The 115,343-nt window shown below is 38.5% G+C and carries 99 protein-coding genes and 1 tRNA gene (2 of these 100 running past the window's edge); 54 read left to right on the plus strand and 46 right to left on the minus strand.

From position 1 onward, the window contains the following. The 16 genes from ACP6L2_RS14840 to ACP6L2_RS14915 form a co-directional block, all read left to right on the plus strand. Positions 1-638, plus strand: the 3' portion of a protein-coding gene (locus ACP6L2_RS14840) for a Gfo/Idh/MocA family oxidoreductase (RefSeq protein WP_440510101.1). 385 nt of this gene lie to the left of the window's left edge; 638 of the gene's 1,023 nt are visible here — the last part of the coding sequence; the start codon falls outside the window, past its left edge; its stop codon occupies positions 636-638. 76 nt (positions 639-714) lie between these two features. After that, entirely contained in the window at positions 715-1,593 is an 879-nt protein-coding gene (locus tag ACP6L2_RS14845; RefSeq protein WP_440510102.1) for a Ppx/GppA phosphatase family protein, read from the plus strand. Between the two features lie 56 nt (positions 1,594-1,649). Next, positions 1,650-1,733, plus strand: a tRNA-Leu gene (locus tag ACP6L2_RS14850). A gap of 370 nt (positions 1,734-2,103) precedes the next feature. Beyond that, positions 2,104-2,301 (plus strand): DUF7660 family protein, encoded by a 198-nt coding sequence (locus ACP6L2_RS14855; protein WP_440510216.1) that lies wholly within the window; start codon positions 2,104-2,106, stop codon positions 2,299-2,301. A gap of 221 nt (positions 2,302-2,522) precedes the next feature. After that, positions 2,523-2,843 (plus strand): hypothetical protein, encoded by a 321-nt coding sequence (locus ACP6L2_RS14860; protein ID WP_440510103.1) that lies wholly within the window; start codon positions 2,523-2,525, stop codon positions 2,841-2,843. 457 nt (positions 2,844-3,300) lie between these two features. After that, positions 3,301-3,651: a hypothetical protein gene (locus ACP6L2_RS14865; protein WP_440510104.1), complete on the plus strand. Its 351-nt coding sequence runs from the start codon at positions 3,301-3,303 to the stop codon at positions 3,649-3,651. Positions 3,652-3,942: 291 nt separating this feature from the next. Continuing rightward, positions 3,943-4,449, plus strand: coding sequence for a hypothetical protein (locus ACP6L2_RS14870; RefSeq protein ID WP_440510105.1), 507 nt, complete (start codon positions 3,943-3,945; stop codon positions 4,447-4,449). A gap of 146 nt (positions 4,450-4,595) precedes the next feature. Continuing rightward, positions 4,596-5,144 carry a DUF3885 domain-containing protein gene (locus ACP6L2_RS14875; RefSeq protein WP_440510106.1) on the plus strand — a complete coding sequence of 183 codons (549 nt, stop codon included), beginning with the start codon at positions 4,596-4,598 and terminating at the stop codon, positions 5,142-5,144. Continuing rightward, entirely contained in the window at positions 5,137-5,352 is a 216-nt protein-coding gene (locus ACP6L2_RS14880) for a polymorphic toxin type 50 domain-containing protein (protein ID WP_440510217.1), read from the plus strand. The genes ACP6L2_RS14875 and ACP6L2_RS14880 overlap by 8 nt, the downstream gene beginning before the upstream one ends. An 11-nt stretch (positions 5,353-5,363) precedes the next feature. Continuing rightward, positions 5,364-5,666: a hypothetical protein gene (locus tag ACP6L2_RS14885; RefSeq protein ID WP_440510107.1), complete on the plus strand. Its 303-nt coding sequence runs from the start codon at positions 5,364-5,366 to the stop codon at positions 5,664-5,666. A gap of 260 nt (positions 5,667-5,926) precedes the next feature. Next, positions 5,927-6,070: a hypothetical protein gene (locus tag ACP6L2_RS14890; RefSeq protein WP_440510108.1), complete on the plus strand. Its 144-nt coding sequence runs from the start codon at positions 5,927-5,929 to the stop codon at positions 6,068-6,070. Between the two features lie 298 nt (positions 6,071-6,368). After that, the gene (locus tag ACP6L2_RS14895) at positions 6,369-6,776 is read left to right on the plus strand and encodes a hypothetical protein (RefSeq protein WP_440510109.1); all 408 of its coding nucleotides are present in this window, start codon (positions 6,369-6,371) and stop codon (positions 6,774-6,776) included. A gap of 239 nt (positions 6,777-7,015) precedes the next feature. Further along, positions 7,016-7,486 carry a hypothetical protein gene (locus tag ACP6L2_RS14900; protein WP_440510110.1) on the plus strand — a complete coding sequence of 157 codons (471 nt, stop codon included), beginning with the start codon at positions 7,016-7,018 and terminating at the stop codon, positions 7,484-7,486. Between the two features lies 1 nt (position 7,487). Then, on the plus strand, positions 7,488-7,709 hold the full coding sequence (locus ACP6L2_RS14905) for a DUF7336 domain-containing protein (protein WP_440510111.1): 222 nt from the start codon (positions 7,488-7,490) through the stop codon (positions 7,707-7,709). 215 nt (positions 7,710-7,924) lie between these two features. Beyond that, positions 7,925-8,437, plus strand: coding sequence for a hypothetical protein (locus ACP6L2_RS14910; RefSeq protein ID WP_440510112.1), 513 nt, complete (start codon positions 7,925-7,927; stop codon positions 8,435-8,437). A 103-nt stretch (positions 8,438-8,540) separates the two neighbouring features. Further along, on the plus strand, positions 8,541-9,527 hold the full coding sequence (locus ACP6L2_RS14915; protein ID WP_440510113.1) for an alpha/beta hydrolase: 987 nt from the start codon (positions 8,541-8,543) through the stop codon (positions 9,525-9,527). A 125-nt stretch (positions 9,528-9,652) separates the two neighbouring features. Here ACP6L2_RS14915 and ACP6L2_RS14920 read toward each other — a convergent pair whose 3' ends face one another. The 3 genes from ACP6L2_RS14920 to ACP6L2_RS14930 form a co-directional block, all read right to left on the minus strand. After that, positions 9,653-11,245, minus strand: a complete 1,593-nt coding sequence (locus ACP6L2_RS14920; protein WP_440510114.1) for a sulfatase family protein — start codon at positions 11,243-11,245, stop codon at positions 9,653-9,655. A gap of 160 nt (positions 11,246-11,405) precedes the next feature. Beyond that, entirely contained in the window at positions 11,406-12,200 is a 795-nt protein-coding gene (locus ACP6L2_RS14925; RefSeq protein ID WP_440510115.1) for a (Fe-S)-binding protein, read from the minus strand. A 12-nt stretch (positions 12,201-12,212) separates the two neighbouring features. Next, complete coding sequence (locus ACP6L2_RS14930) at positions 12,213-13,505, minus strand: 4Fe-4S dicluster domain-containing protein (protein ID WP_440510116.1); 1,293 nt, start codon at positions 13,503-13,505, stop codon at positions 12,213-12,215. Positions 13,506-13,804: 299 nt separating this feature from the next. On the opposite strand from ACP6L2_RS14930, the gene ACP6L2_RS14935 reads away from it, so the two are divergent. Next, positions 13,805-15,496 carry a GMC oxidoreductase gene (locus ACP6L2_RS14935; RefSeq protein ID WP_440510117.1) on the plus strand — a complete coding sequence of 564 codons (1,692 nt, stop codon included), beginning with the start codon at positions 13,805-13,807 and terminating at the stop codon, positions 15,494-15,496. Positions 15,497-15,564: 68 nt separating this feature from the next. On the opposite strand, the gene ACP6L2_RS14940 is transcribed toward ACP6L2_RS14935, so the two are convergent. From ACP6L2_RS14940 to ACP6L2_RS14965, 6 genes are all read right to left on the minus strand, one after another. Then, complete coding sequence (locus ACP6L2_RS14940; RefSeq protein ID WP_440510118.1) at positions 15,565-16,134, minus strand: OmpH family outer membrane protein; 570 nt, start codon at positions 16,132-16,134, stop codon at positions 15,565-15,567. 91 nt (positions 16,135-16,225) lie between these two features. Beyond that, the gene (locus ACP6L2_RS14945; protein WP_344673626.1) at positions 16,226-16,759 is read right to left on the minus strand and encodes an OmpH family outer membrane protein; all 534 of its coding nucleotides are present in this window, start codon (positions 16,757-16,759) and stop codon (positions 16,226-16,228) included. A 64-nt stretch (positions 16,760-16,823) separates the two neighbouring features. Then, positions 16,824-19,397 (minus strand): outer membrane protein assembly factor BamA, encoded by a 2,574-nt coding sequence (gene bamA / locus ACP6L2_RS14950; protein WP_440510119.1) that lies wholly within the window; start codon positions 19,395-19,397, stop codon positions 16,824-16,826. A 121-nt stretch (positions 19,398-19,518) separates the two neighbouring features. Continuing rightward, positions 19,519-20,256: an isoprenyl transferase gene (locus ACP6L2_RS14955; protein ID WP_344673628.1), complete on the minus strand. Its 738-nt coding sequence runs from the start codon at positions 20,254-20,256 to the stop codon at positions 19,519-19,521. A 212-nt stretch (positions 20,257-20,468) separates the two neighbouring features. Further along, positions 20,469-21,362: an NAD kinase gene (locus ACP6L2_RS14960; protein WP_440510120.1), complete on the minus strand. Its 894-nt coding sequence runs from the start codon at positions 21,360-21,362 to the stop codon at positions 20,469-20,471. Positions 21,363-21,407: 45 nt separating this feature from the next. After that, complete coding sequence (locus ACP6L2_RS14965) at positions 21,408-22,070, minus strand: CBS domain-containing protein (RefSeq protein ID WP_440510121.1); 663 nt, start codon at positions 22,068-22,070, stop codon at positions 21,408-21,410. Positions 22,071-22,484: 414 nt separating this feature from the next. Here ACP6L2_RS14965 and ACP6L2_RS14970 point away from each other — a divergent pair, with 414 nt between their 5' ends. From ACP6L2_RS14970 to ACP6L2_RS14995, 6 genes are all read left to right on the plus strand, one after another. Then, entirely contained in the window at positions 22,485-23,318 is an 834-nt protein-coding gene (locus ACP6L2_RS14970) for a 1-acyl-sn-glycerol-3-phosphate acyltransferase (RefSeq protein WP_344673631.1), read from the plus strand. Positions 23,319-23,321: 3 nt separating this feature from the next. Beyond that, entirely contained in the window at positions 23,322-24,287 is a 966-nt protein-coding gene (locus ACP6L2_RS14975) for a GNAT family N-acetyltransferase (RefSeq protein ID WP_440510122.1), read from the plus strand. Positions 24,288-25,605: 1,318 nt separating this feature from the next. Next, positions 25,606-26,748, plus strand: a complete 1,143-nt coding sequence (locus ACP6L2_RS14980) for an Sb-PDE family phosphodiesterase (RefSeq protein ID WP_440510123.1) — start codon at positions 25,606-25,608, stop codon at positions 26,746-26,748. Between the two features lie 20 nt (positions 26,749-26,768). Next, a complete protein-coding gene (locus ACP6L2_RS14985) occupies positions 26,769-30,002 on the plus strand; it encodes a SusC/RagA family TonB-linked outer membrane protein (protein ID WP_440510124.1) in 3,234 nt (1,077 codons plus the stop codon). Between the two features lie 11 nt (positions 30,003-30,013). After that, the gene (locus ACP6L2_RS14990; RefSeq protein ID WP_440510125.1) at positions 30,014-31,534 is read left to right on the plus strand and encodes a SusD/RagB family nutrient-binding outer membrane lipoprotein; all 1,521 of its coding nucleotides are present in this window, start codon (positions 30,014-30,016) and stop codon (positions 31,532-31,534) included. 17 nt (positions 31,535-31,551) lie between these two features. Continuing rightward, complete coding sequence (locus tag ACP6L2_RS14995; protein WP_440510126.1) at positions 31,552-33,075, plus strand: DUF5689 domain-containing protein; 1,524 nt, start codon at positions 31,552-31,554, stop codon at positions 33,073-33,075. Positions 33,076-33,800: 725 nt separating this feature from the next. On the opposite strand, the gene ACP6L2_RS15000 is transcribed toward ACP6L2_RS14995, so the two are convergent. From ACP6L2_RS15000 to ubiE, 4 genes are read right to left on the minus strand one after another with little or no spacing between them, the layout of a single operon-like run. Then, positions 33,801-34,253: a GNAT family N-acetyltransferase gene (locus ACP6L2_RS15000; RefSeq protein WP_440510127.1), complete on the minus strand. Its 453-nt coding sequence runs from the start codon at positions 34,251-34,253 to the stop codon at positions 33,801-33,803. A 10-nt stretch (positions 34,254-34,263) separates the two neighbouring features. Next, complete coding sequence (locus ACP6L2_RS15005; protein WP_440510128.1) at positions 34,264-34,719, minus strand: GatB/YqeY domain-containing protein; 456 nt, start codon at positions 34,717-34,719, stop codon at positions 34,264-34,266. A gap of 14 nt (positions 34,720-34,733) precedes the next feature. Continuing rightward, positions 34,734-35,495 (minus strand): SDR family NAD(P)-dependent oxidoreductase, encoded by a 762-nt coding sequence (locus tag ACP6L2_RS15010; protein WP_440510129.1) that lies wholly within the window; start codon positions 35,493-35,495, stop codon positions 34,734-34,736. A gap of 39 nt (positions 35,496-35,534) precedes the next feature. Beyond that, complete coding sequence (gene ubiE / locus ACP6L2_RS15015) at positions 35,535-36,272, minus strand: bifunctional demethylmenaquinone methyltransferase/2-methoxy-6-polyprenyl-1,4-benzoquinol methylase UbiE (RefSeq protein ID WP_440510130.1); 738 nt, start codon at positions 36,270-36,272, stop codon at positions 35,535-35,537. Positions 36,273-36,676: 404 nt separating this feature from the next. Between ubiE and dnaB the strand changes: the two genes are divergently transcribed. Continuing rightward, the gene (dnaB, locus tag ACP6L2_RS15020; protein ID WP_440510131.1) at positions 36,677-38,263 is read left to right on the plus strand and encodes a replicative DNA helicase; all 1,587 of its coding nucleotides are present in this window, start codon (positions 36,677-36,679) and stop codon (positions 38,261-38,263) included. Positions 38,264-38,661: 398 nt separating this feature from the next. Here dnaB and ACP6L2_RS15025 read toward each other — a convergent pair whose 3' ends face one another. The 3 genes from ACP6L2_RS15025 to ACP6L2_RS15035 form a co-directional block, all read right to left on the minus strand. Further along, positions 38,662-39,273 carry an OmpA family protein gene (locus ACP6L2_RS15025; RefSeq protein ID WP_440510132.1) on the minus strand — a complete coding sequence of 204 codons (612 nt, stop codon included), beginning with the start codon at positions 39,271-39,273 and terminating at the stop codon, positions 38,662-38,664. Between the two features lie 2 nt (positions 39,274-39,275). Then, positions 39,276-39,824 (minus strand): hypothetical protein, encoded by a 549-nt coding sequence (locus ACP6L2_RS15030; RefSeq protein WP_440510133.1) that lies wholly within the window; start codon positions 39,822-39,824, stop codon positions 39,276-39,278. A gap of 98 nt (positions 39,825-39,922) precedes the next feature. After that, positions 39,923-40,603 (minus strand): M15 family metallopeptidase, encoded by a 681-nt coding sequence (locus ACP6L2_RS15035; RefSeq protein ID WP_440510134.1) that lies wholly within the window; start codon positions 40,601-40,603, stop codon positions 39,923-39,925. A 223-nt stretch (positions 40,604-40,826) separates the two neighbouring features. Here ACP6L2_RS15035 and ACP6L2_RS15040 point away from each other — a divergent pair, with 223 nt between their 5' ends. The 6 genes from ACP6L2_RS15040 to ACP6L2_RS15065 all read left to right on the plus strand — a co-directional run bounded on the left by ACP6L2_RS15040 (position 40,827) and on the right by ACP6L2_RS15065 (position 46,904). Continuing rightward, on the plus strand, positions 40,827-43,103 hold the full coding sequence (locus tag ACP6L2_RS15040) for an ATP-dependent helicase (RefSeq protein WP_440510135.1): 2,277 nt from the start codon (positions 40,827-40,829) through the stop codon (positions 43,101-43,103). A gap of 49 nt (positions 43,104-43,152) precedes the next feature. Then, positions 43,153-43,887 (plus strand): DUF4290 domain-containing protein, encoded by a 735-nt coding sequence (locus ACP6L2_RS15045; protein WP_440510136.1) that lies wholly within the window; start codon positions 43,153-43,155, stop codon positions 43,885-43,887. Positions 43,888-44,072: 185 nt separating this feature from the next. Then, the gene (gene murA / locus ACP6L2_RS15050) at positions 44,073-45,398 is read left to right on the plus strand and encodes a UDP-N-acetylglucosamine 1-carboxyvinyltransferase (protein ID WP_440510137.1); all 1,326 of its coding nucleotides are present in this window, start codon (positions 44,073-44,075) and stop codon (positions 45,396-45,398) included. Positions 45,399-45,505: 107 nt separating this feature from the next. Next, positions 45,506-46,135, plus strand: a complete 630-nt coding sequence (locus tag ACP6L2_RS15055) for a YceI family protein (RefSeq protein WP_440510138.1) — start codon at positions 45,506-45,508, stop codon at positions 46,133-46,135. 109 nt (positions 46,136-46,244) lie between these two features. Further along, on the plus strand, positions 46,245-46,718 hold the full coding sequence (gene rlmH / locus ACP6L2_RS15060) for a 23S rRNA (pseudouridine(1915)-N(3))-methyltransferase RlmH (protein WP_440510139.1): 474 nt from the start codon (positions 46,245-46,247) through the stop codon (positions 46,716-46,718). Positions 46,719-46,772: 54 nt separating this feature from the next. Beyond that, entirely contained in the window at positions 46,773-46,904 is a 132-nt protein-coding gene (locus ACP6L2_RS15065; RefSeq protein WP_344673650.1) for a hypothetical protein, read from the plus strand. Between the two features lie 325 nt (positions 46,905-47,229). On the opposite strand, the gene ACP6L2_RS15070 is transcribed toward ACP6L2_RS15065, so the two are convergent. Both ACP6L2_RS15070 and ACP6L2_RS15075 read right to left on the minus strand, forming a co-directional pair. Then, positions 47,230-47,691: an NUDIX domain-containing protein gene (locus tag ACP6L2_RS15070; protein WP_440510140.1), complete on the minus strand. Its 462-nt coding sequence runs from the start codon at positions 47,689-47,691 to the stop codon at positions 47,230-47,232. 91 nt (positions 47,692-47,782) lie between these two features. Then, complete coding sequence (locus ACP6L2_RS15075) at positions 47,783-48,520, minus strand: hypothetical protein (RefSeq protein WP_440510141.1); 738 nt, start codon at positions 48,518-48,520, stop codon at positions 47,783-47,785. A gap of 139 nt (positions 48,521-48,659) precedes the next feature. Here ACP6L2_RS15075 and ACP6L2_RS15080 point away from each other — a divergent pair, with 139 nt between their 5' ends. Further along, on the plus strand, positions 48,660-51,077 hold the full coding sequence (locus ACP6L2_RS15080) for an alpha-ketoacid dehydrogenase subunit alpha/beta (RefSeq protein WP_440510142.1): 2,418 nt from the start codon (positions 48,660-48,662) through the stop codon (positions 51,075-51,077). A 39-nt stretch (positions 51,078-51,116) separates the two neighbouring features. On the opposite strand, the gene ACP6L2_RS15085 is transcribed toward ACP6L2_RS15080, so the two are convergent. The 5 genes from ACP6L2_RS15085 to ACP6L2_RS15105 form a co-directional block, all read right to left on the minus strand. Beyond that, positions 51,117-51,986 carry an ROK family protein gene (locus ACP6L2_RS15085; RefSeq protein WP_440510143.1) on the minus strand — a complete coding sequence of 290 codons (870 nt, stop codon included), beginning with the start codon at positions 51,984-51,986 and terminating at the stop codon, positions 51,117-51,119. Further along, a complete protein-coding gene (gene aroC, locus ACP6L2_RS15090) occupies positions 51,973-53,058 on the minus strand; it encodes a chorismate synthase (RefSeq protein ID WP_344673655.1) in 1,086 nt (361 codons plus the stop codon). Before aroC ends, ACP6L2_RS15085 begins: the two co-directional genes overlap by 14 nt. A 63-nt stretch (positions 53,059-53,121) precedes the next feature. Then, positions 53,122-54,372, minus strand: a complete 1,251-nt coding sequence (aroA, locus tag ACP6L2_RS15095; protein ID WP_440510144.1) for a 3-phosphoshikimate 1-carboxyvinyltransferase — start codon at positions 54,370-54,372, stop codon at positions 53,122-53,124. Position 54,373: 1 nt separating this feature from the next. Beyond that, a complete protein-coding gene (locus tag ACP6L2_RS15100) occupies positions 54,374-55,480 on the minus strand; it encodes a chorismate mutase (RefSeq protein WP_440510145.1) in 1,107 nt (368 codons plus the stop codon). Between the two features lie 36 nt (positions 55,481-55,516). After that, a complete protein-coding gene (locus tag ACP6L2_RS15105) occupies positions 55,517-56,347 on the minus strand; it encodes a prephenate dehydratase (protein ID WP_344673658.1) in 831 nt (276 codons plus the stop codon). A gap of 907 nt (positions 56,348-57,254) precedes the next feature. On the opposite strand from ACP6L2_RS15105, the gene ACP6L2_RS15110 reads away from it, so the two are divergent. From ACP6L2_RS15110 to ACP6L2_RS15120, 3 genes are read left to right on the plus strand one after another with little or no spacing between them, the layout of a single operon-like run. Next, positions 57,255-58,109 carry an EamA family transporter gene (locus ACP6L2_RS15110; protein ID WP_440510146.1) on the plus strand — a complete coding sequence of 285 codons (855 nt, stop codon included), beginning with the start codon at positions 57,255-57,257 and terminating at the stop codon, positions 58,107-58,109. Next, on the plus strand, positions 58,106-58,723 hold the full coding sequence (locus ACP6L2_RS15115) for an IMPACT family protein (protein ID WP_440510147.1): 618 nt from the start codon (positions 58,106-58,108) through the stop codon (positions 58,721-58,723). The genes ACP6L2_RS15110 and ACP6L2_RS15115 overlap by 4 nt, the downstream gene beginning before the upstream one ends. Further along, positions 58,720-59,574, plus strand: a complete 855-nt coding sequence (locus tag ACP6L2_RS15120) for a nucleoside phosphorylase (protein ID WP_440510148.1) — start codon at positions 58,720-58,722, stop codon at positions 59,572-59,574. Before ACP6L2_RS15115 ends, ACP6L2_RS15120 begins: the two co-directional genes overlap by 4 nt. Positions 59,575-59,657: 83 nt before the next feature. Here the strand turns inward: ACP6L2_RS15120 and rodA are convergent, their stop codons facing one another. The 13 genes from rodA to ACP6L2_RS15185 all read right to left on the minus strand — a co-directional run bounded on the left by rodA (position 59,658) and on the right by ACP6L2_RS15185 (position 74,187). Further along, complete coding sequence (gene rodA / locus ACP6L2_RS15125; protein WP_440510149.1) at positions 59,658-60,929, minus strand: rod shape-determining protein RodA; 1,272 nt, start codon at positions 60,927-60,929, stop codon at positions 59,658-59,660. Between the two features lies 1 nt (position 60,930). Further along, on the minus strand, positions 60,931-62,907 hold the full coding sequence (mrdA, locus tag ACP6L2_RS15130; RefSeq protein ID WP_440510150.1) for a penicillin-binding protein 2: 1,977 nt from the start codon (positions 62,905-62,907) through the stop codon (positions 60,931-60,933). A 21-nt stretch (positions 62,908-62,928) separates the two neighbouring features. After that, positions 62,929-63,456 carry a rod shape-determining protein MreD gene (gene mreD / locus ACP6L2_RS15135; RefSeq protein ID WP_440510151.1) on the minus strand — a complete coding sequence of 176 codons (528 nt, stop codon included), beginning with the start codon at positions 63,454-63,456 and terminating at the stop codon, positions 62,929-62,931. After that, positions 63,449-64,285: a rod shape-determining protein MreC gene (gene mreC / locus ACP6L2_RS15140; RefSeq protein ID WP_440510152.1), complete on the minus strand. Its 837-nt coding sequence runs from the start codon at positions 64,283-64,285 to the stop codon at positions 63,449-63,451. Before mreC ends, mreD begins: the two co-directional genes overlap by 8 nt. Before the next feature lie 81 nt (positions 64,286-64,366). Continuing rightward, the gene (locus ACP6L2_RS15145; RefSeq protein WP_344673666.1) at positions 64,367-65,389 is read right to left on the minus strand and encodes a rod shape-determining protein; all 1,023 of its coding nucleotides are present in this window, start codon (positions 65,387-65,389) and stop codon (positions 64,367-64,369) included. Positions 65,390-65,540: 151 nt separating this feature from the next. Then, positions 65,541-67,208, minus strand: coding sequence for a M1 family metallopeptidase (locus ACP6L2_RS15150; RefSeq protein ID WP_440510153.1), 1,668 nt, complete (start codon positions 67,206-67,208; stop codon positions 65,541-65,543). Between the two features lie 14 nt (positions 67,209-67,222). Continuing rightward, on the minus strand, positions 67,223-68,887 hold the full coding sequence (locus tag ACP6L2_RS15155) for a helix-hairpin-helix domain-containing protein (RefSeq protein WP_440510154.1): 1,665 nt from the start codon (positions 68,885-68,887) through the stop codon (positions 67,223-67,225). A 320-nt stretch (positions 68,888-69,207) separates the two neighbouring features. Next, entirely contained in the window at positions 69,208-69,531 is a 324-nt protein-coding gene (locus ACP6L2_RS15160) for an SdpI family protein (protein WP_440510155.1), read from the minus strand. Positions 69,532-69,674: 143 nt separating this feature from the next. Further along, positions 69,675-70,997 carry an NAD(P)/FAD-dependent oxidoreductase gene (locus ACP6L2_RS15165; protein WP_440510156.1) on the minus strand — a complete coding sequence of 441 codons (1,323 nt, stop codon included), beginning with the start codon at positions 70,995-70,997 and terminating at the stop codon, positions 69,675-69,677. A 189-nt stretch (positions 70,998-71,186) separates the two neighbouring features. Continuing rightward, on the minus strand, positions 71,187-71,516 hold the full coding sequence (locus tag ACP6L2_RS15170; RefSeq protein ID WP_344673671.1) for a 2Fe-2S iron-sulfur cluster-binding protein: 330 nt from the start codon (positions 71,514-71,516) through the stop codon (positions 71,187-71,189). 3 nt (positions 71,517-71,519) lie between these two features. Then, positions 71,520-72,524 carry an NAD(P)/FAD-dependent oxidoreductase gene (locus ACP6L2_RS15175; protein ID WP_344673672.1) on the minus strand — a complete coding sequence of 335 codons (1,005 nt, stop codon included), beginning with the start codon at positions 72,522-72,524 and terminating at the stop codon, positions 71,520-71,522. A gap of 2 nt (positions 72,525-72,526) precedes the next feature. Next, positions 72,527-72,964, minus strand: a complete 438-nt coding sequence (locus ACP6L2_RS15180) for a MarR family winged helix-turn-helix transcriptional regulator (RefSeq protein WP_344673673.1) — start codon at positions 72,962-72,964, stop codon at positions 72,527-72,529. Between the two features lie 230 nt (positions 72,965-73,194). Further along, positions 73,195-74,187 carry an acyl-ACP desaturase gene (locus ACP6L2_RS15185; protein ID WP_344673674.1) on the minus strand — a complete coding sequence of 331 codons (993 nt, stop codon included), beginning with the start codon at positions 74,185-74,187 and terminating at the stop codon, positions 73,195-73,197. 219 nt (positions 74,188-74,406) lie between these two features. Between ACP6L2_RS15185 and ACP6L2_RS15190 the strand changes: the two genes are divergently transcribed. Both ACP6L2_RS15190 and ACP6L2_RS15195 read left to right on the plus strand, forming a co-directional pair. Next, positions 74,407-75,630 carry a SufS family cysteine desulfurase gene (locus tag ACP6L2_RS15190; RefSeq protein ID WP_440510157.1) on the plus strand — a complete coding sequence of 408 codons (1,224 nt, stop codon included), beginning with the start codon at positions 74,407-74,409 and terminating at the stop codon, positions 75,628-75,630. 17 nt (positions 75,631-75,647) lie between these two features. Further along, entirely contained in the window at positions 75,648-76,070 is a 423-nt protein-coding gene (locus ACP6L2_RS15195) for a SufE family protein (protein WP_344673676.1), read from the plus strand. Between the two features lie 59 nt (positions 76,071-76,129). On the opposite strand, the gene murI is transcribed toward ACP6L2_RS15195, so the two are convergent. Next, a complete protein-coding gene (gene murI / locus ACP6L2_RS15200; RefSeq protein WP_440510158.1) occupies positions 76,130-76,954 on the minus strand; it encodes a glutamate racemase in 825 nt (274 codons plus the stop codon). A gap of 63 nt (positions 76,955-77,017) precedes the next feature. Further along, positions 77,018-78,436, minus strand: a complete 1,419-nt coding sequence (locus ACP6L2_RS15205; protein ID WP_440510159.1) for a glycoside hydrolase family 125 protein — start codon at positions 78,434-78,436, stop codon at positions 77,018-77,020. 193 nt (positions 78,437-78,629) lie between these two features. Here ACP6L2_RS15205 and ACP6L2_RS15210 point away from each other — a divergent pair, with 193 nt between their 5' ends. From ACP6L2_RS15210 to ACP6L2_RS15220, 3 genes are all read left to right on the plus strand, one after another. Next, positions 78,630-80,270: a gliding motility protein RemB gene (locus ACP6L2_RS15210; protein ID WP_440510160.1), complete on the plus strand. Its 1,641-nt coding sequence runs from the start codon at positions 78,630-78,632 to the stop codon at positions 80,268-80,270. A 33-nt stretch (positions 80,271-80,303) separates the two neighbouring features. Further along, positions 80,304-80,723, plus strand: coding sequence for a type II 3-dehydroquinate dehydratase (gene aroQ, locus ACP6L2_RS15215; protein WP_440510161.1), 420 nt, complete (start codon positions 80,304-80,306; stop codon positions 80,721-80,723). 452 nt (positions 80,724-81,175) lie between these two features. After that, on the plus strand, positions 81,176-81,478 hold the full coding sequence (locus tag ACP6L2_RS15220; protein ID WP_440510162.1) for a hypothetical protein: 303 nt from the start codon (positions 81,176-81,178) through the stop codon (positions 81,476-81,478). A gap of 359 nt (positions 81,479-81,837) precedes the next feature. On the opposite strand, the gene ACP6L2_RS15225 is transcribed toward ACP6L2_RS15220, so the two are convergent. Further along, the gene (locus tag ACP6L2_RS15225) at positions 81,838-83,043 is read right to left on the minus strand and encodes a multidrug effflux MFS transporter (RefSeq protein ID WP_440510163.1); all 1,206 of its coding nucleotides are present in this window, start codon (positions 83,041-83,043) and stop codon (positions 81,838-81,840) included. A gap of 44 nt (positions 83,044-83,087) precedes the next feature. Then, positions 83,088-83,942, minus strand: coding sequence for a prolipoprotein diacylglyceryl transferase (gene lgt, locus ACP6L2_RS15230; RefSeq protein ID WP_440510164.1), 855 nt, complete (start codon positions 83,940-83,942; stop codon positions 83,088-83,090). 93 nt (positions 83,943-84,035) lie between these two features. Here lgt and ACP6L2_RS15235 point away from each other — a divergent pair, with 93 nt between their 5' ends. The 3 genes from ACP6L2_RS15235 (at position 84,036) to ACP6L2_RS15245 (ending at position 87,184) form a co-directional block, all read left to right on the plus strand. Beyond that, positions 84,036-85,151 (plus strand): M42 family metallopeptidase, encoded by a 1,116-nt coding sequence (locus tag ACP6L2_RS15235; RefSeq protein WP_440510165.1) that lies wholly within the window; start codon positions 84,036-84,038, stop codon positions 85,149-85,151. Between the two features lie 18 nt (positions 85,152-85,169). Then, a complete protein-coding gene (locus tag ACP6L2_RS15240) occupies positions 85,170-85,490 on the plus strand; it encodes a DUF3467 domain-containing protein (RefSeq protein WP_344673684.1) in 321 nt (106 codons plus the stop codon). Between the two features lie 185 nt (positions 85,491-85,675). Continuing rightward, on the plus strand, positions 85,676-87,184 hold the full coding sequence (locus tag ACP6L2_RS15245) for a GNAT family N-acetyltransferase (RefSeq protein ID WP_440510166.1): 1,509 nt from the start codon (positions 85,676-85,678) through the stop codon (positions 87,182-87,184). Positions 87,185-88,227: 1,043 nt separating this feature from the next. Here the strand turns inward: ACP6L2_RS15245 and ACP6L2_RS15250 are convergent. After that, entirely contained in the window at positions 88,228-88,965 is a 738-nt protein-coding gene (locus ACP6L2_RS15250) for a 3-keto-disaccharide hydrolase (RefSeq protein WP_440510167.1), read from the minus strand. 76 nt (positions 88,966-89,041) lie between these two features. On the opposite strand from ACP6L2_RS15250, the gene folB reads away from it, so the two are divergent. From folB to ACP6L2_RS15285, 7 genes are all read left to right on the plus strand, one after another. Further along, complete coding sequence (gene folB / locus ACP6L2_RS15255) at positions 89,042-89,410, plus strand: dihydroneopterin aldolase (protein ID WP_440510168.1); 369 nt, start codon at positions 89,042-89,044, stop codon at positions 89,408-89,410. A 223-nt stretch (positions 89,411-89,633) separates the two neighbouring features. Continuing rightward, entirely contained in the window at positions 89,634-90,077 is a 444-nt protein-coding gene (locus ACP6L2_RS15260; protein WP_344673688.1) for an Hsp20/alpha crystallin family protein, read from the plus strand. A 168-nt stretch (positions 90,078-90,245) separates the two neighbouring features. Beyond that, a complete protein-coding gene (locus ACP6L2_RS15265) occupies positions 90,246-90,872 on the plus strand; it encodes a TetR/AcrR family transcriptional regulator (RefSeq protein ID WP_440510169.1) in 627 nt (208 codons plus the stop codon). A 32-nt stretch (positions 90,873-90,904) separates the two neighbouring features. After that, the gene (locus ACP6L2_RS15270; protein ID WP_440510170.1) at positions 90,905-92,266 is read left to right on the plus strand and encodes a TolC family protein; all 1,362 of its coding nucleotides are present in this window, start codon (positions 90,905-90,907) and stop codon (positions 92,264-92,266) included. Positions 92,267-92,271: 5 nt separating this feature from the next. Then, positions 92,272-93,327: an efflux RND transporter periplasmic adaptor subunit gene (locus tag ACP6L2_RS15275; protein WP_440510171.1), complete on the plus strand. Its 1,056-nt coding sequence runs from the start codon at positions 92,272-92,274 to the stop codon at positions 93,325-93,327. A 14-nt stretch (positions 93,328-93,341) separates the two neighbouring features. Then, positions 93,342-96,416, plus strand: a complete 3,075-nt coding sequence (locus tag ACP6L2_RS15280; protein ID WP_440510172.1) for an efflux RND transporter permease subunit — start codon at positions 93,342-93,344, stop codon at positions 96,414-96,416. A gap of 51 nt (positions 96,417-96,467) precedes the next feature. Beyond that, positions 96,468-96,971, plus strand: a complete 504-nt coding sequence (locus ACP6L2_RS15285) for a PepSY-like domain-containing protein (protein ID WP_440510173.1) — start codon at positions 96,468-96,470, stop codon at positions 96,969-96,971. A gap of 146 nt (positions 96,972-97,117) precedes the next feature. On the opposite strand, the gene ACP6L2_RS15290 is transcribed toward ACP6L2_RS15285, so the two are convergent. Further along, the gene (locus tag ACP6L2_RS15290; protein WP_440510174.1) at positions 97,118-99,733 is read right to left on the minus strand and encodes a valine--tRNA ligase; all 2,616 of its coding nucleotides are present in this window, start codon (positions 99,731-99,733) and stop codon (positions 97,118-97,120) included. Between the two features lie 172 nt (positions 99,734-99,905). Here ACP6L2_RS15290 and ACP6L2_RS15295 point away from each other — a divergent pair, with 172 nt between their 5' ends. Both ACP6L2_RS15295 and ACP6L2_RS15300 read left to right on the plus strand, forming a co-directional pair. Further along, the gene (locus ACP6L2_RS15295) at positions 99,906-101,786 is read left to right on the plus strand and encodes an LTA synthase family protein (RefSeq protein ID WP_440510175.1); all 1,881 of its coding nucleotides are present in this window, start codon (positions 99,906-99,908) and stop codon (positions 101,784-101,786) included. Positions 101,787-101,797: 11 nt separating this feature from the next. Further along, on the plus strand, positions 101,798-103,723 hold the full coding sequence (locus ACP6L2_RS15300) for an LTA synthase family protein (protein ID WP_440510176.1): 1,926 nt from the start codon (positions 101,798-101,800) through the stop codon (positions 103,721-103,723). 2 nt (positions 103,724-103,725) lie between these two features. Here the strand turns inward: ACP6L2_RS15300 and ACP6L2_RS15305 are convergent, their stop codons facing one another. The 4 genes from ACP6L2_RS15305 to ACP6L2_RS15320 form a co-directional block, all read right to left on the minus strand. After that, positions 103,726-104,697: a hypothetical protein gene (locus ACP6L2_RS15305; RefSeq protein ID WP_440510177.1), complete on the minus strand. Its 972-nt coding sequence runs from the start codon at positions 104,695-104,697 to the stop codon at positions 103,726-103,728. Positions 104,698-104,838: 141 nt separating this feature from the next. After that, positions 104,839-106,077 carry a 2-oxoglutarate dehydrogenase complex dihydrolipoyllysine-residue succinyltransferase gene (odhB, locus tag ACP6L2_RS15310; protein ID WP_440510178.1) on the minus strand — a complete coding sequence of 413 codons (1,239 nt, stop codon included), beginning with the start codon at positions 106,075-106,077 and terminating at the stop codon, positions 104,839-104,841. Positions 106,078-106,143: 66 nt separating this feature from the next. After that, positions 106,144-108,882, minus strand: a complete 2,739-nt coding sequence (locus ACP6L2_RS15315; RefSeq protein WP_440510179.1) for a 2-oxoglutarate dehydrogenase E1 component — start codon at positions 108,880-108,882, stop codon at positions 106,144-106,146. A gap of 204 nt (positions 108,883-109,086) precedes the next feature. After that, positions 109,087-110,316, minus strand: coding sequence for a deoxyribodipyrimidine photo-lyase (locus ACP6L2_RS15320; RefSeq protein WP_440510180.1), 1,230 nt, complete (start codon positions 110,314-110,316; stop codon positions 109,087-109,089). Between the two features lie 209 nt (positions 110,317-110,525). On the opposite strand from ACP6L2_RS15320, the gene ACP6L2_RS15325 reads away from it, so the two are divergent. The 3 genes from ACP6L2_RS15325 to asnB form a co-directional block, all read left to right on the plus strand. Beyond that, positions 110,526-111,398, plus strand: coding sequence for a hypothetical protein (locus ACP6L2_RS15325; RefSeq protein WP_440510181.1), 873 nt, complete (start codon positions 110,526-110,528; stop codon positions 111,396-111,398). A gap of 60 nt (positions 111,399-111,458) precedes the next feature. Further along, the gene (locus ACP6L2_RS15330) at positions 111,459-113,297 is read left to right on the plus strand and encodes a UbiD family decarboxylase (protein ID WP_440510182.1); all 1,839 of its coding nucleotides are present in this window, start codon (positions 111,459-111,461) and stop codon (positions 113,295-113,297) included. 686 nt (positions 113,298-113,983) lie between these two features. After that, positions 113,984-115,343, plus strand: partial view of an asparagine synthase B gene (gene asnB, locus ACP6L2_RS15335; protein ID WP_440510183.1) — the 5' portion only. Its footprint extends 335 nt past the window's final position; 1,360 of the gene's 1,695 nt are visible here — the first part of the coding sequence; it begins with the start codon at positions 113,984-113,986; its stop codon lies off the right edge, out of view.

A 115,343-nucleotide genomic window follows, 5' to 3' on the forward strand; every position in this document is an offset into this window, starting at 1 on the left:
CTGATTTCATGAGCCTCAAAGAGGTTGTGGAATCCAATGAAATTGGTCGACCAATTGAACTTCATTTACGCTTTGATCGCTATAAACCAGGTATAGGAGCTAAAGTTTTTAAGGAAACTAAAAGAGCGGCATCGGGCATTCTATATGATCTTGGATCTCATTTATTAGATCAAGCGATATCGCTTTTTGGCAAACCAAAATCCATCACTAAATTGAAAAGTACCTTTCGGGAAAAGAGCGTAGTAGATGATTACGGCCATGTGATGCTGAATTATCCATCTGGAGTCAATGTGTTTATTACCGTAAGCCTTTTAGTAGCTGATCCTCAAGCCAGCTTTGTACTACATGCGACAAAAGGAAGCTATATAAAACATCGATCCGATGTTCAAGAGGCACAGCTTCTGGAAGGGATGTTGCCTAATATGCCAGGATATGGAGAGGAAGCGATGGATCGTGAAGGTGTATTGACCGTTGCACATACCGAGGATATACGAGAGAAACAATTATTACCTTCTATCAAAGGAGATTATATGAAGGTATTTGATGCTGTCTACCAGACTCTACGACATGGATTACCCTATTATGTTCGTAAGGAAGAGATCATATGGCAATTAGAAATCCTAGAACCTGCAAAATAAACGGCTATTTAATGTTAACTTAACATTACTTTAATCTAAGATTTTTAACATTGTTAAACTATTCAAATTACATAACGTGAGATACGCTGCTATTGATATTGGCTCAAACGCTGTCCGTTTGCTAATCGCTGATATAATTGAAAGAGAAAACGAAGTCGGGTTTAATAAAAACACTTTATTACGTGTTCCTTTGCGTTTAGGGGACGACGCATTCATTCATCAACACATTTCTGAAGGCAAGTTTGAGAACATGGTAAAGACCATGTCGGCTTTTCGGAACCTGATGGATGTTTACCGTGTTACGGATTATATGGCATGTGCTACTTCAGCCATGCGCGATGCAGACAATGGAAAAGCAGTTGTTGAAGCTTGTTCAAATGCGGGAATAGATATTAAAATTATCGATGGTGCTGAAGAAGCCCAGATCATTTATAATGTGCATAGCCACACCAATATGGATAAAAACAAGGTTTACTTGTATATCGATGTAGGTGGTGGTAGTACGGAAATCTCTTTGTTTGCCAATGGTGAGCTAGTAGCTTCCAGGTCATTTAACTTGGGTACTATCCGTATTTTGGACAATCAGGATAGTCCGGAGACTTGGGACGATATGAAACTTTGGGTGAAGAACATCACCAAGAGTTATAAAACGATATATGGTATTGGTTCTGGGGGTAACATTAATAAATTGTCTAGGATGGCAAACGAGAAAGCGGATAAGCCGATTTCCTACGCTAAATTAAAGGCAATGTATGTGTACCTGAGTTCTTATTCCTTAAAGGACAGGATCAATGTGCTGGAATTAAAGCAAGACCGTGCCGATGTTATTATTCCTGCTTCAGAGATCTTCTTGACGATTATGAAAGTAGGGCATTTAAAGAATATTATGGCACCTCGGATTGGTTTAGCAGACGGTATTATTCAGACCTTAATCAACAAGAATTTTAAGAAATAAGATCAAAAAAAATACGTTGTAGGATTCAAAATAAAGCGTATTTTTGCGGGGTCTACGCCCAGGTGGCGAAATTGGTAGACGCACCATCTTGAGGGGGTGGCGCCTGTACAGGTGTGGCAGTTCGAATCTGCTCCTGGGCACTAAAAGAGATTCTATTTGATAGGGTCTCTTTTTTTTGTGTGTTCAACAAGGGTAATAACTATAAAACAAGTCGGATCATGTACAAAACAGAATTACAATCCATTTGGGAAGACTAAGACACTTGTAACTGGAGGTGATAATCGATATCTTTAAGATGGCAAGGAAGTTCAGAAGGAATTGGGTGATCAGTTGGATTATAGTGCGAGGTTTGAAGCTTTCAAGATGCTGGTATATCAGTGAAATATAAAAAATTAGATGCAATTCGATCTAATCAACAATTTATAATTACAACAACCAATTAAGAACTTTTAATTGAAGTGTGTTGATTATCAATTTAATAGGAATGAATTTATATGATTTGATGAAAAGATAAGTTCTAAACAAGATTTTTTAAAGTTTATTTCGCTTTTAAGGGAAAACCTTGAAGATAATTCTAATGAATGGGAGAATAATGATTTAGAAAGTTTTTTAACTGGACTCGAGGGTTACTGTATTGACTATGATGGTGATGACCCCTCTTGGAGAGTGTTTGCCGAACTCCTGTTGGCTGCAAGGGTTTATGAATAAGCTCCCTGCGATTTTCTATCAAGATTTATAGAATTAGAATGGATTTAGGAGCGGAACTTGAAGATACTTCTGAATAGGGTAAGAGATTATATGTCGATAGGATCGGTAAAATACCGATCAATATAAAAGTAGGCCTACTGGTAATTAGCAGAGTACCTATAATTCATTAATACATTTTAATAATATTGATGATTCATCTTATGAAAAAGAGATATATTGTTGTGCCAAAGACGGTTGAAGTTGCTAATAGGCTAGATAAGAATTTAGTCAGTCCAAATGAACTCATTGAGGTTACTTTGAGTGATGAAGACTTCAATGATCTTGAGAAGTCAGGTTTTTTTTATTATCTAAATAATCTGGTGAGTGTCAATATCGACGATTATGAGGATGAACTTATTGAAGGAGAAGACAATATTAAGAAAGTCCTAAACTCTATTGGTACTTTTAATGGAAATAGTCGACAAAAATCACTACTTGAAGAGATCAAAAGATTATTTAAAGAGGCATTATTACGAAATACTGGTGTGTATTTTTACTTATAATACATCAATTGGTTAACCGAATTACATAGACAGGATTACTACCCATTTGGTAAGACTAAGACACTTGTAACAAGTGGAAACAATTGTAATTTTTATTATGGAAAGGACTTATAGGCAGAGCTTGGTGATTAGTTGGATTTCGGTGAGGTTCGAATCTTGTCCAGAGTGCCAACGAAGGAATTCGGAGATAGGTAGGTGGAATGTGGTGGATCCACTAGCTGATTGATGCGTAGACACTCACCTTACACTCGAGAATGAGATTGAGAAAGGAAATAATAAAAGAAAGTAACTGATGGGATTAATTTATTCACTCATATATATTAGGAGGTAGTGTTTATATAATTTATTTATTAAAAAGGGGAAAAAAGGATTCTAACTCCTGGGACGTATCAATGAATTTCTGGGGATTTGTAGGAGGAATAATAATTGTTATAATTGGAGTTGTCTTGTTATTATAATGGATCAGTTAAATATTTTTGAATTAGCACTTCTTTTTGCACTGGCAGAGAATTGCCCAAGTTTGTATACTCATATAGATAAATTGCGTGTTGTTGAGAGAGAATGCACTGGGGTTGGACAGTATATTTTTTTGAAATATAATAATGAAAATGATCTTTTGTTGGTTTCTGAAGATATTTTGTCTAATCATAAGTTGATCGAGATAGAGGGACTTGAGGTCGGTTTAGGTTTTGTCGGGAATGCCAATGAAGGTAAGTTAATTAATATCGAGATTTTTGTGTATGGATCCGATGATTGGAATTGTGATTATACAGGTTTCCGTCTTAGGGATTTAAGGCTTTCTCAGTAAGAATTCTGCAGTTTAGCTTATATATAAAACCCAATCTTTCACAGGATTGGGCTTTTTTACTTGCTTCCTGCGAGGAAGGCATCGAGCAGAGCAAATGCGTGAGATCTTTTTCATCATCGTAGCAGCGATTACCGTTATGTGAAGGAACAAGTGTCTCATATTTGTATGATGCCATGGGAACCAAGCTGACCAAGAACTCCACGGTGAATGGAGTAATTATTTAGATGATAGGCTATCAGAGTATGAGTTGTATTATATAATAGATGCTTTATTACTGAAAAATTAGTTATTATGAAATGTAAAATTTTGATGTTATTTGGTTTAGCTTTATTTTTTATATTATTATCCTGTGAAAAAACAGTAAAAGCATATGAATGTGAAGAATGTGAAGTTTTAACCGAGAATCGAATCCCTTTGGATGTAAGAATATACAAAAGAAAGTCTAGTTTAACAGATAGAATTGGAAATAGAATTAGCACAAATGAGTATACGCTGGTTTTAGATAATTCTATATCTTCCTTGGAAGCAGAAGATTACTGGTTAAATCCTAAGAAACTAATATTCTATCCAGAATTTTTTTTAGTTGCTTTGCCTAATTACGAAATCAAGGAGGAGGAAAATTATATTTTGCACAAAGATATTGGAAAGGAAAGGTTTAATATAATTAAAGCAGATACGGTGTTAAGGAAAGAAGGGGAAGATGCAATCTATGAGATTGAATACTCGAAAAATCAAATTAAGTTTAATTCTTTTGGAGAGCTAAAGAAATATTGTGATTTTGTTATATTAAAATACTAATAGATAAGTCAATACGATTACGGGGCAAGGTTTGAAACTTGTCCAGAGTGCCAACGAAGGAAAGCAGAGATAGGTAGGTGGAACGGGAAGGAGGCATTCTTAAGAGTTTGGAAAGCAGATGAGAATCTTAATATATTCAAAAATTAATGGAAATTAAGAATAAAGCTGATTACGACAGGATATTTCTTGATATGTTCGGTGATATAAGCCATAATACTTTGAGGAATATCAAGGAAAATAGAATAAGAATTGATTTAGGAGAAGATCTTGAAGATGAGTCTAGAGTAAAACAGGCATTAAAAAGAAGCAATTCTATTTTGGACAGCTTTTTTAAAGGAAAGGGAATATGGTTACAGATAATTTTGTGGGATGATGAAGGGTTGAAAGCTTTAAAAGATGCAGGTCTGTATCCTGATATGGCGGATAAGAGGTTTGAATGGAATAGGGGTGACTGTAATGTAATATGTCTGTATTATAAACAATACTCTTTTCGGAAAGTATTGCCTTTAGCTTTGTCCGTCATAAATTATGAAATGGCTTTTACACCATCTGCTAATATCACGTGTTACTTTGTAGACTTTGAGGAGCCAGCGATTGTAAATATTTATGATGATAGAGGTTGTGATATTTATTCGCCGAATAGGGAATTTGTGGATGTTATTAATGCTCGTTTCTCTTGTTGGTTAAATCAGTAGGCCTCACTTAAATGATGGTGATTTTGATGCTTTTCAAAATGGTAATGTTAGTTCTTCTCAAAAAATTAATAACTTGGAGGGAAGGGGTGATTTTGGGAAGGTGATAGGCGATTATATAGATCCTCATAGCAAAAGAGCTACTCCTACAACCAACGGTATTATCTTAAACAGCAAGACAGGTGTATATATTATTCCTGTTCAACCATAAAGGAAGATAAAATGAACGATTTGAAACTACAAGTGAGATTATTGCTTTCTGCTCAGAGAGCAATTTTAGGAAAAGTATATCCTTCCATAAGGGCTATAAGCGTAGGATTTGAGGGAAGAAAAAAACTTAATATCTTTTGTTATTTAGATCGAGTGATAATCGAAGAGGACAAGGAAAATCTAAGCGATATTTCTGCTGAGATATGTGCCGATATTGATTTTTTGGTAACCAATGAAAGATGTATCTATTCTTTAGAACCTTTTTCTCATTTAGACAATCTTACATCTTGGGTCTATATGAGAATGGAGTCATAAACTTTTATTTTGACTAGGATGTACAGATTAATCAAAATTTGTAGCGGTGGATTTTATACGTGGTTGAAAAGGCGACAGAGTAACTAGCGGTTTGATTTGTATGTTTGCCATATTGTTTTTTTGGAGCACGTTAAAATACTAAATCTTAATATCATGAACCGGCCACGGGCAAACAATACAATGGCAACATTACCCAACGGTTATGGGTCTATTGATGAAATGGGGAACATCCGGACCATCTGGGCAACAACAGGGTGGTATTGAAGAAGGGAACAAGTCTGACCATTCCTGATATCATCCCAGAGACAGGACTACTATCCATTTGGGAAGACCAGATCCCTTGTAACAGGTGGAAACAATCGCTATCTTTACAATGGAAAGGAAGTTCAGAAGGAGCTGGGTGAAGAGTTGGATTATGGTGCTAGGATTGAAGCTTGTCCAGAGTGCTGGTATACCAGTGAAATATAAAAAATTAGATGCAATTCCATCTAATCAACAATTTAAAATTACAACAACCAATTAAGGACATTCAATTTAAGTTTAATCAATTTGACTTTAGGGAAGGATAGTCTAGCAAAAAATGATATTGATTCTGCACTTAAAATCATTCCTAACGATAATAAATCTTTAAATCAAAGAAAAAGAGTTTTGATGCCGAAAAATGAAAGGATTATCCATGATATAAATAGTCTTTAAAATACAATGAAAAAAATTTTTGATTTACTTTTTTATGGAATATTTAATTATTTAAAGAGATCAAGCGAAAAATACTTTGCAGGAGCTATATATAGGGAACCAAACTTGGGAACACCATTAATAATATCTCATTTGCTTTCATTAAATATAGAAAGTATTATTATCAATATTTCAAAAGATTCACTATCCCCCACAGTTACCTTAGATTTAGTATTATTAAACCTTGGTTTAGCGCCACTTTTTTGGATTATTTTTATTAAATCACAGAGATATAATGTAATAAACAATCAATATTTAAAAAAAAGTGGAGATTTTAAGTTTTTAATTGATTTATTAATATGTATTTATTCAATTCTGACTCTAATTGTATTTTTATTAACAATTCAGAATATTTATGGTGATAGACCAGGATAAGGCTAAAGATTCTTTAGAGTATTATATTGACGGTTTAATGGATTACAGCATTTCATTTGAAAACGATATACCAACTTGATTTTGTCATAGTAAAACACTAATAGATAGGCTAATACGATTGCGGGGCAATGTTCGAAGCTTGTCCAGAGTGCCAACGAAGGAAAGCCGAGATTGGACGGTGGAATGTAGTAGATTCGTTGGCGGATGAGTTAGAGAATGTTTCTCCATATAATTATGGAATGAACAATCCTATATTGATGGTTGATCTAAATGGGATGGAATCAGACACTTCAAAAATAAAAATGCCTACAATCCAGCTGGCCGAGGTAGCTGTTACGTTATTTGTTGGCAAACCTAATTTATCGCTATTTGCGCGATTGTTACTCGCAGGTGCAGCTGCGGATTTAGCAACTCCAGAACCAACTGATGCATATTTACCTAAAATTGTTGTTGAAGGAGCAATTGTGGGGGTTTTCATTGGATTTGTGACATTAAAAAATTATTTCGATTATTCTAAAAAAACAGATAAGGAAAAATCAACTGATGTCCCATTTTGGGCTCGTGGAGAAAAACCTAAATCGGGAGAAAATGGCAAGAAATTTACTAAAAGGTTAATGGACGAGAAATATGGTGTGGGAAATTGGAAAGATCCGGGTCCAGGAAGCGAATATAGTCAAATTAAAAAAAGTGGAGATAGAAATATAAATTAGTATGAAAGAAGTTTTTATTTTATGGCATACACATTTTGATGATAGGCTTGAGAATGGTGAGAATGTTAAAGTAATTGGTGTGTATAGCTCAGTTAAAAATGCGGAGGAGGCAATAAATAGAACATCTAAACTTGAGGGGTTTAAAAATAATTTAGATGGGTTTGAAATTTCACCTTATAAATTAGACTCTGATAATTGGACTTCTGGATTTATTACCGAATAAATTCGAACAGGACAGGTTAGTAATGTATTAAATTTCTCCTTAGAATAACCGATAAGTTAGATAGAAAATGGCTTGTTTCTGAATTTCTGGAGATAATTCCTCTATTAAGCCTAAATTACTACGATAAGAAAGGCAGACTGATCGAGAGTGTCTCTCAGAACCATCTTTCGGGAATTGACCGGGTTACCAACAGCTATAGCTTTATAGGAGAACTGTTGACCAGCAAACGACAGCACGTTCCATTGGTAGGAGCAACCACCACGATATTGACAACCAATATTTATGATCATGTAGGAAGACTACTGGAGACCAAAAAGAAAGTGAACGAGCAGCCGGAGGTTATCCAAAGCAGGCTTTCTTATAATGAAATTGGTCAGTTGAAATCAAAAGATCAACATAGTGAGAACGGTGGTACGGACTTTTTAAATACGATCGATTACACATACAACGAACGAGGCTGGACAAAAAGGATATCTTCCCCTCAGTTTACCCAACAGTTGAAATACCATGAACCGGCCACGGGCAAACAATACAATGGCAACATTGCCCAACAGCTATGGGGACATGGAGTGGCAACGGCAAGCACCTTTACATATTCCTATGATAGGCCTAAAGGTTCTTTTTTCATAGAAACCCCCAAATATTCACCCCCAATTAGAACTTTTAAAAAACGCTTTCTCCAAATACTTGTTATATCTATACACGCATTAACTTCAATCTCCATCTAGGAGATTAATGATTATTAGAATACATTATTTCAACCTTAAAAGGTTATAAATAGCTTATTCTAAACAATCACTCACAAGAGTTAATCAAGAAAAACAAGATACTATGACACAGCACATGAAAGCAGAAAATGACCCGAAAATTTTAGTAGAAATACGATCTTTTTTAGAGCAACTTAACAATGCTGGTGATCCTCCATTGGAAACACTAAGTCCAGAAAAGGCAAGACAGGTTCTGGTAGATGCACAGAAATCGGTTGATGTTGATTATTCAGGAATTGAGGAAAGCGAACGTGAAATTACCCAAAACGGTATCACCGTTAATATTCATATTGTTAAACCCGCGAATGCAAATTCTGATAAGTTGCCGGTATTTATGTTTACTCACGGAGGAGGCTGGATATTAGGAGACTACCCAACGCACCGAAGACTAGTTCGTGATTTGGTGGTCAACAGTGGAGCAGCGGCTATATTTACGGATTACACACCATCACCGGAGGCTAAATACCCGACTGCCATCAATGAGATTTACGCCGCATGTAAATGGGTGTCTGAAAATGGAGCTGAAATAGGAGTGGATGGAAGCAATATGGCAGCTGCGGGAAATAGTGTAGGAGGGAATATGACCACGGTACTTTGCTTAATGGCAAAAGATAAAGGTGGCCCAGATCTAAAATTCCAATTGTTATTATGGCCAGTTACCGACGCTGATTTCTCCCGTGATTCATGGAAGAAATATGCTGATCGAAGATTCCTTACAGCCAATATGATGAAATGGATGTGGGATAACTACTTACCAGATGAACAAAAACGAAAAGAATATTATGCTACGCCATTTAATGCCAGTAAGGAGCAATTATCCGGACTTCCTCCAGCTTTAGTGCAATTGGCAGAAAACGATATTCTCTTTGATGAAGGCTTGGACTATGCGCGTAAATTAGATGAAGCAGGTGTTCCGGTGACCATTCAGACCTACAATGGTTTTATACACGATTACGGATTATTGAATCCCTTGAATCATATAGAAGCAGTTAAAGATTCCGTAGATCAAGCTGCATTGGCATTAAAAAATGCCTTGTTTCCTAAGAAATGATGCGGTTAAATAAATCTGTTCAAGAATATTTATAATACGGAACAAGGTCAGCAAATCGCTGACCTTGTTCCGTATTAATTTTATTAGGATTCTTTATCTCTATATCGACTATAAAACCCTTTGACTTATTTATTCTTAATTTGACTGATGAATCGCTGATTGTTTTCATCCGAATCTTTATATTCTTTTCGGATCTTATCGAGTTTCTTGTGCATTTGTGCTCTGATCTTACGATAAGCAGGGTCTGCATAAACATTTCGCATTTCCTGAGGGTCTTTTTTTAGATCATATAGCTCCCATTCATCGGTATCATAATAAAAGTGAATCAGTTTATATCGATCGGTCCGTATACCATAATGTCGCTTGACCATGTGGATGGAAGGGTATTCGTAGTAGGTATAATAAATAGCATCCCTAAACTTTTTCTCCTTCCCATTCATGATTTTTCGGAAAGACTTTCCTTGCATCTCTTTAGGGATTTCAACACCAGCATAATCCAATATAATGGGTGCAAAATCTAGATTTTGTACCAAAGCATCGGATTTACTTCCTGCAGTAATTTCCTTTGGGTAACGGATCAGTAGGGGAGTTCTTAGCGATTCTTCATACATAAATCGCTTGTCAAACCAACCATGCTCACCCAGGTAGAAGCCTTGATCAGAAGTGTAAATGACGATGGTGTTTTCTTCCAAATCATTCTCTTTGAGGAAATCCAGTAATCTTCCAACACCATCATCCACTGCAGCTACCGTTCCCAGGTAATCTTGCATGTAACGCTGATATCTCCAGCGTATCAAATCCTCTTGGGACATGTTTGGATACTTTACTTTAAAATCTTCCATAATAGGATTATAAACACTATCCCATGCAGCACGTTCTGCTGCATTCATGCGTCCGAGGTTGTTATTGAAGGCTGCCTTATCCCAAGTTAAAAAGCTCTTTAATCCGAGTTCATCTACTATAGCCGGTGGGACTTTATTATCACCTGCCCAAGACATGTGCTTTAGGATGTTCATTTCAGCGGTTTTAGCTGCTGTACCACGGTTGGAAAAGTCATCAAATAAGGTAGCAGGCTCTTTGAAAGTCTGTGCCGTGTAGGACTTAATATGACGCAATGCAGGTAACCATTCCCGATGCGGTGCTTTCTGATGATACAGTACGCAGAAGGGTTTATTGGTATCGCGATGAGCAATCCAATCCAAGGTCATATCCGTTGTCAGGTCGGTTACATAGCCTTGAAGCTGTTGCTTTTCACCATTGATGATGAAATTAGGATTGTAATATTCGCCTTGATCAATTAGCACAGCAGAGTGGTCAAAACCCTGTGGAACACCATCCATATGGATTTTGCCAATTAAGGCTGTCTGGTAACCATGCTGCTGTAATAGCTTAGCAAAGTTGTCTTGATCCCAATTGAATTTAGCCTCGTTATCTATCTTTCCATTGATGTAACTGTGCTTGCCGGTAAGTAATACGGCACGGCTTGGAGCACAAAGGGAATTTGTAACGGTGGCTCTATTGAAAAGGATGCCTTCCTTGGCAAGCCTATCGATATTAGCTGTTTTATTCAGTCCATAACCATAAGCACTGATGGCTTTGTAACCATGGTCATCGCTCATGATATAGACGATATTTGGACGCTTAGTACTGCCTTGTTTTTGTGCATGACTTAAGAAGCCAAATAGTAAAGCTGTAAATATTAAACAAAATCGAATCATAACAGGGTGCTTACGTGGGCAATATCAAAAAATCTAGATGAAGTTAATCATATGCTCATGAGTAAACAACAAGTGGTATGCAGAATAGTTTAGAGAACACAAAAAAGAGGACCAACTGGGTAATTGATCCTCTAAACTTAAAACTTTATGTAAATAAACTTTATAGGTTATTTGCTTTGACGGTTATCTCGGCAATGTCGAGCACTTGGATTTCTTGTTCCTTTTCTTTGACCTTTACCCCATCGCGAAGCATGGTCATACAGAATGGACAAGCAGCTGCAACAATAGATGCTTTACTTTCTATCACGTCTTCAATACGTTCTACGTTAATATCTTTATCGCCTTTTTCAGGTTCTTTGAACATTTGAGCTCCTCCAGCACCACAACATAGACCATTGGATTTGCATCGTTTCAACTCCACTAAGTCAGCATCCAATACTTCCAAAGCCTTTCTTGGTGCTTCATAAACATCATTTCCACGGCCTAAATAACAAGGGTCATGATAGGTGATGCGCTTGCCTTTAAAGGCATGACCATCTGCAGGTCTTAATTTTCCTTCATCGATTAAGGACTGTATTAATTGCGTGTGGTGAATGACTTCGTAATGTCCACCTAAGCTAGGGTATTCGTTTTTTATGGTATTGAAGCAATGCGGACAAGCTGTAACGATCTTTTTGATCTCATAACCATCCAGTACTTGTATGTTCATCATCGCTTGCATCTGAAATAGAAATTCATTTCCAGACCGCTTAGCCGGATCACCAGTACAACTTTCTTCTGTTCCTAAAATAGCATATTTAATGCCTACATGTTGCAAGATTTTGCAGATATCACGGGTAATGCGTTGCGCTCTTTCATCGAAACTTCCTGCACAACCAACCCAGAATAATAAATCAGGGCTTTCTCCTTTAGCCACTAACTCGGCAACAGTAGGTATATGAATTTGATTTTCCATGTTGTTTTTAAATTATTGATTTGTCCAATTAGCGCGATCTGCTTGGCTATATTTCCAAGGCGCGCCATTATTTTCCAAATTGGAAAGCATGTTATTGATACTTGCCGGAGCCTGTGATTCTTCCATAACCGCATACTGACGTAAACCAATAATAATTTCCAATGGATTGATGTTAACCGGGCATTGCTCTACACAAGCATTACAGCTTGTACATGCCCATATTTCTTCCCGAGTGATATAAGTATCCAACAAAGACTTTCCATCGTCCTGGAAGCTCCCATTCTTATCGATGTTCTTGCCTACTTCCGATACACGGTCGCGGGTATCCATCATGATTTTACGAGGGGATAGAAGCTTACCTGTGATATTGGCTGGACAGGCAGAAGTACATCGACCACATTCGGTACAGGTGTAAGCATCCAATAAGTTCTTCCAATTTAAGTCTTGAACATCCTTAACCCCAAATCGACTTGGCTCACCTGAAGGTGGCGGAAGGGAAGGATCTAGCATTACTTTCACCTCTTCCGTAACAGAAGCCATATTGCTGAACTCGCCTTTTGGATTCAAATTGGAGAAGTAAGTATTCGGGAATGCCAGTAAAATATGTAGGTGTTTGGATATCACCAAGTAGTTTAAGAAAGCTAATACCCCAACAATGTGGAACCACCAACAGAATCGCTCAATAAAAACTAAGCTATTTATGGACTCCGGAAGCCACTGTGCTATATATTGGGAAATAGGGAATGAACCAACGGCATGGTAATGTTCTGCTCCCAGATTCTGTAATTTGAAATCTGCAGCATTCATGGTCAAGAAGGCAGCCATCAACAAAATCTCTGCTGTCAAGATAAGATTCGCATCTGTCTTTGGCCAGTTGTTCAATTCAGCTTGGTTCAAACGCTTTACCTTAATGACATTTCTACGAATCGCAAAGATCACACAACCCAATAAAACCAGGAAGGCTAATATTTCAAATGAATAGATTAGGAAGTCATAAAACCCACCCAAGAAAGAAAATACACGATGCGATCCGAATAATCCATCAATGACAATTTCCAACATCTCGATATTGATAATCACGAATCCTACATAGACAAATAGATGCAGTAGGGCAGGGATAGGTCTCTTGAACATCTTTTTCTGTCCAAAAGCTACCAATAACATTGTCTTGAATCGTTCAGCTGGTCTGTCCGTTCGGTCTAATGGTTTCCCAAGTTGAATATTTCTGTATATTTTTCGGGCATTCTTATAAAAAAGAAAAATAGCCCCAATAAGTAGTACGGCAAAAATAACTTGACCTATCATAGTTTATAAATTAGGTTAACAAATATAATTAATCTTAATATACTATGCATGCATATTAAATTATTTAGACCGATTAAAAACTAATTCATCTACCTGATCAATCAGTTTCTCGATAAGCATATTTGCATTTGAAATTAGGGATAAAATTTGATAAGACAAAAGTCGGAAAACCCTCCTGATTTTGTAAATTGCCGATTAAATCAACCTTTGGGAATTCAATTCTTCTAATTTTTAGAAAGTAATACCTTAATTCTTTTGAATAGAGAGCAGTGGTAGAATTCCGCTATGAAAACAAAACTATGAAAGACAGTACAAACCGCTTTGATGTCATTGTCATTGGCTCAGGGATTTCTGGGGGATGGGCCGCCAAGGAATTTTGTGAGAAAGGCTTAAAGACATTGGTATTAGAGCGCGGAAAAGATGTAAAACACATTAAGGATTACCCTACAGCTTATAAGGACCCTTGGGAATTTGATCATCATAATCGCGTGAGCTTAGCAACAAGAAATGAGAATCCTATCGCATCTAAATGCTATGCCTATCAAGAGGATGCCATGCATTTCTTTACTTCGGACAAGGAACAAGAATACATTCAGGAGAAACCTTTTGATTGGATAAGGGGATATCAAGTAGGAGGGAAATCCTTAACCTGGGCAAGACAGGTACAACGGTGGAGTGACCATGATTTTGAAGGTCCTGCTCGTGATGGCTTTGCGGTAGATTGGCCTATTCGATATGCCGATATCGCGCCTTGGTACAGTTATGTGGAGCGATTTATTGGCGTATCGGGTAATAAGGATGGACATCCGGCTATGCCTGATGGAGAATTTCTACCAGCTTTTGAATTAAATGCTGTGGAAAGAATGATTCAGGATAAACTACCCAAAAAGTATGCTGATCGACGAGTGATTGCAGGTCGCTGTGCGCACATTACAGACCCACAGGAGGTCCATATACAGCAAGGAAGGACGAAGTGTCAGAACCGAACATTGTGTCAACGTGGCTGTCTGTTTGGAGGTTATTTTAGTTCCAATGCTTCCACCTTACCTTGGGCAGAGAAAACAGGCAACCTAACGCTTAAACCAAATACCTTGGTGGAGACCATCATTTATGATCCCGATACCCAAAAGGCAAAGGGTGTTCAGGTAATCAATACTGCAGATAATTCCACAACCGAATACTTTGCTAAAATCATTTTTGTCAATGCATCGGCATTGGCCAGTAACCTCATCTTGTTAAATTCTACTTCTGATCGTTTTCCAAATGGTCTAGGTAATGATTCAGGTGTTTTAGGGAAATATGTGGCTTTTCATAATTACCGAGGATCCCTTGGTGGTAGCCTCGAAGGATTTGAAGATTTCTATTATTATGGTCGCCGACCAACTCAGCCATTGATTCCTAATTTCAGGAATGTCAAGAAACAGGAGACTGATTTCTTACGTGGCTACGCTAGCTTTTTCTCCGCTTATCGACCAAGAGGTATTTGGTCTGAGGAGCAAGTAGGAGCGAAGTTTAAAGATAGCCTAACGGAAGTAGGCGGTTGGGGAGTAGGCATGATGATGCAAGGAGAAACTATTCCAAAAGAAAGCAATCATGTCCGCCTGAGTACTGAATTGAAAGACAAATACGGCTTGCCTCAATTGATCACTTCGGTTGGCTACGATGAGAATGACGACAAGAGTACCCAGGACTTTTTGGAACAAGGAGCTGAGATGTTGGAATATATTGGAGTGAAGAATATCTACACCCACAACAGTCAGCAAAACCCCGGATTGGATATTCATGAAATGGGTGGTGCTCGTATGGGTAATGATCCGATGACCTCAATCTTGAATAAATGGAATCAAATACATGCTTGTAAGAATGTATTCGTAACGGATGGTGCTTGTATGACATCTACCGGAACGCAGAATCCATCCTTGACCTATATGGCATTGACCGCTCGAGCAGCAAATTATGCTATGGAAGAACTGAAGAAAGGTAATTTATAATCAAAAGGATCTAAAATAAAAGAGGCTTCCAATTTGGAAGCCTCTTTTATGATTCGTTCTGTGAATGCTTATTTTTTAGCAGGAGTAGTCGCAGGTGCTGCAGTAGCAGATACGCCTAATTTAGCTTTTACGTCTGCAGATAAATCATCACCACCAGCAAAGTAAGCAACTGCACCAGAAGCTAAATCAAAGATATATGCATATCCTTTTTCTTTAGCTACTGCATTGATTGCATTAATAACTTTTGTTTGGATCGGTTGAAACAATTCTTGTTGTTTCTTCATTAATTCTTCTTCAGCAGCTTCTTGGTTTTGTTGAAGACGGCCTTCCATGTCACGCATCTCTGTTACGATTTTGTTTGCCTCAGCATCAATCGTCTCTTTGTTTGCTTCACTTCTATTTCTAGCCTTATCATTTAACTCTGTTTGCTTTTTTTGGTATTCTGCAAACATATCACCTAGTTGCTTATCCTTATCCGCTTTTAACTTCTGTAATTCTGCTGATGCATTTTTGAATTCGGTAGTCGATGCCATCACATCTTGTGAATTAATATGACCGATTTTTTGCTGTGCATTTACAGCGTTAGATGCTAAAAGAAGTCCAGATGCCAATACTACACTTTTCAATAAATTTTTCATGCTTTTTTTGTTAGTCTTATAATTTTAAAATATAAGTTTTTTTATTGTGTTAATTGTTTTAATAATCTAAAATGCAAAATAATAAAAAATTTTAGTTCGCTAAAGCCGGATTAGGCTTAAGACCTAGTTTTGTAATAACTTCATTACTCTTATCCATCTTTGGATTCGCGTAAAGGAAAGATACTTCACTACGGCGATCTAAAATAAAATCCAATTGCTGAGCAGTGGCAATATCTTGAATTGCTTTGCTTACGCGGTCTTGAATAGGTTTCATCAAGGCTTCACGTTGTTTGATGATCTCGCCATCATAACCAAACTTTCCACGTTGATATTCTTTAACTGCTTTTTCTTTGTTCACAATCTCATCCTCACGACGTCTGCGCATATCCGCATTTAGATTCGGTTGATCATTCTGATATGCCTGATACATGCGTTCAATCTCAGCATATTGCTTGTCCACCTCTTTCTGCCATTGATTGGATAGATCGTCTATTTTCTTCTGTCCAGCAGTGTACTCAGGAATATGTTTCATGATATACTCGGAATCGACATACGCTAATTTCTGAGCAAATGAAATGCCTACCATAAAGGTTAGCATGAGGGCTGTGGTTAAAATCTTTTTCATTGACATATCAATATTTCTTTAATTCTACTTTTTAAGACAAATAAAAATATAAAAAGTTTAATCATTAAAATCCACCCATGTTCTGGATGATACTGAACGTAAAGTTTTGTTTCCACTGGTTTGACTGCAAACCTGGGATTGGGTCTAAGGCATGACCGTAGTCAATTCCTAACATACCGAAGATCGGTAAGAAGATACGCGCACCAACACCTACAGCACGACGAACCTTGAATGGGTTAACCTCAGAGAATTTATTCCAAGTGTTACCCGCCTCAGCAAATGCTAATGCAAACACAGTAGCTTGGTCGTTTAACAAGATCGGGTGACGCAATTCCAATTGGTATTTCGCATAAATCGGGCTACCTGAACTAGCAGCACGGTATTGTTGTCCAGAACCTGTAGATGCAGGGATAACGTATCCATTCGAGTAACCACGCATCGCAATGATCTCTGACCCTTGTAAGAAGTCAAATCCTTGCATACCATCACCACCTAATTTGAAACGCTCAAATGGTGAAGTTGGTGTCTCGTTGCCATAGGTTCCTAAGTAACCGAACTGAGCTTGTGTTTTCAAGACCAATTTACCTACAATTTTCGTATACCACTGCGAATCAAATTTCCATTTGTGGTATTCTGTCCATTTGTATTTTTGGTTATCTGGAGCCGTAGCATAATTGATGTTGTTCATCAAGGAGTATGGAGGCGTTAATTGTACACTTAACTTCAAGTGAGAACCCGAAGTAGGGTAGATAGGCACGTCAACCGAGTTACGGCTAATCTCTTGCGTAAAGTTGATGTTATACGACTCTCCATCTGAGAAGATGAAATATCCTGCGTAGTTCTCTAAATAGTAACGTTGGTAGGATAGGGAACTGTTAACTTGGAAATAGTTATCTGGCCATTGCAGACGCTTACCTAAGGTTGCAGTAACCCCGTGCATTTGGATTTTAGGGTTGTTTTCATAACCTTCATAACGCTGTGTCTGGAAGTTATAATACTGTTGTTGCGAGTTCGAGATATAAGCACTCAATCCGAAATAGACAGGTTTCTTACCACCTAACCATGGCTCAGAGAAAGAGAAGCTATATGACTGATAACGCTTGCCCGAAGTCTGTCCACGAATACTCAATTTCTGACCATCTCCACGCGGTAGTGGTTTCCAAGAATCCTTCTTGAAGAAGTTCGCAGTAGAGAAGTTATTGAAGGTTAAACCTAAAGTACCAATTACCTGACCAGCTCCATAACCACCGGATAACTCCACCTGATCGGAAGGCTTTTCAGCAACTGTAAATTCTATATCGGTTGTTCCTTCTTCAAAGTTCAAGTTTATCGGAGCAGGTTGTACTTTCTGCTCATCAAACATACCTAACTGAGAAATCTCACGTACGCTTCGAACCAATAATTCACGAGAGTATTTTTGTCCCGGTTTCGTATAGATCGAACGCAATACTACGCGGTCATTCGTTACGTCATTACCTTTCAGGATTACATTGTTAATCGTGTATTGTTTACCTTCCGACATTTGGATCTCCAAGTCAATCGTGTCTTTATTGATACGTTTGATGATTGGTTGAATGTTGAAAGTTAAATAACCATCATTCTGATAAATAGCAGCAATATCATCGGAGTTACGCGTAGGACCAGTCAACTTAGAGGTTAATTTCTCCTCGCTATATACATCTCCTTTTTTAATACCTAACAAGATATTCAATACCGAATCCTTGAATTTGGCGTTTCCAGACCATGAAATATCACCTACGTAATATTTAGGACCTTCATAAACTTCCATATCAATAGCTACCTCGTTATAGTCATAGCGGTATACCGAATCTTTAATGATTTCCGCATCACGGTATCCTTTATCCTGAAGCTTAGCGATCATTTTCTCCTTAGCCTCTTCATATTTATCCTCTTTGAATTTACCAGGGCCAAATACGCGGTACCAAATTCTTGGTTTTACACCTTTTAAGTATTTCTGAAGTTGTTTATCGGAAAACTCCTCATTGCCTTCAAAACTTACATGGTGAACTTTGATTTTCTTGTTTCTTTTGATATCTACTTTCACCACCTCATTATTCGATTGAGTCGTATCTTTTTCAGTTGTGATTTTGATTTCTGGATATAAATAAGATTTCTCTCTTAAGAATTTCTCGATAGTAGTACGGGTAGTTAATAATAAGTTATCATTAACAATTTTACCTGAAGAAGTATTTAAGCGCTTACGAACTTCTTCTGTTTGGCTTTTGCTCAATCCTTCAATGTCCACTCTTGTTAAACGAGGACGTTCTTGAACGCGGATTTCTAGGAATATGGTTTCCCCTTCGATTTTTGTAGCATATAATTGTACATCTTCAAATAGGTTCTGAGCCATTAAATTCTTAATTACATTGGCTGTTTGCTCACTAGGAACTTCAATGTAATTCCCAACGACTAAATTCGATAGGGTGATCAATACATCGGTATCCAAATATTGGGCACCTTTTACTGTTACCCCGCCAATAATATAGTTTTTCGGGTCGTTGTAATCAATTTCGTCTGGGTCATTTACGTTAATTGGTCTTCCTCCAGGAACCTGTGCCTGGGCAAAATTGCAAATTAAGATGGTCAGAAAAATAGAAAATTTTATGATATGCTTCATCTACTTTTTATTATTGTCTGCTAAAGTACAGCAAAGTCTTGTTAATTTTTGTTAAATGGAAATATTACGGATTTAGGCAATAACGTCGCCAAAATCAAAATGTTGCAAAAGTAATGATTTCTTATAATTGTTCACTAGTTTTCCCAAATCTTCTTTCTCGATTTTGAAATAAATAGATACACTCGTAGAAATGCTCTCTTGAAAACTCTGGCCACATGATCGGTAGAAAGAATAATTCGGAATAGGCAATTTGCCAAAGCATGTAATTGCTAATCCGCTCTTCACCAGAGGTTCGGATAAGGATATCCGGATCCGGCATGTCATGGGTGTACAGATGTTGCTTCATAGTCTCCTCATTGATATCCTCAATTTGGAGTTCATTATTTTTAACTTTTTGTGCAATCGCCTTTGTAGCATCCAGTATTTCCTGGCGTGAGCCATAACTTAATGCCAAGGTCAATGTGCAGCCAGTATTGTTTTTTGTTTGTTCAATAGTACTTGCCAAGGTCACTTGACAGTGATCCGGAAGATCTTTGGTATTCCCGATGCTATTAACTCGAATGTTGTTGGATTGAAAGGTAGGAAGCTCTTGGTTGAGGGAATTGACGAGCAACTCCATTAAGGCATTTACTTCAAATTCTGGTCTATTCCAGTTTTCCGTGGAGAAGGCATATAAGGTTAAGTACGATACGCCGATCTCTACAGCTGCTTCCATGGCCTCCCGAACAGCAGTTACACCATTCTTATGGCCGAAGACCCGAAGCTCCCCTTGTTCTTTTGCCCATCGGCCATTGCCGTCCATAATAATGGCAATGTGTTTAGGCAGGTTAGTTTTATCTATTTTATCTTTATAATTCATTGGATTAATTTCGATAAGTAGCTCTGGAAAACCGCTGATGCTCGACTAGTTAGCCCATTTCCTAAATGGTATTCCTGTAAAGCAATAAATCCTTCAAAAGGAGCAGCGACTATGGATATTGGTTTCAAGATATTCCAGATTTTGCGTAAAGATACAGGTTTTCAGATAATCATATCGTATTAAATAGTGTTAAAACAGCATTTGAATAGCTATTAGTAGTTGCGAACATCTATTCCCCAGAGTAGTTTCTCCCGTAGGATACTGAAATACTGATCATTTTCCAATCGAATCAAGTTGATATTAAAGGGGGCCTTCGAGATGGTAAGTGTCGTTTTTGTAGATAAAGTATAGCTTTTGGAGTCGCAACTAAGGATGTACTTTTCTGTTCGACTTTCAATATCCAGCTTCAACTTCATGTTTTCATTCACCACGATCGGGCGCACGTTCAGGTTGTGCGGTGATATCGGTGTGATCACAAAATTACCACTGCCCGGCATGATAATCGGGCCACCACAGCTTAAAGAGTAAGCAGTGGAACCAGTAGGGGTAGCAATGATTAATCCATCAGCCCAATAAGAGTTCAGAAGCTCATTATCCAAAACGGCATGCACCGTAATCATTGCAGATGAATCCGAACGAAAAACGGTCACATCATTCAGCGCAATGTTCTCACCCTCCGCTAGGGAACCGTCTGATGTTTCCACTTGTAGTAAACCTCTTTTTTGGATTTGGTATTTATTGGATAAAATCTGATCCAGTGCCTCTTCGATATTATTTTTGGAAATATTTGCCAGAAAGCCTAGTCGGCCAAAGTTGATCCCTGCAATAGGAATCCCGGAGTCTTTAATTAAAGTTGCCGCAGCAAGCATGGTTCCATCACCTCCTAGGCTCAGCATAAAGGAGATATCCTTTGGAAGATCCTTATAGGATTTGAACCTCTTGAATTTGAAGTCAACCTTGCAAAGTTTTTTCAAAAAGTTGTGGAAGTCACTGTAAATGTAGACTTGAACGTTCCGTTCCCGAAGATAACTGAATAGTTCGACCACATAGCCGATGACCGATTGATTGAATTCGCGTCCGTATACTGCAATGGCGAGCTCTTTCATGTTAATGTTTAAAAATTTTGCCCAAAGATGGGAAATTCTCTGAACTTATAGGTTCAAATAGTTCATTAAAAGGTTATATCGTTCTTGAATATCATTTTGGTCAGAGCCATCATTAAAGGTCGCTTTAACCACATAATCATGCCGCCAAAGGGATGCCAATACCGATGAAATATTCGTTTTATTTAGTTTGATCGTCAATTCAACTTTACTTGAATCCTCTAATAGACGTATTCCAGTATGAAGGATCTTACAGTTTTCAGACTCAATAATGTTGGCGATATGGGTCAGTGAATTATCCCTTTCTTCCATTTCCAAGACTATAATGGCACCAATCTCTTGGTTAGACATGGCTTGGTTCTGTGCTAAGAGCAATTCCTTTGGTGTGATGACACCCAGGTATTGTTTCTGCTTATTTAATACCGGTAAAACATCAAATTGATAGGTTTCCAAAAATTGAAGACCATCAAGGATGTGCTGGTAATCGAAAATATAAATGAATGGGAAGCTAAATTTAAGGTCCTTAATAAGGATGGTTTCATCATCCTGCGCCAATAAGTCCTCCTCGGTGAGCATACCTAAGTATTCTTTACCTTTTACGATGGGAATTTGTTGAAGGTGAAGTTCATTGATGCGGTCAAGCGCCTTAGCAACCGTGTCGTTTGGACTGATCTCTGTGAAGAGTGTAGATATGTTTTCACCTATATACATGAACCCGTTTTATATATTAAACCCTAAATTTGAGAAAACGTTTAAATCAGGGCTAATCTTTCTTTCCTGCTAAGGTATAAAAAATATTATTTTAGCCATCGAAACCTTCAAATAAAATTTTAACTGCAAATTTATGTGTGTTTTAAGTGTAGAGTTGCAACCTTCTTTACTTTGCCACAGATAATTTACTTAAGGTCAAATTTAATCAATTTCAGTAGGGATCGAGGATGTAGAGGCTTGTCGATTTACGTGTAAACGATTGGTTATTAGTTTATGATGAAAAATGATAAAAAAATACCTGTTGTTGGCGAGGTGAGTAATTACTTATCGGATTGTAATAAAATAAAAAGTTGTTTTACGCTACTTAAAACTAATTGTGTAATTTTACGCTACTTTTAAAAGAGCGGTTATTATATGGACTTACTAGAGCATGAGAAGTTTATACAGGTTCGTGAAGTCATTCACAAGAAAAGTCCAAATTTAGCCAAGTGGATACCCAAACCATTAATTTCTTATTTAAAGCGTGTGATACACGAAGATGAGATTAATTATATCATGACCAAATATCATGATGATCTTGGGTTGGATTTTGTAGATTCCTTGTTGAAGGAGTTAAAAGTGAATGTACATCTGCATGGGGTGGAGAATATCCCCTTAACGGATCCTGTAATTTTTGCGTCTAATCATCCTTTAGGAGGATTGGATGGTGTTGCCTTTATGCATGCCATTGGAAAATATCGTAAGGATGTGAAGTTTTTGGTGAATGATATTCTGATGAATATCCGTAACCTAGAACCTCTGTTTGTTCCGGTTAATAAACTTGGCGGTCAGAGTAAATCAGGTATCGCTGCGATTGAGCAAGCCTATGCCTCGGATCAGGCTTTGTTGGTGTTTCCAGCTGGTTTAGTTTCTCGAAAAGTACATGGTCAAATTGTTGACCTGGAGTGGAAAAAAAGCTTTATAAATAAGGCAAAGAAATACAAAAAGGACATCGTTCCTGTTTATATCGAAGGCAGAAACTCGAATTTCTTCTATAATTTAGCTAGAATTCGTGCCAAACTGGGTTTAAAAGCTAATATTGAAATGTTATATTTACCTGATGAGTTATTTTCTCAACGTGGAAAGGACATCGTCATTCATGTGGGTAAACGGATTCCATACACACATTTCGACCAGAGCAAGAACGAACGGCAGTGGGCTGAGGATGTAAAACAGCAAGTTTATGCGATGGCCAACCGTAAAAAATAATATATGCAAGAAATAATTCAACCTGTTGATCGGGAATTAATCAAAAAAGAACTTACCAAAGATGCCTTTATCCGTTATACCAATAACGGCAATAATGAGGTGTACTTGGTAAATTACCATACTGCTCCAAACATTATGCAGGAGATCGGCCGGTTGAGAGAACTTACCTTCCGTGGTGCTGGTGGTGGGACTGGATTGCCCCTAGATATTGATGAGAATGATACCAGCGAGCATAATTATGATCAGTTGATTGCCTGGAATCCAGAAGATGAAGAAATTATCGCTGGCTATCGTGTCATTAAATGTGACCAAGCAGTTGGTGAAAATGGTGATGTGCACCTTTCTACTGCGCATTATTTTGATTTTTCGGAAGACTTTAAAAACAATTTTTTACCAAAGACCATCGAGTTGGGGCGTTCTTGGGTGCAACCTAAATACCAACCAGCAATCGATAACCGCAAAGGATTATTCTCTTTGGATAACCTGTGGGATGGTTTAGGTGCCGTGGTGCTTTTAAATCCGGAGATAAAATATCTTTTCGGTAAAGTGACCATGTATCCGCATTATAATGAAGAAGCACGGGATCTGTTGATCTATTTCATGAACCATTATTTCCCAGATCGGGACAATCTGGTTCATCCTGTCGATGAATTGTACCTAGGTTATAAAACCGATGTCTCCAAGTACAACGGTATTTTTGATGGATTGGAATATAAAGAAGGCTATAAAGTATTGAATACACGTATTCGCGAGCTGGGTGAGAATATCCCACCATTGATTAATACATATATGAATCTTTCGCCAACCATGCGCGTATTTGGAACCGCTAGGAACAATGAATTCGGAGAAGTAGAAGAAACTGGCATCTTGATCAGCTTAGATGATATCTATCCGGCAAAAAAAGAAAGACACATGTCTACTTTTGAAAGAGATCGTCATTATGGCGAAAGACCAGTCAAAGCAAGATAAAATACTATTTAACAATATCAGGAAGAGCAATGGAGTAAAATTCTATTGCTCTTTTCTTTTGTTTCAAGTTTTGTGGGAACTTGTTTTATCCAAAGCAGTATTAAATTGGAATAAAATAAGCTCGACTTTTGGTCGTATTTGCTGTAGTATAAACTCGTATTAAGTTCCATATTGCTTCGAGACTCTCAAGGAATTTCTAGGGATCTGATATGGATCTCCTTCGGATCTCGTTCGGTCGGAACCGAACGAGATCCGAAGGAGATCCGAACAAGTTCCGAAGGAGATCCGTTAGAGTCTCGAATCCAACCCCTACTTGACCCCTAGGAAACCCCTGTTTAAGTAGTATTTAGTATATAGTAGTTAGTATAAAGACCTATGGGCGTGTTAATACATTCACCATTTCCAACTCAGAGCGAAGCGAAGAGTCTCACTCACCCTCCCCATGACTCGTCATCTTCCATCGAAGGTGGAAGATCTTTAAACTATACAAATCAGAAATAGTTAGTTTATTGGATGATGGATTTTGACACGGTCGAAGCATGCTTCGACCCTACAGTTATGGTTTATAAAAAACAATAAAATTACGATTGTTTGTAGGGGCGATGCATGCATCGCCCGCTAATTAAATTTATATTCACCATTTCCAACTCAGAACGAAGTGGAGAGTCTCACATTCTCTCCCCAAGATCGCGTCATCACGAAGCTAGCTGAGTGATCTTCAAACTATGCAAATCAGATAAAGAAAATGAGTTAAAATAGATTTTTGCAATTGGCGGTCGAAGCATGCTTCGACCCTACAGTTATGGTGGTTTGGAACAAAAAAATCACGATTGTTTGTAGGGGCGATGCATGCATCGCCCGCTTAATAATTAATTCATTAATCCACACGTTTAGTATCTGTCTATACTTTATACGAAAGACAACCGACCTCCATGTAAACTAACCTCCAATCTATAAAAACTCCACTATATTTTGGCTTGTATTATCCAACCTCATGATACAAATGCTTACTCACTTAATGATTTCTTAACAAAGAATTTCCTTAATCAAGACGATTTTCTGGATTAATAGATTTTAATCAAAAGTGTTTATTTGTTGCTTATAGATTATCAATTCTGTACTTTTTTGCGGTTTGTAGCATGTTTGCCTTCTATGTTGGTTTATTTGTTTTGCTTATTAATTTCAGTTTTTACAAAGAGTTTTTAAGAGTTTTTTATTTAAATAGCTTTTAAAATGTTAAATATTATCAATTATGCAACAATTTGTTAACATAAAATTTATATCTTGAATGTAGTTTTGTTCCATAATTTAAAAGACTATGAAGAAAGCTGCAATTATAACCTGTTTTGTATTAGGCGTAAGTACTTTGTACGGCCAAACCGAGGAAACTGTAATTCGATTAGATGAATTTAAATTACCTAGTAAGCGTAACATTATTCATATACCGAATGTCAATGGACATCAGGTATTGAAGTGTGATTTTCATATGCATACGGTCTTTTCAGATGGTCATGTGTGGCCAAATGTACGTGTTCAGGAAGCTTGGCAAGAAGGGCTTGATGCCATATCCTTAACCGAGCATATGGAGTATCAACCAAATAAGGATAATGTTTCAACAGATCATAACCGCTCTTATGAATTAGCAGTAAACCTAGCCAAGGAAAATAATCTTTTATTGATTAAGGGAACTGAGGTTACTCGTAATACTCCTCCGGGACATTTTAATGCTTTATTTATTGGGGATGCCAATAAATATGTCGATGTGCGTGATGAGAATCTGGATCAGGAGTCCTTGGATCGTGTTAACAAGGATGGCGCATTTGTATTCTGGAATCACCCGGGATGGAAAGCCACGCAGATCAAAGGTTCATACGAATGGTTGCCTTTTATAGAGAAGCAATATCAAGAAAAAAAGATACAAGGAATAGAAGTAGTTAATGGCTTAGGTTTTCATTCTAAAGCTTTGGATTGGGGATTGGATCGGAACTTAACCATTATTGGAAATACCGATATGCACAACCTCATGGCACATACTTATGATTTGGGTCGTGATGGTGTGCATCGTACCATGACCTTGGTTATGGCTAAAGAGCGTAGTCCAGAGGGAATCCGTGAAGCATTGAATAGTGGTAGAACCGTAGCTTGGTCTAGTAAATACTTATTTGGTAAAGAAGAGCATATTAAAGCAATTTATGATGCATGTGTAAGCTTGAGCCCAGTTTATCATGAGAAATCAAATGCTAAGGGTGCCGTGACGAAGTATTATGAGATCCGTAATAATTCGGATTTATATTTTGAATTGAAATTAAAAGAAGGAAAAGGGACGAAGAGCATTATTCTTTATCCGGAGTCCGCACAGATACTAACAGCAGATGCGAAGCAAAAGGTATTGACTTATGAGGTCGTATCAACCTATATCCGTAGTGATAAACACCTATCAGTTACCATTAATTTAAACTAACAAACCAAAACAGATTATTCATGAGTCGATCGAAGAAGATGAGCAGAGTTGGCCTACTCTTATTGCTGGGGCTAACCTGTACGGCAGAATTCCCGGTACACGCTGCTTCCGAGCCGCTAAAGGGGCAATTCGCACAAGAGTTGATCAATGTCCGGATTACGGTATTGGATCAACAAACTGGCAAAGCGTTGGACGGGGTTAGCGTTGTGGCGAATAACCGTGCAATAGGCGTGACCAACAGCCAAGGAGAATTTCGTGGTTCGGTCGTTAAAGGGACAACCTTAGTGTTGAAACTTATCGGGTATAACCAAACCAGCATTAAAGTAGAAAAGGACACTTATTCTATTCGGATGGGTACTTCAGATGAGGCTATCGAAGAAGTAGTTGTTACGGCATTGGGGATTAAGCGTGAAGAGCAGGCATTAGGTTATGCTGCTAGCACGGTGAAAGGGGAGCAGTTGACAGAGGCCTTGTCGAACAACTGGATGGATGCCTTATCAGGGAAAGTCGCAGGGGTAAACCTTATGCGCTCAAATGCAGGCCCTGTCGGATCGACCAAAATAATTCTACGTGGTGAAAATAACTTGACCGGTGAAAATGAAGCATTGATCGTAGTCGATGGGGTAATCGTGAATGGGGGGTCTGGACGTCGTTCTGCCCTAGGTTCTGATTCACCTTATGGTACTGGATCGGATAACATGCCGGTGGATTATGGTTCAGGTATGGATGATATCAATCCCGAGGATATTGAGAGTATTACGGTATTAAAAGGACCTGGTGCGGCAGCATTATATGGTTCCCGTGGTGCGAATGGTGCCGTAATTATTACCACCAAATCAGGTTCTCAAAAATCAAAAGGAATCGGTATTACGGTAAATTCCAATGCATCATTTGAAAGCATGAACCGTTCGCCAGAATTGCAGTATCAATACGGGCAAGGATTGGACGGAGCTGCACATTATTCTTTTGGGACATCGGTGGACGGCCCAAGTACCAGTGGTACAAGTTCGGCTTATGGTCCTAAATTCGATGGACAGGAATTCTTTCAATACGATCCTTTATTACAAAAAGTAGGGGATAAGCGTGCGCCTTGGCGTGCCTATGATGGAAAAGACGGCGTAAATGGCTTCTTTGATGTTGGCCGTACATTTACCAACTCTGTTTCCATTGATGGTAGCACCGATAAAACAACCGCAAGATTCTCCTTTTCGAATGTGCAGAACAAATGGATTGTGCCGAATACAGGATACAAAAGAAATTCCATTGCGCTCTCCGTAAATTCAAAAGTCAGTGATAAATTAACCATCAATTCCAAGGTTAATTACAATAATAGATCCTCTGATAACTTACCAGGTTCGGGATATGGTAATCAGTCCTTGATGTATTGGTATATATTCTGGCAACCTAGTGCGGATATTAATTGGTTGAGGGAGTATTGGGTAAGAGGTCAGGAGGATAAAAAGATATTTTATCCGTTCAGTACCTATCCAGAGAATCCATATGCTATCTCCTATGAGTTTATCAATGCGAATAATCGCCATGTGATCAATGGAAATGCGCAAGCTTCTTATCAGTTTTCAAAGAAATTGAAAGCACATGTTCGTGCAGCGATGGATTTGGGAATTGAAGATAGAAATCAAAATAGACCATTTGATGCTGGTTCGAAATTGAACGAAGGGTCTTACCGTAGTCAATCTATATTCTCCAAAGAGACAAATTTAGACTTCCTGATCAGTTATAACGATAAAATCAATGATGATTTTGAATATTCGGTAACAGGGGGTGGAAATACCTTGAGGAATGAATACAGAAGGGATGAAATGGCTTCTGATGGTTTGTTTTATCCTGGTGTGTATAACCACAACAATTCCAAATATGGGGTTAAAAACAGACAGATCATTGAGCGTTATGAAATCAATAGTTTCTATGGACTTGCTACGACTTCTTACAAGGATTTCTTATTCTTGGACGCTACATTTAGGGTAGACTGGTCGAGTACATTGGCATCGCCAATGCGTGCGAAAACTGAACCGTATTTCTATCCTTCTATTAATGGTAGTTTTGTGTTCTCTAAGCTTTGGGATTTACCGGAATTTTTCAGCTTCGGTAAATTTAGAGCCTCCTATGCAGGTACCGGTTCAGGTGTGCAAAAACCATATCAGACAGACAATTATTACGAAAATCCGAATCCATTGTTAGGTGGAGCATTAGCGAATTCATCTACCTTATCCAATCCGTTTATTCAACCATTAAGTACATCTTCTTTGGAGTTTGGTACAGATTTAAGGTTTTTCAAGAATCGTTTTAAGTTGGATGTAACCTGGTATAAGGGGAATTCAAGAAACCAGCATTTATACCGTCAAGTGGATCCTGCATCAGGAGCTAGTCGTTTCTTAGTGAATTTTGGTGAGGTTCAGAATTCGGGAGTAGAAATCGGAATAAACACGGATAACATTAAGAAGAAAGATGGCTTTACATGGTCAACTTTGGCAACCTATACCGGAAATAGAAATACCATCAAACAGTTGACTGATAGTTCAATCGTATTACAGCAACGTTCTGTAGGATCGGGCCAAATTGTTGGTTTGGTTGGCGGAAGTTTAGGTGATCTTTATGGTATTGGCTATTTACGTGCGCCAGATGGACAGGTGATCTATGATGAGACAACCGGTTATGCGAAGCTATCCAATAGTGTTGTCTATTTAGGAAATACCATTCCAAAAGGGAAAGCAAGTTTAGGCAATAACTTTAGCTATAAAAATATTCGTTTAAATCTCTTGTTTGATGCACAATGGGGCGGAGTAGGACACTCCTTAACACATTATAAATTAGCGGAACAAGGAAAAACTGTTAATACACTTCCAGGTCGTTATAGCAGTATTATCGGTAATGGTGTCATTCAGAATGCTGATGGTACATTCCGTAAGAATGATGTCATTGCGAAGAACATTGATGAATATTACCGTTCGCATTTTGGACAAGATAATGCAGAGGGAAGTACCTTCCGTACTGATTTCATAAAATTCCGTGAAGCGCGTATAGATTATTCCTTGAATAAGAACATTACGGATCGTTTAGGGATCAATCGTGCTACCATCGGTGTTTATGGTCGTGATTTGTTTATCTGGACAAAATGGCCAGCCTTTGATCCGGAGTTTGGAACATTGGACGGTGGGGATATTGTTAAAGGATTTGAGATTGCGCAATTCCCATCGACAAGAACATTTGGATTTAACTTAATTGTAGGATTCTAAATTAGGAAATCATGAAATTGAAAACGAAAATATTTGTGGGATTGCTAGCCGTGATTAGCCTAGGGTCCTGTAATAAAGGGTTCTTGGAGTTAAATACAGATCCCACCAAAACAAAAGATGCTTATCCACAACAATTGATGTCGAATGCCCTAATTCAATCGACTTCAATCAACATGAACAGAAATCGAGGTTTCAATAATGAATTGATGCAGGTTTCTGTTTCTATTGGGGATGGTGAATATAAAGTGTTCCGTTATGACTTCAGAAGAAGTTGGTCAGATTACCTATGGAGTGGTCACTTTCTGAATATGGCAAACTACAAGGATATGTATACAAAGGCACTTACAGAAGTTGCTTTTAATACTTCCTACCAAGGGATTTCCATGATTCTTCAAGCTTGGACCAATTCTATCCTGACAGATACCTATGGAGACGTTCCGTATTCACAAGCGACTTTAGGTCGTGATTCCTTATTGTTTGAACCTAAGTTCGACAGACAACAGGATATCTACATGGATATGTTGCATAAATTGGATTCTGCAAATACCCTATTAAAAGTTAATACTTCAATCGACCCGTTGCACGATCCTGTATATAAAGGGGTTACTGCTAACTGGCGGAAGTTTGGAAACTCCTTATACCTACGTTTACTATTACGTGTAGCACACAAAGCAGAAACTAAGGATTATGCACAAGCAAAAATCAAGGAAATTTTAGAGACCAATAAGTCGAATTATCCAATTATCGCCAATAATGAAGAGTCGGCTATTTTACGTTGGACAGGAGAAGGGGCCTATATTTCGCCATTTATGACCACACGTGTTCAGGATTTCCGAGCTACCGCTTTAGCCAAATTCTTTATCGATTTCCTACGAGATTCCAATGACCCACGTCTAAATATTCCGGAATATGGTACTAATGGGATTAACCGTTGGGGAATAGCGCCAGTTTCGGGAAATTTTGAAGGAGTTCCAAGTGGTTATGCTGCAGGAAATGAAGATTATTCAAAAATGTCTTATTTCTATTCTGCCGATCAAAATGCTGGTGTAAATAGTATGCAAAAGGAACCTATGACTGGTATGATCATGAACTTTGCAGAGGTGGAGTTTATTAAAGCAGAGGCTATGTTGAAAGGTTACATCAGTGGAGATCCATCTGTTCCCTTTTATTCTGGTGCAGAGAGTTCCATTAAATTATGGATTCCAACTTGGCCAGGGGTTATTAAGGATCATTTAGCCGCTTCAGATATCGACTGGGATAATAACGATACATTCGAGGATAAAATGGAGCGTATTCATAAACAGAAATACTTTGCTTTATTCTTGGTTGACCTTCAACAATGGTTTGAGTATCGTCGCACTGGACACCCTGTATTGCCAAAAGGGGATGGATTAAAGAACAATGGGGAAATGCCTGCGCGTATGCAGTACCCGGTTTATGTACAATCATCCAATCCGACCAGTTACAAGGATGCGGTTGCTCAACAGGGACCAGATGCAATTAACACGAAAATGTGGTGGCAGAAGCCTTAATTTAAGATTTTACAGCAATGAAAAATAAATTTATAAAATGGTTTGGATTCGCTTTGTTGTTAGCTACAGTAGCTGGCTGTGCGGAGTCCAATTACCCTGGTGGAGAGATAAGTCCTTACATCGGTATTTATGATGTTCGTAATTTATATAAAGGTTCAGCAGTAAATTTGAATCTAGAGACCTTGGAAGGGTCAAGTAACTTATCGGCAACGGTGATTTCGGATCACTCCGGCGGTAATCTGCCTGCAGGGATGCTTTTTGTACAAGACGCTAGACGATTAGGGTTTCTTCGTGGACTAGCTATTCCAGTAGGCGATATAGCTAAGGATTTTAAACCGGGAGATTCTGTTTTGATTAATATTGAAGGAACGGTTCTTAACCGAGTTGATGATATCCTTCAAATACAAAATGTCACCAAGGAAAAGATTACCAAGGTTGCCTCCCAACGTCCAATTTATGCCACATTAACCAATTCGGCAAAGATCGCTGCAAGACCATATGACTACGAAAGTACATTAGTAGCTATTGTAAAGGGTGGGTATGAATATACACCTGAACCAGGACAGGTTATCTCGGGTGATCAGACCATCAATGATGGGTTCGGAACTATAACGGTAAAGACTGAGGCAAGCTCTACTTTAGCGAATCTTCCACAGTACACCATGGCGAATTATTATGGTATTGTCTTTACACAAACACAAGCCGATACTGTGCTAGCCTATCAACGCCTTCGTGTGCCAAATGATTTAGTGGAATTGAAATCCGTTTATAAGGTACCTAAGATTATTATCACCGGTTGGAATAATGATCCGAAAGGTTCCGATTCCAATAATGAGTATATGCAGTTCATGGCGACAGAGGATATTGATTTTGCCGTTACCCCATTCTCCGTAGTTACGACCAACAATGCGAATGCTTCTACACCAACAGGCTTCCCACAGAAAGGATGGGCTACTGGAGGTATCCGTACTTATAAAATTAATTTAACAAAAGGTACAGCTAAAAAAGGAACACTCTTTTATGTTGGTGGATCAAATGGATTAATTCTTAGTACCGGATCGACCAGTATTAAGCATGCCAATTGGATTGCTGCATATAACTATGCTTCCAATGATGGACAAGGTTTTGGAACCAAGAACGCCAACTTATTGGCTAATAGTGGTAATGCTTATGGTATTGCAGTTTTCCAAGGTACAGATGTGACTGAAAAATCCATTCCTGAGGATGTGATATTTGTAGCAACCGGTGGTTCATTAGTAGGGAATGGTTTTGGATACCGTATCGCGAATACTGATTTCTACGATATCATTAATCCGATTACCTTAAAAGAACAGCCCTTCTACCGTTCAGGAACTAATACCAATAATATTACTTACAATACACCATCGGATGCTGGTTTCTTTAACTACATGGGTGGCGAATATAACATCAAGCTGAAGCGTTGGACTAAAGCTCGTGTTAAGAATGCTTATCAGCTTCAAAAAGAGTCAACCCTGGAAGAGATTGAAAATCCAGAGTTCACCACCAAGCTGGTACAATAACCTGCACTATTGTTAATATTATATATGAAAGGGCATCCGTTTATGGGTGCCTTTTTTTAGTATTTAGTATTGAGTAGTTAGTAGTTAGACCTTGGGCGTGCTAAGGATAGGGGTGTGAGATTTGAGATAAAGATTTGAGATAGAAGGGGCTGTTTACAACTCAGAGCGACGCGAAGAGTCTCATTCACCCTCCCTATGACTCGTCATCTTCCATCGAAGGTGGAAGATCTTTAAACTATGCAAATCAGATAAAGAAAATGAGTTGAATTAGATTTTTGCAAAGGACGGTCGAAGCATACTTCGACCCTATAGTTTTGGTGATTAGGAAAAATAAAATCACGATTGTTTGTAGGGGCGATGCATGCATCGGCCGCATAACCTTATTTTTTACAGCTTTTCTGGTCTTTTGTCTGTTGACTATTCTCTTCTAACTAAAAAACGGGCGGACATTCCGTTCGTTCTCGTCGGAGATAAATCTCCTTCCCTCAAACTCTCTCAGTACCGCCCCTACCTAACGTGCTATCTAGATGGTTCGATATTAGGCGTTTCATAGCAGCCCTACGGGCGGTATTTAGTATAAAGTAATTAGTAGTTAGACACGTGATGTGATAAAGATAGGGATGGTTCACAGTGAGTTTGTCTTTACTTTATCAAAAAAAATTTTACCCAAAATAATATCTCACATCTAATATCCCTTCAACGGTCTAAATACTAAATACTAACTACTATATACTACCATAGTAGGTCATCTCCAAATGGGGGATATCATCCTCCAAGTAAGGATCGCTTTCGGTTTTGAAGCCGAGGTTATTGTAGAATTTTTCGAGGTATTGTTGTCCGGAGATGCGGATTGGGAAGTCGGGGTAATCTGCTAAAAGGGATTTCATGGATTGTTCCATGATTAGTTTTCCGTAGTCGAGGCCACGGTAATCGGGATGTACGGCTACTCTTCCGATGGAGCTGCAGTCGGGGTAGGAGATGTTTGGTGGTAGAATTCGGGTATAGGCCACACATTTTTCGCCTTCTAAGGCAAAGACATGCTTGGCAAATAAGTCTTTATTATCGCAATCGCGGTAAAGGCAGGTTTGTTCCAGGGCGAAGACCTCTTCACGGAGCTGAAGAATTCGATACAATTCCAAAGGGCTTAATTCGTCGAAAGTTTTAACCTGCCATTCCATATTGAATATATTAATTGTTGCTTAATAATGCTTTTACAACTTCGGAAATGGTTCTGCCATCTGCTTTTCCTGCTAATTGTTGGTTAGCAGCACCCATTACCTTACCCATATCTTTGATGGAGCTTGCGCCAGTTGAAGTAATAATTCCTTTGATTGCTTCTTCAATTTCAGCACGGACTAATTGCTTTGGAAGATAAGCTTCAATGACTTCTTGTTCTTCCACTTCAATTTGATAAAGATCCTCACGTCCTTGTTGTTGGTAGATTTCAGCCGATTCTTTGCGTTGTTTAACCAGTTTCTGTAATACCTTGATTTCGGTATCTTCAGTCATTTCTTCAACTTGACCTTTTTCAGTTTTTGCTAAAAGGATTGCTGCCTTGATGGCTCTTAAACCTCTTAAACGAACATTGTCTTTCGCGATCATCGCCGCTTTAATATCTTGGTTGATTTGTGTTTCTAATGACATGCTATTCTTATCTATTAATTTCTATTGATTATTGTTCCATTTGCTTGAACCGTCGGCATCACCAATATATCATTGATATTGACATGTTTCGGTCTGGAAAGTACGAAAGATACAATATCAGCAATGTCCTTTCCGGAAAGAGGAGTCAAACCCTGGTATACAGCTTTTGCGCGATCCTTGTCTCCATGAAAACGAACTTCGGAGAATTCTGTTTCAACCATACCCGGATTTATTGCTGTAACTTTTATTCCTTTCTGCAATAAATCAATGCGCATGGCTTTATTTAAGGCGTCTACGGCGTGTTTTGTGGCGCAGTAGACATTTCCATTCGGATAGACTTCTTTGCCCGCTATAGAGCCTAGATTGATGATGTGGGCATGCTCGCTAGATGCCATCATTGGAACTACATACTTGGTCACATAAAGTAGACCTTTCACATTGGTATCAATCATTCGATCCCAATCGCCAATATCACCATCTTGAATTGGATCAAGCCCTTGACTAAGTCCTGCGTTATTGATTAGAATATCCACCTGTTGCCATTCTGCTGGTAGATTTCCTAAAGTTGTTTCAACTTCATCCGCATTGCGTACATCCAATTTGAAGGTGTGTACTTCGGTTTGTGGATTTAGGTGATTTATTTTTTGCGTCAGTTCATCAAGTTTCTCGACTCTTCTGGCACATAACAGTAAGCGGAAGTTTTGTTCGCTTGCCAATTCCAAGGCACAAGCTTCACCAATTCCTGAACTTGCACCTGTAATTAAAACTGTTCTCATGTTATTGTGGTTTATGCTAATCTAAATTTGAAAAGCGTATTATTTCTGGCACTCATAAATGGTGCTGAATCCGAAAGTCTGCGGCCGTACCTTACAGCTTTGGAAACCTACGGTCTTACAGATAGCGGCGAATCGTTTTCCATCAGGGAATTTAGCCACAGATTCTGGAAGATATTCATAGGCTCTATTGTCTTTTGAGATCAATTTCCCCATTGCAGGAGTGACCTTATGGAAATAGAATTGAAATAATTGCTTAATCGGAAATGCAGTAGGGTTGGAAAGTTCCAAGATTATTGCTTTACCTCCGGGTTTTAATACGCGACGAATATCGCTTAAGCCTTGCTCTAGATTTTCAAAATTACGAACCCCGAAAGCAACGGTCACAGCATCGAAGGTTTCATCTTCAAAAGGTAATTTTTCAGAATCGCCTAAGCATACTTCAAATTGATGCTCCAGTCCTTTTTTCTTAATCTTTTCCTTGGCAACATCTAACATTCCTTGGGAAATGTCTACACCAATGATTTTCTTAGGGTTTAGAATGCGAATAGCATCTAGTGCAAAATCACCAGTACCGGTGGCTACATCTAAGATCATCTGAGGGTGAATGCTTTTAAGGGATTTGATGGCTTTTTTACGCCATATCGTATCAATCCCCATAGTCATAAAGCGATTTAATAGATCATAAGTCTTCGAAATGTTGTTGAACATATCGGCCACTTGTTCCTTTTTACCGCCTTCGGGATTGTAAGGTTTTACTGTAGATGCATCGTTTGACATGACACAAAGATACAACAAAGTATAGAGAAAATATTCTTCTAACCCCGACAGTTTTAAACAGTTGCAAGAATTGAAATTACTTAACTCCTTGACAATGAATTTGAAGTAGAAATCTTTCCTAATTATGCCTGTATAAGGTTTAGCTGTTTTAGGTTCTTAACAATGCTTTATCTTATTAACATTCGTATAAGTTACTGATAATGAGTGGTGACAAAAACTTACCAACAGCTTACTAACAATGGTTGTGGAATACTAGGCCTTGAATTTCAATCAGTATTGTATGATTGTTGCTGCACCTAAATAGGCTGTTCAAAACTTTGATTATAGGGGAGTTTTATTTTCCTTACATTTGTTACCCTATCATTGAAAACTTAATGATCAAGCCGTAATAAAATAAAATTGAGATGTCAGAAAACGAATTCACAAGTAACCAGTCAGGTCAGACCAATCGTCCAAATTTCAAGCAGAAGCGGACAGGTGTGAGCAATCTGATTAGTGGTTTGGGTAAGATCCCTCCTCAAGCTTTGGATTTAGAAGAAGCTGTGTTGGGAGCCTTGATGTTGGAAAAGAATGCCTTAAGTGAAGTTATTGACATTCTAAAACCAGAATCATTCTATAAAGAGGCGCATCAAAAGATTTTTCAGGCCATCTATAACCTATTTCAAAAAACCTCACCAATCGATATCTTAACGGTTATTGCAGAGCTTCGTGGTATGGGGGCATTGGAAATGGTAGGTGGTGCATATTACATTACGCAATTAACCGACCGTGTGGTTTCAGCAGCAAATATTGAATACCATGCGCGTATTATTTCGCAGAAATATATTCAACGAGAATTGATTCAAGTGTCTACCGAGATTATCAACGCTTCTTATGATGAGACGAGTGATATCTTCGATTTGTTGGATCATGCGGAGAAATCCTTATTTGATATTGCACAGAACAACTTACGTCGTGATTCACGTAAGATGGACGATATTATGCGTGAGGCTATAACCAATTTGGAGTCTTTACGCGATCGTACAGACGGATTAACGGGTATCCCATCGGGTCTTACCGCATTAGACCGGATGACCTCAGGTTGGCAGCCTTCGGATTTGGTAATTATTGCGGCTCGTCCTGCAATGGGTAAGACGGCATTCGTATTATCCGTGGCTCGTAATGCAGCTGTAGATCACCAACGTGCTGTTGCTGTGTTCTCACTAGAGATGTCCTCGGTTCAGTTAGTGAATCGTTTGATAGCTGGGGAGACGGAAATTGAGCAGGAAAAGCTTAAGAAAGGTAATCTTGCGGATCATGAATGGCAACAATTACACTCTAGGATTGGACGTTTGACAGAAGCGCCATTGATTATTGATGATACACCAGCATTGAACGTATTTGAATTCCGTGCGAAATGTAGACGATTAAAAGCGCAATACGATATACAAATGGTAATTGTCGATTACTTGCAGTTGATGCATGGTAAATCGGATGGAAAGGGTGGAGGAAACCGTGAGCAAGAGATCGGTAGCATTTCACGTGCCTTGAAATCAGTTGCTAAGGAGTTGAATATTCCTGTATTGGCCTTATCGCAGTTGAGTCGTGCGGTGGAGTCACGTCCTGGAAACTCGAAGAGACCAATGTTATCCGATTTACGTGAATCGGGTTCTATTGAGCAGGATGCGGATATGGTGTTGTTCCTGTATCGTCCAGAGTACTACGGTTTGTTGGAAGATGAGGAAGGACGTTCAACCGTAGGAGTTGGGGAGGTCATCATTTCAAAACACCGTAATGGTGAAACGGGTATTGTTCCTCTACGTTTCGTTGGTAAATATGTGAAATTCGTGGATCTTGAAGATGACTTCTCTGGAATGGGAGGTGACAGTGCCGGAATGAATGATTTCGGAGCACCTTCAGCCATGCAGCCATCCAGCAATTTTGGAGATTTCGGCGGTGGTATTACCATGCCTTCCAGAATGAACGATATGCCGGATGATGCACCGTTTTAATGGGAGACGATAGACAACAGATAGTAGACAACAGATAGTAGACAACAGATGTTAGACAACAGATGTTAGACAACAGAGGTTAGACATCGACAGAAAGGACAGTAATTAAGATTTATAATCTTGTTATTTACGATAAAAAAAAGCGTATCAAGTTTAAATTGATACGCTTTTTTTGATTATTGAAATGTTGGGTTTGATTAATATTCAACCCACATTAGATTTTTAGATAGCCTTATCATTTTTTGAATTTATTATCTCATGTCTCCTATCTAATAACGTAGCGGTCTCCAATCTTAATCAGTGCAGCGGAATGTCTGCTCATTTTAAAACTGTATTATTATCCCCTCATAGACCTAAAATCCATTTATCTGTTGTCTTTTGTCTGTTGTCTCACTATCTTATTTAGATATACTGGCAGATCCTAGGTATTTCACTTCGACTCTTCGGTTTTTAGCTCGTCCTTCTGGGTTGTCTTGGCCATTAGCTAAGCTGTTCTCAGCTATGGGTTCCTTTTCTCCCTTTCCTACAGCGTAGATATCGTTTTTCAGACCATAGGCAACAAACCAGTCTCTGACCGCTTCAGCACGCTTTTGAGATAACTTGAGATTGTAGTCATCATTCCCTTTGGAGTCGGTATGTCCGGTTATTTCTACTCGTTCCTTTCCGGCTTTTTGCAATTCTTCAGCAGCATGTTGAAGTGCTGTTTCCGCTTCTGGTTTAAGGGTGGCTTTATCGAAGTCGAAGAGTTGATCAGCAGCAAGTTGAATATCCACATTTAGTCCGCTTTGTTCAGCAGTTAATGAGCTTCCACCCGATGTAAGGCTTCCTGACTCTGTGCTTACAGTTGAGCTCGTAGTACGGAGGGTGTCAGGTCCTGTTGGCTGTTTTTCTTCTACCTGTATATGCGTGCCTGAAGCCGAATCCTGGATTGGCTTTTCCTTATTTCCAGACTGGCAGCTGAAGAATAATAAACTGGATAAGGCAAAGGCGAAATGATAGAATCTTATCATCCTTATCTCGTTATTGGCATGCCATCAAAGCTTCCATATTTTCCAATGGATAAACTGATTGTTTTGCTATCTGCAGGAGGAGCAGCAAATTTTAAGTTCATCAAAATCGGATTATCATCACCTGTCACTCTTAGACGATCACCAAAGGAATTTACAGGGCTGAGCATTAATTTTCCAGCATCGTCTTTTAGGATGCTGTTTTTCTTAGCTGTGGCGTCATCGATGTAATAAATATCGCTGCCTGGTATATTGATGTCAACTTGTTTTTTCTCTGGATTTTGAATCACCAGATCAATGCTTAAAATGCTGCCAACGACATGAGCTTTTGTAACAGCAAGTGTTCCTTCATCAACTTGTTTGCTAGCGATAGATGTGATTTGGGGAGCGGTTTCTTCTTTTACCGTTTCTTGGACAATTACTGTGTCGGGCTGCGTAGAGACGACAACCGTGTCATTGTCACTAGTAGAATTGTCCTTGTTTTCAGTGTTGTTTGTACAGGATGCGCCTAACAATAAGGCTAATCCCACTAAAGGAATTAATTTTGAGTTCATAGGAGGTTATTTTAATTAACAATTTGTGTTAATAGCTGAGCTTCAATTACTATACCAAAGTGGGATTTTAGCGAATTGCTTTTAGCAAAGTAAGACGATTATTGTATAGGAAAGTCGAAGTATTTGTCTTTAAAAGGTTCGTTTCTAAGCGTATAATGCCACCATTCCTCATCAATAGCCTTAAAACCATGTTTCTCCATAATGTTTTTTAGTTTCTTCCGATTAGCTTTCTGTTGTGTGCTGATATTTGGATAATTATGATGTGAAATCTCCCCAAAGAAATCGAAGTTACTCCCCATATCCAATTCTTCTTTACTTTTTAGGTTAATGATGGTGAGGTCGATGGTGCTTCCACGACTATGACCAGATTTTGCTGCGATATAACCCAACTTAAATAAATCTCTTTTATCAACGTCAGGATAGAATTCTGCTTTATTTAATGTGTCGGCAATGTCTTTTGCCCACGATTGAAAATGATCTACTGCACGCTGAGGACGGTATGCATCGAATACTTTAAATCCTAAACCTTCTTTAATAAGTTCATTTTGTGCCTGTAAAAGGGCAAAGGCAGCCTCTTTGCTGACATATAATTTCTCCCGATCATACCCTTTAATAGGTCTTCCAATAAAATTATGCTGTCCAAAATAACGTAGATCAATCACCAGTTGTGGAATATAAGATAAGAGGTCAACAAAAGTGTTAGGTACATTTTGTTTAATACTGCATGATAACAGAAGGTAAGTAAAGGGAATTAAGAATATAAAACGCAAAGATTTCATAAGTTTAGTCCATTTGATTCACTTAAAACTAAGCAAAACTTAAAAGAAATGTTAATGGATTGACATTATTTGAATAAATAATATAGCATAGGGTATGATAGGGGCAGAAAGGTGATTTCAATATAAGCATGCTGCCTATTAGCTGTTGTCTCCTACTGCTATTTTTATTATTTTTGGTCTCCCCAATAATAGAGGCATTACATAATTAAAATTAGGAGAGATTTTGGATTTTTTAGCAGGATTGAATCCATCCCAACGCGCAGCGGCAGAGCGGACTGAGGGTCCGGTAATGATTGTTGCTGGTGCGGGATCAGGAAAAACACGTGTTATTACCTACCGTGTGGCACACTTGATACAGAAGGGTGTAGATCCATTCAATATATTGGTGTTGACTTTTACCAATAAGGCAGCAAAGGAAATGCGCGAGCGTATTATGAAAGTGGTAGGATCCGAAGCCAAGAATATTTGGATGGGTACTTTTCACTCTATTTTTGCTCGTATTTTACGCGTGGAAGCAGAATTGATCGGCTATCCTAAGAACTTCACCATTTACGATACTGATGATACAAAAAGTTTATTGCGTACAATCTTGAAAGAGATGGAGTTGGATGATAAACTATATAACGTGAATCATGTATATGGAAGGATTTCTTCTGCAAAGAACAACCTGATATCGCCACAAGAATACAATAAAAATGAAGCTATCCTAGCCGAAGATAATTCCAACGGGAGAGGACAACTAGGACAAATCTATTTAACCTATGCCCAACGTTGTTACCGAGCAGGGGCGATGGATTTTGATGACCTATTGTTCAAGACCAATGTCTTGTTAAATAAATATCCGGAGGTTCTTTATAAATATCAACATCAGTTTAAATACTTGATGGTAGATGAGTACCAGGATACTAACTTTTCACAGTACCTAATCGTTAAGCGATTGGCTGCGGTGAATGAAAATATTTGTGTAGTAGGGGATGATGCGCAGAGTATTTATGCTTTCCGTGGAGCCAATATTCAGAATATCCTAAACTTCCAGAAGGACTATCCTGATGTGAAAGTCTATAAATTGGAGCAGAACTATCGATCGACTAAAATGATCGTAAATGCTGCGAACAGCATTATTGCGAATAACAAAAATCAGCTGGAGAAAAATGTCTTTTCCGACAATGAGGATGGCGAAAAGATCAAGGTTAGCCGTGCATTCTCTGATAATGAGGAAGGAAAGATTACCGCTGAGGCAATTATACAAGAAAAGTCCTTAAAAGGATTGAATTATAAAGATTTTGCAATCTTATATCGTACGAATGCCCAATCGAGATCATTAGAGGAGGCTTTACGTAAATTAGGTGTTCCCTATAAGCTTTATGGGGGTACATCCTTCTACCAAAGAAAGGAAATCAAGGATTTAATCGCTTATTTCCGTTTAACTTTCAATCCGAATGATGAAGAAGCATTAAAACGGGTGATTAATTATCCACGTCGAGGAATTGGAGATACAACTGTTGACCGGATTATGGTAGCTGCCGATCAGAATCAATTGCGTTTATGGGATGTTGTTGCCAATGCGCAGATGTTCCTAGATGGCCGTAGCGCTGGTTCAGTGACTAATTTCGGTATCATGGTTCAAGGTTTTCAAGCGATGGCTAAAACCAATACCGCATTTGATACCGCTATGTACATTGCGCAGCATTCGGGTATTCTGAAAGATCTTTACGAAGATAAATCGGTAGAAGGATTAGCACGCTATGAGAATATACAAGAGTTATTAAATGGTATCAAAGAGTTTTCGGAAAGAGAAGACTTGGAAGAAAAAGGTTTAGATGTCTTTATGCAAGACATCGCATTATTAACGAATGATGATAATGACAAAGATCCTAATGCAGATACCGTATCTTTAATGACAATCCACGCATCGAAGGGTTTGGAATTTCCTGTCGTGTTTATTGTAGGACTGGAGGAGAATTTGTTCCCTTCCCAGTTATCCTTGAATTCTAGATCGGAATTGGAAGAGGAGCGTAGATTGTTCTATGTTGCAGTGACACGTGCCGAGAAAAAGTTACATTTGTCTTATGCGACATCGAGATATCGCTGGGGAACTTTGAATAATTGTGAGCCTAGCAGATTCTTAGATGAATTAAATCCAGCTTGTTTGGATTTGGACTTCAAACCTAGGTTAAGTCCATCTGGGAATGAGGATTTTGGTTCAGAACGCGTAGCTTGGCAACGCAAGGAGTCAGGTGATACTTTCTCTAAACCAAAGCCAAAACCGATGAAAACAACATCGATTTTACCTAAAGCTCACGTGCCGACTGCAGGATTTGCACCATCAGACACATCGGGCTTACAAGTAGGCATGGAAGTTGAGCATGAAAGGTTCGGATTTGGCAAGGTAATTAACTTAGAAGGCAATAAAGGAGACATTAAAGCAACTATTTTCTTCAAAGAGTTGGGACAGAAGCAATTGTTGCTTAAATTTGCTAAATTGAGAATTGTGGAGTAATCCCAAATAAAACAAAAATAAATTGCCACCTAGGCAAATCTAAAAACATATGATTTTTGACTACAACAGTACACGACCTAAATTAATCCTAGCAGAATATGGTAGGAACGTGCAAAATATGGTGGATTATATCTGTACGCTGACCGATAAGGAAGAGCGCAATCGCCTGGCACAAGTGGTTATAGATATGATGGGTGTTTTAAATCCTCATCTTCGTGATGTTTCGGATTTTAAACATAAACTATGGGATCACCTATATATTATTTCTGATTTTAAGATTGATGTAGACTCGCCATACCCTATCCCTACAAAGGAAAATGTTCATCACAAACCTGAAATATTAAACTACCCTAATCACCAGATACGGTTCAAACATTATGGTTTTACCGTAGAGGAAATGATTCGTAAAGCGAAAGCAATTCCGAATGATGAGGCTAAAGCAAAAATGACCTTGGGGATTGCCAATTTTATGAAGATGGCATATATGACCTGGAATAAAGATTCAGTTTCTGATGAGCAGATCTTAAGTGACTTAACGGCATTGTCAGGTGGTGAACTTAGATTACCTGCAGATACTACACTAACTAAGGTTGATTTCAAAACTCCTCCTCCGGGGAACCGCATTAAAAGCAATAATACCGGTGGCTCAAGCAACAACAATCAATCGTATTCAGGGCAAAAGAAAAACAATAACAACAACAATAACAACCATAAGAAATCACCTTCTGGTAAAAGGCCCATGAATAACAATAACATGAATAGAAAGAATAATTATCAAAAATAATTGATGATTTGTGGGGCATTCGCAAGAACATTTCATTCCTTTGGAGTTGAATTTACTCGTGAATTACCATTTGAAAATCTTGATTCATTACACGAAGAAAATCTTCTAAAAACAATACGGAATACCGAGAAGAAGAGCTATTGAACAGCCCTTCTTTTTGGTTTAAAAGTGACGCTAAACAGACTATGAACGCATTTGAAATACATGGTGGTAAACCACTAAAAGGGGAGATTGTCCCTCAAGGAGCAAAGAACGAAGCATTACAAATTCTATCTGCAGTATTATTGACAGAAGAAAAGATGACTATCAGTAATGTTCCAAACATAAAAGATGTCAATAAGCTGATCGATTTATTAGCTGCCTTAGGTGTAACAGTAAATCGTCTGAATGAAGATACATACGAATTCGAGGCGAAAAATATCAATATCGATTATTTCCAGTCGGAGGAATTCAAACGTCAAGGTGGAGGATTGCGTGGATCTATTATGATTGTAGGTCCTTTATTGGCTCGTTTCGGGAAAGCGGCAATTCCTAAGCCAGGTGGTGATAAAATTGGTCGAAGAAGATTGGATACACACTTTTTAGGCTTTGAGAAACTAGGTGCTAAGTTTGTTTATGATGCTGAAAACCATTTCTTCAATGTAGATGCTACGCAGCTAAAAGGTACTTATTTATTGTTGGATGAGGCTTCAGTTACCGGAACAGCAAATATTGTAATGGCTGCGGTTTTGGCAAAAGGAACCACGACTATTTATAATGCTGCTTGTGAGCCTTATTTACAGCAACTTTGTAAGATGTTGAACCGTATGGGAGCTAAAATTAGTGGTATTGGTTCGAATCTATTGACGATCGAAGGTGTTGAACGTCTTGGAGGTACCGAACATCGCATGCTGCCTGATATGATTGAGATTGGCTCTTTCATTGGTTTGGCAGCTATGACAGGTTCTGAAATTACCATTAAAAATGTTTGTTTCAATGAGTTGGGGATTATTCCAACGGTATTTTCTCGTTTAGGAATTAAATTTGAATTGCGTGGTGATGATATTTTCATCCCTGCACAGGAAAATTATGAGATTGATACCTTTATTGATGGATCCATCTTAACAATTTCTGACGCTCCATGGCCAGGATTTACACCTGACTTATTAAGTATTGTGTTAGTTACTGCCATTCAGGCGAAAGGAAATGTGTTGATTCACCAAAAAATGTTTGAAAGCCGATTATTCTTCGTGGATAAATTAATTGATATGGGTGCTCAAATCATTTTATGTGATCCACACCGTGCAACCGTAATAGGCTTGAATAAGCAAAATAAATTGCGTGGAATTGAGATGACCTCTCCAGATATCCGTGCGGGGGTTTCATTATTGATTGCTGCCCTATCAGCACAAGGGAAATCTGTAATTTATAACATTGAGCAAATCGAGCGTGGATATCAACATATTGAAGAAAGATTGAAAGCTTTAGGGGCAGATATCCGTAGAATTGAAGCACAACCTTTAGGGCATTAAACTTTAAAGAAATGTCTGCATATTGTTAAAAAAATAATGTAGGGTTGTCAATGCAATTTGGCAACCCTATTTTTGTGCCAATAAAATAAATGTTCAAACACATAAAAATGAAAAAAATCACATTACTATCAGCCATCGCGGCAATCGTTCTAGCATCATGTGCTGGAAACCCAGAAGGTAAAAAAGCAGAAACGAAGGATTCAGTAGCAACTACAGCTGAAGTTGTTGGTTCATCGTACAGCTTGGATACTGCTGCTTCTAAATTAGTTTGGAAAGGAACTAAAGTAACCGGTGCTCACACTGGAACAGTAAATTTCAAATCTGGTTCACTGAACGTAGATAACGGAAAATTAACTGGTGGAAACTTTGTTCTTGACATGACTTCAATCAGCTCAACTGATTTAGAAGGTGAATACAAAGAGAAATTGGATGGTCACTTGAAAGCTGACGATTTCTTCGCAGTAGATAAAAATCCTGAAGCATCATTTACTGTTACTGAGGTTAAGCCAGGTGCAACTGATCAAGATGTTGTGGTTTCTGGAAACCTAGTTATCAAAGGAATCAGCAAAAACATTACTTTCGACGCGAAAGTACTTGAAGCAACTGAAACAGCAATCAAAGCTACAGCAAACTTCAATATCGAACGTGCTGAATGGGGTGTGAACTACGCTGGAAAAGAAGATGATTTGATCTCTAAACAAATCAATTTCGACGTAACTATCGCTGCAAAGAAATAAAAATTGTTTATAAATTAATTGCCCTTGGTTCTTGCCAAGGGCTTTTTTTGTGTCTAATCAGGCGCAATTAACCATTTTTATTAATTTTGCTTCTTAACTCTGCAATTAAATGAAAATCACTTTAGTCTGTATCGGTAAAACAGATGATAAACATATTCTTGATGGAATCGAAGTTTATACAAAGCGTCTGAAACATTATTGTACTTTTCAGTTATTGGTGATTCCTGATATTAAAAACGTCAAGAATTTAAGTCAGGAACAGCAAAAGGAAAAAGAGGGGCAATTGCTACTAAAAAACATAAGTAATCAAGATTACGTTATTTTACTAGACGAGCGTGGGAAAGAATTGAGTTCTATGGAGTTTTCAGGCTTTCTAGAGAAGCAAATGGTCAATGGGATATCAAGCCTTGTTTTATTCATTGGAGGGCCGTACGGCTTCTCAGAAGAGGTTTATTTAAGAGCTAATTATAAGCTCTCCTTGTCACGAATGACTTTTTCACATCAAATGATCAGGATGTTCTTTGTCGAACAATTATATAGAGCATTTACGATTATGCGAGGAGAACCTTATCATCATGAATAATTTTATGTAAATTGTATGATATTTGCATCTATATAATATAAGAAGGAGGAGAAAATGGATTTAGATAAATTTAAAAGAGATTATAAGTATAAGAGTCAAGAGGGTGCTCATGGTGCTGATGTCAATAAATGGATCATCATCATCGGAGGGGCTATTGTCATACTGTTAGCTTATTTATTCACATAAGAAACGTTTTAAGTAATTCAGGTAAAGACCTCAGATTAATAGTTCGAATTGTAACAAGAACTATTAATCTGAGGTCTTGTTTTATGGATGTATTTGTGGAGTAATTTTTTGAATTTTGGAAAAGAGGATTGTTAGGGTATAAGAAAAAAATAAGGCGATACGGGGAGTATCGCCTTAAAATCACACTAACTATTAATAAAACCCTATAGAACTAGGTGTTTTCAAAACATAGATCTTGGCGATGAATTTTCATCTTATTTCCAAGACCTAATGTAAAAGTAAAAACCTTTTATTATAAAATCAAATAAAAGTTGCAACATTTATATTATAATTGAATTTTGTCAGCTATTTTTAAAAATTCAACCCACGCAACTTTGTCAGTTTTAAAGGTAAGCTCCTTTTCTTGAAGTTTTTTTATTGGAATTAAGCGAAAGGCCTGTAACTTACCTTCAATAGATTTTTCTGTAAAATCAAAACAAACAGTACGGATATTAAGATTGATTTGTGTTAAATTCCGCACAAGATAGTAAATAGAAATTATCTGGCTTTCATTAAAACTCGATTTCTCATAAAAATCCGTTGTATAAATATGTTTAAGAACTTCGATTTCCATTCCGGTCTCTTCCATAAATTCTCTTTTAAGAGCATCTATTAGACCTTCACCATACTCTAGGCCTCCTCCAGGAAACTTTGTGAATGAAACATTTTCAGTTCGCTCATCACTAATTAAAACCTCTCCATGTTCATTTATTAAGATTCCATATACACGGACATTAAATAGAAACATATTTTTATTTTATGATTTTATTAGGAATTTGGAAAGGATATAAGTATCCTTTCCAATTCCTAAACAATAATTATTAAATTCTTCGGATGATTTATAAAGGTTGAAATCCGTTTTCAATAGCATTTTCATCCATACCCACTAGGGAGTAATGTCTTGGTAAGAACCAAGAAATGGTATTCATAGCATGACGGTACTCCTTTTCATTTGCAAAGTTTTTAGGAGTCAGGTTGAGTACCAGGTCTTGACTTACTTTTTCTTCATCGGTGTAATTTCTAGCAATCAGCATGATTAGTGGGTTGTGAACCCCGGAAAATTGCAGAAAATCACGCATATGTTGTCTCACAAAAGCAGGAAGAATTGCTTCCGAAGGTTGGCCAGTAAGGATCTCCTCTTGGCTACCGATAGCGAAATCATCCGTGTTTTTGGAGAAAAAATGTTCGTCCGTATAAAATTCCCCATTTAGCTCTAGGTTTAATAAATCACCATAAGTAAACATCCAATCCGGTTGTTCTTTTTGGGTATTTATAGCAACACCAAAACCATTTTTTAATAATAATGGCAATTTGCTTTTTATAACGAAAGCTTGGAAATTTTCTCCGTTTGCAACATTTCGTAAGTTGAAATAGGGGAAACCATCATTACTCATGATAATTTCAGGCTCAGCTACGGCAAGGTTTGCTTCGGATATCTGTGTAATAAAATCAGCTATCCATTGGGAATCGCGTTCTTCTAAGGGAATGCTCAATAAATTGTTGATCGCAATGGTCTTCTCTAAATCTCCTAATGGCTCTGCACCACTGCTTGCATCAAAAAAATGAATATTACTCATATGAATTTCAAAATACGGCTAAAAGTAGTGAATAATTGCTAATGTTAAGTGTTTAATTCAAATTTACTTGCTAAAGATTTGGCAGAATTAAGATATACAGGTTTATTTTATTACTTTTGTTAAAAAAAGAAACACTTTAATGTCAGATTTAAACACGACAAGACCAGTGCAATTTAACTCAGAAAAAATTAGTTATGAGGAATTCCGCCAGGTACTCATAGACGATTATAAACTAGCCGTTGAAAGCCGATTTGTAAGTTTGTTAGGAAGAAAGGAAGTGCTAACGGGAAAAGCTAAATTCGGTATTTTCGGAGATGGTAAGGAGCTGGCACAAATTGCTTTAGCTAAGGTTTTTAAACCTGGCGATTGGCGCTCAGGTTACTACCGTGATCAGACGCTAGCCTTTTCTTTGGGTATTAGTTCCATCTATCATTTCTTTTCACAATTATATTCCAATCCTGATCTTGAAGCCGATACTTCTTCTGGAGGACGCCAAATGGTGGCTCACTTTTCTACTCGCTTATTGGATGAAGATGGGGAATGGCTAGATCAGAATGCGCAGGTAAACTCCTTTTCTGATGTTTCCACTACTGGTGGGCAAATGGCTCGTATTTTAGGGCTGGGTTTAGCATCTAAACTATATAAAGAACATCCTGGTCTTTCGCATCGTGAAAAATTCACTAAGGAGGGGAAAGAGGTTGTATTCTGTACAATCGGGAATGCCTCCACTTCTGAGGGCGTGTTTTGGGAAGTTGTGAATGCAGCAGGTGTAAAACAAATTCCTGTGGTGATTTCCATTTGGGATGATGGCTATGGCATTTCAGTGCCAAACGAAGTGCAAACTACAAAAGGCGATATTTCTTCCGTTCTTAGAGGTTTTCAAGAGGATGAGAGGGGCAATGGCTACCAGATTTTTAAGGTAAAAGGATGGGACTATGCCGGCCTTTGTGAGGTATATGAAAAAGCTGCTGATTATGCGCGTAATGAAGGAAAACCTTGTATAGTCCATGTGTATGAAATGACACAGCCTCAAGGACACTCTTCATCTGGTTCGCATGAGCGTTATAAAACCGCAGAACGATTAACTTGGGAAAACGATTTTGATTGTAATGCAAGAATGCGTACTTGGTTATTGGAATCTGGAATTGCGGAAGAAGAGGAGTTAAACAAAATAGAATCTGATGCCAAAGATTTCGTTCGCCAAGAACAGAAACGTGCATGGGTAGATTATAAAAAAACATTACAAGTAGACTTGTCAGAAGCCATAGAACTTCTGAAAGGAATTAACCATCACGCGGTGGAAATCCCTTTAAAGACTTTACTTTCCATGACCGAACTTTCTTTAAAGGAAGTTTATGTGAATGTTCGTCGTGTGATCCGCGAGCTTCGAGGGATAGAAGTAGAAGGGAAGCAAGCCTTATTGGAATGGTATAAGGGCAGGAAAGAAATTAATCATTCCAGATTCAACGATAAGTTATTTACCGACTCTAAATATTCGCCATTACGTGTTCAGGAGGTTTCTGCAGAATACGATCATGACGCAGCCATTGTTGATGGTCGTGAAGTTTTGAATGCTTGTTTTCGAGAAAACTTCCATAAGGATGCTCGACTTATAGCTTTTGGTGAAGATGTTGGTAAGATTGGTGATGTAAATCAAGGTTTTGCTGGTCTTCAAGAAGAATTTGGTGTTGAGCGTATTTTCGATACAGGTATTCGCGAGACGGCTATCATCGGTAAAGGGATAGGCTTGGCTGTGAGAGGGTTTAGACCAATTGCAGAAATTCAATATTTGGATTATTTGATTTATGCTTTCCCGGTTTTAAGTGATGATTTAGCTAGCTTAAGCTACCGAACAAAAGGGCAACAGAAAGCGCCTTTGATCGTTCGTACGCGTGGTCATCGGCTAGAAGGCATTTGGCACTCAGGTTCACCCATGTCCGTTTTATTAGGCGGATTAAGAGGTGTGCATATTTGTGTTCCTCGGAATATGACTCAGGCAGCAGGGATGTATAATACCTTATTGCAAGGGGATGAACCTGCCCTGGTAATTGAATGTTTAAATGGCTATCGTTTAAAGGAGAAAATGCCAAATAATGTAGCTGAATTCACTGTTCCAATTGGAAAGGCAGAATTACTACGTGAGGGATCTGATGTTACTGTTGTGTCTTATGGCTCTACCTTGCGTATAGTTCAAGAGGCGGCCTTAGAATTAGAAAAAGTAGGAATATCTATTGAAATTATCGATGCACAGTGTTTACAGCCTTTTGACAGGGATCAAATCAGTGCATTATCATTGCAGAAAACAAATCGTCTATTAGTAGTGGATGAGGACTTCCCAGGAGGAGCTTCATCATATTTAACACATGAAATATTGGAAAAACAAGGAGGATATTACTTCTTAGATTCCAAACCGAAAACATTATCAGCAAAAGCACATCGTCCGCCTTATGGTTCTGATGGTGATTATTTTACTAAACCAGCAGTCGATGATGTTGTAGAAGCTGCATATCAGATTATGTCTGATAGTAATCCAAAAAAATATCCTCCTTTGTACTAAGGAGGATATTTCCATTATTTTTAGCTCTTACAATTTATCTTATTCTGAGAATAAAGCTGCAGCACCTATGATGGCAGCATGTTCTTGATATTTACCGATTTCAATTTGATAATCAGCTAAGATGCTTTTATCTGAAAAGATCTTGTCCCAAGCATTCACAATGTTTCCTCCTATTACGAAATAATTACATTGATATTTCTCGCTGAAGAACTTCAAGAAATTAGCTAGGTTTTCACTGTATTCTTGGAGCAATTGCTTTGTTTCATCTTTGTCCGGGTAATTTGCTAAAATTTCTTTTAATCCCTTTTCTTCAATTCCGGTCAATTCTTTGAATCTTCTAACAAACCAACGTGTCACTAAATACTCTTCAAAAATAGAATCTTGGTAGGGGGTATCCCAAAGATTAGCATCAAATGCTTTTTCACCGTTACGCCACACTGCCGATCCTAATCCAGTACCTAAGGTAACACCCAATATACATTCATGATGATCTAGTCCGCATCCAAAAACCTCCCCTTGAAGGAAAGCTGCTGCATCATTAATATAGCGAATGGATATTTCTTGTCCCAAACCCTCTAAAATTGGCTCAGTAACACAGATATTGTAAAGGCTGTCATATTTGGATTGACCTTTCATTAACGCGATTCCACGATCATAATCAAAGGGTCCTGGAGCAGCTATTCCTACTTGATTAATTCTATTATTGAATTTATCTAAACAGGCTTTCATGTTGTTAGTCCAGGAAGAGAAAATCGTTTTAGCATTTTCTAATGAATTAACACTAGATCTTGTAATGGTTTCCTCCACAATGGTCCAAGTGGACTTTTCCACTATTGCTGATGTGATATGTGTTCCCCCGATATCACAAGATAGGATATAATCGCTTTTAGGCATTTTACTTATAGGCATTGAACTTCAGGAGGTGATCAGCAATCACTAAAGCTGCCATAGCTTCCACAATAATTACTGCTCGAGGTACAACGCATGGGTCATGTCTCCCTTTCCCTGAAATCGTTGTATCTTGGCCTTCTTCGTTGATGGTCGCTTGGTCTCTCATAATGGTTGCAACAGGCTTAAATGCTGTTTTAAAGGTGATGTCCATCCCATTGGATATCCCACCTTGAATACCACCTGAAAAATTGGTTAACGTCTTAACTTTCGAATTCTCATTGACAAAGATATCATTATGTTCCGAACCCTTCATAAAAGAACCTTCAAAACCAGATCCATATTCAAAGCCGTGTACTGCATTAATGCTCATCATTGCTTTGGCTAAATCTGCATGAAGTTTATCAAAAACAGGTTCTCCTAATCCTACAGGAACATTTCTGATTACTGTCGATATTCTTCCCCCAACGGTGTCTCCATTCTTACGAATACCATCGATAAACTCGGCCATTTCGTTCGCTGTTGCAGGATCTGCACATCGCACGATATTGTCCTCACGGATTTGCAATAAAGCATTTAAATCAGCTGAGTCAATGTTTGGAGCCTCTATATGGCCTACTCCAGAAACATGAGCAAAGATTTCAATGCCATGTTTTTTCAAGAACAGTTTTGCAATAGCTCCCGCAGCTACACGAGCTGCTGTTTCACGAGCAGATGAACGGCCACCTCCGCGGTAATCACGAATGCCATATTTCTGCTGATAGGTGAAATCAGCATGGGAAGGTCTGAATTTATCTTGAATGTGCGAGTAGTCCTTTGAGCGTTGATCCTCATTGGGAATAATTATAGCAATGGGCGTTCCGGTAGATTTTCCCTCAAATACACCGGAAAGGATTTGTGCTGTGTCGCTTTCTTTTCTTTGTGTCGTGATTTTTGATTGTCCGGGTTTCCGTTTGTCTAATTCTGATTGGATAAATTCCTCATCAATTTCGATCAAAGATGGACAACCATCGATAATTACACCAATTGCTTTCCCGTGAGATTCGCCAAATGTTGTAATCTTAAAAATATCGCCAAAAGAATTTCCTGCCATAATGCTATAATGCTCGTAAATATATGAATTTGATGTTAAATTTAATATGCCTTGCGTAAAAGATTAACCTTGAATGTGGAATCCTTGTGCTTTTAGATGTTCCCAATATGCCGGATAGGATTTCTCGACAACCATAGGTTCTTCAATGATGACTTTTGGAAATACCAATGCCAAAGGAGCAAAGGCCATTGCCATTCGGTGGTCTTCGTAGGTTCCAAAAGTAATTGTATCTGGGATGATTACTGAAGCTGTTTTTAAGTGGTAAACCTCATTGTCTTCGATTAACTGAGCTCCGAATTTTCCGATTTCAGTTTGTAGTGCCAAGATACGATCTGTTTCCTTGATCTTTAATGTCTCTAAACCCGTGAAAGAAACATCTTTCTTCATGGCAGAGGCAATAACCACTACGGTCTGCGCCAAATCTGGACATTCCTTAAAATCGAATAAGGTCTTATCTGATTTCGTATCAACCTTTCTAAGATGTAAGCCATCCTTTTCAAAAGATGATTCTACTTGGAAATGCTTCATAATCTCCACAATTGCCATATCACCTTGAAGACTGTGCTCTTTTAATCCAGGTAATACAATATGGCCGTTTTCTGAAAGAGCGACGATCGAATACCAATATGAAGCAGCACTCCAATCCGGTTCTACGTAAATCGTATTATCTTTATAATCTTGCTTAGCAATACTGATTTGATTTTCTGTGAAATTATTGTCTATTCCACATTCTTTCAGCATTTCAAGTGTCATGGTCACATAAGGACGTGAGGTTAATTCACCTTGAATATTAATTGTCAGACCTTTTTTAAGATTTGCAGCAATCAACAAGAGTGAGGAAATATACTGACTACTGACATTTCCTTGAATTGCAATAGTGTCTTTTCCTTGGATCATTCCACCTTCTATTTTTAAAGGCGGATAACCAGATTTTTTCTCATAGTGAATATCTGCTCCTAAATCCTTAAGGGCATCAACTAAGATTCCGATTGGTCTTTGTTGCATGCGTTCAGTACCAGTCAGGATAAAGTTTCCTTTGACTAGATTAAGGTAAGATGATAAAAAACGCATGGCTGTACCTGCAGGGCCAATGTCAATTAAATTATCACCGGCCTGAGGGTTTGCAGCTTTCTCCAATGCAGCTTTTAAGGTGACTGTATCTGCTGCTTCAGAAAGATTCTTAACTTGAACCAAGCCTTTGCTCAAAGCCTGGATAATTAGAGCACGGTTGCTCTCTGATTTTGAACCAGTCAACTGAACCGTGCCCTGAATGTTTTTTGAAGGATGTGTTATTTCAATGCTTTCCACCGACATCTTAAGCCTCCGCTACTGTTTTAGCATTCATCACTTCATTTTGCTTACGAATAGATTCGTTGTGCAACAACTCTAAGTATTTTACAGTGAATTCTTCACTTAGGTTCAAAGCATTTGCTAATTGAACACGTTTCTGAACAATTTCATCCCAACGACTAACTTGAAGAATCGTTACATTATTATCACGTTTGAACTCACCGATTTTCTCAGCAATCTTCATGCGGTCAGCGATTTGTTTGATGATCTGATCATCCAATTTATCAATCTGTCCACGTAATTCTGTTAATTTATCTTCGAAAGCTGGGTTATTAGACTCAGGCTTACGAACTGAAATATTATCTAAAAGCTCAGATAAAGCAGCAGGAGTAACCTGTTGTTTAGCATCTGTCCAAGCTACTGATGGATCAATATGTGATTCGATAATTAAACCTTGCATATCCATGTCCATAGCTTTTTGTGTCACGTAAGGGATTAACTCACGGTTACCACAAATGTGGCTAGGGTCATTAATGATAGGCAAATCTGGTGCTATTGTTTTCAATTGAATAGCTAAATCCCACATTGGCTCGTTACGGAATGCTGTTTTCTCGTAAGAAGAGAAACCACGGTGGATAGCACCTAATTTCTTGATACCAGCTCTATTTACGCGCTCTAATGCACCGATCCATAAGGAAAGATCTGGATTCACTGGGTTTTTTACTAAAACTGGAACATCTACTCCTTGAAGGGCATCAGCAATTTCCTGTACTGTGAATGGGTTTGCTGTAGATCGAGCACCAATCCATAATACATCTACACCTGCCGCTAAAGCCTCCTCTACGTGTTTTGCTGTTGCAACCTCAGTAGCGGTCAACAAACCTGTCTCTTCTTTAGCACGTTTCAACCACTCTAATCCAATGCTTCCAATACCTTCGAATTCTCCTGGACGCGTACGAGGTTTCCAGATTCCAGCACGTAGAACATTCACCTTACCTGTATTGGCTAGTAAATGTGCAGTGGATACCAATTGCTCTTCTGTCTCTGCACTACAAGGTCCCGCGATGATTAATGGTTTATCTCCTGTATCTAACCAAGATTTTAAAGGAAGGATGTCTAATGAATGTTTCATTGTATGTTTTATTTAATAGTTTCTAATGATGATAAATTATATTTTTTCGTTTTTGATGTACTCGCCCATGATGCTGAAATTCACCGTATGTTTAAGTACTTTCCGGATGGCTGCATCATAGTCAGCTTGTTTCTTCCATTCTACGTCTACATAGAAATCATACTCATTTCTTCGACCTACAACAGGCATGGATTGAATCTTGCTCAAGTTTACATTCTGTTCTGCGAAGCATTGAAGCACAGAAGCTAAGGCACCAATAGCATGCGATGTTTGAAAAGAAAGGGAGGCTTTATTCGCATTCTTTTGTTCTTCTAATTCGTTGGATAATATCAGGAAGCGTGTGGAATTCTTTTTATTGGTCTCAATACGTTTTTCCACGATTTCCAATCCATATAGTTTAGCTGCGGCCTCACTAGCAATTGCTGCGGTATGGGTTAGTTTTTCTTCTTTAATTTTTTTAGCGCAAGCTGCTGTATCCATTCCTTCCTTTATGGTCCATTCAGGATGATCCGAAAGGAATTCATCACATTGGCGGATGGCAATAGGATGAGATTCTACAAATTGAATATCTGTCAATTTCACACCTGGCAATGCCAATAAATGTTGTTGAATGTTCAAGTGAACTTCTCCAATGATGTGGAATCTATAATCTCTTAAAAGGTTGTAATTCGGAAGGATGCTTCCTGCAATCGAGTTCTCTATTGCCATCACCACATAATCTGCCTTGCCTTGTTTCAGCATTTCGCAGGTTTGCTTGAATGATGCACATTCTAAGGTTTCAATATCTCTTCCGAAATATTTATATGCTGCTTCCTCATGAAAGGAGGCTTTTACACCTTGGATAGCAATTTTAATTTTCTCACTCATATTTTCTTGTTGTACAATTTTTAAATGTCAAAAAAAAGGTCCCTAACTTTTCAGCAGGGACCTCATGTATCTTTACCAATACCATATACTAGTCCCTGCTCTTATCATAAAAATAAAAGAACCAGAAGTTGCTATATGTATATTGCTTTTGCATTTCCCGTTTAATTTGTTTCAAATATAGAGCTTCTTATTATAAGTGCAAAATATTTTTTAAAAATAATGTAAAAACATATTGTTTAAACTTTAAAAATATAGTAAAAAATGTAAAAAAATATACGTTAAAAAATACTTAAAAAAAACCAATTATTTTGCTCATTATTTTTGCTATTAAAATTATTAAAAAATTGATTTAAATGATTTAAAATATGTTTTTATGATTTTTTGAGTTGATTTTTGTGTATTTTTCAATAAAAAAATTGATTGAAAATAATCAGTTTTTTTATTGAAAAATTTGTTAAAAAATGTCCTATTTTATGTGTTTAAAATATTGAATATTTAATATATTTTTAACATAAATTTAGGTGTTAAATCATAAAATTATTGAATTTGCCAAACATATTTATGGAAATTCAGGACTATAAGACTCTTTAATTAGACTTGAAAGTTTAATATTATGATAAAATCACTCACTTTTCAGTTTATGAGTATATTGCTCACCTTGATAACTTCGTGTTCATATAATCTCGATCGAGATAAAAAGAAGGTTGTACAGGAAATAAGGAAAACAGCAAATCCAAAAGAGGGTTTGGATACAGTGCAAGTTATAATTCCAAAACGATTGATATTATGTACAGGAAATCGAGCTAGACTATTACAAGGTTTAAGTGCTGTTCCACCTCTAGAGAAGACTGATTAATTAGTTTTGGATATATTTGTGCCATTCAATGGATAATATACCCAAATAGACATGTTATACGTCCTACTCAGCGTGCTCTGTTCAGTTACAGTTGCTGTAATTATTAAGTTTGCAAAACAAAGGCAAGTCAATTACCTTCAGCTCCTAGTTTGGAATTACCCTATGGCTCTGCTGATGACTTACCTCATCTTAAAACCTGAATTGGTTGAATGGAACAGTGACCTTCCATGGAAGCTCTATCTCGCCTTAGGATTTTTACTTCCCAGCATCTTTATCTGCATAGCCATGTCCATACGTTATGGCGGTATTGTTAAAACTGAAGTTGCTCAAAGATTATCCTTGTTTATTCCATTATTGGCAGCTTTCTTTTATTTCGGGGAGCAATTACAACCTACTAAATTTATTGGTATTGCAGTTGGTTTAACAGCAATTGTGTTTTCCATAGGTTGGAATAAAAAGCAAGAAGGTGAACAAAAAGGTACTTGGATCTTTCCTTTAATGGTATTCATTGGCATGGGTATTATTGACGTATTGTTTAAGCAGGTTTCTAAACTTGTTGGTATAACCTATATGTCCTCCTTATGGATTGTATTTGTATTGGCCTTTTTCTTTGCCTTTCTATTTTTAATGTATCTTCTATTCATAAAAAAGCAAAGATTTGATAAAACAGCAGTTGTATATGGTCTAATATTAGGTCTTTTTAATTTCGGAAATATCGTTTTTTATATGAAAGCTCACCGAGCTTTACCAGACAGCCCATCTATTGTATTTACAGGAATGAATATCGGGGTAATTGCTGTTGGGGCATTGGTTGGTGTATTAATATTTAAGGAGAAACTTAGCAATTACAATAAAATAGGGGTATTTTTGGCACTTATATCAGTTTTATTAATAGCATTTCTGTGAGTTTATTTGAAGATACATACCGTACTATTGATACATCAGTTGAAGGGATTTTCCGAGATAAGGGATCGAAATTTATTGCCTACGCCTATCCGTTTCAAGATGAAGCTAAACTAAAGGATATTATTGCCGAACTAAAATCCTTACATCCCAAGGCAAGACACCATTGCTGGGCATATCGCCTTACGCCAGATCGTTCTGTATTTCGTGTAAATGATGATGGAGAACCATCAGGAACAGCAGGACGGCCAATCCTCAATGTGCTGTTATCTCAAGACATTACCAATATCTTAGTTGTTGTGGTTCGCTATTTTGGAGGAACCCTTTTAGGTGTACCTGGACTTATCAATGCTTATAAAACAGCAACTCAGGAAGCTTTGAAAGAAGCCAATATCTTGGAATGCACAGTCAACGATGTCTATGAACTGACATTTGACTACGTACAGATGAATGATGTCATGCGTGTTATGAAGGATGCTGAATTAAATATTTTGGGTCAAGATTTTGATACCAACTGCAAATTGCAATTTGAAATCCGTAAATTACAAGTGAACGAGGTGCTCGGAAGATTGGAAAAGATTGAGTGCATTAAGATCGCTTATTTACGAACCATATGATTAACGATTCTGAACTTATTATCAATGCGGATGGTAGCATTTACCACCTCAATCTAAAGCCTGAAGATATTGCGGATACCATCATTTTTGTTGGAGATCCCGATCGAGTACCTGAGGTATCCAAATATTTTGACCGTATCGAACTAAAAAAAGGTAAGCGCGAATTTATTACTCATACAGGTTATGTAAAGGATAAAAGGATAACTGTCATTTCCACGGGTATAGGTACAGACAATATTGATATTGTGCTTAATGAATTGGATGCACTTGTAAATATTGACTTCCAAACACGTAGTTTAAAACCTGAAATCAAACCATTAGACATTATTCGAATTGGAACCTCTGGTTCAATTCAAGGAAATATTGCTATGGGAACTATCTTGGCAAGTGAATATGCCATAGGTTTTGACTCGCTCATGCAGTATTATAAAAAACCGTATTCCACTCAAGAAAACGAAATTCAGCAGGCTGTTCTTCAAACATTTGATGACCTTAGTTTCAGGCCTTATATAGGACATGCTTCCCCTGAGTTACTAAAGAAGTTTGCCTTTGACCTTCCAAAAGGTATAACCATGACTGCTCCAGGATTCTACGGTCCACAAGGTCGTCAACTTCGTACGCAAAATGTTTATCCTAATCTCATACGTCAAGCGAATACCTTTCAAGTGAACAACCGAAAGATTACCAACTTGGAAATGGAAACTGCAGGAATCTATGCGCTAAGCAATATGTTGGGTCATCATGCCTTATCCATAAATGCCATATTAGCAAGTCGTGTAAAAGAAACCTTTGCGGAAAATCCTCAAGAAATTGTAGACAAAGCCATTCAAATGGTCCTTAGCAGACTGTAGGAATTTTGTTAGATGCGTATTGTCTGCAAAATCAAAGTCTGTTGTCTGTTATCTATTGTCTCAAAGCGTAGCGGGCTCACCACCTAACTAACCGTTCCTTTTCTAGAGGAATCGAATCGTAACAGGATAAATAGGAGTATGGTAAAAGACCAAAGCGATGAACCTCCATAACTAATAAAAGGCAATGGAATCCCGATTACCGGTACTATCCCAATCGTCATCCCAATATTTATAAAGAAGTGAAAGAATAGGATAGAAGCTACACCATAAGCATAAATTCTTGCGAAGGCCGTACGCTGTCGTTCGGCAATATTGACGATTCGAAGTAGTAATGCAAGATATATGGAAATTAATACAACGGATCCTACGAAACCCCATTCCTCACCGATGGTACAGAAAATAAAGTCAGTACTTTGCTCCGGTACGAAATTGTATTTAGTTTGAGTTCCTTGTAAATATCCTTTACCAAATAACTGTCCAGAACCAATAGCTATTTTTGATTGATTTAAGTTATAACCTTGACCCTTTGGATCATCCATTTTACCTAGAATGATGTCAATACGATTCCTTTGGTGTGGCTGAAGAATCTTTTCGTAGGCAAAATCAACGGATAAGACATAGACAGAAGAAACGACAAAAAGAACCACCATATTAATTACATTCTTTCGTTTCTTCCGCATCATAAAAGCCAGGAAGCCACAGATTACAGCAATAATACCTATTATCAACCATTGAGGAATTAATAGGGCCATAACGAAAAGGAAAATAGCTAAGCCTGCAATGATTAAAAACCCTGTACTTAAATAACCCTCTCTATAGAATACAAAAGTTAAAGAAAAGAAGGCTAGGGCAGAACCTGTATCAGGTTGCAACATAACCAATCCTACTGGAAATAAAACGATAGCAGCACCAATGAATAAGGTCTTCATATTTGGTGTTTTATTCGTTTGATTACTCAGGTAATAGGCTAGGAGTAAACAGGTTGCAAGCTTTCCAAATTCAGAAGGCTGAAGCCTAAAGCTTCCTAAGGGTATCCAAGCTTGATTTCCCCCTACATTCCTTCCGACTACCAGTACGGCTACCAATAATAAAACAACGATGGCATAAATAATAGGAGCTGAGGACATAAAGAACCTAGAGTCTATAATCAATATACAGATTCCGATGATTAATGCTGAAAGTATATAGATGGATTGTTTACCATAATTCGTTGCCAAATTAAATAAACCTGGATTCTCAGGATCATAAACTGCGGCGTGTATATTGAACCATCCAATCAAGCATAGAGTTAGCCACAGACCAATGGTAATCCAGTCAATACGTCCAAAGAAACTTCTGTTATTTAAATTATTCATCTTATCTCTTCACTTGACTATGGTGTACCAATAGGGATGCTGCTTGTGCTTGTTTTTTAGGCTCTGTGGCCGTAGTTTTCAATGTCTGTTGCGCCTTGTTTTTCGTGCTGTCCTTTTTAGCCTTTTCCTGTACTTTCTCTACTTTCTTTTTAGGTTTTGGAAGTAAGACTCCGTTATAAATACGGTCCTGAATATATTTTGGTAAAGTGATGGTATCTTTCAAATACTTTTCAACCAACATACTTGCTATTGGCGCAGCCCATGTTCCTCCATATCCCGCATTCTCTACAAAGACAGCAATGGCAATTTTAGGATTCTCTCGAGGTGCAAAGGCAAAGAATACAGCGTGATTATCTCCATGTGGGTTTTGTACTGTTCCAGTTTTACCACACATCTCAATTCCTGCAATTCTCGAAGCTGCACCCGTACCCCCTTGATTAACCGCCTGACTCATACCTTCGATAACTGGCTCGTAGTATTTAGCATCAACACCAGCAAATATTTTTTCGGTAAACTCTTCTTTCGCAATTTGTTTTTCCCCAATCCCTTTAATCAGGTGAGGACGGTAATAAAAACCACGGTTCGCAACAATTGCCATGATATTGGCCATTTGTAAAGGGGTAATACCCATTTCTCCTTGACCAATCGATAAGGAAATGTTATAGCCGGATTTCCATTTATTACTACCCAAACGTTTCGTATAAAAACTGGATGTTGGAACCAAACCTGGGTTTTCTCCTGGAAGATCGATTCCCAATTTAGTACCAAGACCAAACTTCTGTAAGCCATCGCGCCAAAGATCATATGCCTTATAGCTTTCCATCCCACGACCATCAATCATTTTGGCATATACATAGCCGTAATAAGTGTTACAAGACATTTTAATGGACTTCACCAAACCCGTTGCTCCATCCACGTGCGTACAGCGCATAATCGCGCGGCCACCACTGTATCGGTATCCACCACCACAGTAAAATATGGTCTGATCATTTATTACTCCCGCTTGTTGTGCTGTCAAGGCAGAAACTACCTTAAATACAGAACCTGGAGGATAGGAGGCCTGAATAGGACGAATAAACATCGGCTTCGTCTCATCGTGCAACATTTTCATGTAGTTATTGCCCTTTTCTCGTCCTACCATCTTATTGGGGTTATAACCTGGACTACTTACAAAGGTCAAAATCTCACCAGTGGAAGGTTCAATAGCTACTACAGAACCTAGCTTATTCTTCATCATCTTCTCTGCCAGGATCTGTAATTCCTTGTCGAGCGATGAAACTAGGCCATCACCTGTAACCGCTAAGGTGTCGTATTTGCCTTCCATAAACCTTCCTTTAGGTCTATTTAAAGCATCGACCATCATATTTCGAACGCCTCGTTTTCCTCGTAAGAGCTCTTCGTATGCCCGTTCAACCCCTGAAGCTCCAATATAATCCCCAGGACGATAGAAGCCGTTTGACCGTTCAATATCCTTTTCGCCTACCTCCTGGATATAACCCAAAAATTGGGCAGCAATACTGTCTGGATAATTTCTGACCGTACGGTTTTGAACATAGAATCCCCGGAATTTATATAAATGCTCCTGAAGCGTAGCATATACCGATGAGGATATTTGCTTCATGAATTGCGAGGCCCGATATGGAGAATGCGCACGAGCTTTCTTCATACGCTCATCAAAATCTTCCTTCTTAATACTTAATAGATCACAAAGTAGGAGGGTGTCGATGTCTTTAACTTCTCGAGGGGTAACCAATAAATCATATACAGGTTCATTTTGGACCAAGATTTTGCCATTTCGGTCTAAGATTACTCCACGTGCAGGGTAAATAATCTCCTTCCGCATCACGTTGTTGTTGGCAGATAAAAGATACCTATCGTCAATGATTTGCAGAAAAAATAACCTTGCAATAATCACTAACGCAATAGCAATAAAAATCCCCTGAATGACGAACTTCCGATTGAAGAAACTATTGTTCATGAAATGAACCCCCTAATTTGTTTAATTGCCTAATAACCGCGACTTCCTCTTGTAAATCAGTAAACTGATCAGTAGTGTTAACAAGATAGTAAAAATACTGCTCAATAGAATACTGAATAAGGTACTTAAGTAATTAGAAAAGCTGAAATATTCTACATGGAATAGTACAATGTGGTGTACCAATGTTCCAATAGCAGCATAGGTCATAAACCATTTTGATCCCATGATGCCTAAGGAAGGTGTCTCAAAAGAATTTTGAACATCCACATCTAAGGTAATCTTGAAAAAGAAAATACGGAACCAAGCCAATGCTACACAGGCTGCAGCATGTACGCCTATGGAATCATAAAATGCATCCACTGTTAATCCTGTTGCAAATGCCAATACGAATAAGATAAAATTCGGAATGTTTATAGGCAGCAACAGAATGATTAAGATATAAGGAAATGGCGTAGCTAGGTTATAATAACCGATATTTTTGAATAATACCACCTGTAAAGCAATCAATGCCACAAAACGAAGTAAGTTGAAAATAATAACTCTACCCATTGTTATCCTCCGTTTGTGTCTCTAATTGATTTTTCTCTGCTTCATACAAGTCCTTGACCACATACACATGGTTTAGATTGCTGAAATTCGTTCTAAGCTTTATTTTTACATCTAAAAAGCTTTCTCCTGAGGTAATACCTGTTTCGGCAACTGAGCCAATTTCAATTCCTTTTGGAAACAACGAGAATCCAGATGTATAGACTTTTTGTCCCTTAATTACTTTGACATGGTTCGGGATATCCCTCACTAATGCATACTGCGGGTCAATACTATTTCCCCAAACCAAGGATCCAAATACATTGGTTGTATCTAAGGTCACGGAAATACGGGTGTCGGGATGTAAAAGTGATTGTATGGTACTAAAATGTTGAGATACATTTAATACGATGCCTACCACACCATTGGATGTTATCACACCCAATCCTTTTTCAACCCCATCCAGAGATCCTTTGTTAATGGTGATGAAATTACTCTTCTGGTGGATACTGTTATTGACAACCTCTGCCATGGTGAATCTATAACGATTCATTTCGATAGAATCTTCTACACGTACAGAGTCCAAGGTATCCGTCAATAAATAATGTTGAAGTTGTTGTCTCAGTTGTGCATTCTCTTGTGCTAAATTCTTATTGGTTTCCTCTAAGGCTAAATAGCTTTTCCAAGAATTTAATTTGTCATAGAAAGAGCCGACCAATACATTGGATGAATTTACAAAGGCAGAACGTTGAAATCTATTATTTTGGACAACTAACAAAAGCGAAACGATAAAGAACAACATAAACCAAAAGAAGGCGTTGTATCTTACCAAGAAAAGCCAAAGGTTTTTCATTCTAAATCGCTTTTAATAGGTACGCGATATACGGTTTGGAGTAACAGTATATCGCGTACGAAATAAATTTTTTTCATTTTATTACTGCATTAAGAACTTGAATCGACCAATGTTCTTTAATGCGATACCTGTACCACGTACTACAGCGCGAAGCGGATCTTCAGCTACATGTACTGGCAATTTTGTTTTTGCTTGAATACGTTTATCTAATCCACGTAATAAGGCGCCACCTCCAGTTAAATAGATACCGGTTTGGTAAATGTCTGCTGAAAGCTCTGGAGGAGTAATCTCCAATGCTTTAAGAATTGCCTCTTCAATCTTTGAAATAGATTTATCTAAACAGTGTGCAATCTCGGTATAAGAAACTGTAATCTGCTTAGGAATACCAGTCATCAAATCACGACCTTGAACGGCAAAATCCTCTGGTGGATCGGTTAGTTCAGGAAGTGCAGCACCAACTTCAATCTTAATCTTCTCCGCAGTACGGTCTCCAATCATGATATTGTGCTGACGACGAATATATTGAACGATGTCAGAATCAAAGTTATCTCCGGCAACTCGGATAGATTGATCACATACAATACCAGATAGGGCAATAACGGCAATCTCCGTTGTACCACCACCGATATCGATGATCATGTTTCCAACCGGTTCTTCTACATCAATCCCGATACCAACAGCAGCTGCCATAGGCTCGTGAATTAAGTAAACCTCTTTTGCTCCAGCAATCTCTGCTGAATCGCGTACAGCGCGCTTCTCCACCTCAGTTATGCCTGAAGGGATACAAACTACCATACGTAAAGAAGGGAAGAATAATGTTTTTCCTTTATTTATCAATCGAACCATCCCACGAATCAAGTGTTCTGCAGCCGTAAAGTCTGCAATTACACCATCGCGAAGTGGCCTAACTGTTTTAATATCATCATGTGTCTTACCCTCCATCTGCATCGCCTGACGACCTATGGCAATTACCTTATTCGTCTTGCGGTCAAATGCCACGATAGATGGCTCGTCAACTACTACTTTGTCATTATGAATGATCAGGGTGTTAGCTGTACCCAAGTCTATTGCAACTTCTTGCGTAAACCAATTAAAAAGCCCCATTTAGTTGTGAAAGTATGTTATAAAATTTAAATGCAAACCTAATGAAAAAAAATGGTTTTTATATAAAGCCAAAAAGATAATTCTGTAGTAAAATTCCTTTAGCTTTTTATTTTTTTCGACATATGGTATTGCTAACGTTTATCCTTGTAAATTATTGTATGCTAACCCCAATATAATAGTTAAAGGTGTCAGGTTTTATGCTCTCCTTGGTCAATCCTTCAAAGCTATGCGTAGTCCATCTGCTTGTCGCTTGAATCCGTATTGCCTTGCCATCTTTATCGAATATATGAACTGGCATTTTAAAGTTGTCGACCTCTGAAATCCAACGGATTAAGAACGTTCCTGCTTTTGGCGTTTCTTTGATTTCTAAGGTAGGGATTCCTTTATGACGGACATACTGATCAAACACTTTTGTCAGGTCAATTCCGGTATGTTCATTCATGTAACTTAAGATATCGTTATAATCTACAGTTTGATGGTAAAACTGCTTGTTCATGCCCCTTAACAATTCACGCCATTTATCATCATCTTCCAGCATTGTGCGGATCATATTGTGTAACACGCCGCCCTTGTTATACATATCCCCAGATCCTTCCTTATTGACACCATATGGACCCTGTAAAGGACTGTTGTTTTGGATGGCAGTACGGTTGCCATTAACATAAGCTTGTGAAGCTTTCTTGCCATAGAAATAATCAATAAAAAGAGCCTCCGAATAATTAGTGAAACTTTCATGGATCCACATATCTGCAAGATCTTTTGCGGTAATGTTATTCCCAAACCATTCATGTCCTGACTCATGAACCACGATAAAGTCCCATTTCATACCCCAGCCAGTACCTGAACCATCGCGTCCCAAATAACCGTTCTGAAACTTGTTTCCATAAGCAATGGCACTCTGATGCTCCATTCCTAAGTGCGATGTCTCAACCAATTTATAACCGTCTTCATAAAAAGGATATGGACCAAACCAATGCTCGAAAGCCTTTAAGGTTTCGTTAGCATTTTTCTTTAGGAAATCAATCTTACCAGCATTTTCCTTAAGCACATAATAGTCCAAATCCAACTTGCCCTTTTCACCTGCGTAGCTTTCTTTAAAATGGGCATAGTCTCCTATGTTAAGTGCCACATTATAGTTGTTAATTGGATTTTTTACTTGCCAGTGGTACTTGGTATATCCATCCTTTAATTTTTCTGTTTTAACCAATCGCCCATTGGATACATTCATTAAGCCATTTGGTACAGCAACTGAAATCATCATGCCTTCGGGTTCATCAGATTGATGGTCTTTATTTGGCCACCAAACACTGGCTCCTAATCCCTGGCATGCTGTAGCAACCCAAGGCTTACCATTGCTGTCCTTTTTCCAGTCAAATCCACCATCCCAAGGTGCACGAGTGGCCTGGATGGGATTGCCGGAATAATATACTGTAAAAGAGTCCTCTTTCCCTTTTTCGATATACTCAGGGAAATTGACAAAAACCGCATTGTACTCTCTGCTGAATTCTAAGTTTTTTCCTTTATATACGACTTTATCAACCGAAAGGTTGTCAAATAAGTCAAATTGCAATTTATTGAACCGATCTACTGCTTTGAATTTGAATTCATTGCTACCGGAGATGAACTTGTTATCTATGTCTACTTTAACATCTAAATGGTAATAAAGTACATCATAACAGGTTCTTAATGGAGTCAATTGTCCTCGTAAAGAGTCTGCCTTGTTGTAAATCTCTTTGGCTTTCATCAATTGTGCTTGTCCTTGCTGCAATCCTGCAAGCAATAAAAGTCCGCTCAAGACAGCTTTTCCTTTGTTTATCATAATTAGGTGTTTGGTTATTTCTTTTTCTGGTTAAAAAAATTGGTAATGGCTTCTAAGCTAAAGGCATTAAGACACTTTTCTTTTGTCAATCCACCTTTTCTTCCTACATAAACACCATATTCCATATCTAGGAATCCCTCTTTTCTATGGGCATCTGGGTTGATGGATAATAAGACTCCCTTTTCCAAGGCATATTGATGCCAGCGCCAATCCAAATCTAATCGTAATGGATTTGCATTTATCTCAATAACCACTTGATTTGCCGCACATGCGTCAATAACTTTTTTATAATCTATCGGATATCCCGATCTAGACAAAAGTAAACGTCCGGTTGGGTGTCCTAATATGGTCGTGTATGGGTTTTCAATAGCCTTGATTAATCGAGTAGTAGCCTTTTCTTCATCCATTTTCAAGTTGCTGTGTACCGAAGCAACAACAAAGTCAAACTTAGCCAATATCTCATCAGGATAATCCAATGATCCATCAGCAAGAATGTCTGATTCAATTCCCTTAAAAATCTTAAAGGGTGCCATTTTTTGGTTTAGAGCATCGATCTCTACCCATTGCTGTTCTACGCGATCAATACTCAATCCATTTGCATAAACGGCAGTTTTGGAGTGGTCACAAATCCCTAAGTATTCTAGTCCTAATTCATCCTTACAATAGGAAGCCATATCTGCAAGGCTATGGACCCCATCTGAATAGGTGGAGTGATTGTGTAAACTTCCTTTTAAATCCGCATAGGTAATCAAACTTGGTAATTGATTTGTCTTTGCTAATTCTATTTCATTGCCACCTTCTCGCAGCTCTGGTTCGATATAAGCTAAACCTAAGGATTTATAGATGGCTTCTTCAGAGTCTAGGCTGTCTATTTCACCTAATTTTGATAAAGCTTCAAGATGTTCTTTAGATCCTGTGCTTATTAACAAGTTTTTTGCAAAGTCAATAGCATTGCTTGCTTTCAAAACGAAGGAATAACCATTAGCGTCCTTAAAGCGAACCTGTGAATGCTCTTGATCTACATTTAATTCATATTTTAATCCTTCAACCAGGCTTATGGCATCCGCTTGGTCAGCCTCAATTAAAATAGCGACTTCCTGTAAGGTCTCCATTTTACGGCGATAATCTCCTGTAAAGGATATCCGTTTGTTCTCAGCTTGTTTTTGTAACTGTTGAAATACATCTTCAGCAAACGGTTTTACCCGTGCATATAGGAACCATCCTTGACTAGCAATGCTGAATTCAATGGCTTTTTTGATGTCCTCTTGTGTTTTTAGTCCAAAACCCTTGGCTTCAATTAAGCGGTTCTCATTGCAAGCATAATACAATTCCCCAATAGATTCAATCTCCAAGTCTTTCCATATTATTTGAACTTTCTTAGGGCCCAAACCTTTGATTTTCATCATTTCAATAATCCCTTCAGGGGTCTTTTCAATGAGTTTATCCAACTCTGGAAATGTCCCTGTAGTAACCACCTGCATGATTTTTTCTGCAGTACTTTTGCCAATATTGGGTTGTTCACTAAGCTCTTCTAGATTAGAATCTGCTGCAGAAAACGGAAGTTTTTCAATTCTAAATGCTGCAGTGGTCATTGCCTTCATCCGAAAGGAATTCTCATTGTGCAATTCCATTAATTGTCCACATAATTTGAAAACCTTTGAGATGTCTTTGTTTGTCATGATGTATCGTGTTTGTATTGAGGTTCTCAAAAATACGAATTATTGGGAGAGAGGCAAGGATGCAGTAGAATAGATACAATTGGAGGATTATTAGGATGGCTCCAATAAAAAAATCCTGAGGTGGGGAACCTCAGGATTTTACCAAACCAATTATTAACCTAAATTATGAAATTATTTTACTCTTATTACTCTTTTGCTTTCTTTAATACTAAAACGCAAGCCTCGTGCCTTTCGTGTGCAAAGGCATGAGAGTTAACATTTTTTAACAATAATAAGGGGGTAAATAAGGTTATTAGGTATAATATGTTGTGAAATCGTAATTATTTCTTGTCATTATTTCTTTTGCGAAGTTGACTTTCTGTTAGGATTAATGTGAGTAAAATACCCGAAAACAATAGTCCTACAGCCAATGGCTCAGCATAGAAAAATGGTGTAATTTTATGGACCACAATCAAAATAAAAGCTAATGCAATAAAGGGAGTTAGTAGGCGAGGAGCATAATTATTGGAAAATCGCCAATTCTCCAAAGATTGCATGGATAAAGGTGTTCTATAGCCAAAAATGGAGTTAGGTTTTTTAGGTGGAAATACCAACCAATAAATACATACAAATAGGATTGTCCCGAAGGCTATTAATTCAACCATGCTTCTGCTAATAAATTCAAATCTTAAAATAGGATTTTTTTAGAAGATTCACATAAAATTAACCTGAAAATTAAAAAAGAAATAGAGTGGAGGGAGATGAAATTAAAAACCCTATCCGATTTTGGATAGGGTTCTCTTTTATTTTAATTTGTTTTAAGGTTTTGCAGTTCTTCGTTTGCCTTGATTGTCTCTGGCCTGTGATATTTGTGAATGATTAAGCGAATACCGGAGTTCTTCGTCAGGAATTTAATGCTCCAGTTTACAAAAGTTACCACTCGGTTTCTAAATCCAAATATGGAAACCAAATGCACAAACATCCAGGTTGCCCATGCTAGAAATCCTTTCATATGAAAACTACCCATATCTACTACCGCACGATTTCTTCCAACGGTAGCCATAGATCCTTTATCAAAGTATTTGAAATCTGCAGTTTCCTGCTTGTTCAATATATTCATGATATGCTGAGCCACATATTTTCCTTGCTGCTGCGCTACTGGAGCGACGCCAGGTAAGCCACGTGGGTTATCTTCCGATATCATTGCTGAAACATCTCCAATGGCATACACATCTTTTAATCCCTCTACTCGACATTGTTGATCGATACGGATACGGTTTCCACGCTCGATAATCGCTGGGTCAATACCTTCAGGCATTTGCCCCATAACTCCTGCTCCCCATAACAAAGTTTTTGAAGGGATTTGCTCTCCGGAGGAAAGTGTTACAGTATTACCATCATAACCGGTTACTACTGTGTTTAAAGTAACTTTAACACCAAGCTCATTTAAATATCGTTCGGCATCTCGGGACGACTTCTCAGATAATGCACCTAAGATTTTACCAGTACCTTCTACCAAATACACTTTCATGTCGTAAGTAGAGAGCTCAGGATAATCTTTCTTAAGCATATGTTGTTGATACTCCGCAATCGCTCCAGAAAGTTCAACTCCTGTTGGACCTCCTCCTACAACAACGAAATTCAAATACCGCTGGCGATCTTCTGAATTCTTACGTAATACCGCTTCTTCTAAATTCTGAATCATGTAAGAACGAATATTCAATGCCTCAACGATATTCTTCATGGGTAAGGAATATTTTTCTACTTCTTTATTTCCGAAGAAATTACTTGTTGCACCTGTTGCTACCACTAAATAATCATAGTCGTAGTCAGCTACCGAAGTGTGTACAATTTTCTGCTCCGCGTCAATGCGTAACACTTCAGCCAAACGGAAACGGAAATTATCTTGATTCTTGAACATCTTACGTAGAGGAAAAGATATGGAATCTGATGCCAACGTACCTGTAGCTACTTGGTACATCAATGGCTGAAAAGTGTGGTAATTATTTCGATCAATTAATAAAACCTCAACTTCTTTATTCTTTAAGCGGCGTGCTAATTCAACACCACCAAAGCCTGCACCTATCACGATTACTCTTGGGAAATTTCTCTCAGAACGATTTAGTAACATAATACTTTTCTCTTTGTAAGAATTTTAAAATAAGGCACAAATATCTGACATTTTCCTGCATTATTTAGTAAATAATTGCATTAAATTTAGATTAAGAGCCCTTTTCTTAAGTGAACAATCTGCTATCTTCTTTGTTCTCAGCAGGTTAATTCTACCTTGCTAAGTGTTAAAAGTACACTATATTTTCTTCTATTGTAAACTGCCTTTTATTTTAACAAATAAGCCTTCGTTTTGAGGTCCTAATCGTAACTGACAGGCTAGTCGACTGTTAGCATCCGCATCGGGTAAAGTATCGAGCATATCCAACTCTTGATCTTCGGCCTCATGTAGTTCTTCCATTCCTGCCAAAACCTCCACATGACAGGTCGCACAAAGGGCCATTCCGCCACAAGTGGCTAATATATCGTACTCCGAAGCCTTCAGTATTTCCATCAAGCTCAAATTGATATCCGTAGGCACTTCAACTTCCTGAATACTGCCATCTCGATCTTCTACTTTTATGGTTATAATATCTTCCATAGCTTAAAATGCATTAATCCCATTTACGGTGGTGTATTTAAAACTTAATTTCTGATCCGGATAAACATATTTAAAGGCGCTTTGTGCCATCAATGCAGCCTCATGGTAACCACATAAAATCAATTTTAACTTACCTGGATAGGTATTGATATCCCCAATGGCATAAATACGTTCAATATTGGTCGAATAATCAAATGTGTTAACCTCAATGGCATTCTTATCGATTGTTAATCCCCAATCGGCAATAGGACCTAATTTTGGGCTTAATCCATACAATGGGATAAAGTGATCTGTATTGACCTGAACTTCTTCCTTGTTTTTATTGCTTAAGGAAATACTTTCCAAGTGTCCATTTCCATTTAAGGCATGTAAATTATGCGAGAGAAGGAGGTTAATCTTACCTTCCTGTGCAAGATGATATACTTTTTCTGCAGAATCTGGAGCACCACGGAAGCTATCGCTTCGATGTACTAAGGTTACTTCTTTGGCAACTTCACTTAAAAAGATGGTCCAGTCCAAAGCGGAGTCTCCTCCTCCTGCGATCACTATACGTTGATCACGGAAATTCTCCGGATTTTTAACCATGTAGTGAACTTGCTTTCCCTCATAATTCGCTAAGTTCTGTATCTCTGGTTTTCTAGGTTCAAAACAACCCAAACCTCCAGCAATAACAACCACTTGACAGTGAATCTGGGTGCCTTCAGACCCAACTACGATGTAACTACCGTCTTCTTGCTTCTCCAAGCCATCCACACGTTCCCCTAAGCTAAAGGTTGGCTTAAAGGGCTCAATTTGTTTTAATTGATTGTCAATAAGCTCCTGAGCCGTTATGCTCGGATATCCTGGGATATCGTAAATTGGTTTATGTGGATAGATTTCGGATAGTTGTCCTCCGATTTGGGGTAGGGCATCAATTAAATGACAGCGCATTTTTAATAATCCGGTTTCAAAAACAGCAAAGAGACCGACAGGTCCAGCTCCGATAATGCAAATATCTGTTGTTATCATAGCTATATAGTATCTAAGTTTGAATAGATTTGATTTAATATTCTTGTAAAATGTTGGAAATCCTCATCAGAGAGATTCTCCCATGCCTTCATACGAAATTCCTTAACCATAGGCGCCAAATTCTTGACTTGTTGTTCACCACTCTCCGTCAATTGAATATGTAAGCTGCGACGATCTGTTGGATTCTCCACCCGTTGTGCCAAACCCTTTTTCAGCAATAAATCTATTATTCTAGTCATCGTAGGTTGATCCTTTCCGCAGTTCTCCGCAAGCTCCTTATGCGTTAAATCCTTCTGCTCATAAAGGGTCTTCAATACCGACCATTGATCAACCGTCAAATCAATCCCATTACTAGAAAATGATGACTGCGCATATTGCTTTACCTTTCGGGCCGTACGGTCCAAAATGAAGGAATATTGATTGAATTGTTCTTTTAGCATAACAACTATTAGTATGACAAGTAAATATACACAATGTTTAGATGTTATAACGAATTTCTGAATAAAAATGACGGTATAATTACCTATAAGATACCTAATCAGTTTGTTAACTTAATGCTGTTGTAAAAGAGTAACTTAGGTAAATGAATGCTACATATTTACTGCTAATAAATAAGCATTAAAAAAAGGCGTTCCTCTCGAAACGCCTTTTTGTATTTTTTTCAAATGAATTAATAAATCCATTTAAAGTTATATTGTTTTTCAGGGATCTTCATACGATCGGCTAATCGTAATAGACGGTCTGGAAGTTTCATTAAATAATCACGTGCTTTTTCACCTTTTTCATTTAATCCAGAGATTTGATCTATTTTCCATTCTTTGATCAGTTCTTTAAGGATGTCTACATAGTCAATAGCAGTATAAACCTCTAAACGTTGTGCAGCATCAGAGAAGTGTGCAAAGGCATCGCCTTGTGGCTCACCAGATTCTCTTAAGAATTGTGCAGGCATCACGATTTTTTTCTTCATCATGTCTTCAAATGCCAACATCACCTCACTAGGATCGACTACAAAGGCTTGAGAAATAAAGGACATATAAGCTTTAGCATGTCTTGCTTCATCTGAGGCAATCACACCACACATTTTTGCTAATAATTTATCTCCTGATTTCTTTGATAGAGCAGCAACTCTTCTATGCGAAACATTGGTTGCTAATTCTTGAAAGGAGGTGTAAACAAAATTTCTGTATGGATCTGCTCCAGTACCAATATCAAAACCATCTTTGATCAGATACTGTAAGGAGATTTCGAATTGACGCATATCAATTCTTCCAGAAAGGTAAAGGTATTTATTCAGCAAATCACCATGGCGGTTTTCTTCTGCAGTCCAGGCTCTAACCCAACGCATCCATCCACCTTGCTCATTCTTATCTACATCATCAACCATGGTCAACCATGATTCATAAGTAGGGAGTGCTTCCTCAGTTACTGTATCACCAATTAATACCGCTACTAAATCGTAAGGTAATTCTTTTGCACTTTCCTGTAAATCCCGAATTTCTTCGAAAAAAGTGTCTCTTGATGCATCTGGAAGAAAGTCAGCTGGTTGCCACATCTCTTCCACAGGTTTTAAGTATTCGGACATTTCATTTAACATGAATGGTTCCAAATAGGCCATCACCTCTTTTCTAGAGCCTTCTGGGATATTTAAAGGTTGTTCTTGCATAATTAAACAAAGATAATTAAAGTATATTTAATATAGGTTTAAATTTTAGGATTTACCTTTCCCAAATAGGAGATTATTTTGCATTTTCTCTCTTTTCCAGCATTCATGGTCATTTTAACATCACAATGGCTGCAATAATTCCCCTGAATTAACGCAAGGATAGCTCGATTGTTTTTATTATATATTAACTTTGTAGAACTTTTATCAAAACAACGAAAATTGAACAACTTAGATATACAAGCAATCCGTCAATCCTTTCCGATCTTAAAGCGTGAGGTGAATGGAAAGCCGATCATCTACTTAGATAACGGTGCTACAACCCAAAAACCACAAGCTGTTATTGATGCTATTGTAGCCTATTATACCGACATGAACAGTAATGTTCACCGCGGTGTACACTACTTGAGTCAGATTTCTACAGATGCCTTTGAGGTAACACGCCGAAAAGTACAAGAGTTTATTCATGCTGCTCATGATTATGAGGTGATCATCACGAAAGGCACTACCGATAGCATTAACTTGGTAGCTACTTGTTATGGTGAGGCTTTTGTGAACGAAGGTGATGAAATCATTATCTCCGCAATGGAGCATCATAGCAATATTGTGCCTTGGCAAATGCTTTGTGAACAGAAAAAAGCCGTGTTGAAAGTTATCCCTATGAATGAAGCCGGTGAACTGGATATGCAAGCTTACCAAGCATTATTGAGTTCCAAGACCAAAATGGTGGCCGTGAATTATGTTTCTAATGCTTTAGGAACGATCAATCCCATCAAGGAAATCATTGAACTGGCACATCAGCAAGGTGCAGCAGTCTTAATCGATGCAGCCCAAGCTGTGCAACACATTAAAATTGATGTACAAGAATTAGATGTGGATTTCTTGGTTTTCTCTGGCCATAAAATGTACGGACCTACAGGAGTAGGCGTGCTGTATGGTAAAGAAAGCTGGTTAAACAAAATGCCTCCTTACCAAGGTGGAGGGGATATGATCAAGGATGTAACATTTGAGAAGACAACCTACAACGAGCTTCCTTTTAAATTTGAAGCCGGAACTCCAAATATTGAAGCGGGTATAACCCTAAATTCTGCCATTGATTTTATAAACGAATTAGGCATTGAAAACATCAAAGCTTATGAGGATGAATTGTTGGCTTATGCTACCGAGAAACTTCAAGAAGTTGATGGCCTTCGTATGATTGGTACTGCAAAAGAAAAATCTTCCGTGCTATCCTTTGTGGTCGATGGTACTCATCCTTACGATATCGGTGTCATCCTGGATAAATTGGGTATTGCTGTTCGGACAGGACACCATTGTGCTCAACCGATTATGGAGCAGTTTGAAATTCCAGGTACGGTACGGGCATCTTTAGCGGTCTACAATACCAAGGAAGAAATCGATGCGCTGGTAGCAGGAGTGAAGCGTGCAGTGGCCATGCTGGTCTAATAATTACAAAAGAACTTATGACAATAAACGAAATACAAGACGAGTTAATCGATGATTTTGCTTTCTATAATGATTGGATGGAAAAATATGAGTACATCATTCAGTTAGGAAAAGAATTGCCCTTGATTGAGGAGTCTAATAAACAAGATCAATACATCATTAAAGGCTGCCAATCCAAAGTATGGTTGTATCCCGAAATGAAAGATGGTAAATTAGAATTTACTGCCGATAGCGATGCAGTCATTACAAAGGGATTAGTGAGCTTAATGGTGAAGGTCCTTTCGGGACATACACCAAAAGAAATTGCCGATGCAGAACTTTACTTCATCGAACAAATTGGATTAAAGGAGCACCTTTCCCCAACGCGTGCAAATGGATTATTGGCAATGGTCAAACAGATGAAACTTTATGCTTTAGCGCTACAAGCTAAAGGCAATTAACATAAGAAAAGCTACTTTTTAAGTAGCTTTTTTTTATAGTCGTTTCACTGAAATAACCCTTAAACCTTAATAAAATTAGAGGCTATTTTCCGATCAAAAAAGATCTCCGCTTTATTGTTAAAATCCAATGGGTCATCCGTCGTAAAGAATTGTAGACTTCCAGTTTGACTACATTGGCTCTCCACTTCCGGGTGTCTTTTTAAATAGTCAATAAGGCTTGCTGCAACGATTTCTCCTTGCGAGATGATGTTGATCCCCTTTGGGGTATATTTTTCGATTAGAGGCAATAATAAAGGGTAATGTGTGCAAGCCAAGAGGATAGTGTCCATATCCGGTGACTTTGCTAAAAGCTCCTTGATGTCTTGTTCTACAAAGAAGTTCGCTCCTTCACTGCTTAATTCATTGTTTTCCACCAGAGGTACCCAAAATGGACATGCATGTTGAAAGACTTCCATCTGCGGGTGGAACTTGTTGATTTCAATTACATAGGACTCCGAATTAACCGTCCCTGGAGTAGCTAATATCCCCACTTTATTGGTTTTACTAAACTTATCTACGACCTCAGCAGTCGGGCGGATAACACCCAATACCTTCTTGCCTTCTGGTAGGTCATGCTGCTGAATACTGCGCAAGGCTTTTGCAGAAGCGGTATTGCAGGCCAGGATCACCAAATTACAACCCAGGTCAAAAAGTTTGAATACACATTGTTTGGTGAACTCATACACCGTTTCAAAGGAACGGGTGCCATAAGGTACACGGGCATTATCCCCTAAATAGATGTAATCATATTGGGGTAGTTGTTTATAGATTTCCTTGAAAACGGTTAGACCTCCATATCCGGAATCAAATATTCCAATTGGGCCTGCAGGGTATGTTGTCGACATTGTAAATAAAAATAGCACTAAGAGGATTCCCCTTAGTGCTGAACATGCAAATTGGGAAATCCTTTATTTAAGCAAAGATGGTTTTTCTTTGTAAATTTTCCATAATAGTTCGCCAAATAATGTATTGGTCCATGCAAACCAATGGCGCGTAAATTTTTTCGGATCGTCTTTGTGGAACGATTCATGCATAAAACCTGTGTCTCCATGTGTTCTTTTCAACGTTTGTACACATTCGCGAATTTCTTCATCATTGGTAGAAGTCATAGCACGCATAATAATGGACATCGGCCAAATCATGTCACGACCGATATGTGGACCACCAATTCCTTCCGCAAATTTCCCTTTGAAAAAGAATGGGTTCTTGTCCGATAATATGTAGTTTCTGGTGCGCTGGTAAACTTCATCATTTACATCCACAGCACCTAAGTATGGCAAAGCCAATAAACTAGGTACATTGGCATCATCCATCATTAGGTAACTGCCAAAGCCATCAACCTCAAACGCATAAACTCGTCCATGCGTAGGGTGATCTACAATACCATATTGTTTCACTGCAGCCTCTACCTCATTTGCCAAAGCTTCCATCTTGCCAGCTAATTCTGTGTTGTTTTTTACTTTTCTTAAGATCTCCGCTGACTGTCTTAAACTGGTTACTGCAAAAAGATTTGATGGTATTAAGAAAGGAAATACACTACTGTCATCCGAAGGACGGAAACTCGAAACGATCAGTCCAACAGGCTTTACAGGATAACCATAGCCATCTACCTGTAAGGTATCCGAACCTCTCGAGGTGGTACGGCTAAATTGGTAAGGTCCTAAGCTATCTTTACGTTGCTGCTCGATAAAAGTCTTTAAGGTATTTTCTTGTGCCTTTACCCATACATCATCAAATGGTGTTTTATCATTGGTTTCTTTCCAATAATGATAAGCCAAACGAATCGGATAACATAATGAATCAATTTCCCATTTGCGCTCATGGATTCCGGGCTTCATCGCCGTATGGTCAGAAAACCATTCCCCTTTTTTTGTTGGGTCATTGTAAAAGGCATTTGCGTATGGATCAATATTGATACATTCCGATTGTTTGTTAATCAATCCCAAGATCAGATCCTTTAACTTCGGATCTTTTTTCATAATAGGTAAGTAAGGCCATACCTGAGCACTACTGTCCCTAAGCCACATGGCGTCTATATCCCCTGTAATTACATAGGTCAGCTTACGATTTCCTTTTGTTTCGTCATAAATGGTCGTATCTAAGGTATTCGGCAAACAGTTGTTGAATAACCAACCTAATTCTTTATCGGCCACATTCTTTTGAAATTCTTTGATCATATCCTCAACAGCCTTGCTGTTGAAATGACGGTCTTTTAAAGGGACACGTACCGTAGGAAATTCCGTCTGGAAGTCAGCAAATGATAATTTACTGGCAAACATACCGGCACCTAAAAGGGCTGAATTCTGTAAAAAAGTTCTTCGCTTCATATGGTTCTTTATGGGTTATTTATCGATTTATTGTCCCAATATACAAATTGTATAGCAAATATTATAGCAAGAATAAACGTTTTAGCTACTTATTTAACTAAAAATGATATTGCCCGTCGGAATAAACGTACCTTTGAGAACTTTTAGGAATAGAATTTGATAGTATAGCCCAAATAACTCGATTAATTTATTTATGAAGCAGACCGTATCCTATGTAATAGGCGGATTACTGACCCTCGGGTACCTCAGTCCATTACATGCACAAGTCAAGAATCAACCGTACTCTTATCAACATTATCAAAAATACGATGAGGAATTATACTCGACGGAAACCCGTTATCATACTTCTTCTAAACCGTATCTGTTTAAGGGACGCTTGTTGGAAAAAATGGATTCTATACAATCCTTAAATCCAACTTCTTCAGACAATTGGTTCATGCGAAAAATCTTCAATGAACATTTGGTTCAGGTAGAAAAAGAAGATCATAGTTTTTATCTAGATGTCTTACCCGACTTTTTGATAGGGAAGGAGTTAATCAATGAGGATAAACGTTCGACTTGGTTGAATACTCGTGGTGTACAGGCAGGTGTGACCATCAAAGATAAATTTACATTCTACGGTAATTTCTTTGAAAACCAAGCTGTATTCCCACATTATATTGATGAGTATGTGCAGCGATCCATGGTTGTTCCAGGACAGGCTGCCTCTAAGAATCATATGAACAGGGAAAAGGATTGGATGTATGCTACGGCCAATGCAACCTATGATTTTTCCGATTACTTGCAAACAACATTAGCATACGATAAAAACTTTATTGGAGACGGTTATCGTTCGGTATTGCTTTCTGATTTTTCTTCCAATTATGCGCACTTAAAGGTGACTGGTAAAGTTGGTAATGTACAGTACACATCCATTTGGGCCTACATGAACGATCCTCGCAACCCACGTACGGACTCACTGAATTCGGGTGGTCGCTATGGTGATGGAATTAAATGGGGAGCATTTCAATATTTGGATTATAACGCCACAAATAGATTATCCATTGGTTTCTTCCAAGCGGTAACTTGGGCTAATAAAACTCAAGCTGGAAAGCGTGGTTTTGATTTTAATTATTTGAATCCGGTAATGTTCTTGCGTGCTGTAGAAAATGCGAATCGTACTTCTCCAGACAAGATGTTCCTAGGTTTAAATGCTAAATATAAAGTCCTAAAGAACGCTACTGTTTATGGTCAGTTTTTGTTAGGGGAGTTTACAGCAAAGGAATTCTTCTCGAACAAAGGATATTTACATAACAAATGGGGCGCACAGCTAGGAGCAAAAGCATTCAACATATTTGGTGTGCAGAATTTAAACATTCTGGGTGAATACAACCTTGTACGTCCTTATACCTATCAGCATTTTGTGTCTATCTCCAATTACTCCAATCGCGGGGAACCTTTGGCGCATCCTAGAGGTGCCAATTTCCGTGAATTAGTTGGTTTGGCGAATTATTCCTGGAACCGCTTTGATTTCTCCGTGCAAGGTCTTTACAGCAAATTCGGTACAGACCCTAGCGATGGCATAGGTGGATATGTTAATTACGGAGGTGATATCTTCCAATCATACGATACTGCTCCGAATGTATATGGAAATAAAATTGGGCAAGGCGTGAAGAATGAATTATTCTTTGCGGACTTTAAAGCTGCCTATGTCTTAAACCCGAAATATAATTTACGAGTAGAATTGGGTTATACCCAACGCTATAATAGAATTGAAGGAAACCCAACACAAAAATCCGGTGTGATTAACTTCGGATTACGTTCTAGTTTCCGCAATTTCTATGGAGATATGTAGGATAATGCTATCTTTAGAGCCTAATACAAACTGATGAAAAAGATATTAATCCTCAATGGTCCGAATTTAAATCTCTTAGGGGTAAGAGAAAAAGGTATCTACGGTGATCAATCTTTCGAAACTTACTTTGAAGAGTTGAAGTCCCAATTTCCAAATTTGGAGCTTAGCTATTTCCAGAGCAATTCAGAAGGATCATTAATCGACAAACTGCATGAGGTTGGTTTTTCTTGGGATGGAATTGTATTTAACGCAGGTGCTTATACCCATACTTCGGTCGCATTAGGAGATGCCATAGCAGCCATTAATACACCGGTTGTGGAAGTGCATATCTCCAATGTTCACCAAAGAGAAGCATTTAGACATCATTCCTATCTGTCCAAAAACTGTAAAGGAATCATCGTTGGTTTTGGATTAGATGGCTATCGCTTGGCGATAGACAGTTTTACGAAGTAACAACAATTAAATATATAAAAAAGGCTTGGAACATGTTCCAAGCCTTTTCTTTTTGCTTTTATGATTGGATTAAGCAATCTGTTGTTTTTTACAACAGATAATACACCATGTTTATCTTCATCATTGTTGATTGGAAAATGCTTTGAATAATTTATTTTAATTGTATCTACAGCATTATCAACTTTTTTGAAATACACAGTATGTATTATATTTTTCCCCATTGCTAATTGTGGATATGGAAGAGATGTGTTTAGTGTTGTTATGTAGCCTTCTGAAGTGTAACCTGATTATTAAAAGCTAAATGTAAAAAACAAAATATCACTATATAGAACTTATTTTACCATAAAAACAAATAGAACCGCCTTGTGATTGTTTTTAACAAAATTTTAATAAAATTAAGTTTTAATGTAATTTTTTTTGTTGTATACTTACTTAACACTAATTATTCATTTATGAACATTCACACCAAAAATTGGGCTTTTCCAGTCTTATTTATTCTAGGAATTTTGATAATGATTTTAAATTCTTGTAAAGTAAAGGATAAAGCCTATCGATTTGAATCCCCTGAAGCTGAAAGGAAAAGACATAAGGCTATGGTCGATAGTATTACAAATTCACACCCTGCTGCTGTAGACGTCAAAGGAGGAGTTGCAATAAGGACATTCAGGGATGGCTCCAAGGACACTATTTCTTTAGAAGAAGATGAATACGGTAATTCAAAGGTTGATTTGTTTAAACCAAAAACAAAAAATTAATACAAATTCCTAAATAAACAAATTTACTAACCATTAAATTAGGAGGTGCCGGCATTTTTTTCTTAGCCACGCAATACTTCACCAAAGAGCTATTTGCATCATCTATAAAAGGAATACAACGGTCGACTAAACATGAACATCTTTTGGCTTTATGTGGAAACACAGATACCGGAATTCTTCATATCATCGAAGCTTCCGTTCATGACTCAAAGACTATGAAAGAAATCCTTCACGAATCAGTTTCGTACGACCAAATTTATTTAATTTTTCAAATGTCCTGATTTTAATGGGACACTAATGGGAGCTAATATATTTTTCAGCTAAAAAATAATTATGTCTAAGACAAGATTAATAGCGCATTAAAAATCGGTATTCGTCTTGACAAATCGTCGTACAAAGCCATGCAGCAGAAGTGATGCAACCGCACCAGCACACATGACCGATAACATGGGCCAAGCAGTCTCATTGTGCAAAAGGCTGACCACTGCAGATGCCAAAGCACCGATGGCCATTTGAATACAACCCAATAGGGCAGATGCACTTCCGGCTAATGCCTTAAATGGTGATAAGGCAATGGCTGATGTATTGGGAAAGATGAATCCATAACCAAATAGAAACATAAAAATCAAAATCAATAATATGGGGAAACTTAGCATATCCAATGCGATAGCCAGTATCATCAATATTCCTACAGCAGCCTGCCAGATATTGGCAATCCTAGATATCTGAGCCGATGACCAACGCTTTAGAAACCATCGGTTTAATTGGGTGGCTATAATCATCGCTGATGCCACAAACGCAAAGGCTAATCCATATTCCGATTTACTTAAGCCAAAAATGGATTGCATGATATAGGATGAACCCGCTAGGTAGGCATAAGTACCTGCTGAAGAAATTGAGCCTATTAAACAATAGGATATAAAGGTCCTGTTGGAAAGTACCTCCCAGAAATTCTTTAAGATGGAACTTGGTGCTAATGAAAGATCTTTATTGCCCGCATAACTTTCCGGTAGAAAGAATTTAGTTCCAACCAATATTAGGGCTGCTAGAATGGTCAAGAAAATAAAGATGAAATGCCAATCGAGATGCTGCAACATAAACGCACCAATACTTGGTGCTAATATAGGCGATACTCCAATCACCAACATCAATAAACTGAATACTCGGGCAGCTTCGCGGCTGGAGTAATAATCCGTCACCATCGCTCTAGCGCCTACCATACCACCACAACTACCTAATGCTTGTAAGAATCGTAATAGAATCAAGTGGTTGATATCGCGGGTGAATGCACATAAAATGGAGGCTACCACATATATAGCTAATCCAATCAATAAGGGCTTCTTACGGCCATATTTGTCCAGCAATGGGCCATAAATAATCTGTCCAAAGGCTATCCCAACGAAAAATGACGTAAGGGATAATTGTACATTTTCAACTTGTGTATTAAAATCATGGGCAATCGTGTCAAATGCTGGTAGGTAAAGGTCAATCGAAAAGGGACCTATTGCAGATAATAGGCCGAGAATAAGTAAGGTGAGTTTAGTGTTTGATTTTGTAATGGACATAGTAGCATGTATGAAAAAAGCCCTGCCATAAGGCAGGGCGAATATTATTTTTTCTGTGGGGTTTCACTTGGCTTTCTAAATAGCAGAAAGACACCCACTAGAATAAATGGAATACTTAAAAGTTGTCCCATATTCAATAGCATACCTTCTTCAAATGCTACTTGATCAATTTTTACAAATTCAATCAAGAATCGCGCACTGAATGCAAGGATTAAGAAAATACCAAATAGCTTTCCTGGACGTGGATTGGAATTCTTATTGTAGATCACCCATAATATAATGGCAATTAAGGTATAAGCCAATGCTTCATACAATTGTGCCGGGTGACGCGGTATAGTATCCACCACTCCTTGCGTGATAGCACCTTCTTTACTGAAGATCATGGCCCAAGGAAGGTTGGAAGGATTTCCGATCATCTCCGAATTGAAGAAGTTACCAATACGGATAAAGGCACTGGCAATTGGTACTACCAACATTAAGCGGTCTGCAATCCACATGAAGTTCGTCTTCGTATTACGCGAAAACAACCATAGCGCAATCAGGATACCCACTGCTCCACCATGACTTGCCAATCCTGTAAAACCTGTTAAATGCCATTCCCCGTTAATTTGTTGGAAGGGAATGAAGATTTCTAAAAAATGTTTCTTGTAGTACGCCCAGTCATAAAATAAGCAATGCCCTAAACGAGCTCCAGCTAAGGTGCCTACAAAAATATAAATAGTAAGTTTGTCTAAGAGTTCCTGTGATTTTCCCTCGCGTTTAAACACCTTTAACATAAAGTAGTAGGAAGCAACGAAAGCTAACAACCAACATAAAGAGTAATAGCGGATTCCGAAGGAGCCAATCTTGAATATTTCGGGTTCAGGGTCCCAGGTAATAAAACTTAAAAAATCGATCATACGGTAATATTAAGGTTCGTAAAGATAAGGTTTCGGTTTTTATTTTTGCGAAAATTCAAGAAATACTTATTTTGTGCCGAATAAACAAAGGCTATGGCTAAAAAATCAAATATCGTACAAGAACCAGCACGTGTAGTCAACACCGAGTCGCTGAAATTCTTTGAAAAATATATCAATAACCCCTCTCCAACAGGTTTTGAATGGGCTGGACAACGCATGTGGTTGGATTACCTTAAACCTTATGTGGATGAAACTTACATTGATAATTATGGGACTGCAGTAGGGATCATCAATCCTAAAGCTACTTACAAGGTAGTTATTGAAGCACATGCCGATGAAATCTCCTGGTTTGTGAATTACATTTCTAAGGATGGTCTTATCTATGTGATTCGTAATGGTGGCTCTGACCATCAAATTGCTCCTTCTAAACGAGTGAACATCCATACGGATAAAGGAATTGTAAAGGCCGTTTTCGGTTGGCCAGCAATCCATACACGCTCCGGAGAAAAAGAAGAAGCGCCTACTTTAAAAAACATCTTCCTGGATTGCGGTTGTACTTCAAAAGAGGAAGTGGAAGAATTGGGCATTCATGTAGGCTGTGTCATTACCTATGAGGACGAGTTTATGGTGCTTAACAATCGTTATTACGTGGGCCGTGCTATGGATAACCGTGCAGGAGGCTTTATGATTGCTGAAGTAGCTCGTTTACTTAAGGAAAATAAAAAGAAACTGCCATTTGGTTTGTACATCGTAAACTCCGTGCAGGAAGAAATTGGTCTTCGTGGGGCTGAAATGATTGCACAATACATTAAACCAAATGTAGCGATCGTGACGGATGTTACGCATGATACCAATACGCCAATGATCAATAAGATTACCCAAGGGGATTTGACCTGTGGGAAAGGCCCTGTTGTATCTTATGCCCCTGCGGTACAGATTAATTTGAATAGACAACTGATTGAGGTTGCTCAAAAGAATAACATCCCGATTCAAAGGCAAGCAAACTCCAGGTTCACCGGAACAGATACGGATGCATTTGCTTACTCGAATGGAGGTGTGCCTTCCGCTTTGATCTCTCTACCGCTTCGTTATATGCATACGACTGTGGAGATGATCCATATGGATGATGTGGATAATGTCATCCGATTAATCTACGAAATGGTGCTTTCCATTCAGAAAGACCAGGATTTCAGAACGTTTAGTAAATAATAACAATCATACAGAACCATGGATAACCAAAATCAAGATTTACCAGAAAATCAGGAAATTAGCATTGAATTAACAGAAGATATGGCAGAAGGGGTATACTCAAACTTAGCCATTATCACGCATTCACATACCGAATTTGTATTGGATTTCGTTCGCTTAATGCCCGGAGTACCTAAGGCAAAGGTAAAATCACGCGTGATCTTAACCCCTGAGCATGCAAAACAATTGTTGAAAGCATTACAGGAAAATATTCAACGTTTTGAAGGACAAAACGGAGCGATAAACTCAAGAGATATTCCTTTCCCTTTAAACTTTGGCGGAGCCAAAGGTGAAGCGTAAAAGCATTTCAATTACCCAAAGGAAAGCCAGTTTGATGAAAACTGGCTTTTTTTTGTCTGTATTTGGTAATTAATTTGAAAATAACGCCCTTCACATAGCCTTTACTTACCTTTGTACCGTAAAATTGGAATGGGATTTGATTATTTAAGTATATTGTCGTCTCCGGCATATTAAGCAAAAGATATATGGATATTAAAGTAAGGACCCTTACGAAAAAAGATTATAAGGATTTAAAGAAGTCTATGGCTGAAGCCTACTCAGGTTTGGGCGATGTATGGACAAAAGAGAATATTGTTGACCTCATTGATATTTTCCCAGAAGGGCAAATAGCTGTCGAGGTAGATGGTAAAGTGGTGGCTTGTGCATTATCCATTATTCTGAATTCCCAAAAGACCAATATTTACGATAAATATTACAGCATCATAGATGATGGAAAGTTTGAGAAACACGATTATGAGGGGGATACGCTTTATGGAATCGAAGTTTTCGTGCATCCGGACTTCCGGTCCCTTCGACTAGGAAGAAGGCTGTACGATCAGCGTAAAGAGCTGTGTGAGGAAATGAACCTGCAGCGTATCATCGCTGGTGGTCGTATACCGAATTACCACAATTACGCGGATAGCATGACCCCAAGGACTTATATTGAAAAGGTAAAACGCAAAGAGATTTACGATCCGACCCTAACCTTTCAATTGTCCAATGATTTTCACGTCAAAAAGATCTTAAAGAACTACTTGCCTGAGGATACAGAGTCCATGGAAGTAGCTACGCTATTGGAATGGAATAACATCTATTATGAACCATTAGCGAAGTCATTCTCGGCCTCTAAGCAAACCATTCGATTAGGCTTGGTGCAATGGCAGATGCGTCATTTCAAAGATCTTCAAGAGTTTTACGATCAAGTGGAGTTCTTCGTGGATACCGTGAGTGATTATGGAACAGACTTCATCATGTTTCCGGAGTTTTTCAACTCCCCATTAATGAGCCCTTACAATGAGCTTCCAGAGCGTTTAGCCATGGAGAAATTAGCAGAACATACCAAGGAAATCATTGAGAAGATTCAGCAATTCGCCGTATCCTACAACGTGAATATTATCGCCGGCTCCATGCCGATCATGGAACGTGGTAAATTATATAACATCTCTTACCTATGCCACCGAAATGGTAGCCTGGATTCTTATAAGAAAATTCACATTACCCCGAATGAATTCAAATACTATGGTTTGGTAGGTGGTAGTGAAATCAAGGTGTTTGATACCGATTGTGGTAAGGTAGGTTTGTTGATTTGTTATGATGTAGAATTCCCGGAAGTAAGCCGTATCCTTGCCGATCAAGGAATGCAAATTCTCTTTGTTCCATTTATGACGGATACCCAAAATGGTTATATCCGCGTTCGTTCTTGTGCACAGGCTCGTGCCATCGAAAATGAATGTTATGTGGCGATTGCAGGTTCTGTTGGTAACTTACCTCGAGTCAACAATATGGATATTCAATATTCGCAATCGGCCGTATTTACACCATCGGATTTTGCTTTCCCTAACAATGCTATAAAAGCAGAGGCTACTCCGAATACGGAGATGGTACTTATTGCCGACGTGGATTTAACCGCATTACGTGACCTACATGAATACGGTACAGTCAAAATTTTGCAAGACAGACGTAAAGACCTTTATTCCGTGAATCTATTGAAATAAAGATTATTTAAGATAATTACTTCAGAAGATCCAAGCCAAATAGGCTTGGATCTTCTTGTTTTTAGATAGTTATCGATGTGAGAAATGTCCTGTTAGGTATTAACTTTTTCCAATATGCTATTCAATCATTAATATCCTTTTAATAAGCCTGTAATTACAAGGTACTATGTGTGGTACTTTGTTAATGTTTGATTCGTATGAAGTAGGGGTTTCACTTGGGTTGAGTTCGAGAACCCTAAGGAATTTCTAAGGATCTGATAGGGATCTTGTTCGGATCTCGTTCGGTCGGAACCGAACGAGATCCGAAGGAGATCCGAACAAGTTCCGAAGGAGATCCGTTAGAGTCTCGAATCCAACCCCTACTTGACCCTTAGCAAACCCCTAGCAAACCCCTTTGAAAGACGATGAGACAACAGACGAAAGACGCCAGATTTTAGACTTATTGGCGGGATAGAGGTTGTTGAATTTTGAATAACGGTCGAAGCATGCTTCGACCCTACAGTTATGGTTATGATTGCCAATATTTTCACGATTGTTTGTAGGGGCGATGCATGCATCGCCCATCATACCCCGAACTTCATAATAGCTTAAAAGGTCTGGTGTGTTGTGTCTATCATCTGTTGTCAAAAAAACGGGCAGACATTCCGTTCGTTTTCGTCGAGGATAAATCCCCATCCTCAAACTCACTCAGTACTGCCCCTACCAGGTGTGCTAACTAGGTAGTTTTATATTCTTCAAGTAGTTCTCCATGCGTAGGGGCAGCACTGAGCGCAGCGGAATTTCTGCCCGGTCTAAAAAGGAGTATATAGTACCGAGTATTTAGTAGATAGACCTATTGGCGTGAAAGAGAAATTGAATTTAGGATAACGGTCGAAGCATGCTTCGACCCTACAGTAATGGTCATGATTGCCCATGTTTTTACGATTGTTTGTAGGGGCGATGCATGCATCGCCCGCCAAGCCCCTAACTTCTTAGTAGCTTAAAAGGTCGGGTGTCTTGTGTCTATCATCTGTTGTCAAAAAGACGGGCAGACATTCCGTTCATTACTTCAACTCCCTGATCCAAATATTTCTAAAGGAAACGGGGTTTCCATGATCTTGAAGGATGATGGGACCTTTCCCATGGGCAATCATTTTAGGCATTCCGATGTATTCAGTAGTTCCTTGCAATTCGGTGTTGTTTTGAACCAATACCCCATTGTGCAATAGCGTAACTACTCCTCTTTTTAGGAGTTGACCATTTTCATTGAATCGTGGTGCTGTATAGATAATATCGTAAGTATGCCATCCATTATCAGGTTTTCGGACTTCAACCAATGGTGCACTTTGTTTATAGATGCTTCCGGCTTGACCGTTTACATAGGTTTTGTTGTCGTCGTTATCTAGAATCTGGATTTCATATTTCCCTTGTAGAAATACGCCGCTATTACCCCGACCTTGTCCTTCGCCTTTAATAACTTCTGGGCTTCGCCATTCCAGGTGCAGTTGGAAATCTTGAAACTCCCGAGTCGTTCGAATGGCACCTGCTCCAGGTTTTACCGTTAGGATGTCCTTGTTGATGGTCCAGGCGGCAGCTTGATCTTTCTGTTTGTCACTTTGCCATTCGTTCAGGTTACTGCCATCAAATAGAACGATAGCGTCACTTGGTGCAGCATGAGCCGAAGTCTTTACAATAGGAGGGACAGGACTATAAAATTCGGTATCCTGTGGTTGGAATTTTGTTTGTGCATGACTGCTTAGGGATAAGGCTAATAAGCCTAAAATTAGGAATTGCTTGGGCATAGGTTGAGTTTTTTATTTGTATTAATATAAGAATATTGATTATTTTTATTTAACAATCATCAAAACTTTACATAAAATGGCACAGATTATTCAAAAGGTATCCTTAGAAGAAGTTCGATTTTATTCCCCAATTGGGTTTTATGAAGAAGAACAAATTTTAGGAAATGAATTCTTTGTGACCGTATCAGTAAGTTTTCCTTTTAAGAACCCAGATGCGGAGGATATCGGCAATACCATCAATTACGAAGAGCTTTATCGGATATTGGTGGAGGTCATGAGCCCAAGGCGTAAATTGTTAGAATCGGCAGCAGAGGATATATTGAATATGCTGGTAGAATCCTATTCTTTCGTCCAAGAAATTGAAGTTAGAATCCGTAAGGTAAATCCGCCTTTTGGTGGCGATGTTGCCAATTCTGTAGTCTCCCTACATTATAAAAAAGATTAATTAAAACCATTTTTCCTTTATACTGTTGCTTTCATGTAAAGCCTTAATTGTCATGTGGATATAATTCTATCTATGACATTATGGCTTGGTCATAACGCGCATATAAGACAATTTGTCTTATAAATATCAATTATTTGCATTGGTACGTTGATTGAATAGAGGTAGATATAATTGAATAAAGAAAACGATAAAATTTAAAAAAATAATAAGGAGGAATAATAACATGGCATTAATTAAATTACCTGGAAAATCTTACAACACTGATGCAGTGAATCCATTTGTAAACAATGTATTTGATAATCTTTTCAATGATTCATTCATCACGGACCGTCTAGTTACTCGTGTACCTGCGGTAAACATTACAGAATCCCCAGAGTCATTCAGCATTGAATTAGCTGCTCCGGGATTACAGAAATCTGATTTCAAAATCAATGTTGACAAGAATGTCATGAGCATTTCTGTAGAAAAACAAGAAGAAAAAGTAGAAGACGGAAAAACATATAGCAAAAAAGAATTTAGCTATACTTCTTTCTCCAGATCATTTACCCTTCCAGAAGTAGTAGATTATTCGAATATCGACGCTTCGTATGAAAATGGTGTATTAGCCATTACAATCGGTAAAAAAGAGGAAGCGAAAATAGCGAAAAGACAAATAGAGGTGAAGTAAAATTAGTTGTGGTTAGTTGATAAGGGTAGCATGTACATGCTGCCCTTTTTTGGTTTCTAGCAGATAACTTATGGAAGCTTAATTGTCATGGAAATGTCTTTTGTTTAAATTTAATAAGAACTACTTAACACCGTTAAGTAGTTTTGTTTTGAAAATATCAGAAATAGGGTGAAGAAGCAAAAACCAAAAGAAGATTTAAAGGTACTCATACTAGAAGCTGCTAAAAAGCTTTTTGTGCAACAGGGATATGAATCTACCTCGATTCGTAAGATTGCGCAAGAGATTGGGTTTAGCCCAACGAGTATTTATCTACATTACAAAGACAAGAACGATTTAATATATAACCTGCATCAAGTAGGTTTCGGATTACTACGAGACCGCTTTATGCCTTTGGTTGTGGTAGAAGATCCATACGAAAGACTTAAGGCGGCAGGTAAAAACTACATTGAATTCGCATTGGATAATCCTGAATATTATGAGGTTATGTTTATGATGCGGGAACCAATGGACTTCTTAAACCATAACTGTGATGAAGAACATTGGCTGGAAGGAGAGCGTGTGCTGGACTTTCTCCGAAATACGGTGTTGGAATGTCAATCGAAAGGTTATTTTCAGGGTATGCAAGCTGAGGATGTTACCTTACAAGCCTGGGCAGCGGTACATGGTTTAGTTTCCCTATACCTGACTCAGCATTTGGATCATGTGATTGATGTGATTGGTGCAAAATCAACCAGCAAAGAGATGATTTATTCTTCTTTTCAAGTTTTATTGAAATTAATGCTAGACGCAAAATAAAAAATTTTAAACACTTACTTAACACTGTTAACATGAAGATGCCCCAACGTTTAGTTAGTCTGTTAATTCTGCTCCTTCTTATGATAGGGCAGGTTAAGGCTCAGGACCAGGTATTGGAAACATATATCCGGCAAGGTCTGGATAGCAACCTACTATTAGTTTCCAAAAATCTTTCACTCAAACGAGCAATGAATGGTTTGGATGCTGCGAGAACCATGTATTTACCCAATATATCCTTTGAGATGACTTATTCACATGCCGATGGAGGTCGTTCCATTGATCTTCCAATCGGGGATATGTTAAATCCGGTTTATACCACCTTAAATCAGCTTACCCAAAGTCAAGCTTTCCCACAGATTGAAAATCAACAGATCAACTTCTTACCTCAGCATTATTACGATGCGAAGATTCGGACTGCTGTCCCGATTATCAATACCGATATCAAGCATAATAAGCATATACGGGAACAAGTGGTCAAAATGAGCCAACAGGAGTTGGAGCAATATCAGCGGGAGTTGGTAAAGGATATTAAAATCGCCTACTTCAATTACCTGAGTGCATTAGAAGCTAGGGGCATTTACGAGAATGCGAAGATCTTGGCGCAAGAGGGCAGACGGGTAAATGAGAAATTACTAGAAGCTGGAAAAGGATTGCCGGCCTATGTCATCCGTGCAAATGCAGAATTGGCACAGCATGAAGCAAAGATAGCTGAGGCGGACCAACAGGTCAAAAACGCGAAATATTATTTCAATGCCTTGTTGAATCGTGATGCGGAAAGCCCTATAGAACAAGTAGAAACTAAGCAGCAAGCAAATGGTATTCAAGCCCTAGGCTTGGAGGTAGATGTGAAGGAACGCGAAGAACTCAAAGCATTGGATTATAACATTGCCATGCAGGAGTCCATGGTTCAAATGAATAAGCAAGTATTTATTCCAAAGCTAAGTGCTTTCTTAGATTTAGGTTCACAAGCTGAAGGAATGAAAGTCTCCAGGCAGTCCCAGTATTATATGATAGGTGCTCAATTGACCTTTCCCATATTCAATGGTAACCGCAATAAGCTGAAAATACAGGAGAGTCAATTAGCCGTTGAAGAAGCCAAAAATAAATTAGATCTGGCAAAACAACAATTGGAGCTATCTGCAAAGGTTTCGAAAAATGAACTTTTGGCTGCTCAAAAGAATTATGAAAGCTCCAAAGTGCAACTGGAAGCTGCAGGTAGTTACCAACGCTTAATCCTTCGTGGGTTTAACGAAGGTGTGAACAGCTACTTGGAAACAATAGATGCACGATCGCAATACACCAATGCGCAACTAGCTAATAATATAGCTGCTTATAAATTATTATCGGCACTAGCCAAATTTGAACGAGAAAACGCCATTTATCCCTTAAAATAAACAACATGAAAACGATATATTCCACGCTAATCCTAGCCGCTGCAATGACCTTGCTGTTCTCCTGTCACCAGGAGGAACGAACTTCGGCTATTCCAAAACAAGATACCATTCCTGTTAAACTAATGGATCTGCAATCCTATGGTGCAGCCAATACAATTGAGGCTACAGGTGTGTTTACAACAGATGATGAAACCATCTTGGGTTTTAAAAATGGTGGTGTCATCTCCAGGATATTGGTCAAAGAAGGTGACCCGATTCGTAAGGGGCAATTACTGGCTTCTGTGCTGAGTTCAGAAGTAGATGCTAAAGCAGGGCAAGCATCCCTTGCGGTGGAGAAGGCAAGAAGGGATTATGATAGAGCCCTAAAACTCTACCGTGATTCTGTGGCTACCTTAGAACAATTGCAGAATGCAAAGACAGCATTGGATGTGGCGCATCAGGATGTGAAATCGGTTAATTTCAATCAGCAATACATGAATATCTATGCACCAGTTTCTGGATATGTTTTGGCAAAGCTGGCGAATGAAGGACAAATAGTAGGTCCAGGTACTCCGGTATTGCAGGTGAATGGTGCCAATCAATCCAATTGGAAATTGAAGGTTGGGGTTTCCGATCAGCAATGGACACAGATTAAGGTTGGTGATGCCGCAAAGATTACGACCGATGCGATGCCTAAGGATACCCTTGCGGCTTATGTGTCCAAGAAATCGGAAGGCTTAGACCCTCAATCAGGAACTTTCAGCATCTTTTTAGAGCTTCGCAATAAGCCTTCGTATAAATTGGCATCTGGTATTTTTGGGCGCTCTTGGATTCTCTCACATAGCAAAGGAACCGATCCTTATTGGCGAGTTCCTTACAGTGCTTTGCTGGATGGAGATGGTCAAGAGGGCTATGTATTTATCACCTTGGATGGTAAGAAAGCAAAAAGACAAAAGGTCAAGATTGCGAAAATTGAAAAGGATATGGTGCTGATTTCTTCAGGATTGGAGAATGCACAGGGTCTTATTATCTCTGGAAGTCCATATTTGCAAGACGGAACGGCCATTCAAATCATTAAGTAAAATCAAGCGCTATCATGAGTTTAATTAAGTATCCAATCCGGAATTACCAATTTACCCTGACCATGGTCTTGATGATCATTGTGGTTGCGGTAAGTGCTATTCTGACCATGCCTAGGGCTGAGGATCCCGATATGAAACCTGCGAGTTTTCCAGTATTGGTTATCCATCCTGGGACCAACCCCAAGGATATGGAACAGCTAATTGTCAAACCCCTGGAAGCTCGATTCTACTCTTTGGACAATGTAAAGAAGATCCATACCACCATCAATAATTCGGTGGCCTCTTTCTTTGTGGAGTTTGAATATGGAGCTAACTATGACGACAAATACCAAGAATTGGTAAGAGAACTGAATGCTGCACGACCTGAATTGCCAGCAAACCTATACAGCACGGAAGTATTGAAAATTGATCCGACAAACACCTCGGTGATACAGGTTGCTATGGTTTCTGCTAATGCTTCACAAGCTACATTGAAGCAATTGGCAGATAAGCTGAAACAGGAACTGGAGAAGATCAAGGCATTAAAGAATGTGGAGATCTCAGGACTGCCCGATCAACAAATTCGTATCGATGTCGACCAAGCTAAGCTGGCGGAGTTAAAGATTCCATTAAATCGAATCATACAATCGGTACAGGCAGAAAATCAAAATATTCCTGCGGGTAGTGTAGAAGCAGGCACACAGACTTTCTCGGTAAAAAGTTCGGGCAATTATCAGAGTATCGACGATGTAGGCAATACCATTATCTCGAGCATGAATGGTAAAAACATCATGCTGAAGGATGTAGCAAATGTATATCCAACTTTTGGGACTGCTAGTCATACTACGCGATTGAATGGTTATCAAGCCTTATTGATTAATGCCGCACAAAAGGAAGGAATGAATATCTCCGATACGCAGAAGGAATACCATGCGGTATTGGATAAGTTCAAGGAAAGCCTGCCTAAGAATGTGGATTTGATCTTGAGTTTTGATCAAGCAGAGAATGTCAATAAGCGTTTGAGTGGGTTGGGTATTGACTTTGCCATTGCCATTACCTTGGTGCTATTTACCTTATTGCCATTGGGTACTCGAGCATCTGCGGTCGTGATGATTGCTATTCCATTGTCCTTGGGTATTGGGGTTATTGTATTGAATAGCTTTGGTTATTCGTTGAATCAGCTGAGTATTGTGGGCTTTGTGGTTGCTCTAGGTTTGGTAGTTGATGATAGTATTGTCGTTGTCGAAAATATAGAGCGCTGGATGCGCGATGGGTATAGTCGGTTTGAGGCTGCTATAAAAGGAACGGAGCAAATAGCGCTAGCTGTAGTGGGATGTACAGTGACCTTGGTGATAGCTTTTCTACCCTTGGTATTTATGCCGGAAATGGCGGGTGAGTTTATTCGAAGTATGCCTATTGCCGTTATTGCATCTGTCGTAGGATCTATGCTCATTGCCTTATTGGTTGTTCCATTTTTGGCAAGTAAGATTCTAAAGCCTCATGAACATGAGGGTGGTAATGCAATTTTACGTGGCATGCAAAATATCATCCATAAGAGTTATGGGGTATTTTTAGACAAGGCCTTAAAGCATCCTGGTCGGACGACCATTATAGCTGCCGTTATTTTTGCAGGGTCATTGGCTTTGATTCCAGTCGTTGGATTCTCTTTATTTCCACCATCTGAAAAACCGCAGTTCATGATTCATGTCAAGAGTGCACTGCAATCCAACATTCATTATACCGATAGCATCACCCGTAATATAGAGGCTGAATTAAAGAATATGCCCGAAGTAAAGTATTATACTTCCAATGTTGGAAAGGGTAATCCTAGGGTCTACTACAATATGCAACAGGAGCGGGAGAACCAAGCCTATGCTGATATTTTTGTGCAGTTGCATGATGATATCAAGTATAAGGAAAAGGTGGCCTTGATAGAACATTTAAGAGATAAATGGACACCATATTTGGGTGCAAAGATTGAGGTTAGGGATTTCGAGCAAGGTGTTCCTGTCATCTCGCCGGTTGAAGTTCGTGTATTTGGCGAGAACTTAGATACCTTGCAAGCGTTATCTTTTAAGATTGAAGAACTATTAAAGAATACCGAAGGGACAGAATATATAAATAATCCGATCAAGAACAATAAGACGGATATTCGGGTTCACATCAATCGGGATAAAGCAATGGCCTTAGGAGTTCCTACTTCGGCCATAGATCAGACTATTCGGGTAGCTTTGGCGGGATATTCCGTTGGTACTTATACCGATCCAAATTCCGATGATAATGAATACGATCTTTTGGTTACTGTTCCTCGCGGAAAAGATGCCGACCTGCAAACTCTTGAGCAAGTCTTTGTGGATAATGTGGCGGGTACCGCTATCCCTTTAAGTCAATTAGCAAGCTTTGAGTTTGAGATCTCGCCATCCAATATATACCACCAGAATAAGGTGCGTATGGTTGCGGTCAATTCCTTTGTGAAGAAAGGATATGGCAATGATAAGGTTATTCAATCGGTTATTAAGCAGATGGATGCATTCCAGTTGCCAACAGGTTATAGCTATGCAATGGGCGGAGAGGTGGAAAGTCGGGAGACAGCGTTCGGTGGATTTGGAACCATTATCATGATAACGGTGTTTATGTTTATTGCCGTTTTGATCTTAGAATTTAAAACCTTCAAGAGTACTTTAATAGTCTTGTCGGTTATTCCTTTGGGAATTGTAGGGGCGGTACTGGCGCTATTGGTAACAGGAAATACCTTGTCCTTTGTGGCAACGATAGGTATTGTGGCCTTAGCGGGTATTGAGGTTAAGAATACCATTCTATTGGTAGACTTTACCAATCAGTTGCGTAGAGAAGGTATGGCATTAAATGAGGCTATTGAGAAGGCTGGAGAGATTCGATTCTTACCTATCATATTGACATCTTTAACAGCAATTGGTGGTTTATTGCCTATTGCTTGGTCTTCTAATCCATTGATTTCACCTTTAGCAACGGTAATGATTGGGGGCTTGATTAGCTCGACTTTATTATCTCGTATTGTTACGCCGGTGGTGTATAAATTGATTCCACCTAAGATTGAGGTAGAAAAGGCTGATGAGGAGGCTAAAGCCTAGTTACTAAAACAATATGCAAGTTAAGCTGTTAGTTGAGTAAAGAATTTAGATATGAAAAGATTAAGTATACTTGGTATTACCTTGATGTTTATGGCATGTAATAATCAGCAAAAAGAAGTGACTGGTAGTCCGAAAGCATCAGGACCAGCTACGGAATCTATTGATACGAAACCTGTAACTGATCCAAATGTGGTTCCATTGCCTGAAGCTGCCAATAAGTTTATTGCAGATCACTTCGCAGGAACAGCAATCGTCAATACCGATCAAAAGATGTCTCCATCTGCTGATGGAACTTTATTCGAAACACGTTTAGCGGATGGTACTGAATTGGATTTTGATAAAGAGGGTAATTGGAAGGAAATATCCGTTAAAGACCAGAAGAATGTTCCCGTATCGGCTATTCCAGAGCCGATACGCACACATCTTTCGACTAATTATCCAAATATTGCCGTGCAGGTGATCGATAAAGAATCCACTGGTTATGAGCTAGAGTTAGCTAACGATGTGGATCTCTACTTCGATTTGGATGGTAAATTCCAACGTGAGGAAAAATAACATTTTCTATTAGACGCAAAATATGGTCAAAGCTCTGAAAGTTAATCTTTTGGAGCTTTTTCCTTTTTATATAAAAAAAGCTATTCATAAAAAATAAAGCCGTTGAAATTCTTCAACGGCTTTATTTATATATGGCTAAGTGATGCTTATCCTAAGCTTTTTAAGCTATCTTCTAGGATATTGATTTTGGCAATAGCATCATCCTTTTTATTTTGCTCATTCTGAACAATTTCAGGTTTTGCATTTTGAACAAAGCGCTCATTAGAAAGTTTCTTTTCTACCGATGCTAAGAAACCTTTTAAGTATTCGATTTCCTTAGCAATACGCTCTTTCTCGGCATCTACATCAATATTGTTTTCTAAAGCTACATAACATTCGTCCTTGCCCGCTAAGAAACTCACAGCACCACTTACTTTCTCTTTAACGAAGCTTAAATCTTCGATGTTAGCCAGCTTTTTAATGCTGTCTTGGTATTTGCTGTAGTCAATATTTGTCGCGTTTATAGCTAATGGTAATGCCACTTTAGGGGAAATACCTTTTGCATTACGGATGTTTCTTACTTCAGAAATAATCTGTTGAACAATAGCGAATTCCTTAATAGCTTGCTCATTGAAGGCTTGAGCTACTGGATATTTCGCTACGATAATACAATCTTGTTCATCGCGATTGCCAAATAACTCATCATGCCATAGCTCTTCCGTTAGGAAAGGCATAAATGGATGTGCAAGCGTTAAAATCTTTTGGAATAGTCCTTTTACAGTTGCTAAAGTTTCCGATTCAATTGGCGCTTGGTAAGCTGGTTTTACCAACTCCAAATACCATGAACAGAAATCATCCCAAATTAATTTATAGGTTGCCATCAAAGCATCCGACAAGCGATAGTTTTCAAAATGCTCGTTGATCTCTGTTAAAGTCTGGTTAAAGCGTTGTACAAACCATTCTGCAGCAATCTTCTGTGACGAAGTAGCTGGAGCTTCAACAGATTCCCATCCTTTTACAAGACGGAAAGCATTCCAGATCTTATTGGCAAAGTTTCTTCCTTGCTCACAATAAGAAACATCAAACATCAAATCATTACCAGCAGGAGAGGATAACAGCATACCCACACGAACACCGTCCGTACCGTATTGTTCCATCAACTCAATTGGATCTGGCGAGTTCCCTAGGGATTTCGACATCTTTCTACCCAATTTATCGCGTACAATACCTGTTAAGTACACATTGCGGAAAGGTGGCTTATGTGTATAATCGTGTCCCATGATAATCATACGAGCTACCCAGAAGAATAAAATCTCTGGTGCCGTCACTAAATCATTGGTCGGATAGTAATATTGGAATTCTGGATTCTCTGGATTGCGAACACCATCAAATACCGATAATGGCCATAACCCGGAAGAGAACCAAGTATCTAAAACATCATCTTCCTGACGGATAGACTGTGTAGATTTACCCGCTTTTTCGAACTCAACAATTGCTTCTGCTTCAGTTTTTGCAACAACAAATTCATTCTTGTCGTTAAACCAAGCAGGAATTCGCTGACCCCACCACAGTTGGCGAGAGATACACCAATCTTTCACATTCTCCATCCAGTGCTTATAAGAAGCAAAGAATTTCTCAGGAATCAACTTAATGGTACCATCTTCTACATATTCTAATGCTGGCTTCGACAATTCATCCATTTTCAAGAACCACTGCATGGATAACTTAGGCTCAATAGCCGCATCCGTACGTTCTGAAAATCCTACTTGTGACTTGTAGTCTTCAATCTTCTCAATTTGTCCAGCTTCTTCTAATAATACAGCGATTTTCTTTCTAGCAGCAAAGCGATCTTCGCCAATAAGAATCTCCGCCTTCTCGTTTAAAGAACCATCATCATTTAAGATGTCGATAACTTCAAGATTATGTTTTTGACCTAACTCATAGTCATTCAAATCGTGAGCAGGTGTAACTTTCAAGCATCCAGTTCCAAATTCCATCTCCACATATTCATCTTGAATAATCGGGATTTCACGGTTAATCAAAGGAACTAATACGGATTTACCTTGAAGGTGCTTATAACGTTCGTCATTCGGGTTGATACAGATTGCTGTATCGGCCATAATGGTTTCCGGACGAGTAGTCGCAATAATCACATACTCGTTGCTATCCTTGATTTGATAACGGATATAGTAAAGTTTTTGATTGACTTCTTTACGGATTACCTCTTCATCAGAAAGAGCTGTTTTTCCTTGAGGATCCCAGTTAACCATACGGATACCACGGTAGATATAACCTTCACGATAGAATTTGATAAAGGTGTCAATTACAGCTTCTGATAAATCAGGATCCATGGTGAATTTAGTTCTTTCCCAATCACAAGAAGCACCAAGCTTCTCCAATTGTTTTAAGATGATACCACCATATTTCTCTTTCCATTCCCAAGCGTACTTTAAAAATTCATCACGGGTAATGGATTTCTTGTCAATTCCTTTTTCTTTTAGCATAGCGACGACCTTCGCTTCCGTAGCAATGGAGGCGTGGTCTGTTCCTGGTACCCAGCAAGCGTTTTTACCTTGCATACGGGCACGACGAATTAAGACATCCTGAATAGTGTTGTTTAACATGTGACCCATGTGCAATACACCAGTCACATTCGGTGGAGGCATTACGATGGTATAAGGTTCGCGCTCGTCTGGAACAGAACGGAAAAAGCCCTTATCCATCCAATAGGAATACCATTTGTCTTCCGCTTCTTTCGGATTGTAAGTCTTTGCTATGCTCATTGTTTATATGGAATATCTAAAATGAGTACAAAAATACGCAAATATGTGCTCAATTCCCATCAACAGAACAGAAATATGCAAGACAAACCGCTGAATATGCTAAATTTATGTTAAGAATAGGTTACCTAAAAATTATTAAACGTACATTTGGCCGATAAATTTGAATTAGGGCATGCAGCGTCTTGTCAATGAATTAAATATTTTTACTCGGTATTTTGCCTTTTGGTTGTTCATCTGTTTCTTAGATCGAGCAATTTTTATTGCTTCTTTTTTTTCTAAAATAGGTGCTGACAATTGGACAGAGGTTTTTAGAATATACTACCATGGATTGGCATTAGACTTTTCTGTTGCTGCCTATATCTGTGCGCTTCCATTTTTATTTTATTTTCTGTCTTATTATATCCCGAAACTCCGATTAGGACAAAAGGTTTTGAATATCTATACGCTTTTTATCCTGGTGCTCTATATTGTGACTTCCTTTGTAAATGTCAATATCTATAGGGAATGGGGAGATAAGATTTCTAAGCGTGCGATAGATGCGGTATTTGAGGATGCTATAGGAGCTGCAGCATCTGCTGAATCAACTCCAGTGGTTTTACCCATTCTGGGAATGTTGGTGGGCATCTGCTTGAGTTATTGGCTGTATTTGAAGCTAATGAAAGGGCTGAAATACCGTAATCTGAATAAGCCTATGGCGGTCAGTATGCTCTTTTTGTTGGGAGCTATCCTGATGTTTACTTTTATCCGTGGAGGATATGGTCGTGCGCCATTAAATCCGAGTAGAGCATATTATTCGCATGAAGCTTTTTATAATCATGCTGCGGTAAATACGCAGTATGCCTTGTTGAAAGAGTACTTTAGTTCCAGTCGTCGTAAGAAATCGCCATATCGCTATTTTGAAGAAAAAGAGGTCCGAGAGAAGTTATTGCAGCCCGTATTTACAACAAATCCAGATTCTGCAATCCATGTATTGACGACTAAAAGACCAAATATTGTCTTGTTGGTATTGGAAAGTTTTGTGGGGGATCTCATTGAGTCTTTGGGAGGCGAGAAGGGTGTTACGCCTAATATGGAGAAACTGATTCAACAAGGGATTCTATTTGATCAGATTTATGCTACCTCCGATCGCTCTGATAAAGGCATCATCGGGGTATTCTCAGGCTTTCCTGCACAAGGACCAGAGAGCATCATCAAATACATCGATAAGCACGAAAACCTTCCTGCCATGGGTCAAGAAATCCACGAATTGGGATACCATACGGCATTCTACCATGGTGGACAGAGTGAGTTTTACAATATGAAATCCTATATGCTAAGCCATGGTATTGAACGTATTACAGATAACATGAATTTCGGTCCATTGGAAGAACGTTCTTCCTGGGGAGTATATGATCATGTGGTATTTGGCGAAATGGTTAAGGATATTAAAAAGGAAAAGCAACCTTTTTTCTACAGCTTATTTACCTTGAATAATCATGAGCCTTTTACCTTAAATAATGGCTATAAATTCGGAAGTGATAACAATGCGAATAGGTTTAGAAGCACCGCTTATTATACCGATTCTGTTATCATGGACTTTATTGAAAAAGCCAAACAGGAAGATTGGTATAAGAATACGCTTTTTGTATTGGTTGCAGACCATGGTCACCGCTTACCTACTGAAAAGTTTGATATTACGCATCCTCGAAGATTTCATATTCCATTGATCTTTTTCGGTGATGTGATAAAACCTGCCTATCGCGGCATGAAAGTGAATCGAATTGGAAACCAAAATGACATGGTTGCCACACTCTTTCATCAGATGGGTATCCCCGCTAATAATTACCGTTGGAGTAGGGATTTATTAAATCCTACTACAGCACAAGTGGCATTTTATAATTCCAAAAATTCCTTTGGTATCATCACACCTGAACAAAGTGTATCCTTTGACCATATCGGTAATTCAGTGAATTACCTCGCCAATAAATCGTATTCTTCCACAAAAACCGATAGCTTGTTAAATATCGCCAAAGCATATTACCAGGAAGTATACGAGGATTTTATGAAATATTAGTTATTACCAGCATGATTAAGTTGACAGGATGGTTTGGACCTTATATTAATATATTCCTACGGATTATCTATTTGCTGTTGATTTATGCGATCTTACGTATTGGATTTTATTGGATCAACATAACCCAATTCCCAGGTATAAGTACTGCAGAGTTAATGAAAATGATGGCCGGAGGGATACGCTTTGATATCGTTGCCTTATTCTATTTGAATATCCTGTACATTCTGTTGTATGCTTTGCCATTGCCGTTTAAATATAATCTGGGTTTTCAGAAGTTTTGTAAAATACTATTTGTTACCACTAATGCCTTAGGGATTGGTGCAAACCTGATTGATTTTGCTTATTTCCCTTTTACGCTAAAACGCACAACAGGCACAGTTTTTAGTCAATTCTCCAATGAAGACAATTTATTCAGTTTGTTCTTTGATTTCCTATTGGACTATTGGTATTTGCTGATTGTATTTGTTTTGATCGTATGGGGCTTATGGCGCTCATACGATTGGATTAAGTTAGTAAAAGCCAAATCCCTGGGTTGGCAATTTTATGCCAGTCAAACCTTAGGTTTACTATTGGTGGCTTTCCTCTTTATTGGAGGGGTTCGTGGTGGATGGGCACATAGCACTAGACCAATTACCCTAAGCAATGCGGGTGATTATGTGAAATCTCCGGAGGAGATGAATATCGTGTTGAATACGCCATTTTCCATATTGAAAACGCTTCGGGCATTTAAACTAAAGGAAGTAAATTACTTTTCAGAAGCAGATTTAAATGCGCAATATCCAGTTATTCACCAACCAAAGGATTCAGCAGAATTTAAGAAATTGAATGTTGTTTTCCTAATCCTGGAAAGCTTCGCTAAAGAGCATATAGGCGCATTTAATAAAGACTTGGAAGGAGGAACCTATAAAGGCTACACGCCTTTTTTGGATTCTTTGATAACAGAATCCTACAGCTTTACCCGTTCCTATGCCAATGGACGTAAGTCCATTGATGCCTTGCCGTCGGTTATAACCGGTATTCCATCCATTGGAGAGCCTTTTGTGCTTTCTATATACTCAGGAAATAAAACTACCAGTATTGCTAAGCTTTTAGGCGATAAAGGCTATGAAACAGCCTTTTTCCATGGTGCACCAAATGGAAGTATGGGATTCTCGGCATACATGCAATTAGCAGGTATCAAACATTACTTTGGAAAGAATGAGTATAATAACGATGCTGATTTTGATGGGATATGGGGGATATGGGATGAGCCTTTTATGCAATATATGGCCAATGAGATGGACCATTTTAAAGAACCATTCTTTAGTAGTTTCTTTTCTTTGTCTTCCCACCATCCTTTTAAAGTTCCGGAAAAGTATGCTGGTAAATTTCCGAAAGGAAAATTGCCTTTGCATGAGCCATTGGGCTATGCAGACTTCGCCCTAAAACAATTCTTTGAAACAGCCAAAACCAAACCTTGGTTTAAGAATACCCTATTTGTCATCTGTGCTGATCATGCCAGTATGAGTTATTTTGAAGAATACCATACTTTACCTAATTCATTTGCTATCCCCATCATCTTTTATTATCCGGGTGGAGAATTAAAGGGTAGCTCGGATAAGTTGGTACAACAAATTGATATTATGCCTACGGTTTTGAACTATTTGGAATACGATAAACCTTATTTTGCATTTGGATTCGATGCTTTCTCAGAAGACCGAAATAACTTCGTGGTGAGCAATATGGGGGGATCCTATAATTTCTTCTTGGGCGATTACTTCATGACCTATGATAGTCGAGAAGTGACATCCTTGTTCAATTTAAAGACCGACAAGCTCTTAAAAACAAATTTAAAGGGGAAAGAACATCAAATCGAAGGACCTATGTTAGAGCGCCTAAAAGGCTTTATACAGCAATATAATGATCGGATGATCCATAACAAACTGACGGCGGAATAGGCTTAGAAATCCTTCCCAAATCGATAGCGTAGAATAAATTGCTGCTGATTATCAAAATATCCATCGGATACATGAAAGGAAGCCGTGAATTTTCCTTCAATACGATCGGTCTTAAAAGGTATCCATCCAATATCAATTCGATCATATCCTGAGCGATGATAATAAGAATCACCATTCGGTAGGTTTAAAGCCTTACCTAAATACAGGGTATTCGCTAAAAAGAATCTTTTATAGCCCAAGTAGATATTGGAGATAAAGCCTGGAGCTTTTTGCATCTCATATACCGAGCGAACGCGGTCAAGACCATAGCTTGCGCCTGCATCAATGGTTAAAGAATCTAGAACTGTCTTATTGCTTAAATCCACACCTAAGCGTAACATGACCAAAGCATTATCTTGAATATGCTCATCAATGCTATCGTTGGAAGTTAAAGCATTGTGGTATAGCATACCTTCATTTTGAATGTAGAATAGGCCTTTTTGGTATTTACCAGATAAGCCGACAATAAACCGTTCTCGATTACTAAATCCCTGTTTACTTGTCCAATCAATAAACAAAGCTTGTTTGAAGCCTTTGTTTTTATATTGGAAATACATTCCTTCCAAGTTTGGCCGATCGTATTGAAAGGTATCGGCTAATACCATGCGATGTATATCCTTTGTTCTTTCATAGCGAGGAATAAAACCGATGGCAAAATCGACCTTATCGGTTTGGTAATTATAGTAGGCTATGGGGTTGATACGACTTTGGTTCTCTTTATTGATCCCAAACTCCTGATTAAAATGTGCACCTCCATACAAACGGTGATTATTCTCCAATTGAAAATAAAGATTAGGGGAGATGGTAGCACCGAAAAATGTCTTTGGAATGGTATATGGGGCTTGATATTCGCGGTTATCCGCATAACCAAGGAAATCAATTTTAAGTCCGATTTGTTGCGCGTTTAACTGTCCTATAAAAACTAGGGTAAACAAGCCGAGAAGGGTAAATAATTTTCGTAAAGAGAGATGCATATGCCTCACAATATAGGTATAATTTTAAAGTTCTTCTCAAAAATAGAAAAGGCTGCCTGTAATTTATATACAAGCAGCCTTTTACAAGATGTTTTATATGGATTATACTTCCAACAATAGACGAGCTGGATCTTCCAATAATTGTTTAACACGTACTAAGAAGCTTACAGACTCGCGACCATCGATGATACGGTGATCGTAAGATAAAGCGATGTACATCATTGGGCGGATAACCACTTGACCATTCTCAGCAACAGGGCGTTGAATGATGTTGTGCATACCTAAGATTGCTGATTGAGGCGCATTGATGATAGGAGTAGACATCATAGATCCGAACACACCACCGTTGGTGATTGTGAAAGTACCACCTGTCATTTCATCAATTGTCAATTTGTTATCGCGAGCTTTAACCGCTAATTCAGCGATAGCTTTTTCGATTTGGTATAAAGCCATTGACTCTGCATTGCGGATGATAGGTACTACCAATCCTTTAGGAGCAGACACAGCGATAGAGATATCTGCGAAATCAGAATAAACGATTTCGTTTTCTTCGATACGTGCATTAACTGCAGGCCATTCTTTCAATGCAGTAGTTACTGCTTTGGTGAAGAATGACATGAAACCAAGACCGATTCCGTGTTTTTCTTTGAATGTATCTTTATATTTAGCTCTTAGATCCATGATAGGCTGCATGTTTACTTCATTGAAAGTAGTCAACATAGCCGTTTCATTTTTCACAGCCACTAGGCGCTTAGCGATAGTTTTACGTAGGGAGCTCATTTTCTCACGACGTTCTTCACGCGCACCAGCTACCGCAGGTGCTGCAGCAGGAGTAGCCGCTGGAGCAGCAGGTTTAGCTTCTGTCTTTGCAGGAGCTGCTTGAGCTTTCTCAGCATCCTCTTTGGTGATTCTACCGTCTTTACCAGTTCCTTTGATAGTCGAAGCATCAATACCTTTTTCTCTAAGGATTTTTGCTGCAGCAGGAGACGCTGTTCCTGCAGCATACGTATCAGGATTCTCATCTGCTGCTTCTGCTTTTGCAGGTGCTGCAGACTCTTCTTTTGCTGGAGCTTCTTCTTTTTTCTCGCCGCCAGCAGCAGGAGCATCGCCTTCTTCAATTGTACATACAACAGCACCAATCTCTAAGGTATCACCCTCTTGAGCAATAATACGTAAGATACCAGCTTTCTCTGCTGGCAACTCAAAAGTTGCTTTGTCTGATTCCAATTCGGCAATGTTCTCGTCCATTTCAACGTAATCGCCATCTTGTTTTAGCCATTGGGCCAAGGTTACTTCGGTGATCGACTCTCCAACCGAAGGGACTTTGATTTCTAAGCTCATATAGTTCTTTTTTGAAGACGTCCGTTATAGTTCTTACTCTTTATAACGGACGGCTTAAGATTTTGTTTATTCGAATGATTTGTTAATTATAGCTTCTTGTTGTGCCACATGCTTTTTCATGTAACCTGTAGCCGGGCTACCACTTGCTGTACGCGCAATATAATCGGTAAACTCGATGTCAGTTTTGCGTAAGGTACGGCAGTAATATGGCCATGCACCCATATTCTCGTTCTCTTCTTGAACCCAAATGAATTCCTTCGCATTCTTATAACGCTTATGAACCGCTTGAATCTGTTCAATAGGAGCAGGGTATAATTGCTCTAAACGAACAATAGCTACATCAGTACGCTTATCTGCTTGTTGTTTCTCCAATAAATCGTAGTAGATTTTACCAGAACAGAATAGTACACGTTTTACAGTTGTAGGTTTTGCGTAGCTATCATCGATTAACTCTTGGAAGTCTACCTTAGTGAAGTCTGCCAATGGAGAAACCACTTTCGGGTGACGTAATAAGCTTTTCGGTGTAAATACCACCAATGGCTTACGGAAATCGCGAGTCAATTGACGGCGTAATAAGTGGAAGTAGTTCGCTGGCGTAGTACAGTTTGCAATAATTAAATTGTCGTTTGCACATAGCTCTAAGAAACGCTCAATACGACCTGAAGAGTGCTCAGGACCTTGACCTTCCATACCGTGAGGCAACATCATTACCAATCCGTTCGAACGCTTCCATTTAGTTTCCGCACTCGATAAGTACTGGTCAACGATGATTTGTGCACCGTTATAGAAGTCACCAAATTGTGCTTCCCAAATGGTTAAGGATTGTGGGTTTGCTAAAGCATAACCGTACTCAAAACCTAATACAGCATATTCGGATAATAAAGAGTTGTAGATATTGAAACGCTCGCCACCATTAACATTTGCCAATGGGATGTATTTCTCTTCAGAATCTTCTAAAGTTAATACAGCGTGACGGTGGGAGAAAGTACCACGTTGAACATCCTGTCCGGAGATACGAACGCGCTTACCTTCATTCAATAAAGTAGCATAAGCCATTAATTCGCCCATTGCCCAGTCGTAGCTGTCGTTTTTAATCATCGCAGCACGATCTTCGAACAATTTAGAAATCTTACGGAAGAACTTTTTGTCCTTAGGTAGGGTTGTGATTTCTTTTGCTAAAGTCAAGAATTCTTTATCAGATACTTTGGTGTTCGAATTACCAAAGATCTCACTTTTCTTAGCGGCATGTAATCCTTTCCAAGCACCACCAAACATAGGGATTTCATCCTCAATGCTCTCTACTTTTTTAGCAGCCTCTAATTGCTCTTGCAAGTAATCTTTAAATTCCTTCTCAGTTGCTTTGGAGTAATCTGCATCGATGGATTTCTCATCGATCAATTTCTTCGCATAAACATCCTTAGGATTCGGGTGTTTCTCAATCGCTTTGTACAACAATGGCTGAGTGAATTTAGGCTCATCCGCCTCGTTGTGTCCATAACGACGGTAACATAATAGATCGATGAATACATCGGTCTTATATTTTTGACGGTATTCAACCGCTAAATTAATTGCATAAACTAAAGCCTCAACATCATCACCATTCACATGGAATACTGGAGATGAGGTGATTTTTGCAACGTCTGTACAGTACGTACCTGAACGGGCATCTTTGTAGTTGGTTGTAAATCCTACTTGGTTGTTAACCACGATATGGATAGTACCACCAGTACGGTATCCTTCCAACTTAGACATTTGCGTAACCTCATAAACTACACCTTGACCAGCAATAGCTGCATCACCGTGAATTAAGATTGGTGCAATTTTAGAAGAGTCACCATCATATTTCATGTCAATCTTAGAGCGAACAATACCTTCAACGATTGGGTCAACTGTTTCTAAGTGTGATGGGTTAGGAGCTAAGGAAAGGTGGATGTGTTTTCCGTCCTCTGTAGTTACATCAGAAGAATAACCTAAGTGGTATTTCACGTCACCACCAAATTGTAATTCTGGATCTTCCTCCACATACATCTTACCTTCAAATTCAGAGAAGATAGTTTTGTAAGGTTTACCCATTAAGTTGGCAAGTACGTTAAGACGGCCACGGTGTGCCATACCAATCATAAATTCTTGGATACCTAGGCTAGCGCCTTTCTCGATAACTGAATCTAATGCAGGAATTAAACTTTCTGCACCTTCCAGGGAGAAACGTTTTTGTCCTAAGAATTTTGTGCCTAAGAAAGATTCAAAAACAACCGCACGGTTTAATTTTTTGAAAATACGTTTCTTCTGCTCAATGTTATAGTGAGGTTGGTTTCTGTCCGCTTCCATGCGGTCTTGCAACCATTTGATCTTTTCAGGGTTACGGATGTATTTAAACTCCGCGCCGATGGAACGGCAATAAGTGTCCTCGATTAATTGACGGATATCGCGTAGTTTGGCAGGGCCTAAACCAACTTCAACACCTGCATTGAATACAGTGTCCATATCCGCTTCGGATAGTCCGAAAGTCTCTAATTCTTTACCAGGATAATATTTGCGACGCTCGCGTACCGGGTTAGTGTGTGTAAATAAGTGGCCACGATCTCTGTAGCCATGGATCATGTTCAATACATCGATTTCCTTCAAGGCATGCTCCGGAACATTTTCAGCTTCAATCGTTCCAGATCCTGCACCTTGACCAAAATCAAATCCTTCAAAAAACTTCTGCCACCCGAAATCTACGGAATTCGGATCTGCCTTGTATGATTGATATAATCCGTCGATATAACTCGAGTCGGCATTACTCAAATAGGTCATTTTGTCCATGTCGGTACGTTAGATAAAATTTTGCCAAATTTAGCAATAATTATATGAGTTTTCCTTATTAAATGTTGATAAAATACAATGTTTTAGCCTTTTTTCCTAGCCTCCCGGTGGATTAATAAATATTAGACCTTATTTAATAATACTTCTACCAGTCTAATGTGAAATAACGTTAAATTTTTCAACGCTTTCCTATTGGTTAATATATTATGCAGAGAGTTTTTTTCTGAACTCTTCCCAGTCGATACTGACATTCTCTTTTGGACTAGTTCCTACTCCTGCCATGTGTGACCAAAAACCATAGGTCGTAGCTGGAGCATAATCTAGTAAATATTCCTCGAAAAAGGAAGCCCCAATCAACCAATTTGAGGATACCTGCTGTGTAAAATAACGAGCTAACATTCGACGTACGGCATACGTGATGTTGCCGCATGTTTTTAACATCTGAATAGCCTCATCAATCTGCTCCTCGCCAGTTTCTCCTGCTTTCCATTTGATTAACATGTCTTCGTTTAAAAAGGCTTCTGAATCGTCTTCTGTAAGTAGGCCTTTTGATTTGAAAAACACATTTGGGTATTTCTTTAGCATAAATCGAAAGTAATCCCGCCACAACAAGGAAGTCATCAAACGATCGTATCTACGTTTATTTTGGGATAAATCGGATTGACGCATTCGGTCATAGATATAAATCGGTGAAAGTGCACCAATGGCAATATATGGAGAGATGTGGGTATAATTCTCCAATCCAGAATATTGCGGATCTAATAATTGTTCCAAGCTTGTTATAGCCTTATCCTCACCACCTTCAATACATTTATTCTCATTTTCTGCTATATCCTCTTCGGAATAGCCTAATTCGAGTAATGAAGGCAATTGTGTTTGCTCCAAATGGGTAGGATAGGGAATGCTTTGCGGAGTGTCAAAGGGTTTCCGAACAGCCGATTCTCTTTCAATTTTCTTTTTGAAGATATTGAACTTATCAGGAATATCCTTGATAGGGAATGGGAGGTCTTCCTTATGGAAGAGGGTATGGCCAATAAAATGGCGTAAATTAATTTTCTGTTCCCATAAAGCCGCTTCTACCGATTCCGAGATCTGTGTTTCTCTGGTGGCTACTTCGCGGTGGTGATAAACTTCATCAATCTCATATTTCACACAAAGTTTGGGTAAGATTTCTTCTGGATAGCCCACAAAAGTCATCAAATCGGCATTTAAACCTTTAAGTTCATTTTTTAGATGGGATACAGTATCCAGTAGAAATTGTGCGCGGTTGACACCGGTATTGTATTGGTTGAATTTGTTTTTGGAGAAATAGCGAGGGTCGAAACAATATACAGGAATAATTAAATCTGCGCGATTTAAAGCTTCTGTCAGAACCTCGTTGTCGTGCAATCTTAAATCATTTCTAAACCAAACAAGAACTACTTTTTTACTCATTGTGCTAATTCCCCAATATGCTGTGTTAGCAAATATAATGCTTTGGGGATGCCTATAGAAGGGTATACATTATTTTTACATGCCATAGACAATGTGTGTTTTTTGTGAAATAATCATTTCTTTTGTAAAAAAATCAAAAACATTAAACATAACATTCTATTTACTGTTTGTTAATGTTAAAAGATGTTCACTAAAAAGAAGGAGGACTGATGGAAGTGCTTTTATCAGGTCTCAATTCATATTTGGGGAAACGTGCTATGAGTAACCTGAATGGAGGGGAATTCCATGTGCATGGTATTGCTAGGGATTTGGATTTGTTTCGGGCGAAAATGTTTGATGAACCTACGGGCTCTCTTGATAGAGTTGATCTGTTGCGTAAGGGAGCTGAATTTGAGACTTTTAAAATACACGGTGGGGTGCAATTGGCGATTTATATTACTCATGTCCCCACTTTAGGTGAAATGGTTAATCTAAATTTGGAATTAATCACCCTGAAAAATTTTATACAGTTAGCAGAACGTAATGGATGTAAACGAATCGTTTATATCGCTCGATTAATGGATAAACCCTATATGGGCTATATTCAGCAGGTCTTGATCGATTCCGGTTTTACATTTACCATTGTTCTGAAAAATCTGGCCATTGGCAAGGGCAGTGTATTAGATAAATACATGCACCAAGTCATCAATTCCAAGTATTTACCTTATGATGGTGACTTTGCGAATATTAAGTTTAATCCGATTTCAGCATTAGACCTCATCCGTTGGATCTATAATGTCGATTGGGAAAAGAACTTTCAGAATGAGCTTATTGAAATCGGTGGACCTAACACAGTAACTGTTCGGGACATTTTCAGATTGTATAAAAAGAATCTTTATCCAGAAGCTACAGTAAAGAGCTTTCAGGTGCCTGGATTATTCATGAAACTTTGGTTCAAAAAGTTGTACAAAGTCAATAAGGAAGATTTAATTGAATTTAAACGATTAATGACCATGGAATATCCTATTGACAATACGACCTGGAAAAACATCATGCTGTTTTCATTCACACCATTGGATCAGGTGATCCGATTAGACCAATAATTGACTAACTTTCAATATTGCCTTCTTTCCATTACATTTGTAGCTATTTGAGCATACAATATGGGATATAAAAGTTTACGCGCTTGTGTTGACGATCTAGAGCAGCACGGGCATCTGATCCGTATCAAGGAAGAGGTAGATCCTTATTTGGAAATGGCAGCTATACATATGCGTGTTTATGATGCGCAAGGCCCTGCTTTATTTTTCGAAAATGTTAAAGGTTCTAAATTTCCTGCAGTTTCCAACCTTTTTGGAACCTTAGATCGATCGAGATTTATGTTCCGTGACAGCTTAGATCATGTCAAGAAGTTAGTTGATGTTAAAATGAACCCCATGTCGGTATTGAAAAATCCTTTTCAATACGTAGGCTCCTCCATGGTCGCCTTAGGCGCTTTACCTTGGAAGAAGAAAGCAGGGGCTCCCATCCTATATGGGCAAACTAAAATTTCAGAACTCCCTCAGATTGTTAACTGGCCTATGGATGGTGGTCCTTTTGTGACCATGCCGCAGGTATATACGGAAGATATCAGCAAACCGGGAATCATGAATGCCAACTTAGGCATGTACCGAATTCAGCTAGCTGGAAACGATTATATTCAAGACCAGGAAATTGGTCTCCACTACCAACTACACCGGGGTATTGGTGTGCACCAGACTAAAGCGAATCAATTAGGGAAGCCATTGAAGGTCAGTATTTTTGTTGGTGGCCCTCCATCGCATCCGCTTTCTGCGGTAATGCCTCTTCCTGAAGGATTGTCCGAAATGATCTTTGCCGGTACCTTAGGCAATCGTAGATTCCGATATTTTTATGATGAGGAAGGATTCTGTATTTCTGCGGATGCCGATTTTGTGATTACTGGTACGGTATATCCAAACGAAAATAAACCAGAGGGACCTTTTGGCGACCACATAGGTTATTACTCCTTGGTTCACCCATTCCCTTTGATGAAAGTGCATAAGGTTTACCACCGTAAGGATCCAATCTGGTCATTTACCGTTGTTGGTCGACCACCACAGGAGGACACCAGTTTTGGAGCATTGATCCATGAAATCACAGGTAATGCCATTCCACAGCAAATACCAGGACTTCATGCTGTTCATGCGGTAGATCCGGCAGGAGTGCACCCTTTGTTATTTGCCATCGGTAGTGAACGATATACCCCTTTCCAAAAGGTAGAACGTCCGCAAGAGGTATTGACGATTGCCAATGTGATTCTTGGTACCAACCAATTAAGCTTAGCAAAGTTTTTATTTATCTCTGCATTTGAGGACAATCCAAAATTGGACATTCACGATATTAAAGGATTCTTTACCCATATTTTCGAACGCATTGATTTAACGCGTGATTTACACTTCTTGACCAATACCACCATCGATACCTTGGATTATACCGGAGATGGATTGAATTCGGGTTCTAAGGTGACTTTTGCTGCCGTGGGGGATAAAAAACGAGAGTTAATTACCGAATTGCCTGCAGATTTAGATTTACCAAGACCCTTCCAACATGCGAAATTGGCCTTGCCGGGGATCATCGTTGTCGATGGAAAATCTTTCAGCACTTATCAGGAAGAAAGCCAAGCTATTGAATATTGGGCAGAAGCGGCAAAAGACCTGAATTGGGAGGGCATTCAATGTATTGTCTTAGCAGACGATGCTGAATTTGTGGCTGCCAATGAAAACAACTTTGTTTGGGTAACTTTTACCCGCAGTAACCCTTCGCATGATATACATGGGATCGGTAGTTTCACCAACTTTAAACATTGGGGATGTACTGGTCCGGTAATCATCGATGCACGCAGTAAGCCGCATCATGCACCTGATTTGATCAAAGACGAAGCGGTAGAAAGACGCGTAGATCAGCTTGCTGCAAAAGGCGGTTCTTTGCACGGCATTATTTAATAGCAGATTGGATTAAACTCCCAATCCGACCCAAGATATAGATGGGTATTCTAAAACCTTCCTTGTAAGCTTTTAGAATGCCCATTTTTTATATGTTTAATGATTAGCTTCCTCAGAATTTTTTGGATTATTTCCTTTCATTTTCCATCCTTTCCCAACATCTTTTCATAGCTTTTTGTCTCTACACACAATACTTTTTGCATCTTTTTCTGATGTCTTTTGTCTGGTGTCAAACCGTCTTTCACATGGGTTTCCTTCGACACTCCTACGGATCTCCTTCGGAACTCCTTCGGATCTTGTTCGGATCTCGTTCGGTCGGAACCGAACGAGATCCGAACAAGATCCGATATAGATAGGGAGAAAATCCGTTAAAATATCGAAGGAATATAGTCCCAAAATAGAAGTTGATACAACCCTATATTAAACAAAACCATAAGCTGCTGTATGAATAAATTATAGTTAGCTAACTTTTGAAAAAATGTCATTAGTAAGTTTAAATAACTACGTGTGGAATGGTAAAATCCTAAGGAAATTCTGTTTTTGATGAATAAATCGCAATACATTAAATATATATTTATTAAATATTCAATAAAAATTAAAAAAGATTATGAGATTAATTATTTTATGATTTACTTTGTGTCATTATATCAAGAAAAGGATTAAAACATTAACAAATTTTAAATATTATGTGTGGAATAGTAGGAGCATTTAAAGTAAAGCAGCCTGTACCGACATTAAGGTCACAAGTATTAGAAATGGCGAAGCGTATTCGTCATCGCGGACCAGATTGGTCAGGTATTTATAGTACAGAACATGCGATCTTAGCTCATGAGCGTTTAGCGATCGTAGATCCAAAATCAGGTAGTCAGCCATTATTCAGTCCATGTGGACAAGTAGTTTTGGCAGTAAATGGAGAGATCTATAATCATCAGGCCTTACGAAATTCACTTCCACACTATGACTTTCAAACAGGTTCAGATTCAGAGGTTATTTTAGCCTTGTATCTGGAGAAAGGTCCTGCATTTGTTGAAGAACTGAACGGTATATTCGGATTTGCACTCTATGATGCTCGTGAAGATGCTTATTTCATTGCGCGAGATCATATGGGAATTATCCCCTTGTATTGGGGTAAGGATGAATGGGGGCAGGTGTTTGTTGCCTCCGAGTTGAAATCTTTAGAAGGATTTTGTACAGAGATAGCTCAGTTTCCTCCCGGACATTACTTGTATAGCAAAGAATCTGATCAGCCTCAAAAGTGGTATCAGCGAGACTGGGAGCAATTTGCTGCTGTTCAAGATGCGAAAACAGATTTGGCTGTTCTACGTCAAGGATTAGAAGAAGCTGTTCATCGCCAATTGATGTCCGATGTGCCTTATGGGGTATTATTATCCGGGGGATTGGATTCTTCGGTAATAGCGGCTATCACCAAGAAATACGCTTCGAAACGTATCGAAAGTCAAGATCAGGAAGAAGCTTGGTATCCTCAATTACATTCCTTTGCTGTGGGGTTAAAGGGTTCACCAGATTTAATTGCAGCACAAAAAGCGGCTGATCATATCGGTACCATTCATCATGAAGTGAACTTTAGTATACAAGAGGGATTAGATGCCATTCGGGATGTGATCTATCATTTGGAAACCTATGATGTAACTACCATTAGAGCCTCTACACCGATGTATCTCTTAGCACGGGTCATCAAGTCCATGGGGATTAAGATGGTGCTTTCTGGGGAGGGTTCTGACGAGCTATTCGGTGGGTATCTGTATTTCCATAAGGCACCGAATGCACAGGAATTTCATGAAGAGACTGTTCGTAAACTGAAGAAATTATACCTATATGATTGCCTTCGTGCGAATAAATCCTTAGCCGCATGGGGTGTTGAAGGAAGGGTGCCTTTCTTGGATAAGGAATTTATGGATATCGCGATGGGGATCAATCCACAAGATAAAATGATTACCGGAGAGCGGATGGAAAAATGGGTGGTTCGTAAAGCCTTTGAGGATTACCTTCCAGAAAGCATTGCTTGGCGTCAGAAAGAGCAGTTTT

It is taken from the genome of Sphingobacterium lactis, from assembly GCF_051951495.1.
In the GTDB taxonomy this organism is placed as follows: Bacteria; Bacteroidota; Bacteroidia; order Sphingobacteriales; family Sphingobacteriaceae; genus Sphingobacterium; species Sphingobacterium lactis_A.

What these genes read in the sequence shown, in the direction of transcription:
- ACP6L2_RS14865 (WP_440510104.1), top strand. Translation starts at nt 3,301, where the DNA reads ATGGATCAGTTAAATATTTTTGAATTAGCACTTCTTTTTGCACTGGCA.
- ACP6L2_RS14870 (WP_440510105.1), top strand. Translation starts at nt 3,943, where the DNA reads ATGAAATGTAAAATTTTGATGTTATTTGGTTTAGCTTTATTTTTTATA.
- ACP6L2_RS14875 (WP_440510106.1), top strand. Translation starts at nt 4,596, where the DNA reads ATGGAAATTAAGAATAAAGCTGATTACGACAGGATATTTCTTGATATG.
- ACP6L2_RS14885 (WP_440510107.1), top strand. Translation starts at nt 5,364, where the DNA reads ATGAACGATTTGAAACTACAAGTGAGATTATTGCTTTCTGCTCAGAGA.
- ACP6L2_RS14895 (WP_440510109.1), top strand. Translation starts at nt 6,369, where the DNA reads ATGAAAAAAATTTTTGATTTACTTTTTTATGGAATATTTAATTATTTA.
- ACP6L2_RS14900 (WP_440510110.1), top strand. Translation starts at nt 7,016, where the DNA reads ATGAACAATCCTATATTGATGGTTGATCTAAATGGGATGGAATCAGAC.
- ACP6L2_RS14905 (WP_440510111.1), top strand. Translation starts at nt 7,488, where the DNA reads ATGAAAGAAGTTTTTATTTTATGGCATACACATTTTGATGATAGGCTT.
- ACP6L2_RS14915 (WP_440510113.1), top strand. Translation starts at nt 8,541, where the DNA reads ATGACACAGCACATGAAAGCAGAAAATGACCCGAAAATTTTAGTAGAA.
- ACP6L2_RS14920 (WP_440510114.1), bottom strand. Translation starts at nt 11,245, where the DNA reads ATGATTCGATTTTGTTTAATATTTACAGCTTTACTATTTGGCTTCTTA.
- ACP6L2_RS14925 (WP_440510115.1), bottom strand. Translation starts at nt 12,200, where the DNA reads ATGGAAAATCAAATTCATATACCTACTGTTGCCGAGTTAGTGGCTAAA.
- ACP6L2_RS14930 (WP_440510116.1), bottom strand. Translation starts at nt 13,505, where the DNA reads ATGATAGGTCAAGTTATTTTTGCCGTACTACTTATTGGGGCTATTTTT.
- ACP6L2_RS14935 (WP_440510117.1), top strand. Translation starts at nt 13,805, where the DNA reads ATGAAAGACAGTACAAACCGCTTTGATGTCATTGTCATTGGCTCAGGG.
- ACP6L2_RS14940 (WP_440510118.1), bottom strand. Translation starts at nt 16,134, where the DNA reads ATGAAAAATTTATTGAAAAGTGTAGTATTGGCATCTGGACTTCTTTTA.
- ACP6L2_RS14945 (WP_344673626.1), bottom strand. Translation starts at nt 16,759, where the DNA reads ATGAAAAAGATTTTAACCACAGCCCTCATGCTAACCTTTATGGTAGGC.
- bamA (WP_440510119.1), bottom strand. Translation starts at nt 19,397, where the DNA reads ATGAAGCATATCATAAAATTTTCTATTTTTCTGACCATCTTAATTTGC.
- ACP6L2_RS14955 (WP_344673628.1), bottom strand. Translation starts at nt 20,256, where the DNA reads ATGAATTATAAAGATAAAATAGATAAAACTAACCTGCCTAAACACATT.
- ACP6L2_RS14960 (WP_440510120.1), bottom strand. Translation starts at nt 21,362, where the DNA reads ATGAAAGAGCTCGCCATTGCAGTATACGGACGCGAATTCAATCAATCG.
- ACP6L2_RS14965 (WP_440510121.1), bottom strand. Translation starts at nt 22,070, where the DNA reads ATGTATATAGGTGAAAACATATCTACACTCTTCACAGAGATCAGTCCA.
- ACP6L2_RS14970 (WP_344673631.1), top strand. Translation starts at nt 22,485, where the DNA reads ATGGACTTACTAGAGCATGAGAAGTTTATACAGGTTCGTGAAGTCATT.
- ACP6L2_RS14975 (WP_440510122.1), top strand. Translation starts at nt 23,322, where the DNA reads ATGCAAGAAATAATTCAACCTGTTGATCGGGAATTAATCAAAAAAGAA.
- ACP6L2_RS14980 (WP_440510123.1), top strand. Translation starts at nt 25,606, where the DNA reads ATGAAGAAAGCTGCAATTATAACCTGTTTTGTATTAGGCGTAAGTACT.
- ACP6L2_RS14985 (WP_440510124.1), top strand. Translation starts at nt 26,769, where the DNA reads ATGAGTCGATCGAAGAAGATGAGCAGAGTTGGCCTACTCTTATTGCTG.
- ACP6L2_RS14990 (WP_440510125.1), top strand. Translation starts at nt 30,014, where the DNA reads ATGAAATTGAAAACGAAAATATTTGTGGGATTGCTAGCCGTGATTAGC.
- ACP6L2_RS14995 (WP_440510126.1), top strand. Translation starts at nt 31,552, where the DNA reads ATGAAAAATAAATTTATAAAATGGTTTGGATTCGCTTTGTTGTTAGCT.
- ACP6L2_RS15000 (WP_440510127.1), bottom strand. Translation starts at nt 34,253, where the DNA reads ATGGAATGGCAGGTTAAAACTTTCGACGAATTAAGCCCTTTGGAATTG.
- ACP6L2_RS15005 (WP_440510128.1), bottom strand. Translation starts at nt 34,719, where the DNA reads ATGTCATTAGAAACACAAATCAACCAAGATATTAAAGCGGCGATGATC.
- ACP6L2_RS15010 (WP_440510129.1), bottom strand. Translation starts at nt 35,495, where the DNA reads ATGAGAACAGTTTTAATTACAGGTGCAAGTTCAGGAATTGGTGAAGCT.
- ubiE (WP_440510130.1), bottom strand. Translation starts at nt 36,272, where the DNA reads ATGTCAAACGATGCATCTACAGTAAAACCTTACAATCCCGAAGGCGGT.
- dnaB (WP_440510131.1), top strand. Translation starts at nt 36,677, where the DNA reads ATGTCAGAAAACGAATTCACAAGTAACCAGTCAGGTCAGACCAATCGT.
- ACP6L2_RS15025 (WP_440510132.1), bottom strand. Translation starts at nt 39,273, where the DNA reads ATGATAAGATTCTATCATTTCGCCTTTGCCTTATCCAGTTTATTATTC.
- ACP6L2_RS15030 (WP_440510133.1), bottom strand. Translation starts at nt 39,824, where the DNA reads ATGAACTCAAAATTAATTCCTTTAGTGGGATTAGCCTTATTGTTAGGC.
- ACP6L2_RS15035 (WP_440510134.1), bottom strand. Translation starts at nt 40,603, where the DNA reads ATGAAATCTTTGCGTTTTATATTCTTAATTCCCTTTACTTACCTTCTG.
- ACP6L2_RS15045 (WP_440510136.1), top strand. Translation starts at nt 43,153, where the DNA reads ATGATTTTTGACTACAACAGTACACGACCTAAATTAATCCTAGCAGAA.
- murA (WP_440510137.1), top strand. Translation starts at nt 44,073, where the DNA reads ATGAACGCATTTGAAATACATGGTGGTAAACCACTAAAAGGGGAGATT.
- ACP6L2_RS15055 (WP_440510138.1), top strand. Translation starts at nt 45,506, where the DNA reads ATGAAAAAAATCACATTACTATCAGCCATCGCGGCAATCGTTCTAGCA.
- rlmH (WP_440510139.1), top strand. Translation starts at nt 46,245, where the DNA reads ATGAAAATCACTTTAGTCTGTATCGGTAAAACAGATGATAAACATATT.
- ACP6L2_RS15065 (WP_344673650.1), top strand. Translation starts at nt 46,773, where the DNA reads ATGGATTTAGATAAATTTAAAAGAGATTATAAGTATAAGAGTCAAGAG.
- ACP6L2_RS15070 (WP_440510140.1), bottom strand. Translation starts at nt 47,691, where the DNA reads ATGTTTCTATTTAATGTCCGTGTATATGGAATCTTAATAAATGAACAT.
- ACP6L2_RS15075 (WP_440510141.1), bottom strand. Translation starts at nt 48,520, where the DNA reads ATGAGTAATATTCATTTTTTTGATGCAAGCAGTGGTGCAGAGCCATTA.
- ACP6L2_RS15080 (WP_440510142.1), top strand. Translation starts at nt 48,660, where the DNA reads ATGTCAGATTTAAACACGACAAGACCAGTGCAATTTAACTCAGAAAAA.
- ACP6L2_RS15085 (WP_440510143.1), bottom strand. Translation starts at nt 51,986, where the DNA reads ATGCCTATAAGTAAAATGCCTAAAAGCGATTATATCCTATCTTGTGAT.
- aroC (WP_344673655.1), bottom strand. Translation starts at nt 53,058, where the DNA reads ATGGCAGGAAATTCTTTTGGCGATATTTTTAAGATTACAACATTTGGC.
- aroA (WP_440510144.1), bottom strand. Translation starts at nt 54,372, where the DNA reads ATGTCGGTGGAAAGCATTGAAATAACACATCCTTCAAAAAACATTCAG.
- ACP6L2_RS15100 (WP_440510145.1), bottom strand. Translation starts at nt 55,480, where the DNA reads ATGAAACATTCATTAGACATCCTTCCTTTAAAATCTTGGTTAGATACA.
- ACP6L2_RS15105 (WP_344673658.1), bottom strand. Translation starts at nt 56,347, where the DNA reads ATGAGTGAGAAAATTAAAATTGCTATCCAAGGTGTAAAAGCCTCCTTT.
- ACP6L2_RS15110 (WP_440510146.1), top strand. Translation starts at nt 57,255, where the DNA reads ATGTTATACGTCCTACTCAGCGTGCTCTGTTCAGTTACAGTTGCTGTA.
- ACP6L2_RS15120 (WP_440510148.1), top strand. Translation starts at nt 58,720, where the DNA reads ATGATTAACGATTCTGAACTTATTATCAATGCGGATGGTAGCATTTAC.
- rodA (WP_440510149.1), bottom strand. Translation starts at nt 60,929, where the DNA reads ATGAATAATTTAAATAACAGAAGTTTCTTTGGACGTATTGACTGGATT.
- mrdA (WP_440510150.1), bottom strand. Translation starts at nt 62,907, where the DNA reads ATGAACAATAGTTTCTTCAATCGGAAGTTCGTCATTCAGGGGATTTTT.
- mreD (WP_440510151.1), bottom strand. Translation starts at nt 63,456, where the DNA reads ATGGGTAGAGTTATTATTTTCAACTTACTTCGTTTTGTGGCATTGATT.
- mreC (WP_440510152.1), bottom strand. Translation starts at nt 64,285, where the DNA reads ATGAAAAACCTTTGGCTTTTCTTGGTAAGATACAACGCCTTCTTTTGG.
- ACP6L2_RS15145 (WP_344673666.1), bottom strand. Translation starts at nt 65,389, where the DNA reads ATGGGGCTTTTTAATTGGTTTACGCAAGAAGTTGCAATAGACTTGGGT.
- ACP6L2_RS15150 (WP_440510153.1), bottom strand. Translation starts at nt 67,208, where the DNA reads ATGATAAACAAAGGAAAAGCTGTCTTGAGCGGACTTTTATTGCTTGCA.
- ACP6L2_RS15155 (WP_440510154.1), bottom strand. Translation starts at nt 68,887, where the DNA reads ATGACAAACAAAGACATCTCAAAGGTTTTCAAATTATGTGGACAATTA.
- ACP6L2_RS15160 (WP_440510155.1), bottom strand. Translation starts at nt 69,531, where the DNA reads ATGGTTGAATTAATAGCCTTCGGGACAATCCTATTTGTATGTATTTAT.
- ACP6L2_RS15165 (WP_440510156.1), bottom strand. Translation starts at nt 70,997, where the DNA reads ATGTTACTAAATCGTTCTGAGAGAAATTTCCCAAGAGTAATCGTGATA.
- ACP6L2_RS15170 (WP_344673671.1), bottom strand. Translation starts at nt 71,516, where the DNA reads ATGGAAGATATTATAACCATAAAAGTAGAAGATCGAGATGGCAGTATT.
- ACP6L2_RS15175 (WP_344673672.1), bottom strand. Translation starts at nt 72,524, where the DNA reads ATGATAACAACAGATATTTGCATTATCGGAGCTGGACCTGTCGGTCTC.
- ACP6L2_RS15180 (WP_344673673.1), bottom strand. Translation starts at nt 72,964, where the DNA reads ATGCTAAAAGAACAATTCAATCAATATTCCTTCATTTTGGACCGTACG.
- ACP6L2_RS15185 (WP_344673674.1), bottom strand. Translation starts at nt 74,187, where the DNA reads ATGCAAGAACAACCTTTAAATATCCCAGAAGGCTCTAGAAAAGAGGTG.
- ACP6L2_RS15195 (WP_344673676.1), top strand. Translation starts at nt 75,648, where the DNA reads ATGACAATAAACGAAATACAAGACGAGTTAATCGATGATTTTGCTTTC.
- murI (WP_440510158.1), bottom strand. Translation starts at nt 76,954, where the DNA reads ATGTCGACAACATACCCTGCAGGCCCAATTGGAATATTTGATTCCGGA.
- ACP6L2_RS15205 (WP_440510159.1), bottom strand. Translation starts at nt 78,436, where the DNA reads ATGAAGCGAAGAACTTTTTTACAGAATTCAGCCCTTTTAGGTGCCGGT.
- ACP6L2_RS15210 (WP_440510160.1), top strand. Translation starts at nt 78,630, where the DNA reads ATGAAGCAGACCGTATCCTATGTAATAGGCGGATTACTGACCCTCGGG.
- aroQ (WP_440510161.1), top strand. Translation starts at nt 80,304, where the DNA reads ATGAAAAAGATATTAATCCTCAATGGTCCGAATTTAAATCTCTTAGGG.
- ACP6L2_RS15220 (WP_440510162.1), top strand. Translation starts at nt 81,176, where the DNA reads ATGAACATTCACACCAAAAATTGGGCTTTTCCAGTCTTATTTATTCTA.
- ACP6L2_RS15225 (WP_440510163.1), bottom strand. Translation starts at nt 83,043, where the DNA reads ATGTCCATTACAAAATCAAACACTAAACTCACCTTACTTATTCTCGGC.
- lgt (WP_440510164.1), bottom strand. Translation starts at nt 83,942, where the DNA reads ATGATCGATTTTTTAAGTTTTATTACCTGGGACCCTGAACCCGAAATA.
- ACP6L2_RS15235 (WP_440510165.1), top strand. Translation starts at nt 84,036, where the DNA reads ATGGCTAAAAAATCAAATATCGTACAAGAACCAGCACGTGTAGTCAAC.
- ACP6L2_RS15240 (WP_344673684.1), top strand. Translation starts at nt 85,170, where the DNA reads ATGGATAACCAAAATCAAGATTTACCAGAAAATCAGGAAATTAGCATT.
- ACP6L2_RS15245 (WP_440510166.1), top strand. Translation starts at nt 85,676, where the DNA reads ATGGATATTAAAGTAAGGACCCTTACGAAAAAAGATTATAAGGATTTA.
- ACP6L2_RS15250 (WP_440510167.1), bottom strand. Translation starts at nt 88,965, where the DNA reads ATGCCCAAGCAATTCCTAATTTTAGGCTTATTAGCCTTATCCCTAAGC.
- folB (WP_440510168.1), top strand. Translation starts at nt 89,042, where the DNA reads ATGGCACAGATTATTCAAAAGGTATCCTTAGAAGAAGTTCGATTTTAT.
- ACP6L2_RS15260 (WP_344673688.1), top strand. Translation starts at nt 89,634, where the DNA reads ATGGCATTAATTAAATTACCTGGAAAATCTTACAACACTGATGCAGTG.
- ACP6L2_RS15270 (WP_440510170.1), top strand. Translation starts at nt 90,905, where the DNA reads ATGAAGATGCCCCAACGTTTAGTTAGTCTGTTAATTCTGCTCCTTCTT.
- ACP6L2_RS15275 (WP_440510171.1), top strand. Translation starts at nt 92,272, where the DNA reads ATGAAAACGATATATTCCACGCTAATCCTAGCCGCTGCAATGACCTTG.
- ACP6L2_RS15280 (WP_440510172.1), top strand. Translation starts at nt 93,342, where the DNA reads ATGAGTTTAATTAAGTATCCAATCCGGAATTACCAATTTACCCTGACC.
- ACP6L2_RS15285 (WP_440510173.1), top strand. Translation starts at nt 96,468, where the DNA reads ATGAAAAGATTAAGTATACTTGGTATTACCTTGATGTTTATGGCATGT.
- ACP6L2_RS15290 (WP_440510174.1), bottom strand. Translation starts at nt 99,733, where the DNA reads ATGAGCATAGCAAAGACTTACAATCCGAAAGAAGCGGAAGACAAATGG.
- ACP6L2_RS15295 (WP_440510175.1), top strand. Translation starts at nt 99,906, where the DNA reads ATGCAGCGTCTTGTCAATGAATTAAATATTTTTACTCGGTATTTTGCC.
- ACP6L2_RS15300 (WP_440510176.1), top strand. Translation starts at nt 101,798, where the DNA reads ATGATTAAGTTGACAGGATGGTTTGGACCTTATATTAATATATTCCTA.
- odhB (WP_440510178.1), bottom strand. Translation starts at nt 106,077, where the DNA reads ATGAGCTTAGAAATCAAAGTCCCTTCGGTTGGAGAGTCGATCACCGAA.
- ACP6L2_RS15315 (WP_440510179.1), bottom strand. Translation starts at nt 108,882, where the DNA reads ATGGACAAAATGACCTATTTGAGTAATGCCGACTCGAGTTATATCGAC.
- ACP6L2_RS15320 (WP_440510180.1), bottom strand. Translation starts at nt 110,316, where the DNA reads ATGAGTAAAAAAGTAGTTCTTGTTTGGTTTAGAAATGATTTAAGATTG.
- ACP6L2_RS15325 (WP_440510181.1), top strand. Translation starts at nt 110,526, where the DNA reads ATGGAAGTGCTTTTATCAGGTCTCAATTCATATTTGGGGAAACGTGCT.
- ACP6L2_RS15330 (WP_440510182.1), top strand. Translation starts at nt 111,459, where the DNA reads ATGGGATATAAAAGTTTACGCGCTTGTGTTGACGATCTAGAGCAGCAC.